The organism is Glycomyces sp. NPDC048151, assembly GCF_043202775.1.
Taxonomy (GTDB): Bacteria; Actinomycetota; Actinomycetes; order Mycobacteriales; family Micromonosporaceae; genus Glycomyces.
Window position 1 is genome coordinate 130,404 of record NZ_JBIDBB010000002.1, and the last position, 112,678, is coordinate 243,081.

General features: G+C 69.5%; 107 protein-coding genes and 2 pseudogenes (1 of these 109 running past the window's edge). 47 read left to right on the top strand and 62 right to left on the bottom strand.

Translation table 11 applies throughout. The features are described from left to right. Positions 1-1,332 (top strand): DNA-processing protein DprA (dprA, locus tag ACGGCP_RS04000; RefSeq protein ID WP_392960711.1); only part of this gene is annotated, 1,332 nt, incomplete at its 5' end. Between the two features lie 117 nt (positions 1,333-1,449). On the opposite strand, the gene ACGGCP_RS04005 is transcribed toward dprA, so the two are convergent. Beyond that, positions 1,450-2,679, bottom strand: a complete 1,230-nt coding sequence (locus ACGGCP_RS04005; protein WP_392960714.1) for a hypothetical protein — start codon at positions 2,677-2,679, stop codon at positions 1,450-1,452. An 81-nt stretch (positions 2,680-2,760) separates the two neighbouring features. Further along, complete coding sequence (locus ACGGCP_RS04010; RefSeq protein ID WP_392962019.1) at positions 2,761-3,792, bottom strand: SIS domain-containing protein; 1,032 nt, start codon at positions 3,790-3,792, stop codon at positions 2,761-2,763. A gap of 302 nt (positions 3,793-4,094) precedes the next feature. On the opposite strand from ACGGCP_RS04010, the gene ACGGCP_RS04015 reads away from it, so the two are divergent. Then, a complete protein-coding gene (locus ACGGCP_RS04015) occupies positions 4,095-4,169 on the top strand; it encodes a 50S ribosomal protein bL37 (RefSeq protein WP_373897052.1) in 75 nt (24 codons plus the stop codon). 81 nt (positions 4,170-4,250) lie between these two features. Then, positions 4,251-4,847: a TetR/AcrR family transcriptional regulator gene (locus ACGGCP_RS04020; protein ID WP_392960717.1), complete on the top strand. Its 597-nt coding sequence runs from the start codon at positions 4,251-4,253 to the stop codon at positions 4,845-4,847. A gap of 114 nt (positions 4,848-4,961) precedes the next feature. On the opposite strand, the gene rsrA is transcribed toward ACGGCP_RS04020, so the two are convergent. From rsrA to ACGGCP_RS04040, 4 genes are all read right to left on the bottom strand, one after another. After that, entirely contained in the window at positions 4,962-5,267 is a 306-nt protein-coding gene (rsrA, locus tag ACGGCP_RS04025; RefSeq protein ID WP_392960720.1) for a mycothiol system anti-sigma-R factor, read from the bottom strand. Next, positions 5,264-6,046 (bottom strand): sigma-70 family RNA polymerase sigma factor, encoded by a 783-nt coding sequence (locus ACGGCP_RS04030; RefSeq protein WP_392960723.1) that lies wholly within the window; start codon positions 6,044-6,046, stop codon positions 5,264-5,266. Before ACGGCP_RS04030 ends, rsrA begins: the two co-directional genes overlap by 4 nt. A gap of 493 nt (positions 6,047-6,539) precedes the next feature. Next, positions 6,540-6,893: a WhiB family transcriptional regulator gene (locus ACGGCP_RS04035; RefSeq protein WP_392960726.1), complete on the bottom strand. Its 354-nt coding sequence runs from the start codon at positions 6,891-6,893 to the stop codon at positions 6,540-6,542. Between the two features lie 145 nt (positions 6,894-7,038). Further along, entirely contained in the window at positions 7,039-7,746 is a 708-nt protein-coding gene (locus ACGGCP_RS04040; protein ID WP_392960729.1) for an SOS response-associated peptidase, read from the bottom strand. A gap of 123 nt (positions 7,747-7,869) precedes the next feature. Here ACGGCP_RS04040 and aroA point away from each other — a divergent pair, with 123 nt between their 5' ends. From aroA to hisN, 3 genes are all read left to right on the top strand, one after another. Continuing rightward, the gene (aroA, locus tag ACGGCP_RS04045; RefSeq protein WP_392960732.1) at positions 7,870-9,204 is read left to right on the top strand and encodes a 3-phosphoshikimate 1-carboxyvinyltransferase; all 1,335 of its coding nucleotides are present in this window, start codon (positions 7,870-7,872) and stop codon (positions 9,202-9,204) included. After that, entirely contained in the window at positions 9,204-10,223 is a 1,020-nt protein-coding gene (gene rsgA, locus ACGGCP_RS04050; RefSeq protein WP_392960735.1) for a ribosome small subunit-dependent GTPase A, read from the top strand. Before aroA ends, rsgA begins: the two co-directional genes overlap by 1 nt. A 69-nt stretch (positions 10,224-10,292) precedes the next feature. Next, positions 10,293-11,090, top strand: a complete 798-nt coding sequence (gene hisN, locus ACGGCP_RS04055; protein ID WP_392960738.1) for a histidinol-phosphatase — start codon at positions 10,293-10,295, stop codon at positions 11,088-11,090. Between the two features lie 51 nt (positions 11,091-11,141). Here hisN and ACGGCP_RS04060 read toward each other — a convergent pair whose 3' ends face one another. After that, complete coding sequence (locus tag ACGGCP_RS04060) at positions 11,142-12,107, bottom strand: acetylxylan esterase (protein ID WP_392960741.1); 966 nt, start codon at positions 12,105-12,107, stop codon at positions 11,142-11,144. Positions 12,108-12,254: 147 nt separating this feature from the next. On the opposite strand from ACGGCP_RS04060, the gene ACGGCP_RS04065 reads away from it, so the two are divergent. Beyond that, positions 12,255-13,238, top strand: a complete 984-nt coding sequence (locus tag ACGGCP_RS04065) for a polysaccharide lyase family 1 protein (RefSeq protein WP_392960744.1) — start codon at positions 12,255-12,257, stop codon at positions 13,236-13,238. Between the two features lie 177 nt (positions 13,239-13,415). Beyond that, positions 13,416-14,819 carry an RICIN domain-containing protein gene (locus ACGGCP_RS04070; protein ID WP_392960746.1) on the top strand — a complete coding sequence of 468 codons (1,404 nt, stop codon included), beginning with the start codon at positions 13,416-13,418 and terminating at the stop codon, positions 14,817-14,819. Positions 14,820-14,859: 40 nt separating this feature from the next. Here the strand turns inward: ACGGCP_RS04070 and ACGGCP_RS04075 are convergent, their stop codons facing one another. The 7 genes from ACGGCP_RS04075 to gcvT form a co-directional block, all read right to left on the bottom strand. Then, entirely contained in the window at positions 14,860-15,195 is a 336-nt protein-coding gene (locus ACGGCP_RS04075; protein ID WP_392960748.1) for a hypothetical protein, read from the bottom strand. A 94-nt stretch (positions 15,196-15,289) separates the two neighbouring features. Further along, positions 15,290-16,408: a Gfo/Idh/MocA family protein gene (locus tag ACGGCP_RS04080; RefSeq protein ID WP_392960750.1), complete on the bottom strand. Its 1,119-nt coding sequence runs from the start codon at positions 16,406-16,408 to the stop codon at positions 15,290-15,292. Next, positions 16,405-17,823: a mannitol dehydrogenase family protein gene (locus tag ACGGCP_RS04085; RefSeq protein WP_392960753.1), complete on the bottom strand. Its 1,419-nt coding sequence runs from the start codon at positions 17,821-17,823 to the stop codon at positions 16,405-16,407. The genes ACGGCP_RS04080 and ACGGCP_RS04085 overlap by 4 nt, the downstream gene beginning before the upstream one ends. Then, a complete protein-coding gene (locus ACGGCP_RS04090; RefSeq protein WP_392960756.1) occupies positions 17,811-19,106 on the bottom strand; it encodes an enolase C-terminal domain-like protein in 1,296 nt (431 codons plus the stop codon). The genes ACGGCP_RS04085 and ACGGCP_RS04090 overlap by 13 nt, the downstream gene beginning before the upstream one ends. Next, a complete protein-coding gene (gene uxaC, locus ACGGCP_RS04095) occupies positions 19,107-20,540 on the bottom strand; it encodes a glucuronate isomerase (RefSeq protein ID WP_392960759.1) in 1,434 nt (477 codons plus the stop codon). 9 nt (positions 20,541-20,549) lie between these two features. After that, entirely contained in the window at positions 20,550-21,857 is a 1,308-nt protein-coding gene (locus ACGGCP_RS04100) for a Gfo/Idh/MocA family oxidoreductase (RefSeq protein WP_392960762.1), read from the bottom strand. Between the two features lie 77 nt (positions 21,858-21,934). Beyond that, on the bottom strand, positions 21,935-23,017 hold the full coding sequence (gene gcvT, locus ACGGCP_RS04105) for a glycine cleavage system aminomethyltransferase GcvT (RefSeq protein ID WP_392960765.1): 1,083 nt from the start codon (positions 23,015-23,017) through the stop codon (positions 21,935-21,937). A 75-nt stretch (positions 23,018-23,092) separates the two neighbouring features. Here gcvT and ACGGCP_RS04110 point away from each other — a divergent pair, with 75 nt between their 5' ends. Then, complete coding sequence (locus ACGGCP_RS04110; protein WP_392960768.1) at positions 23,093-24,550, top strand: leucyl aminopeptidase; 1,458 nt, start codon at positions 23,093-23,095, stop codon at positions 24,548-24,550. 128 nt (positions 24,551-24,678) lie between these two features. On the opposite strand, the gene ACGGCP_RS04115 is transcribed toward ACGGCP_RS04110, so the two are convergent. Then, entirely contained in the window at positions 24,679-25,011 is a 333-nt protein-coding gene (locus tag ACGGCP_RS04115; RefSeq protein ID WP_392962023.1) for an oxidoreductase, read from the bottom strand. Between the two features lie 215 nt (positions 25,012-25,226). Here ACGGCP_RS04115 and lpdA point away from each other — a divergent pair, with 215 nt between their 5' ends. The 5 genes from lpdA to ACGGCP_RS04140 all read left to right on the top strand — a co-directional run bounded on the left by lpdA (position 25,227) and on the right by ACGGCP_RS04140 (position 31,310). Beyond that, the gene (lpdA, locus tag ACGGCP_RS04120; protein WP_392960771.1) at positions 25,227-26,615 is read left to right on the top strand and encodes a dihydrolipoyl dehydrogenase; all 1,389 of its coding nucleotides are present in this window, start codon (positions 25,227-25,229) and stop codon (positions 26,613-26,615) included. Between the two features lie 27 nt (positions 26,616-26,642). Continuing rightward, complete coding sequence (gene sucB / locus ACGGCP_RS04125; RefSeq protein ID WP_392960774.1) at positions 26,643-28,394, top strand: 2-oxoglutarate dehydrogenase, E2 component, dihydrolipoamide succinyltransferase; 1,752 nt, start codon at positions 26,643-26,645, stop codon at positions 28,392-28,394. A 190-nt stretch (positions 28,395-28,584) separates the two neighbouring features. Beyond that, positions 28,585-29,016 (top strand): hypothetical protein, encoded by a 432-nt coding sequence (locus ACGGCP_RS04130; RefSeq protein WP_392960776.1) that lies wholly within the window; start codon positions 28,585-28,587, stop codon positions 29,014-29,016. A gap of 234 nt (positions 29,017-29,250) precedes the next feature. Next, the gene (locus tag ACGGCP_RS04135; protein ID WP_392960779.1) at positions 29,251-30,222 is read left to right on the top strand and encodes an aminoglycoside phosphotransferase family protein; all 972 of its coding nucleotides are present in this window, start codon (positions 29,251-29,253) and stop codon (positions 30,220-30,222) included. Next, the gene (locus ACGGCP_RS04140; RefSeq protein WP_392960782.1) at positions 30,219-31,310 is read left to right on the top strand and encodes a phosphotransferase; all 1,092 of its coding nucleotides are present in this window, start codon (positions 30,219-30,221) and stop codon (positions 31,308-31,310) included. The genes ACGGCP_RS04135 and ACGGCP_RS04140 overlap by 4 nt, the downstream gene beginning before the upstream one ends. Before the next feature lie 6 nt (positions 31,311-31,316). Here ACGGCP_RS04140 and ACGGCP_RS04145 read toward each other — a convergent pair whose 3' ends face one another. Continuing rightward, positions 31,317-31,571, bottom strand: coding sequence for a hypothetical protein (locus ACGGCP_RS04145; protein ID WP_392960784.1), 255 nt, complete (start codon positions 31,569-31,571; stop codon positions 31,317-31,319). Between the two features lie 152 nt (positions 31,572-31,723). Here ACGGCP_RS04145 and ACGGCP_RS04150 point away from each other — a divergent pair, with 152 nt between their 5' ends. Beyond that, the gene (locus ACGGCP_RS04150) at positions 31,724-32,539 is read left to right on the top strand and encodes a class I SAM-dependent methyltransferase (protein ID WP_392960787.1); all 816 of its coding nucleotides are present in this window, start codon (positions 31,724-31,726) and stop codon (positions 32,537-32,539) included. 83 nt (positions 32,540-32,622) lie between these two features. Here ACGGCP_RS04150 and ACGGCP_RS04155 read toward each other — a convergent pair whose 3' ends face one another. Together ACGGCP_RS04155 and ACGGCP_RS04160 are read right to left on the bottom strand one after the other, a co-directional pair. After that, a complete protein-coding gene (locus ACGGCP_RS04155; protein WP_392960790.1) occupies positions 32,623-32,805 on the bottom strand; it encodes a DUF397 domain-containing protein in 183 nt (60 codons plus the stop codon). Beyond that, positions 32,802-33,614, bottom strand: coding sequence for a DUF5753 domain-containing protein (locus tag ACGGCP_RS04160; RefSeq protein ID WP_392960793.1), 813 nt, complete (start codon positions 33,612-33,614; stop codon positions 32,802-32,804). The genes ACGGCP_RS04155 and ACGGCP_RS04160 overlap by 4 nt, the downstream gene beginning before the upstream one ends. Positions 33,615-33,845: 231 nt before the next feature. On the opposite strand from ACGGCP_RS04160, the gene ACGGCP_RS04165 reads away from it, so the two are divergent. Then, on the top strand, positions 33,846-34,142 hold the full coding sequence (locus ACGGCP_RS04165; RefSeq protein ID WP_392960795.1) for a hypothetical protein: 297 nt from the start codon (positions 33,846-33,848) through the stop codon (positions 34,140-34,142). A gap of 383 nt (positions 34,143-34,525) precedes the next feature. Further along, positions 34,526-34,837 carry a hypothetical protein gene (locus ACGGCP_RS04170; protein ID WP_392960798.1) on the top strand — a complete coding sequence of 104 codons (312 nt, stop codon included), beginning with the start codon at positions 34,526-34,528 and terminating at the stop codon, positions 34,835-34,837. A 14-nt stretch (positions 34,838-34,851) separates the two neighbouring features. Here ACGGCP_RS04170 and ACGGCP_RS04175 read toward each other — a convergent pair whose 3' ends face one another. Together ACGGCP_RS04175 and ACGGCP_RS04180 are read right to left on the bottom strand one after the other, a co-directional pair. After that, complete coding sequence (locus ACGGCP_RS04175) at positions 34,852-35,409, bottom strand: acyl-CoA thioesterase (RefSeq protein WP_392960800.1); 558 nt, start codon at positions 35,407-35,409, stop codon at positions 34,852-34,854. Positions 35,410-35,423: 14 nt separating this feature from the next. After that, the gene (locus ACGGCP_RS04180; RefSeq protein ID WP_392960803.1) at positions 35,424-36,443 is read right to left on the bottom strand and encodes a hypothetical protein; all 1,020 of its coding nucleotides are present in this window, start codon (positions 36,441-36,443) and stop codon (positions 35,424-35,426) included. A gap of 161 nt (positions 36,444-36,604) precedes the next feature. Here ACGGCP_RS04180 and ACGGCP_RS04185 point away from each other — a divergent pair, with 161 nt between their 5' ends. From ACGGCP_RS04185 to ACGGCP_RS04195, 3 genes are all read left to right on the top strand, one after another. Beyond that, positions 36,605-37,246: a flavin reductase family protein gene (locus ACGGCP_RS04185; protein ID WP_392960806.1), complete on the top strand. Its 642-nt coding sequence runs from the start codon at positions 36,605-36,607 to the stop codon at positions 37,244-37,246. 75 nt (positions 37,247-37,321) lie between these two features. Beyond that, on the top strand, positions 37,322-38,962 hold the full coding sequence (locus tag ACGGCP_RS04190) for an FAD-binding dehydrogenase (RefSeq protein ID WP_392960809.1): 1,641 nt from the start codon (positions 37,322-37,324) through the stop codon (positions 38,960-38,962). Between the two features lie 415 nt (positions 38,963-39,377). Beyond that, the gene (locus ACGGCP_RS04195; protein ID WP_392960812.1) at positions 39,378-42,020 is read left to right on the top strand and encodes a transglycosylase domain-containing protein; all 2,643 of its coding nucleotides are present in this window, start codon (positions 39,378-39,380) and stop codon (positions 42,018-42,020) included. A 57-nt stretch (positions 42,021-42,077) separates the two neighbouring features. Here ACGGCP_RS04195 and ACGGCP_RS04200 read toward each other — a convergent pair whose 3' ends face one another. Both ACGGCP_RS04200 and ACGGCP_RS04205 read right to left on the bottom strand, forming a co-directional pair. Further along, on the bottom strand, positions 42,078-43,310 hold the full coding sequence (locus ACGGCP_RS04200) for an amino acid deaminase/aldolase (RefSeq protein ID WP_392960814.1): 1,233 nt from the start codon (positions 43,308-43,310) through the stop codon (positions 42,078-42,080). A gap of 63 nt (positions 43,311-43,373) precedes the next feature. After that, the gene (locus ACGGCP_RS04205; RefSeq protein WP_392960816.1) at positions 43,374-44,651 is read right to left on the bottom strand and encodes an RNA-guided endonuclease InsQ/TnpB family protein; all 1,278 of its coding nucleotides are present in this window, start codon (positions 44,649-44,651) and stop codon (positions 43,374-43,376) included. Between the two features lie 182 nt (positions 44,652-44,833). Between ACGGCP_RS04205 and ACGGCP_RS04210 the strand changes: the two are divergent. Next, a pseudogene (locus tag ACGGCP_RS04210) lies at positions 44,834-46,075 on the top strand (D-arabinono-1,4-lactone oxidase); the annotation flags it as partial. Positions 46,076-46,185: 110 nt separating this feature from the next. Here ACGGCP_RS04210 and ACGGCP_RS04215 read toward each other — a convergent pair. Next, positions 46,186-46,596: a peptidase inhibitor family I36 protein gene (locus ACGGCP_RS04215; protein WP_392960819.1), complete on the bottom strand. Its 411-nt coding sequence runs from the start codon at positions 46,594-46,596 to the stop codon at positions 46,186-46,188. Positions 46,597-46,764: 168 nt separating this feature from the next. Here ACGGCP_RS04215 and ACGGCP_RS04220 point away from each other — a divergent pair, with 168 nt between their 5' ends. The 7 genes from ACGGCP_RS04220 (at position 46,765) to ACGGCP_RS04250 (ending at position 55,383) form a co-directional block, all read left to right on the top strand. Further along, the gene (locus ACGGCP_RS04220) at positions 46,765-47,511 is read left to right on the top strand and encodes a pyrimidine reductase family protein (RefSeq protein WP_392960822.1); all 747 of its coding nucleotides are present in this window, start codon (positions 46,765-46,767) and stop codon (positions 47,509-47,511) included. Next, entirely contained in the window at positions 47,504-49,231 is a 1,728-nt protein-coding gene (locus ACGGCP_RS04225; RefSeq protein ID WP_392960825.1) for an ATP-binding protein, read from the top strand. Before ACGGCP_RS04220 ends, ACGGCP_RS04225 begins: the two co-directional genes overlap by 8 nt. Positions 49,232-49,261: 30 nt before the next feature. Beyond that, entirely contained in the window at positions 49,262-50,416 is a 1,155-nt protein-coding gene (locus ACGGCP_RS04230) for an exonuclease SbcCD subunit D (RefSeq protein ID WP_392960827.1), read from the top strand. Further along, positions 50,416-52,848, top strand: a complete 2,433-nt coding sequence (locus ACGGCP_RS04235) for an AAA family ATPase (protein ID WP_392960830.1) — start codon at positions 50,416-50,418, stop codon at positions 52,846-52,848. The genes ACGGCP_RS04230 and ACGGCP_RS04235 overlap by 1 nt, the downstream gene beginning before the upstream one ends. 250 nt (positions 52,849-53,098) lie before the next feature. Continuing rightward, positions 53,099-53,875 carry a carbonic anhydrase gene (locus ACGGCP_RS04240; RefSeq protein ID WP_392960832.1) on the top strand — a complete coding sequence of 259 codons (777 nt, stop codon included), beginning with the start codon at positions 53,099-53,101 and terminating at the stop codon, positions 53,873-53,875. Between the two features lie 65 nt (positions 53,876-53,940). Beyond that, complete coding sequence (locus tag ACGGCP_RS04245; protein WP_392960835.1) at positions 53,941-54,876, top strand: hypothetical protein; 936 nt, start codon at positions 53,941-53,943, stop codon at positions 54,874-54,876. 9 nt (positions 54,877-54,885) lie between these two features. Continuing rightward, positions 54,886-55,383, top strand: coding sequence for an SRPBCC domain-containing protein (locus tag ACGGCP_RS04250; RefSeq protein ID WP_392960838.1), 498 nt, complete (start codon positions 54,886-54,888; stop codon positions 55,381-55,383). Positions 55,384-55,461: 78 nt separating this feature from the next. On the opposite strand, the gene ACGGCP_RS04255 is transcribed toward ACGGCP_RS04250, so the two are convergent. From ACGGCP_RS04255 to ACGGCP_RS04285, 7 genes are all read right to left on the bottom strand, one after another. Beyond that, on the bottom strand, positions 55,462-56,154 hold the full coding sequence (locus tag ACGGCP_RS04255; RefSeq protein WP_392960841.1) for a lytic transglycosylase domain-containing protein: 693 nt from the start codon (positions 56,152-56,154) through the stop codon (positions 55,462-55,464). Positions 56,155-56,501: 347 nt separating this feature from the next. Beyond that, complete coding sequence (locus tag ACGGCP_RS04260) at positions 56,502-57,626, bottom strand: HAAS signaling domain-containing protein (RefSeq protein ID WP_392960844.1); 1,125 nt, start codon at positions 57,624-57,626, stop codon at positions 56,502-56,504. A gap of 61 nt (positions 57,627-57,687) precedes the next feature. Next, on the bottom strand, positions 57,688-57,972 hold the full coding sequence (locus ACGGCP_RS04265; RefSeq protein ID WP_392960846.1) for an HAAS signaling domain-containing protein: 285 nt from the start codon (positions 57,970-57,972) through the stop codon (positions 57,688-57,690). 2 nt (positions 57,973-57,974) lie between these two features. Next, on the bottom strand, positions 57,975-58,304 hold the full coding sequence (locus ACGGCP_RS04270) for a PadR family transcriptional regulator (protein WP_392960848.1): 330 nt from the start codon (positions 58,302-58,304) through the stop codon (positions 57,975-57,977). Positions 58,305-58,397: 93 nt separating this feature from the next. Next, a complete protein-coding gene (gltX, locus tag ACGGCP_RS04275) occupies positions 58,398-59,864 on the bottom strand; it encodes a glutamate--tRNA ligase (protein ID WP_392960851.1) in 1,467 nt (488 codons plus the stop codon). Continuing rightward, positions 59,857-60,639 (bottom strand): fumarylacetoacetate hydrolase family protein, encoded by a 783-nt coding sequence (locus ACGGCP_RS04280; protein WP_392960854.1) that lies wholly within the window; start codon positions 60,637-60,639, stop codon positions 59,857-59,859. Before ACGGCP_RS04280 ends, gltX begins: the two co-directional genes overlap by 8 nt. Positions 60,640-60,753: 114 nt before the next feature. Beyond that, positions 60,754-61,095, bottom strand: a complete 342-nt coding sequence (locus ACGGCP_RS04285) for a hypothetical protein (RefSeq protein ID WP_392960856.1) — start codon at positions 61,093-61,095, stop codon at positions 60,754-60,756. Between the two features lie 212 nt (positions 61,096-61,307). Here ACGGCP_RS04285 and ACGGCP_RS04290 point away from each other — a divergent pair, with 212 nt between their 5' ends. Continuing rightward, a complete protein-coding gene (locus ACGGCP_RS04290) occupies positions 61,308-62,423 on the top strand; it encodes a hypothetical protein (RefSeq protein ID WP_392960859.1) in 1,116 nt (371 codons plus the stop codon). A gap of 159 nt (positions 62,424-62,582) precedes the next feature. Here ACGGCP_RS04290 and cimA read toward each other — a convergent pair whose 3' ends face one another. From cimA to rimO, 7 genes are all read right to left on the bottom strand, one after another. Further along, on the bottom strand, positions 62,583-64,133 hold the full coding sequence (cimA, locus tag ACGGCP_RS04295) for a citramalate synthase (protein WP_392962026.1): 1,551 nt from the start codon (positions 64,131-64,133) through the stop codon (positions 62,583-62,585). 354 nt (positions 64,134-64,487) lie between these two features. Next, positions 64,488-65,210: a hypothetical protein gene (locus ACGGCP_RS04300; RefSeq protein ID WP_392960860.1), complete on the bottom strand. Its 723-nt coding sequence runs from the start codon at positions 65,208-65,210 to the stop codon at positions 64,488-64,490. Positions 65,211-65,330: 120 nt separating this feature from the next. Next, the gene (locus tag ACGGCP_RS04305; protein WP_392960863.1) at positions 65,331-66,122 is read right to left on the bottom strand and encodes a hypothetical protein; all 792 of its coding nucleotides are present in this window, start codon (positions 66,120-66,122) and stop codon (positions 65,331-65,333) included. 17 nt (positions 66,123-66,139) lie between these two features. Next, positions 66,140-67,000 carry a PspA/IM30 family protein gene (locus ACGGCP_RS04310; RefSeq protein WP_392960866.1) on the bottom strand — a complete coding sequence of 287 codons (861 nt, stop codon included), beginning with the start codon at positions 66,998-67,000 and terminating at the stop codon, positions 66,140-66,142. 115 nt (positions 67,001-67,115) lie between these two features. Next, positions 67,116-67,550: a helix-turn-helix domain-containing protein gene (locus tag ACGGCP_RS04315; protein ID WP_392960868.1), complete on the bottom strand. Its 435-nt coding sequence runs from the start codon at positions 67,548-67,550 to the stop codon at positions 67,116-67,118. Positions 67,551-67,605: 55 nt separating this feature from the next. Next, positions 67,606-68,187 (bottom strand): CDP-diacylglycerol--glycerol-3-phosphate 3-phosphatidyltransferase, encoded by a 582-nt coding sequence (pgsA, locus tag ACGGCP_RS04320; RefSeq protein ID WP_392960871.1) that lies wholly within the window; start codon positions 68,185-68,187, stop codon positions 67,606-67,608. After that, positions 68,184-69,662: a 30S ribosomal protein S12 methylthiotransferase RimO gene (gene rimO, locus ACGGCP_RS04325; RefSeq protein WP_392960874.1), complete on the bottom strand. Its 1,479-nt coding sequence runs from the start codon at positions 69,660-69,662 to the stop codon at positions 68,184-68,186. The genes pgsA and rimO overlap by 4 nt, the downstream gene beginning before the upstream one ends. A 215-nt stretch (positions 69,663-69,877) precedes the next feature. Here rimO and ACGGCP_RS04330 point away from each other — a divergent pair, with 215 nt between their 5' ends. Beyond that, positions 69,878-70,957 (top strand): hypothetical protein, encoded by a 1,080-nt coding sequence (locus tag ACGGCP_RS04330; RefSeq protein WP_392960877.1) that lies wholly within the window; start codon positions 69,878-69,880, stop codon positions 70,955-70,957. A gap of 38 nt (positions 70,958-70,995) precedes the next feature. Here the strand turns inward: ACGGCP_RS04330 and ACGGCP_RS04335 are convergent, their stop codons facing one another. Then, entirely contained in the window at positions 70,996-73,584 is a 2,589-nt protein-coding gene (locus tag ACGGCP_RS04335; protein WP_392960880.1) for a DNA translocase FtsK 4TM domain-containing protein, read from the bottom strand. Between the two features lie 74 nt (positions 73,585-73,658). Here ACGGCP_RS04335 and ACGGCP_RS04340 point away from each other — a divergent pair, with 74 nt between their 5' ends. Together ACGGCP_RS04340 and ACGGCP_RS04345 are read left to right on the top strand one after the other, a co-directional pair. Next, a complete protein-coding gene (locus tag ACGGCP_RS04340; RefSeq protein WP_392960882.1) occupies positions 73,659-74,360 on the top strand; it encodes an SDR family oxidoreductase in 702 nt (233 codons plus the stop codon). 94 nt (positions 74,361-74,454) lie between these two features. Beyond that, on the top strand, positions 74,455-75,108 hold the full coding sequence (locus ACGGCP_RS04345) for a hypothetical protein (RefSeq protein ID WP_392960885.1): 654 nt from the start codon (positions 74,455-74,457) through the stop codon (positions 75,106-75,108). A 51-nt stretch (positions 75,109-75,159) separates the two neighbouring features. Here the strand turns inward: ACGGCP_RS04345 and ACGGCP_RS04350 are convergent, their stop codons facing one another. From ACGGCP_RS04350 to thyX, 5 genes are all read right to left on the bottom strand, one after another. After that, positions 75,160-75,588, bottom strand: coding sequence for a PIN domain-containing protein (locus ACGGCP_RS04350; protein ID WP_392960888.1), 429 nt, complete (start codon positions 75,586-75,588; stop codon positions 75,160-75,162). 2 nt (positions 75,589-75,590) lie between these two features. After that, positions 75,591-75,806: a hypothetical protein gene (locus ACGGCP_RS04355; protein WP_392960891.1), complete on the bottom strand. Its 216-nt coding sequence runs from the start codon at positions 75,804-75,806 to the stop codon at positions 75,591-75,593. A 152-nt stretch (positions 75,807-75,958) separates the two neighbouring features. Beyond that, positions 75,959-77,650 carry a ribonuclease J gene (locus tag ACGGCP_RS04360; RefSeq protein WP_392960894.1) on the bottom strand — a complete coding sequence of 564 codons (1,692 nt, stop codon included), beginning with the start codon at positions 77,648-77,650 and terminating at the stop codon, positions 75,959-75,961. Then, positions 77,650-78,540 (bottom strand): 4-hydroxy-tetrahydrodipicolinate synthase, encoded by an 891-nt coding sequence (gene dapA, locus ACGGCP_RS04365; RefSeq protein ID WP_392960896.1) that lies wholly within the window; start codon positions 78,538-78,540, stop codon positions 77,650-77,652. The genes ACGGCP_RS04360 and dapA overlap by 1 nt, the downstream gene beginning before the upstream one ends. Before the next feature lie 161 nt (positions 78,541-78,701). Then, entirely contained in the window at positions 78,702-79,454 is a 753-nt protein-coding gene (gene thyX, locus ACGGCP_RS04370) for an FAD-dependent thymidylate synthase (RefSeq protein ID WP_392960899.1), read from the bottom strand. A gap of 205 nt (positions 79,455-79,659) precedes the next feature. Here thyX and ACGGCP_RS04375 point away from each other — a divergent pair, with 205 nt between their 5' ends. Then, on the top strand, positions 79,660-80,151 hold the full coding sequence (locus ACGGCP_RS04375; RefSeq protein ID WP_392960902.1) for a hypothetical protein: 492 nt from the start codon (positions 79,660-79,662) through the stop codon (positions 80,149-80,151). Between the two features lie 11 nt (positions 80,152-80,162). Continuing rightward, positions 80,163-80,984 carry a DUF4097 domain-containing protein gene (locus tag ACGGCP_RS04380; RefSeq protein WP_392960904.1) on the top strand — a complete coding sequence of 274 codons (822 nt, stop codon included), beginning with the start codon at positions 80,163-80,165 and terminating at the stop codon, positions 80,982-80,984. Positions 80,985-81,040: 56 nt separating this feature from the next. Here ACGGCP_RS04380 and ACGGCP_RS04385 read toward each other — a convergent pair whose 3' ends face one another. After that, entirely contained in the window at positions 81,041-81,550 is a 510-nt protein-coding gene (locus ACGGCP_RS04385; RefSeq protein WP_392960907.1) for a DUF2752 domain-containing protein, read from the bottom strand. Between the two features lie 105 nt (positions 81,551-81,655). On the opposite strand from ACGGCP_RS04385, the gene ACGGCP_RS04390 reads away from it, so the two are divergent. Together ACGGCP_RS04390 and ACGGCP_RS04395 are read left to right on the top strand one after the other, a co-directional pair. Beyond that, positions 81,656-82,342 (top strand): LppM family (lipo)protein, encoded by a 687-nt coding sequence (locus tag ACGGCP_RS04390; RefSeq protein ID WP_392960909.1) that lies wholly within the window; start codon positions 81,656-81,658, stop codon positions 82,340-82,342. Positions 82,343-82,441: 99 nt separating this feature from the next. Next, positions 82,442-83,281, top strand: a complete 840-nt coding sequence (locus ACGGCP_RS04395) for a hypothetical protein (protein WP_392960911.1) — start codon at positions 82,442-82,444, stop codon at positions 83,279-83,281. A gap of 43 nt (positions 83,282-83,324) precedes the next feature. On the opposite strand, the gene dapB is transcribed toward ACGGCP_RS04395, so the two are convergent. The 6 genes from dapB to ACGGCP_RS04425 form a co-directional block, all read right to left on the bottom strand. Next, a complete protein-coding gene (gene dapB / locus ACGGCP_RS04400; protein ID WP_392960912.1) occupies positions 83,325-84,059 on the bottom strand; it encodes a 4-hydroxy-tetrahydrodipicolinate reductase in 735 nt (244 codons plus the stop codon). Continuing rightward, positions 84,056-85,354 (bottom strand): M16 family metallopeptidase, encoded by a 1,299-nt coding sequence (locus ACGGCP_RS04405; protein WP_392960915.1) that lies wholly within the window; start codon positions 85,352-85,354, stop codon positions 84,056-84,058. Before ACGGCP_RS04405 ends, dapB begins: the two co-directional genes overlap by 4 nt. Further along, entirely contained in the window at positions 85,355-87,784 is a 2,430-nt protein-coding gene (locus ACGGCP_RS04410) for a polyribonucleotide nucleotidyltransferase (RefSeq protein ID WP_392960917.1), read from the bottom strand. A gap of 349 nt (positions 87,785-88,133) precedes the next feature. After that, entirely contained in the window at positions 88,134-88,409 is a 276-nt protein-coding gene (rpsO, locus tag ACGGCP_RS04415; protein WP_392960920.1) for a 30S ribosomal protein S15, read from the bottom strand. Between the two features lie 84 nt (positions 88,410-88,493). After that, the gene (locus tag ACGGCP_RS04420; protein ID WP_392960922.1) at positions 88,494-89,423 is read right to left on the bottom strand and encodes a bifunctional riboflavin kinase/FAD synthetase; all 930 of its coding nucleotides are present in this window, start codon (positions 89,421-89,423) and stop codon (positions 88,494-88,496) included. A 77-nt stretch (positions 89,424-89,500) separates the two neighbouring features. Further along, complete coding sequence (locus tag ACGGCP_RS04425; RefSeq protein ID WP_392960925.1) at positions 89,501-89,740, bottom strand: hypothetical protein; 240 nt, start codon at positions 89,738-89,740, stop codon at positions 89,501-89,503. A 250-nt stretch (positions 89,741-89,990) separates the two neighbouring features. Here ACGGCP_RS04425 and ACGGCP_RS04430 point away from each other — a divergent pair, with 250 nt between their 5' ends. After that, positions 89,991-91,100 (top strand): phosphatidylserine/phosphatidylglycerophosphate/cardiolipin synthase family protein, encoded by a 1,110-nt coding sequence (locus tag ACGGCP_RS04430; protein WP_392960928.1) that lies wholly within the window; start codon positions 89,991-89,993, stop codon positions 91,098-91,100. A 157-nt stretch (positions 91,101-91,257) separates the two neighbouring features. Here ACGGCP_RS04430 and ACGGCP_RS04435 read toward each other — a convergent pair whose 3' ends face one another. The 4 genes from ACGGCP_RS04435 to ACGGCP_RS04450 form a co-directional block, all read right to left on the bottom strand. Continuing rightward, positions 91,258-91,623, bottom strand: a complete 366-nt coding sequence (locus tag ACGGCP_RS04435) for a hypothetical protein (protein ID WP_392960929.1) — start codon at positions 91,621-91,623, stop codon at positions 91,258-91,260. 175 nt (positions 91,624-91,798) lie between these two features. Beyond that, on the bottom strand, positions 91,799-92,743 hold the full coding sequence (locus tag ACGGCP_RS04440; RefSeq protein ID WP_392960932.1) for a carbohydrate ABC transporter permease: 945 nt from the start codon (positions 92,741-92,743) through the stop codon (positions 91,799-91,801). Next, the gene (locus ACGGCP_RS04445) at positions 92,740-93,714 is read right to left on the bottom strand and encodes a carbohydrate ABC transporter permease (RefSeq protein WP_392960934.1); all 975 of its coding nucleotides are present in this window, start codon (positions 93,712-93,714) and stop codon (positions 92,740-92,742) included. The genes ACGGCP_RS04440 and ACGGCP_RS04445 overlap by 4 nt, the downstream gene beginning before the upstream one ends. Before the next feature lie 85 nt (positions 93,715-93,799). After that, positions 93,800-95,131 carry an ABC transporter substrate-binding protein gene (locus tag ACGGCP_RS04450; RefSeq protein WP_392960936.1) on the bottom strand — a complete coding sequence of 444 codons (1,332 nt, stop codon included), beginning with the start codon at positions 95,129-95,131 and terminating at the stop codon, positions 93,800-93,802. Positions 95,132-95,432: 301 nt separating this feature from the next. On the opposite strand from ACGGCP_RS04450, the gene ACGGCP_RS04455 reads away from it, so the two are divergent. Beyond that, complete coding sequence (locus ACGGCP_RS04455) at positions 95,433-96,779, top strand: GH1 family beta-glucosidase (RefSeq protein ID WP_392960939.1); 1,347 nt, start codon at positions 95,433-95,435, stop codon at positions 96,777-96,779. On the opposite strand, the gene ACGGCP_RS04460 is transcribed toward ACGGCP_RS04455, so the two are convergent. Continuing rightward, complete coding sequence (locus ACGGCP_RS04460) at positions 96,776-97,345, bottom strand: thiamine phosphate synthase (protein WP_392960941.1); 570 nt, start codon at positions 97,343-97,345, stop codon at positions 96,776-96,778. The two genes, ACGGCP_RS04455 and ACGGCP_RS04460, sit on opposite strands and share 4 nt — an antisense overlap. A 143-nt stretch (positions 97,346-97,488) precedes the next feature. Between ACGGCP_RS04460 and ACGGCP_RS04465 the strand changes: the two genes are divergently transcribed. Together ACGGCP_RS04465 and ACGGCP_RS04470 are read left to right on the top strand one after the other, a co-directional pair. After that, positions 97,489-98,271, top strand: a complete 783-nt coding sequence (locus ACGGCP_RS04465) for a maleylpyruvate isomerase family mycothiol-dependent enzyme (protein WP_392960943.1) — start codon at positions 97,489-97,491, stop codon at positions 98,269-98,271. Positions 98,272-98,423: 152 nt separating this feature from the next. Then, positions 98,424-99,701, top strand: a complete 1,278-nt coding sequence (locus tag ACGGCP_RS04470; protein WP_392960945.1) for a YibE/F family protein — start codon at positions 98,424-98,426, stop codon at positions 99,699-99,701. Positions 99,702-99,791: 90 nt separating this feature from the next. Here the strand turns inward: ACGGCP_RS04470 and ACGGCP_RS04475 are convergent. Beyond that, a pseudogene (locus ACGGCP_RS04475) lies at positions 99,792-100,619 on the bottom strand (LysR family transcriptional regulator); the annotation flags it as partial. Between the two features lie 100 nt (positions 100,620-100,719). On the opposite strand from ACGGCP_RS04475, the gene ACGGCP_RS04480 reads away from it, so the two are divergent. Beyond that, entirely contained in the window at positions 100,720-101,967 is a 1,248-nt protein-coding gene (locus ACGGCP_RS04480) for a pyridoxal phosphate-dependent aminotransferase (protein WP_392960948.1), read from the top strand. Between the two features lie 3 nt (positions 101,968-101,970). On the opposite strand, the gene ACGGCP_RS04485 is transcribed toward ACGGCP_RS04480, so the two are convergent. The 3 genes from ACGGCP_RS04485 to ACGGCP_RS04495 form a co-directional block, all read right to left on the bottom strand. Further along, positions 101,971-102,321 (bottom strand): hypothetical protein, encoded by a 351-nt coding sequence (locus ACGGCP_RS04485; protein WP_392960950.1) that lies wholly within the window; start codon positions 102,319-102,321, stop codon positions 101,971-101,973. A 124-nt stretch (positions 102,322-102,445) separates the two neighbouring features. Continuing rightward, positions 102,446-102,736: a 4a-hydroxytetrahydrobiopterin dehydratase gene (locus ACGGCP_RS04490; RefSeq protein WP_392960951.1), complete on the bottom strand. Its 291-nt coding sequence runs from the start codon at positions 102,734-102,736 to the stop codon at positions 102,446-102,448. A 26-nt stretch (positions 102,737-102,762) separates the two neighbouring features. Beyond that, positions 102,763-103,374: a carbonic anhydrase gene (locus ACGGCP_RS04495; RefSeq protein WP_392960954.1), complete on the bottom strand. Its 612-nt coding sequence runs from the start codon at positions 103,372-103,374 to the stop codon at positions 102,763-102,765. Between the two features lie 160 nt (positions 103,375-103,534). Between ACGGCP_RS04495 and ACGGCP_RS04500 the strand changes: the two genes are divergently transcribed. Next, positions 103,535-104,257 carry a winged helix-turn-helix transcriptional regulator gene (locus tag ACGGCP_RS04500; RefSeq protein ID WP_392960956.1) on the top strand — a complete coding sequence of 241 codons (723 nt, stop codon included), beginning with the start codon at positions 103,535-103,537 and terminating at the stop codon, positions 104,255-104,257. Here ACGGCP_RS04500 and ACGGCP_RS04505 read toward each other — a convergent pair. Continuing rightward, positions 104,254-105,069, bottom strand: coding sequence for a putative hydro-lyase (locus ACGGCP_RS04505; RefSeq protein WP_392960959.1), 816 nt, complete (start codon positions 105,067-105,069; stop codon positions 104,254-104,256). The two genes, ACGGCP_RS04500 and ACGGCP_RS04505, sit on opposite strands and share 4 nt — an antisense overlap. 203 nt (positions 105,070-105,272) lie before the next feature. On the opposite strand from ACGGCP_RS04505, the gene ACGGCP_RS04510 reads away from it, so the two are divergent. The 4 genes from ACGGCP_RS04510 (at position 105,273) to ACGGCP_RS04525 (ending at position 110,098) form a co-directional block, all read left to right on the top strand. Beyond that, positions 105,273-108,374: a BTAD domain-containing putative transcriptional regulator gene (locus tag ACGGCP_RS04510; RefSeq protein WP_392960962.1), complete on the top strand. Its 3,102-nt coding sequence runs from the start codon at positions 105,273-105,275 to the stop codon at positions 108,372-108,374. 35 nt (positions 108,375-108,409) lie between these two features. Next, positions 108,410-108,679, top strand: coding sequence for a hypothetical protein (locus ACGGCP_RS04515; RefSeq protein ID WP_392960965.1), 270 nt, complete (start codon positions 108,410-108,412; stop codon positions 108,677-108,679). After that, a complete protein-coding gene (locus ACGGCP_RS04520) occupies positions 108,676-108,999 on the top strand; it encodes a type II toxin-antitoxin system PemK/MazF family toxin (protein WP_392960966.1) in 324 nt (107 codons plus the stop codon). Before ACGGCP_RS04515 ends, ACGGCP_RS04520 begins: the two co-directional genes overlap by 4 nt. A gap of 118 nt (positions 109,000-109,117) precedes the next feature. Beyond that, complete coding sequence (locus ACGGCP_RS04525; RefSeq protein ID WP_392960969.1) at positions 109,118-110,098, top strand: zinc-binding dehydrogenase; 981 nt, start codon at positions 109,118-109,120, stop codon at positions 110,096-110,098. Between the two features lie 142 nt (positions 110,099-110,240). On the opposite strand, the gene ACGGCP_RS04530 is transcribed toward ACGGCP_RS04525, so the two are convergent. Continuing rightward, positions 110,241-111,446: an MFS transporter gene (locus ACGGCP_RS04530; protein ID WP_392960972.1), complete on the bottom strand. Its 1,206-nt coding sequence runs from the start codon at positions 111,444-111,446 to the stop codon at positions 110,241-110,243. Positions 111,447-111,630: 184 nt separating this feature from the next. Continuing rightward, positions 111,631-112,482, bottom strand: coding sequence for a helix-turn-helix transcriptional regulator (locus ACGGCP_RS04535; protein ID WP_392960973.1), 852 nt, complete (start codon positions 112,480-112,482; stop codon positions 111,631-111,633). A 103-nt stretch (positions 112,483-112,585) separates the two neighbouring features. Between ACGGCP_RS04535 and ACGGCP_RS04540 the strand changes: the two genes are divergently transcribed. Beyond that, positions 112,586-112,678, top strand: partial view of an SDR family oxidoreductase gene (locus ACGGCP_RS04540; protein ID WP_392960974.1) — the 5' end (the start) only. It continues 666 nt past the right edge of the window; 93 of the gene's 759 nt are visible here — the first part of the coding sequence; it begins with the start codon at positions 112,586-112,588; the stop codon falls past the right edge of the window.

The window sequence follows — 112,678 nt, forward strand, 5'->3', positions numbered from 1 at the left end:
TACGCACCGACGCACCGACGCACCGACGCACCGACGCACCGACGCACCGACGCACCGACGCACCGACGCACCGACGCACCGACGCACCGACGCACCGACGCACCGACAACCCAATACCACCGATCGAAGCCCCGACCACAACCACACATCCATATAAGAGGAGGACCGATGACGAATCTCCCCGACGATCCACGCCTCGCCCTGATGCTGCTGTCCTCGATCATCGAGCCGGGCGACGCCGACCTCGACGACCTCTTGGACGAGTCCGATCCGATCGAAGTGGTGAAACGCCTCTGGGAAGGCGAGGTCCCCGAACGCTTGCGGCGCATCACGAGCACGGCCATCGAATGCACCCGTGATCCGGCCGCCAGGGCCCTCGAGATCGCCGCGTCGACGCGAGAGTGCGGCGCCAGGGTCTTGATCCCGGGCGACCCCGACTGGCCGGATCAGCTCCGCGACCTGGTGCTCGCCTGCGACGCCGACGAGCCGCACATCCGGCCGCCTCGCTGTCTCTGGGTCCGAGGCGAGCAGGATCTGGCGCTCATATGCCGCCGCTCGGTGTCGATCGTCGGGTCGCGGGCCGCGACCGAGTACGGCCGGCACCTCGCCGATGATCTCGCGGCGGACATGGCAGAGGCGGGCTGGACCGTCGTGTCGGGCGGTGCCTTCGGCATCGACAAAGCGGCGCATCTGGGCGCGCTGGCGCGGGGCGGGTCAACGGTCTCGGTCCTGGCCTGCGGGGTGGAAGTGTCCTACCCCCAGGGAAACCACTCGATGTTCAACCTCATCGCTGAGCGGGGCCTGATCGTCAGCGAATGGCCGCCTGGGACCAAGGTCCAGAAGCACCGCTTCCTGACTCGGAACAGGGTCATCGCCGCCCTGACCTCCGGCACCGTCGTCATCGAGGCCGCGCACCGTTCCGGGGCACGCAATACGGCCCGATACGCGGCGGAACTGGGACGAGTCTTGATGTTCACACCGGGCCCCGTCACCTCCTCGATGTCGGCAGGTGCCCACCAACTGGCAAGGGAGCCATGGGAAGCCCGCCTCGTCACCCGCGCCGAGGAGGTCATCGAGGACCTGACCGGCATCGGCGGCCCTCTGGCGACGCCTCCGCCGCCGCAGCGCCGGCCCTTCGACTCGCTCATGGAGATCGAGGCCCGCCTGGTCGAGTCGCTGCCGAGGGGCTACGTGGTCGAAACGACGCGCCTTGCTGCCGCAGCGGGCATCCCCGCCGAGATCGCGGCGGAAACCCTGGACCGCCTCCTCCACACCGGCTGGGTCGACCGCATCGACAACCGCTGGCGCCTGTCGAGAGGAGGCCAATCCTGACCCACGCACGGGCTCCGCCGTTGAACGGCAATCAAAGCGACACAACTGCCATTGCGGTGCGCACCGCATCCGAATCGATGGGTGGGCGGGGTGGGGGCGGGGGGGAGGGGCCCCCGGTCAGCAGGGGGCGGGGTGGTCGTCCTTCGGGTAGTCGACGACGACCATGCGCGGGTTCTCGAGTTCGGCGAGCGGGGCCCAGCATTCGTAGATGCCGCGTTCGACGCAAGTCGCGTCGGTGGCCATGACCGATTCGAGGTCGGGCTGGCTCAGCCGCACGCGGACCCAGTCCTCGTTGCGGCCGAGCGCGAGCACCTCGACATCGCGCCAGCGCGCCCGCGTGTGGAACCGCTGCGGGCGGGTGACCGGGCTGCGGCTCGCGGCGCCGCGGGCGTAGACGCTGAAGCCGTGGCCGGGGTCGGCGGTGACGGGGACGCGTTCGCCCTCGTGCTCGCCCACGAGTCCGGCGTGGACTGACGGGTCGGTGCGGAAGAGCGCCCGCCCGGTCTCGAGGCCGGGGATGCGGCTGACGAGGTCGCGGTGCCGGGCGCCGGCCATGCGGTCCCACACGTTCGTCTGCGGCTGGTACTGGAACAGCGAGATCTCGGCGCCGTCGGGCGTGTACGCGAGGATCTCGGCGCGCGCGGTGAGCGGCAGGTCGGCGAACCCGGTGGTCGCGAATTCGGGGATGAGGTGGGTGCCGCTGGGCAGGAAGCCGGTGCCGAGGATCATCGAGCCGCGGCGCTCGCGGCCGGGGACGCCGACGAGGCCGGGGAAGTTGACGGCCTCGGTGCTCTGGTAGTCGCAGGCGCAGATCGCCTTCCAGCGCAAGGCGAACGCGGTGTCGCGGGCGTCGTCGGGGTCGCCGGAGAGGACCACCCGGTCGTCGGGGGTGCGCAGGTGGGCGACGTCGAATTCGCGGAAGCAGACGCCGCTGACGAGGGGCGCGGAGGTGAGCTGCCGGGCGACCTGGTGGCGGCTGAGCGGTTTGACCATGCGGGTGCCGGCGGTGATGAACGCGGTGGCGCGCACGGCGGAGACGAGCGCGCGTTCGGCGGGGCCGATGCGCGGGTTCTGGCTGTACCGGTGGACGGTGGCGGCGTCGAGGCCGGGCATGATCGGGATCGCCAGGGGCGCAATGCCGGTGAGGAGCAGTTCGCCGCCGGAGCTGGTCACCTCGGAGGCGTGGACGTAGCGGTGGAAGCCGCTGCCGCTGGGGTGGAATCCGTCTTCGCGGACGTCGGAGTAGAGCTCGAATGCGGCGCCGCCCGCGATCGCTCGCGCCCGGTATCGCCGTTCGTGCCAGACGATTTCAGTGGTGCCGGTCGGCGCGGCTGGTGGTGCCTGCATGACGGAGAGTTTACGGAAACGGGTGAACATCTCGGTGAACCGAAGGTGAACACCCGTTTCTCTACACCCGCCGAGCTGGGATCACACCGTCTCCGTGACCTTTTTGAGACCGCGCGGAGCGTCCGGATTCTCGCCCCGCTCGATCGCAAGGTGTAGTGCAACCTGTTGCAGCGGAAGGATGTCGAGGAGTGCGGCGAAGCGTTCGTCGACCGCGGGGGTGGCAAGTCGGGCGGTCTGTCCGGGGACGTCGGCGGCGCCGACGACGACCACGTCTGCGCGTTGCTTCTCGAGTCGCGTGAGGACGTTCCACATCGCATGGCCGCCGGGGCCGGAGCCGACGACGGCGAGGACGGGCACGCCCGGGTCGGCCATGGCGAGGGGCCCGTGGAGGAGGTCGGCGCCGGAGAAGGCGAGCGACGGGAGGTAGGAGGTCTCCATGAGCTTGAGCGCGGTCTCGCGGGCGGTCGGGTAGGCGTAGCCGCGGCCGGTGGTCACGAACCGGGAGGCGAAGCGGTACCGGCCGGCGAGTTCGGCGGCGCCGGTGTTGGCGAGGACGCCGCTGGCGAGTTCGGGCAGTTTGCCGATCGCGGTGGCTTCGGCGGCGTCGAGGCGGCCGGTGCCGGTGCGGATGCCTTCGACCAGGAGCAGGAGGGTGAGGAGCTCGGCCGTGTAGGTCTTGGTGGCCGCGACGGCGCGTTCGTGCCCGGCGCGCACGTCGAGGTGGAGTTCGGCTTCGCCGGCGAGGCGGGAGTGGGGGTTGTTGGTGACGGCGAGGGTGAGGGCGCCGGAGGCGCGGGCGGCGGCGACGACCTGGGCGAGGTCGGGCGAGCCGCCGGACTGGGAGACGGCGATGACGAGGGAGTCGGACCAGTCGGGCCGGGCGTCGTAGACGGTGACGACGGAGGGGCTGGCGAGGCTCGCGGGCAGGCCGAGGCGGATCTCCGTGAGGTAGGCGCCGTACAGGGCGGCGTGGTCGGAGGTGCCCCGGGCGGTGAAGACCACCGAGCGCGGGCGACGCTCGGCGATGACCGCGGCGATGCGGGCGATCTCGGCGGCGCCGTGGTCGAGCACGTCCGCGTAGACGCCGGGCTGCTCGCTGATGTCGGCGGCCATGCCCTTGCCGGGCTGGTCCTCCGCGCTGGCGTTGTCGGTGGCGCCGACCTGGGGCTGGTTCACTTGACGCTCCTTGTGAAACGGGTACCGCTAAAATATTAAACAAACCTTTATAATGAAGCGTAGTCGACCGTCACCACGCCCGTCCACCGCAGTCGGCCCTTCCCGAGCTCCCGTGTCCTCGCCTCCAACCCTGCTACGACTCGGGTCGCTCGTCAATGAACTGTGTCCACTGCCCTCCTTACACCCGCGCAGGTGCCGGTAAGGTTGACCCCTGAATTCCCGACGACCAAGGAGGAGCCGTGGCGAAAGCAGCCCGCAAGCGCAAGTCGCGTAAGAAGAAGTCCGCTAACCACGGGAAGCGCCCGAACAGCTAGCGCGTGGCGGGGCAGGCGGCCGAGGCCGCGACTGCCCCGCAGATCGCACTGGACACCCGGCGCAGAACGAGAATTGCCCACATGACCGAAGCGCCGCGCGAAGCGCGCGAGCAGCAACAGCCGAGCACCCGAGAGCGGATCCAGCAGACCGCGATCGCGCTCTTCAGCGAGCACGGCTACGAGCACACCTCTCTACGGGAGATCGCCGAGCACCTCGGCGTCACCAAGGCCGCGCTGTACTACCACTTCAAGACCAAAGAAGACATCGCGGCGAGCTTCTTCGACTCCTACGCGGAGGATCTGGACCGCATCTGCGACTGGGGCGACACCCAGCCGCGGGGGCTCGACACCCGCACCGAACTGCTGCGCCGCTACGCGGAGGTCATCCGGTCGCACGTGCCGGTGCTCAGGTTCATGCAGAACAACCAGGCCGCGCTCACGCGCCTCGACCGCATGTCGGTCTTCAGGCTGCGCCAGCGGCGCCTGCACGCGCTGCTCGTCGAGTCGGACGCGCCGCTCATCCACCGCCTGCGGGCGTGGGACGCGATCACGACGCTCTACAGCAACTGGATCACCTATCCGCGCGTGGACGACTCCGAGGACGACCTGCGCGAAGCGTCGCTGCAGATCTCGATCGGGATGATCCGGGCGAACGACGCCGAGGCGTCCGCCCCCTGACGGCAGGGGGCGTCTGAAGGCAGCACGGCGAGCGCGGTACCCGGATGTCCGCGTCTCTCAGGTGGTCTTCGAAGCGAGCTGTCGGGCCCGGACTCGTGCGGGCCCGATCGGCGCTCAGTGGGTGCGGCGGTCGCGCTCGGCGACTTCGCTGAAGATCTCGCTGACCTGCTCGACGGCGCTGAGCTTCTGGCGCAGGCGCGCCTTCACCTCGTCGGGCGCCTTCTCCTGACTGCAGCAGCGGTGCACGATCGCGCGCACTTCCTGCTCGATGCCGTATTCCGAGAGGCAGGGCGAGCACTCTTCGAGGTGGTCGCGGATCACGCCGCGGCGGCGGTCGGAGCACTCTTCGTCGAGATAGAGGTAGACCTCTTCGAGGACCTCGCGACAGTCGAGCTTGGGCTTCTCCGGTTCGGCGGTCACTGCTGTCCCTCCCGTGCGGGCGAAAGGCCGCGGTCCGCGGCGTACGAGCTCAACAGCTGGCGCAGCTGCCGCCTGCCCCGGTGGAGGCGGGACATGACGGTGCCGATCGGGGTGCCCATGATGTCGGCGATCTCCTTGTAGGAGAAGCCTTCGACGTCCGCGAGGTAGACCGTCAGGCGGAAGTCCTCGCCGAGCTGCTGGAGGGCGTCCTTGACGTCCGAGTCCGGCAGGTGGTCGAGCGCCTCGGTCTCGGCCGAGCGCAGCCCGGAGGCGGAGTGCGACTCGGCGTCCGCGAGCTGCCAGTCCGTGATCTCGTCGGTGGGCGAGGTCAGCGGCTGGCGCTTCTTCTTGCGGTACGAGTTGATGTACGTGTTGGTGAGGATCCGGTACAGCCACGCCTTGAGGTTGGTGCCCTCGCGGAACTGGTGGAACTTCGAGTAGGCCTTGAGGAAGGTCTCCTGCACCAGGTCCTCGGCGTCCGCGGGGTTGCGCGTCATGCGCAGCGCGGCGCCGTACAGCTGGTCGATCAGGGGCATCGCGTCGCGCTCGAAACGCTCGCGCCGCTCCTCGGAGTTCTCGCTGCCTGCCTCGGTCACCGTCTCCCTCTCGTAGCCGACCAGTTCCGAGCCTACGGCAGCGGACTTGGAGGGGGCGGAGGAAATACCGGCGGTCGTGACGCCGCCGACCGGGGAGACGCCGTTCGGCGAAGGCGACCAGTCGGGGCCGCTCAGGAGCGCGGCGACGCGCTCGTCTTCGCGTCCGCGGAGGGTGGTGGTCATGCGTTGGGCTCCTTGCTAGACAGACTTCGTGGCCCGTGGGCCTTCCGCCGCGGCCCGCACGGCGTGTGGCCGGCGCTCCGGAGCGGGAGACTCGTCCCGAACAACAGCGTGGCGTGCGGCTTCATTCCGCCCTCGGCGAAACCACCGGAGTCGTATCCGACACACCGGCACTGGAGCTCGCCGTAAGCCTGTAATTTCGGGTGAAGTGTACGAAATTCGGAATATCACCCGAAATTATTACTTAATGGATCGAAACGGTAACTTTCGGTGCGCGTAGTCGTTATCGTGGGTGGACCCGGAAGGGTCCTGATCGCGTCGGGAGACCGGCGCGTGAACTCCCAGTACCTGCCCCGGGCCGGCGAACATGACACCGTCGCCGGTCCGGGGAGGCTGGAACTCTCCCATGACGCCCTCGCCGAACCTCCCCTGGACGGCGAAAAGCCGCGACCTTCGCTGGGGCCAGCGGTCGCGGCTTTCGATTCGGCGGGTTCGGCTAGGCGCCGACGGCCAAGGGGTTGATGTCCTTCCAGACCTCGATCATCGCGCGGCGCTCGCGGGGCGCGGTGGCCCCCCAGACGCCGTGGCGGTCGCGGGCTTCGAGGGCCCGGACCAGGCAGGGCGTGCGCACCGGGCAGGACGCGCACATCGCCAGCGCCTCGTCGATGGGCTCGCGGGGCTCGGGGTACATCACGTCGGGCTCGGCGTCGGCGCAGTTGCCCTGGCGGAGCCAGGCGTCGCCGCTCATCCGGTAGGCGCCTCGGATGATCGCTTCGCGGTATTCGGCGGCGTCGAGCAGCCGGGGGTCTCTTCGGGCTCGGGCTACTTCATCGGGGCGGATTCGGCGCATTGGTGCCTCCCTCTTTCTTTCCACCGCAGGCTCTTCCCGCTTGATTGGGCTCAGCGCGGGAAGCGATTCCCTTCAGCCTCGGCGGCTTGTACACGAAAGACCGACGACTTGGGGTACAGATACCTCTGCACGACTGTGATTGACTTCACAATCCCGGGATGGTGGTGGGGCCCTCCTCGGTGTCGACGGGGCGGATGAGCTCGGGGCCCTCGTTGTCGGCGCGGCCGACCGCGCGGCCGACCTTGCGGATCTCGATGTCGTCCGGGAGCGACGGGGCCGGGCCCGCGAGGAGTTCGCCCTGGTCGGCGTCCTCCTCCCCCAGCCAGGCGGCGTACCGCTCGGGCGGGAGGACGTAGGGCATGCGGTCGTGGACGGTCTCGATCGCCTCGCCCATCGCCGGGCAGGTGAGGACCGTGAAGGTCATGAGGTGCAGGTCGCCCTTGTTCCAGGTGTCCCAGAGCCCGGCGAAGACGACGCCGCCCGGCCGGGTGAAGAAGTAGGGCTGCTTGCCGCCGCCGGGGAGCTTGCGCCACTCGTACCAGCCGTCGGCCGGGACGAGCGCGCGGCGCGAGGCGAACGGCCGCTTGTAGGCGCGCGAGGTCGCGACGGTCTCGATCCGGGCGTTGAACATGCGGGTGCCGATACCCGGGTCGGAGGCCCACGGGGGGACGAGGCCCCACCGGGCGAGTTCGACCACGCGCTCGTCCTTCGACTTCGAGCGGCGGACCACCGGCGCCGGGACCGTGGGCGCGATGTTGTACCTCGGGTCCCAGGCTCCCGCGATGAGGTCTTCGGCGTCGAAGAGCGCGGCCATGTCAGGGCTCGACTTGCTGTTGGCGTACCTTCCGCACATGCCCACACGGTAACCCCCGCCACCGACAGCCCGGCTCCTCAATTCCGGGACGGCCCACCGTGCGCGCCACCCCCGGTGCGCCGACCTTCGGGTGCGCAGCTCGCGGGCTTCTAGAATGGCGGCATGAACGCAACCGCCGCCCCGAAAGAGCGCCGCTGGGAGGCCCCGTACGCCGAGGCCGAGCTCGACGCGGTCGTCCGCGTGCCCGGCTCGAAGTCGATGACGGCCCGCGCGCTGATCCTCGCCGCGCTCGCCTCCGGCCCCTCGACGATCCGGCGGCCCCTCATCGCCCGCGACACCCTGCTCATGGTCGAAGGGCTGCGGTCCATCGGCGTCGCCGTTGACACGGGGGACGACGACGCCTGGGTGGTGACTCCCCCTCGGCGAAGCTTGCGAGCCGTAGATTCGCAGAGTGCTTTCAAGGGCGGCACCGAGGTCGACTGCGGCCTCGCCGGGACCGTGATGCGGTTCCTGCCGCCCGTGGCGGCGCTCGCCGACGGCCCGGTCGGCTTCGACGGCGACCCGCACGCCCGCAAGCGCCCGAACGACGGCGTCATCAAGGCGCTGCGCGACCTCGGCGTCGCGATCGAGGACGGCGGCCGCATGGCCCTGCCGTTCACCGTGAACGCGACCGGGAACGTCAAGGGCGGCGAACTCGAGGTCGACGCGTCGAAGACCTCGCAGCTGGTGAGCGCGCTGCTCATGGCCGCGCCGCGCTTCGAGAACGGCCTGGACCTGCGCCACGTCGGCGACAGGCCCGTGCCGAGCCGCCCCTACCTCGACATGGTCGTGCACATGATGCGCCAGGCCGGGGCGGACGTCGACGACTCCGAGCCGAACCGCTGGCGCGTCGCGCCCGGCGAGCTCCAGGGCCGCGAATGGGTGATCGAACCGGACCTGCAGAACGCCGCGCCGTTCCTCATCGCCGCGGCCGCGGTCGGCGGCCGGGTCACCGTCGAAGGCTGGCCGACCGAGACCACCCAGGCCGGGGACAAGATCCGGGACCTGCTCGTCCAGCTCGGCTCGCGCGTCGAGTGGAGCCGCGGCGGCCTCACCGTCGTCGGCTCGCCCTCGGTCCTGCCGGTCGAACTCGACCTCGCCGACGCCGCCGAGCTGACGCCGACGCTCGCGGCGCTGTTCGGGGTCAACAAGGGCCCCTTCACCATCCGCGGCGTCGCCCACATCCGCGGCCACGAGACCGACCGCGTCTCGGCGCTCGTCACCGAGCTGCGCAAGATCGGCGCCGACGTGGACGAGTTCGAGGACGGCTTCCGCGTCAACAGCGGCGGCCGCACCACCGGCACCTGGGCGACCTACGCCGACCACCGCATGGCCCACGCCGGAGCCGTCGCAGGCCTCGTCATCCCGGGCCTCGTCCTCGACGACGTCGCGTGCGTCTCCAAGACCTGGCCGGACTTCGCCGAGGTCTGGGAGCGCGCGGTCCGAGGTGACGCCTAGTGCCGCAGCCGGACTGGGAAGTCGACGAAGACGACGACGAGTGGGACGAGGACGACGTCAAGGTACGGGCGACCCGCCGCTCCCGACCGCGCACGAAGATCCGCCCCAAGCACGAGAGCGCGCAGGAGGGCTTCGTCACGGCGGTCGACCGCGGCCGCTACACGTGCCTGGTCGACGGCGTCACCGTCACCGCCATGAAGGCCCGTGAGCTCGGCAAGCAGTCGATCGTCGTCGGCGACCGCGTCGCGCTCGTCGGCGACCGCTCCGGCAACCCCGGCACGCTCGCGCGCGCCGTGCGGATCGAGCCCCGGCACGGGGAGCTGCGCCGCTCCGCCGACGACGAGAACGCGAACGAGCGCGTCGTCGTCGCCAACGTCGACCAGCTCGTGGTCGTCGCCAGCCTCACCGACCCGCCGCTGCGGTACGGGTTCGTCGACCGGTGCCTCGTCGCCGCCTACGACGCCGGGGTCGCGCCGGTCCTGTGCCTGACCAAGCACGACCTCGCGCCCGAACTCGTCGAAGAGGCCCGCGCCTACTACTCCCAGCTCGACCTGACGATCACCACGACCGAACCGAACGCGCCGCTCGACGACCTCGTGGAGCTCCTGCGCGACAAGGAGAACGTGTTCTTCGGGCACTCCGGCGTCGGCAAGTCCACGCTCGTGAACCGGCTCGTGCCCGGGGCCGGGCGCGCCGTCAGCGAGGTCCGCTCGATCGGCAAGGGCTCGCACACGTCGACCAGCACCATGTCGTTCCAGCTGCCCGCGGGCGGCTGGGTCATCGACACGCCCGGCGTGCGCTCGTTCGGGCTCGCGCACGTCACCGCCGACTCGATCCTCAAGGCCTTCCCCGAACTGGAGGAGGTCGCGCAGGACTGCCCGCGCGGGTGCACGCACACACCCGAGATCGGCGACTGTGCGCTCGACGCCGCGATCGGCCCCGACGACCCGCGGGCGGGCCGCCTCGCGTCGTTCCGGCGCGTCCTCGCCTCCCTCCACGAGGCCGACTCGAAGAACTAGCCGGGCCGTTCACCTGCTCGTTGCCTCGCTGGCCCGAGGGCCCCTGCGCGGGCTCAGTAGGATGAGCGCATGCCCACCTCCAGCTACAACGACGATCTCGGCCTCGCGCACCTGCTCGCGGACAGCGCCGCACAGATCGGCAACAGCCGGTTCCGCTCCTCCGACCTGCGGGTCTCCTCGAAGCCGGACATGACCGAGGTCTCCGACGCGGACACCACGATCGAGGAGGTGCTGCGCTCGACGCTCGCGCGCGCCCGCCCCCGCGACGGGATCTTCGGCGAGGAGTACGGCGACAACCCCGGGGCCTCGGGCCGCAAATGGGTCATCGACCCGATCGACGCCACCCGCAACTACGTTCGCGGCGTGCCGGTCTGGGCCACGCTCATCGCCCTGTTCGACCGGGGCGAGCCCGTCGTCGGCGTCGTCAGCGCCCCCGCGCTCGGCCGCCGCTGGTGGGCCATGAAGGGCGCGGGCGCGTTCGCCGGACGCGACCAGCGCGCGGGCAAGCGGATCCACGTGTCGAAGGTCGCCAAGCTCTCCGACGCGTCGGTGAGCATCTCGTCGATCACGAGCTGGGCGAAGCTCGACCGCCAGGGCGCGATGCTCGGGCTGCTCCACGAGGCGTGGCGCGAGCGCGGCTTCGGCGACTTCTACTCGTACTGCCTGCTCGCCGAGGGCTCGGTGGACATCGCCGCCGAACCCGAAGTGGCCCTTTGGGACCTGGCGCCGCTGGCGCTCATCGTCGAGGAGGCGGGCGGGACCTTCACGGACCTGCGCGGCCGCCGCGGCCCCGACGGCGGCACTGCCCTGGCGACGAACGGGCTGCTCCACGAGCAGGCCCTGGAGCGTTTGAAGATCCGCGAGTAAGACGACATGCGAAGGGGCGCTGCCGAACCGGCAGCGCCCCTTTCGTCGTGTCTAACGCTGGGCGAGGAACTTCAGCTGCTCGGCGCGCTGGAGGATGCCGCCGCCCTCGTGGCCGTTCCAGGGCCACACGGTGATCCGCTTCTCGCCCTGCCAGCGGTTGTAGGCCGCGAACACGGTCGAGGGCGGGCAGACGTCGTCCATGAGGGCGACCGAGTAGAGCGCGGCCGCGGTGCCGCGGGCGGCGAAGTTGACGCCGTCGAAGTAGTCGAGGGTCGCGAACGTGCGCTCCTCGCTGAGGCGCTGGCCCGAGAGGAACTCGCCGATCTCCTTGTAGGGGTATGCGTCGGTGATGGTGGTGGCGCGCCGGAAGTAGGTGAGGAACGGGACGTCGATCATCGCGCCCGCAAGGTCGTCGCGCAGGCCGCCGACGGCCTGGGCGATGCCGCCGCCCTGGCTGCCGCCCGCGACGACGATGCGGTCGGGGTCGATCCCGTCGAGGCCCTTGGCGACGTCGACCGCGCGGTAGGCGTCGGTGAACACGCGCCGGTAGTAGTAGTGCTCGGGGTCTTCGAGGCCCTGGGTCATCCAGCCCTTGTTGGTGGGTCCGGTGGTGCCGTAGGGGTCACCGGTGTCGCCGGGCTGCCAGTGGCCGAAGCCCTGGCCGCGGGTGTCCATGACGAGCTGGGCCCAGCCTGCGGCGGGGATCGTGGTGTGCGAGATCGGGAGCGAGCGGCCGCCGGAGTAGCCGATGTACTCGACGACGCACGGCAGGGGGCCTTCGACGCCCTTGGGCTTGAGGAGCCAGGCCTTGATGGGGTGGCCGCCGAACCCGGCGAAAGTCACGTCGAACACTTCCGTGGTGACCAGGTCCGCCTCGTACGGCTCGAGCCGGACGTCGAGGTCGTGGGCGGCGGCGTCGGTGAGCGTGGACTTCCAGAACTCGTCGAAGTCGGCGGGTTCGGGCACGTCGGGGCGGTATTCGCGGAGCTGTTCAAGGGGAAGGTCGAAAAGAGCCATGGAGAGTTTGTAGCACGACTAAACGAACTTCCGCAATCGCAACCGCTTGCCTTGCCATGCTTGCCGGGTTAGCATATCCATTCATTTCCATACATTCTCTGCAAATGCGGAGAATGTAGCGAACCGACAACCGAGAGGAATGAAAGAGTGAGCACCAACCCGGCAGTTCCGCGAGTCAAGCGGCGCGTGCTCCTGGCCTCCAGCGCGGGCGCGGCTGCGGCCGCCAGCGGCCTAGGCGTCTGGGCGGCCCAGTACGCCGGCGCCGAAGAGGCCCCGCAGGCCACCCCGAAGCAGGACGGCCCGCTCGGCTGGGCCTCCCACAACGGTGGCGTGACCGGCGGCTCCGAGGAGGTCGCGGTCGCCAGCGCCGACGAGTTCCTGGCCGCGATCGGCGAGGGCGGGCTCATCGTCCGCGTCTCCGGATCGATCGCGGTCTCGGGGATGAACGACGTCGCGTCCGACACCACGATCGTGGGCGACTCCGGTGCCCGGATCACCGGAGGCGGCCTCGACGTCTCGGAGCAGTCGAACGTCATCATCACGAACCTCGAGTTCGACGACTGGGACGACGACGCGATCAACATCCAGGAGGGCTCCCAGAACATCTGGGTGCACCACAACACCTTCGGGGTCGGCTACGACGGCTGCCTCGACGTCAAGCGCGGCTCCGACTTCGTCACGGTGGGCTGGAACGTGTTCAACGGGCACGACAAGAACATGCTCCTGGGGCACTCGGACGACAACGGGGGCCAGGATGCGGGCCACCTGCGGGTGACCTACCACCACAACCTGTTCGACGGCACGAACCAGCGCAACCCGCGGGTGCGCTTCGGCGAGCAGGTCCACGTCCTGAACAACCACTACCGGGACGTGGGGAGCTACGGCATCGCGACCACGATGGACGCGGGCGTGATCGTCGAGGGCAACTACTTCGAGAACGTCGCCGAGCCCACCCACATCGGGGAGGGCGACTCGGATCCGGGCCGCCTGGTCGAGATGGACAACGTGCTCGACGGCTCCGGCGAGATCCTCACGGCCGGCTCGGTCGACACGTCGCTGCCTTACGCGTACACGGCGGACCCGGCCGACCAGGTGCCGGGCATCGTGGCCGAGGGCGCCGGGGCGAGGTAGTCACGCGCGCATCACCCGTCAGACGGGGCCGCCGAGTGACCGGCGGCCCCGTCTCTTTCTATTTTGGACGAAGGGGCCGCAACGGCTTGCCAGGATTCCGTGGAGAGCGCTAACATCCTCACATCGAGAGCCATCAATATATAGGTCTCTCGCCCCCTCCCCGAAAGGAACGCTCACATGGGGAACATCTCCGACAACCGGTTCTCACGGCGCCGCTTCTGGAAGGTCGCGGGGCTCACCGCGGCCGTCCCCGTCGCCGCGAGCGCAGGACTGTGGACCGCGAGCCCGGCACACGCGGTCCAGACCGGCGTCTGGTACTTCATCGAGTCCCGCCACTCCGGCCTCGTGCTCGACGTCCTCAACGCCTCCACCGCAACCGGTGCCCAGATCATCCAGTACAACAACACCGGCGGGACCCACCAGCAGTTCCGTTTCATCGACGCCGGAAGCGGCTACTACCGCATCCAGGCCCGCCATTCCAACCAGGTGCTCGATGTGTGGGAGTGGAACGCCGCCAACGGCGCCACCATCGCGCAGTTCACCGACCTGGGCGGCACCAACCAGCAGTGGCAGGTGAACGAGAGCGGCGGCTACGCGACGTTCGTCAACCGCTTCTCGGGCAAGGCCCTCGACGTGTGGGAGTGGTCCACCGCGGCCGGCTCCCGCATCTCCCAGTACGACGTGCTCGGCGGGTACAACCAGCAGTGGCGCCTCGTCACCGCCGGGGGCGGCGGCACGCAGACCGGGCTGGTCGGGTGGGCGACCCAGAACGGCGGCACCACCGGCGGCGGCAGCGCCTCGGCCGTCACCGTGACCTCGGCTTCGGCCCTGGCGTCGGCGGTCTCGGGCAGCTCGGCGAAGGTCGTGCGCGTCAGCGGCAACATCAGCGCCTCCGGGATGATCAACGTCGGGTCGAACACGACGATCGTGGGGAACTCCGGCGCGCAGATCACCGGCGGCGGGTTCCACCTCAGCGGCGCGCGGAACGTCATCATCCAGAACCTGCGCTTCAACGGCTGGTCGGACGACGCGATCAACATCCAGGACGGCTCGACCAACATCTGGGTCGACCACAACACCTTCGGCACCGGCTACGACGGCTCGTGCGACATCAAGCGCGAGTCGGACTTCGTCACCGTCTCCTGGAACCGGTTCGACAACAGCGACAAGAACATGCTGCTCGGCCACTCCGACGACCACACCGCCGACATCGGCAACCTGCGGGTGACCTATCACCACAACTACTTCAACAGCACCCAGCAGCGCAACCCGCGGGTCCGCTTCGGCGAGCCGGTCCACATCTACAACAACTATTACTACGACATCGGCGACTACGGCGTCGCGACCACGATGAACGCCGGGGTGATCTTCGAGGGCAACTACATCGAGAACACCGAGTCCCCCACCGAGATCGGCCAGGGCGACTCCGCCGGCGGGCGGATCGTCTCGCGCAACAACCACCTCGTCAACTCCGGGACGCCGGTGTCGAGCGGGTCCGTCGCGGGCGTCCCCTACAGCTTCACCCTCGACACGCCGTCGCAGGTGAAGTCGATCGTGACCGGCGGCGCCGGAGCGCGGTAGCACGACCCCAGGGCCCCCGGAGCACCGCCGGGGGCCCGCTTCACGCCCGGCGGCGCCAGCCCGGCAGCGACAGGCCGACCGCCGCCGCGAGGTAGACGGCCGCGATCGCGTAGTCGACCGCCGCTGCCCCGGTCTGGCCCTGGTCGAGGCGGTCGAATCCGGCCACGAAGACGACGCCCGCGCCGAGGTAGAAGCCGACGCTCAGCAGCGGGACGGCGAGGCGGCGCGGCATGAGCGCGGCGGCCACCAGCAGGATCGAGAACGACAGGTCGGGGACGAGGAAGATGTTGCCCTCGCGGTAGGCGGCGTCGGTGGAGAGCCGCCAGATGAGGTTGAGGCTGACGGGAAGCGCGAGGATCCTGGCGAGAATGAGCATGGGGGCCTTCCGATCTCGGGGTCCGATCGTCCCTTCGAGCGTATCGCCGCGGACTCGCGACCGCCCGCGGCCGGGAGCCGCGGGCGGGTACGGGTCAGGCCCAGGGCAGGCCGAGCTCGCTGAACAGCTTGCCCTGCTTGGCGGCGTCCTCGACGGCCTTGTCGGCTCCCTTGAGGATGGTGACGGGGTCGTCGCCGACGCGCTCCAGGTGCTCGGCGTCGACCAGGCGCGGGATCGGGTCGTTGAGGACGCGCTCCAGGACGCCGGTGAAGGTCTTCGCGCGGCGCAGGCCCGAGATGAGGCCGACGCCCTTGTTGCGGTGCGCGAGCAGGTTGTCGAGCAGGTCGGTGCGGCCGTACTGCTTCGGCTCCGACTCCCCGGGCAGGAGGAGCTTGTCGGTCGGGTACTCGAACCAGGCCTCGCCCTCGGTGCCGCGCACGTACACGTCGCCTTCGAGCTTCTTGTCGCCGCAGAGGGTCACCGCGACGGTGATCTGCACGCCGTTCTTGTTCGTGGCGCGCCAGACGGCGGTGTCGTCCACTTCGATGCTCTCGCGGGTGCGCAGGCGCTCCAGCTCGATCTCGCCGTCCAGCGGCCAGTCCCCCGCCAGCGCGATGGCCTCCTGGGAGGCGTGCGCGAACGGGTTGGCGAGCGCGCCGTCGGCGATGAGGGTGCCGTTCGCCTCGCGCTTGCCGGCCCACGGGGAGCGGCGGTAGTAGGAGTCGGGGCGGCGCCAGGACCCGGCGACGGAGACGGCCTCGACCTCGCCGAGCTGCCCGGCCTCGATGGCGTCGCGCAGGGCGTTGAACGCGTGGGAGCCGAGCGCCTGGAAGCCGACCTGGACGTTGCGGCCGGTCTCGGTCATGACGTCGTAGAGCTGGGCGTACTCGGCGAGGTTCGCGACCGGGGGCTTCTCGAGGTAGACGTCGGCGCCGTGGCGCATCGCTGCGGAGGCGATGGGCAGGTGCGTGGGCGGCGGGGTGGCGATGATGACGACGTCGGGGTCGGTGGCGTCGAGCATCGCCTTGTAGTCGTCGAAGACGGGGAGGTCGCCGACGGGGATCGCGTCGTCCTCGTAGATCTCGGCGGTGTCGCAGAGGGCGACGAAGTCGAGTTCGCCGCTGCGGCGGCGGGGTTCGAGGTTGTGGCGGTGGTGCAGGCCGTATCCGTTGGCGCCGACGAGGGCGATGCGGGGCGTGCGGGTCTCGGTCACAAGTGCTCCAGTGTGGTGGCGACGCCGTGCCGGTCGAGTTCGCGCAGCCATTTGGCGGCGGCCCGACGCAGCTGGTGGTTGTCGGCGACGGATTCGGGGACGATCTGGTGGAGCCCGAGGATAGCGTCTACACGGGCGGCGGGGTTCGTCCCGGCTGCGGCGAGGCTCTGGCGGATGACGTCCTTGAGCGGGTCGTCGAGCGGCAGGTCGTTGCCGTTGTCGCTCTTGCCCGCGCAGAAGCGGGTCCAGGCGGCGAGCGGGAGCGCGATGAGGTCGAGGTCGACATGCGCTTCGGCGAGGTCGCCGATGGTGGCGAAGAGCCGCTGCGGGAGCTTCTGGGAGCCGTCCATGGCGATCTGGAGGCACCGGTGCCGGATGCCGGGGTTCCGGAAGCGCTCCAATACGTCTTCGCCGTACGCGACGGTGTCCTGGCCGTCGGGCGGCGTGAAGCTCGGGGCGATCTGCTCGCTGATGAGCCAGCGCGCGAACGCCTCGGTGCCGGGCAGGGCGAGGGTCTCGCTGATCGTCTCGACGTCGGCGAGCGCGCCGAGGTAGGCGAGGGTGGAGTGCACGCCGTTGAGGGTGCGCAGTTTCAAGCGCTCCCAGCCGGCCACGTCGTGGGTGTAGGTGGCGTCCCAGGGGGGCCGGGGCCCGGCGAAGTCGTCCTCGATGACCCACTGGGTGAACGGTTCGGCTTCGACGGCGGCGAGGTCGGTGACGCCGAGTTCGCCTAGGGCGCGTTCGTAGGTGGCCTTGGTGGAGGCCGGGACGATGCGGTCGACCATCGAGGACGGGAAGGTGACGTTCTCGGCCATCCAGGCGAGGGTCCTTTCCCGCTTCGCCAGCAGGGCGGGGCCCCGCTCCGGGAACTCGGGGTTGACGGCCGTGACCGCGGTTAGCGTGCGTTCGACTGCGGCCTTGGTGAACTTTCCGTTGTCGGGCAGGTTGTCGCAGCAGAGGACCGTGAGTGGTGGGCCGCCACGCTCAGCGCGCAGGGCGATCCCGCGAGCGAGCTGCCCGACCATGCCGATGATCGCGCCGTAAGCCTTCTCGGTAATGGTAAGGGTGACAACGTGGGTGGAATCTGCCGCGACGGTCTCGATGAAGCGTTCGCGCTCGGTGAACGCGTGGATCGTGTCGACGATCGACCCCACCACACGCATGGAGGCGCCTTCAGGCCCAAGGGTCGCGACCGAGAAGAGCCCGTCCTGTTCGGCGAGGGCGTCGATGACGCCGCGCGACCTAGGCGCGACGACGGTGATGCCCCAGTCGGTGTCGTCGGTGTAGACGGCCTGGTGGGCCCGGTGGAAGGCGCCCGCGCCGATGTGGAGGACGCCGGAGGTCTGGGGGCGGTCCCCGGGGATCTGGACGTCCCCGGGGAGCCGCTTCACGACCGAGTTGGTCAGGCGTTCCATGCCGGTCCGTTCGGGAACGAGAACTCGGCGATGGACTCGGGCTTGAGTTCCACGGAATATCCGGGCTGGGTCGGCAGCCGGTAGCGGCCGTCGACCACGGTGACCGGGTCGGTGTAGTGCTCGTGCAGGTGGTCGACGTACTCGATCATGCGGCCCTCCAGTGTCTTCCCCACTCGAAGGTATTCGAACATGCCGAGGTGCTGCACGTATTCGCAGAGGCCCACGCCGCCGGAGTGCGGGCAGACGTCGACGCCGTGCTTGGCGGCCATGAGGAGGGTCGCGAGGACCTCGGGGATGCCGCCGACGCGGCACGCGTCGATCTGGCAGACCTTGATGGCCTCGGCCTGCAAGAGCTGCTTGAAGATGACGCGGTTCGCGGCGACCTCGCCGGTGGCGACCCGGATCGGCGCGACGGCTTTGGCGATCTTGGCGTGGCCGAGGATGTCGTCGGGGTGGGTGGGCTCCTCGATCCAGTACGGGTCGAACGCGGCCAGCTCCTGCATGTTCTTGATCGCCTCGGGGACGGACCAGATCTGGTTGGCGTCCATCATGAGCAGGCGGTCGGGGCCGAGCACGTCGCGGATGATCCCGGCGCGGCGCACGTCGTCGGCGACGTCGGGCGAGCCCACCTTCATCTTCGCGGCGGTCCAGCCTTCGGCGACGGCCTGCTCGGTGAGCGCGCGGACCTTGTCGTCGGAGTAGCCGAGCCAGCCCACGGAGGTCGTGTACGCGGGGAAGCCGTCGTTCTGGAGGACCTTGAGGCGGTCCTCGTAGCCGATGCGGCCCTCGTCGAGGATCGCTTCGGCCTCGGCGGGCGTGAGCTCGTCCTCGATGTGCCGGTAGTCGATCTGGGCGGCGAGCTCGGCGGAGTCCATCTCGGCGAGCAGCTGCCACATGGGCTTGCCTTCGAGCTTGGCGCGCAGGTCCCACACGGCGTTGACGATCGCGCCGACGGCCATGTGGGTGGCGCCCTTCTCGGGGCCGAGCCAGCGGATCTGCGGCTCCTGGATGATCGAGCGGGAGAACTCGACCGGGTTCTGGAAGATCTCCTCGATCGTCTTGCCGACGACGAGGTGCTTGAAGGCCTGGACGGCCGAGGCGACGATCTCGGTGCCGCGCCCGCCGGTGAAGGTGAAGCCGGTGCCGGTGGGGCCGCCGTCGGTGAACAGCTCGACGTAGCAGGCCGAGTAGTCGGCGCGGTTGATCGAGTCGGAGCCGTCGCCGGCGGTCGCGGTCGGGAACCGCACGTCGTGGACTTCGAGTCGTTCGATCCGAGTCGTCACTTAGCTGTCCAATCCATAGATCTTGCGGGGCTGGTTGTAGGCGAGGTCGATCGCGACCTCGGCGGCTTCCTGCTCGGTCATCCGGTGCTCGGCGACCAGGCGGGCGAGGTAGGCGGCGTCGATGCGGCGGGCCACGTCGTGCCGGGCGGGGATCGAGCAGAACGCGCGGGTGTCGTCGACGAACCCGGCGGTGTTGTAGAACCCGGCGGTCTCGTGGACGGCCTCCCTGAAGCGGCGCATGCCTTCCGGGGAGTCGAGGAACCACCAGGGCGCGCCGAGGAACACCGACGAGTAGCCGCCCGCGAGCGGGGCGAGCTCGCGGCTGAAGACCGTCTCGTCCAGTGTGTACAGGACGATGCGGAAGCGCGGGTGGTTGCCGAACGCGTCCAGGAGCGGCTTGAGCGCCCGCGTGTACTCGGTGGCGTCGGGGATGTCGCCGCCGACGTCGCGGCCCCAGCCCTGGTAGAGCCACTGGTTGTGGTTGCGGTTCGCGCCCGGGTGGAGCTGCATGACCAAGCCGTCGTCGACACTCATGCGCGCGAACTCGGTGAGCATGAGCGCCGGGAAGCGCAGGATCTCGGTCTCGTCCGCTTCGCCCTTGAGGGCCTTCGCGTAGATCTCGGCGGCGGCCTTCGGGTCGTCCTCGGTTGCGGCCGTGAGGTTCCCGTGGTCGGTGCAGGTGGCCCCGGCCGCGATGAAGTCCTGGCGGCGGCTGCGCAGCGCGGCGAGGAACCCGTCGAACGTGGACGTGTCCTGGCCGGTGATCTCGGCCAGGGCCTCGACGCGTTCGAGCCAGCCGGGCCAGCCCGGTTCGACCATGTTGTCGGGCCGGAACGTGGTGACGACCTTGCCGCCCTTGCCGCCCCACCGGCGGCCGCCCGCGGCGGGCATCCCGGCGAGCGCCGCGTGCGGCTCCAGCGAGTCCACAGGAGACTCAGTGGTGGCGAGCACTTCGATGTTGAAGCGGTCGAACAGGGCCCGGGGCCGGTAGGCCGGCTCGGCCAGGCGCGAGGAGAGGTGGTCGTAGAACTCGTCGGCGGTGTCGGGGCCGAGTTCCTTGTAGATCCCGAAGACCTCCGCGAAGGTGTAGTCGAGCCACATCTTCGAGGGCGTGCCGCGGAACAGGCGGTAGTGCTCGGCGAAGCGCCGCCAGATCGTGCGTCCGTCCACTTCAGAGGGTTCGCCCGCGACGGACGGGACGCCCATCTCGGCCGGGGTCACGCCCTGGCTGTAGAGCATCCGCGTCAGGTAGTGGTCGGGCACGACGAACAGGCGCGCCGGGTCGGGGAACGGCTGGTTCTCCGACATCAGGCGCGGGTCGACGTGCCCGTGCGGGCTGACCAGCGGCAGGTCGGCGGTGCGCTGGTGGAGTTCCCGGGCGATGGCGCGCGTGCGCTCGTCGGCCGGGAACAACCGGTCGGGGTGCAATGACATTGAGGTGTCCTACTTCAGGAGGTCGGCGACTTCCACCGGCTGGCCGGTGGCGATCGAGGCGTTCGAGGCCAGGCCCGCGGCCAGGGCGTTCACGCCGTCCTGGGCGTTCGCGGAGCGGTCGTGCGGGTCGGTGTCGCCGTCGAAGAGGACGCCGAGCATCCGCACGTCGCCGCCGCCGTGCCCGGCGCGCTGGTAGTCGCCGAGGTCGATCTTCTCGGGCTTGGTCCAGAAGGGGTGCAGGGTGAGCTCGTACCAGCCCTCCTCCGGCGAGGCGTCGGTGCCGTGGAGGCTGGCGCCGTTGGGGCCCTTCAGCTTCGGGTTGACGTGGTCGTTCTCGACGACGAGGAGTTCGAGGCGGCCCTGCGTGCCGTTGAAGTGCACGCGGTAGCCCTCCCAAGGCGAGTAGGCGGTGAGCCGGTAGGAGAGCGTGACGCCCGAGTCGTAGTCGACGAGCGCCATCATGTCGTCGTAGATGGTGACGCCGGGCGCGAACACGGACTGGTCGCGGATGTAGCCGTCCTCGTCCTCGGCGTCGAGGTACATCTCCTTCAGGCCGGGGTTGTCGGCCATGTGGAGCGCGAACGGGTCGTCCGCGGCCGCCTCGGAGCCGTGGACGCGGTCGTAGCCGCGGTCGTGGCCGGTGCGCTTGCCGTTCTCGCCGTAGAACGCGAGCTTGCCTTTCGCGAAGGCGCGCACGGGGGCCGCGTCGAGCCACCAGTTGACGAGGTCGAAGTGGTGGCCGGACTTGTGGACGAGGAGCCCGCCAGAGTGCTCGGCCTCGCGGTGCCAGCGCCGGAAGTAGTCGGCGCCGTGGCGGGTGTCGAGGAGCCAGTCGAAGCCGACGGAGGTGATCTCGCCGATCGCGCCGTCGCGCAGGAGCTCGGCGACCTTCTCGTGCAGGGGGTTGTAGCGGTAGTTGAAGGTGACGGTGACCGTGCCCTTCGACTGCGCTTCGGCCGCGAGGATGGCGGCGGCGTGCTCGCCGGTGGTCGTCAGCGGCTTCTCGCAGATGACGTCCTTGTCGGCGGCGAGCGCGGCGAGGATGTACTCGTGGTGCGTGGCGTCGACCGAGGTGACGATGACCGTGTCGGGGTCGGTCTCGGCGAGGAGCTTGTCGAAGTCGGCAGCGGCGTAGGCGGCGGGCGCGGGCTGGCCCGCCGCTTCGACGGCCTCCAGGTGGTGGGCGATGCGCTTGGGGTTGGTGTCCGCGAGGGCGACGAGGCGGGCTTTGTCACTCCGCTCGGTGATGGCCTTGCGGTACATCGTGGCGCGTGAACCGGTCCCCACGAGGGCATAGCGATGCGGCGTGCCAGGCATGTGACTCCTTCGTCGGCGAGTTTTGGTAAACGCTATCGGAGAAACTTGCCGCAATCAAGAGCCGGGTCTCGCTGGGATTACTTCGGCGTGGCTTTCGTAAAGGGGGGCTTGACAACTCGAATTGGCAACCGGCGGCCACGCACGTCGAGTTCAAGCTCGGCTCCAGGCTTGTACCCGGCGTCGAGCAGCGCCAGCGCGACGCCCTTCTTCAGGGTCGGCGCGTGTGTGCCCGATGTGGTCTCCCCCACCACCGCGTCGCCGTCCATGACGGACATGTGGGCGCGCGGCACGCCCTTGCCGGTGGCCTCCAGGCCCCACAGCTTCCGCTTCGGGCCCTCGGCGCGCTCGGCCTCCAGCGCGGCCTTGCCCCAGAACTCCGGCTTGTCCCACCCGATCGCCCAGTTCAAGCGCGCCTGCACGGGCGTGATGTCGAGGCTCAGGTCCTGGCCGTGCAGCGGGTAGCCCATCTCCAGACGCAGCGTGTCGCGCGCGCCGAGCCCGCACGGGGCCGCGCCCGCGACGAGGATGCCGTCCCACAGGTCCACGGCGGCCTCGTTCGGCACGACCAGCTCGAACCCGGTCTCGCCGGTGTAGCCGGAGCGGCAGACGATCACGTCGGCCGTGCCCACCTGGTGCTCGCGGAAGGTCATGTACTCGTGGTCGTGCGGCAGGCCCAGGTACTCCAGGACGCGGGGCGACTCGGGGCCCTGCACCGCGATCACCGCGAAGCCGCGGTGCACGTCGCGCACCTCGATCCCTTCCGGCGCGGCGGCCTCCAGGCGGCGCGCGACCTCGGCCGTGTTGGCGGCGTTGGGAATCAGGAAGACCTCGTCGTCGGCGAAGCGGTACGCGATGAGGTCGTCGACCACGCCGCCGTTCTCGTCCAGGCACAGCGTGTACTGCGCGCCGCCCGCGCCGATCCGGTCGAGGTCGTTCGCCAGGCACCGGTTCACGAACGCGGCCGCGCCCGGACCGGTCACCCAGACCTTGCCCAGGTGCGAGACGTCGAACGCGCCGACGCCGGTGCGCACCGCCTGGTGCTCGGCGAGGACGCCGCTCGGGTACTGGAGGGGCATGTCCCATCCGGCGAATTCGGCGAACTTCGCTTCGTGGGCGAGGTGGCGTTCGTGCAGGGGCGAGGTGAGCAGTGTCTCCGACATGGGACAGAGACTATCGCGGTCGTCCCAGACATTAGGATCGGAGCATTTGGTCCCCACCACAGCTAAGGATGGATCGTGACAGCTCTGATCTCCGCCTCCGGCGACATCACGGCAGCTGACGCCGAAGTGCTCGTCGTCGGCGTCTTCTCCGGCGAGGACGCGCCCGTGCTCCCCGAGAGCCTCGCGGGCGTCGACGCCGCCTTCGGCGGCCGCCTCGCCGAGCAGCTGGCGGTCCTCGGCAACACCGGCTCGGCGTCCTCCCTCACCCGCCTGCCCGCGCCCGACGCGCTCGCCGCGAAGCTCGTCTACGCCGTGGGCCTCGGCGACGCCGACGACCTCGACGACGAGACCCTCCGCCGCGCCGCCGGGACCGCCGTCCGCGCCGCGTTCGGCAAGGACAGCGCCGCGATCGTCTTCGAGGGCGACCCCGAGGCCACCGCCGTCGGCGCCGCGCTCGCCGCGTACAGGTTCGAGGGCTACAAGACCGACGGCAACGGCGACGCCGCCCCCGCCGAGGTCCGCGTCTACGGCGCGAGCGACGCCGCGATCGCCAAGGCCACCGTGCTCGCCGACAGCGTCGCCCTCGTCAAGGACTGGGCCGACACCCCCGCGAACCTCCTGCGCCCGCCGACGTTCGCCGTCGAGATCGAGCAGGCCGCCCTCGACGCGGGCCTCGAAGTCGAGATCCTGAACGCCGAAGCGCTCTCCGCGGGCGGCTACGGCGGCGTCCTCGCCGTCGGCGGCGGGTCCTCGGCCGAACCGCGCCTCGTGCGCCTCTCCTACCGGCCCGAAGGCGCGACGCAGCACGTCGCGCTCGTCGGCAAGGGCATCACGTTCGACTCCGGCGGCATCAACATCAAGCCCGGCGCGGGCATGTGGGACATGAAGGGCGACATGGCCGGGGCCGCGGCCGTCGTCGGCGCCACGATCGCCGCCGCGAAGCTCGGCCTGAACGTCGACGTCACCTGCACCGTGGCGCTGGCCGAGAACATGCTCTCCGGCTCCTCGTTCCGCCCCTCCGACGTGATCACCATCCGCAACGGCATGACCGTGGAGGTGCTCAACACCGACGCCGAGGGCCGCCTGGTCCTCGCCGACGCGATCTCGCGGGCCCTCGAGGACGAGCCCGACGCGCTCTACGACGTGGCCACGCTCACCGGCGGCCAGCTCATCGCGCTGGGCCGGCGCACGATGGGCCTCATGGGCACCGACACCGAGACCGAGCGGCTGCGCCGCATCGGCGAGACCACCGGCGAGCACGGCTGGCCGATGCCGTTCCCCGAGGACATCGTGAAGCTCATGGAGTCCCCGATCGCGGACGTCTCGCAGTGCGCCACCGGCCTCAAGCGCGACGGCCACATGGTCCAGGGCGGGATCTTCCTGTCGAAGTTCGTGCCCGAGGAGCTGCCGTGGGCGCACCTCGACATCGCGGGCCCGGCCGACTCCGATTCGACCTACGGCTACATCGCGAAGGGCGCGACCGGCTTCCCGGTGCGCACCCTCGTGGCCGCGCTCGAGGAGTTCGCCGCGTAATCACAACCGTGTAATGAGGGCCCGGCGGCTGCCGGGCCCTTTTTTCGTACCGCCGGGACCTCACCACCAAGTGGCGGGACAGTGCGGTGAATATTGCGCAATCGTTGTCTTTCCAGGGGTCGAAAACGCTACTGGCGGCGCTGCTGCTCGAGCTTCCGCCTGGCGTCGTAATCGCGCTTACGCTGCGGATACCCGGTCTTGGCGACCTCGTACACGGGGGTGTTGTACTTGCGGCCCAGAGCGAACGCGCCCGCCGGGCCGTCCACGCGCCGCCGTGTCCACTCGCCGTCGTGCGCGATCAGCATGACCGTCGTCTCGGTCACCGTGGTCTTCGGCTCGAGGTAGGCCTCGACCCCCACGCGCGACTTGATGAAGTCGATGAGATGCCGCTGGTCAGCGTTGTCAGAGGCCCGGTCCAGCGTCCCCTTGCCCTGTTTCTTCTTCCGTCCGAACAAGCCCACGGCCTTTTCCTCCCGCACCACTTGAGGCGTGATTTCCAAGCGTACACATGCCCTAAGACACCTGTGTCCAGCCGCACACGAAGGGGACTTTCCGAATGCTCGCAGCAAGCGGTTGAATGGTGTTGCACACTCCAACCACCGGGTCTGGACGATCACGAGTCGCCGCCGGTGGAAGGATGGGCTCCGAACCTAAGCATCGTTAAGTGGGGAGAGCAATGAGCGACCCGAACGCAGGATACGACGTAGTAATCCTGGGCGGCGGCAGCGGCGGCTACGCCAGCGCGTTCCGCGCGGCTGAGCTGGGGCTGTCGGTGGCCTTGATCGAGAAGGACAAGGTCGGCGGCACGTGTCTGCACCGCGGCTGCATCCCCACCAAGGCGCTGCTCCACGCCGGCGAGGTCGCCGACACCGCGCGCGAGTCCGAGCAGTTCGGCATCCTGGCCGAGTTCAAGGGCGTCGACATGCCGGCGGTCAAGAAGTACAAGGACGACGTCGTCTCGAAGCTGTACAAGGGCCTCCAGGGCCTGGTCAAGGCGCACAAGGTCGAGTTCATCCAGGGCACCGGCAAGCTCGTCGGCCCGAACACGGTCGAGGTCGACAACGGCCAGCGCGTCACCGGCAAGAACATCGTCCTCGCCACCGGCTCGTACTCCAAGACCCTTCCGGGCCTTGAGATCGACGGCGAGAAGATCATCGCCTCCGAGCACGCGCTCGAGCTCACCGAGCTGCCGAACAAGGCCATCGTCATCGGCGGCGGCGTCATCGGCGTCGAGTTCGCCTCCGCCTGGAAGTCCCTGGGCGTCGAGGTCGAGATCATCGAGGGCCTCCCGCGCCTCATCGCGGCCGAGGACGCCGACTCGTCGAAGCAGCTGGAGCGCGCGTTCCGCAAGCGCGGCATCAAGTTCCACACCGGCAAGTTCTTCGAGAAAGTCGAGAAGACCGCCACGGGCGTGCAGGTCACGATCCAGGGCGGCACGGTCGTCGAGGGCGACCTCGTGCTCGTGGCCGTCGGCCGCGGCCCCGTCACGGACGGCATCGGCTACGAGGAGCAGGGCATCACGCTCGACCGCGGCTTCGTCCCGGTGAACGAGAACCTGCAGACGGCCATCCCGGGCGTGTACGCCGTCGGCGACATCGTCCCCGGCATCCAGCTCGCGCACCGCGGCTTCCTCCAGGGCATCTTCGTGGCCGAGTACATCGCGGGCCTGAACCCCAACCCGATCGACGAGACCGGCATCCCGCGCGTGACCTTCACCGAGCCCGAGGTGGCCTCCATGGGCCTCAACGAGGACAAGGCGAAGGAGAAGTACGGGGCCGACAAGATCAAGTCGGTCAACTACAACCTCGCGGGCAACGGCAAGTCGAACATCCTCAAGACCCAGGGCTTCATCAAGCTCGTCGCGGTCGAGGACGGCCCGATCGTCGGCGTCCACATGGTCGGCGCGCGCATCTCCGAGCAGATCGGCGAAGCGGAGCTGATCTACAACTGGGAGGCGTACGCGACCGACGTCGCGAACCTCATCCACATGCACCCCACCCAGAACGAGGCGATCGGCGAAGCGGCGATGCTGCTGGCCGGCAAGCCGCTGCACGCCCACGACTAATCCACAACCGCAGGAGTTGAACGAACGATGCCGACATCGGTAACGATGCCCGCTCTCGGTGAGTCGGTCACCGAGGGGACTGTCACCCAGTGGCTCAAGAAGGAAGGCGACACCGTCGAGGTCGACGAGCCGCTGCTCGAAGTGTCGACCGACAAGGTCGACACCGAGGTGCCTTCGCCGGTCGCCGGTGTGCTGCTGAAGATCGTGGTCCCCGAGGACACGGATGTCGAGGTCGGCGGCGAGCTGGCGATCATCGGCGACCCGTCCGAGGCGGGCGCCGAGCCGTCCGCTCCGGCCCCGGCCCCGGCCCAGGAGCCGCTGCCGACCCCGGAGCCCGAGGCGAAGACCGAGGCTCCGGCCCCGGCCGCTGAGGCCCCTGCCGCCGCTCCGGCCGCGTCGGGTCCTGCCGAGGGGACCGAGGTCCTGCTCCCCGAGCTGGGCGAGTCGGTCACCGAGGGCACGGTGACGTCGTGGCTGAAGGCCGTGGGCGACACCGTCGAGGTGGACGAGCCGCTGCTGGAGATCTCGACCGACAAGGTCGACACGGAGATCCCGTCCCCGGCCGCGGGGACGCTGCTGGAGATCCGGGTCGCCGAGGACGAGACCACCGAGGTCGGTTCCGTGCTGGCGATCATCGGCTCCGGTTCGGCCGCTCCGGCCGCGCCCGCGCCTGCCGCCGAGCCGACCCCGGCTGTGAAGTCCGAGCCTGAGCCGGAGCCGACTTCGGCGACGCTTGCGAGCCGTCAATTGGCAGAGCCGAAGGCCGAGTCGACGCCGACCGCTCCGGCCCCGGCCGCTCCCGAGGTCGCCGAGGCCCCCGTCGTGGCTCCGGCCGCGTCGAAGCCGTCCGGCTCGTATGTGACGCCGCTGGTGCGCAAGCTCGCCTCCGAGAACGGCGTGGACCTCTCCGAGGTCTCCGGTTCCGGTGTGGGCGGACGCATCCGCAAGGAGGACGTCCAGGCCGTCATCGACGCGAAGAAGGCCCCGGAGCCCGCTCCGGCCCCGGCCGCTGCCGCCCCGGCCAAGGCCGCTCCGGCCCCGGCAGAGGTGAGCCCGCTGCGCGGACGCACCGAGAAGATGAGCCGCCTGCGTCAGGCCGCCGCCAAGGCCCTGCTCCAGTCGATGCAGACCACGGCGCAGCTGACGACGGTGCGCGAAGTGGACGTCACCAAGGTGGCGAAGCTCCGCGCGGCCAAGAAGGACGAGTTCCTCGCCCGCCACGGCGTGAAGCTCTCCTTCCTGCCGTTCTTCTCGATCGCCGCCATCGAGGCCCTGCAGCAGTACCCGATCGTCAACGCCACCATGAACATGGAGGAGAAGACGATCAACTACCCCGAGGCCGAGCACGTGGGCTTCGCGGTGGACACGCCGAAGGGCCTCATCGTCCCGGTCGTCAAGAACGCCGGCGACCTGAACATCCCGGGTCTGGCCAAGCGGATCGCCGAGATCGCCAAGAAGGCCCGCGACGGCGGCCTGGCGCCCGACGACCTGTTCGGCGCTACCTTCACGATCACCAACACCGGCTCGGTCGGCGCGCTGTTCGACACGCCGATCGTCCCGGTCGGACAGTCCGCGATCCTCGGCACCGCCGCGATCGTCAAGCGTCCGCGCGTGATCAACGACCCTGAGCTGGGCGAGGTCATCGCGGTGCGTTCGGTCATGCACCTGACGCTGAGCTACGACCACCGCCTCATCGACGGCGCCGACGCGGCCCGCTACCTCGAAGCGGTCACGAAGCGCATCGAAGAGGGCAACTTCGAACACCAGCTGGGCCTGTAAGGACGGCTGGAAGCTCCTGAAGGGGCGCGGCGGGAGGATCCCGCCGCGCCCCTTCTGTGTGCAAAAGCCACACTCCTGCATCTGCAGGCGGCCTCCACAAGTCGCGACACCTACCCGTAACCGGCAAAGCGTGTCCTCGTTGTTCCTACAACCCACCTTTTGTGACCCCACGCGGAAGTTAGGAACTCGAATGTCGATCGAGTACAACGAACTCCTCGCCATGTTGATGGAGACACGCCCCGAATTCGCGACCGAACTGTACAACTGGACCGACGGTCCGGACCTCCCCGAATACGACGCCATCACCGTCTCCCGCAGGACGATCACCCTTCCCGAACAGCCGAGCCGCCTCCGCGTCTGCGTGGCCGCGGCCTACTCCAAGGGCGACGACCGGGTGATCGCCCTCCTGTTCGACGCCGTGCTGCAGCCCAACCCGGCGCAGGCCGAGTCGTGGCTGCGGTTCATGACGGACGCGCAGCGCACGCTGAGCTGCATGGTGGCGTTCGTCGTGCTGTGCCGCGACGCGAAGACGGCGAACTGGGCGCTCACCTACAGCGCCGTCGGCGACATCGGCTGCTACGTCCTGCCGGTGGTGATTCCCTCCCTGCTCGCCAACGCATAGAATGAAACCCGGCCCTCGCCGCCGTCCCCACCACGGCAGCGGGGGCCGCTCGCGTCCCCCAACTCACCGCCGCCACATCGGCTCCGCTCCTTACCGTCCGTTGTCGCACCCACATGAGACCGTTGAAAACGGGGGGCCTTCCCAGCGCCCGATTTGAAGGCTGACGCCGGAATCGCCCCATCTCCACGCCTAAACCCGTTGCGACCGCGCCTCGCCCCGTCCACACTCATCCCCATGTCCCGATTCGGACCCACGGTCCCCTACGACGCCACCGCCGTCCGCGCTACCTGGCCGACGCTCCCGACCTACGTCCAGGAGCGCATCACCGCCGAACTCGGCGGCGGGCCCGCCGACATCCGCATGGCGGGCGGCGGCTTCAGCAGCGGCTTCGCTGCCCGCGTCCGCGCCGAATCCGGGGCCGAGCTGTTCGTCAAGGCCGCCGGGCCCGATAACTCCTTCGCGCTCAACGCCTTCCGCCAGGAGGCCCGCATCAACCCCGCGCTGCCCAAAGAGGTCCCGGCCCCGCGCCTCGAGTTCGCCGCCGACTTCGACGACTGGACCGTCATCGGCTTCGAAGCCGTCGACGGCCGCGCCCCGACCCTCCCCATGAGCGTCCGCGACCTCGACCTCATGCTCGACGCCTGGGCCAAGGCCGCCGCCGCGCTCACCCCGGCCCCGCAGGCCCTGCTCGACCTCGGCGTCACCGCCAGGCCCGTGGACCACCAGCTGCGCCAGTTCGCGTTCGTCGACTCCGGCGGTATCGAGAAGTTCCCCGTCCCACGCGTCCTCGACGCCCACTGGGCTGAACTCGCGCAGCTCGAACAGGGCATCGACGCGGCCATGACCGCCGACTCGGTCATGCACTTCGACCTGCGCCCCGACAACATGATCGTCGGCGCCGACCAGGCCTGGATCTGCGACTGGAACTGGGTCGAGGTCCACTCCACCTGGTTCGACACCGTCTGCTTCCTCATTGCGGCCCACGGCGACGGCCACGACGCCGACGCGCTCTTCTGGGCCCACCCCACCGCTGCAGGCGTGACCCCTGACGAGCTCGACACCGCGCTCGCCTCGATCATCGGCTACTACCTCAGCCAGGCCGCCCAGCCGCTGATACCGCAGGTCTCTCCGTACATTCGCGCCCACCAGCAATGGAGCGGCCGCGCCGCCGCGGACTGGCTCGCCCAGCGCCGAGGCTGGACGTGAGCGCCCCGGGGTCCGCGATGCCCGCCGACCCCGGGCCCGACCTCTCGACCGATCCGAACCCTCCCGACACGGCCGCTGCAAGGCCTCCGCAGCTCGCCACGCCCCATCCAATAACCACGGGTTCAGCCGCGGCCCCCGCTGCACCGCCCGACTTCGCCGCAACGGCGATCCGACCCGCCTACGAGACGCTCCCCGACGCCGTCCGGGCCCGCATCGCGGCCGAGCTCGGCGGTGAACCAGCCGCCATCTCGATCGCGGGCGGCGGCTTCACCACCGGCTTCGCGGGACGCGTCCGGTCCGCAGGCGGTGAACTCTTCATCAAAGCCGCAGGCCCGCTCACGCCCGAGGTCCGCGACGCCTACCGCGACGAAGCGCGCGTGACCGCCGCCCTCCCGCCCGAGATCCCGGCCGCGAAGGTCCGCTTCCACGCCGACATCGACGACTGGACCGTCACGGGATTCCAAGCCCTCCACGGCAAACCGATGACGCTCCCGCTGCATCCCGACGACCTCGACCGCATGCTCGACGCATGGGCATTGACCGCCGACGCCCTCAACCCGCCCCCGCCCGCACTCGTCGCGAGCGGCATCCGCCCCAAGACCGCCGAGAACCTCAGCGTCTTCCAGAAGATCGCGAACGGCGACACGCCACCAGTCCCCTTGCCGCCCAAGCTTCAAGGACGAACGGCAGACCTGGCGGCCATCGAAACCGGCATCGAACGGATCTTCGTCACCGACCAGGTCACCCACGGCGACCTGCGGCCCGACAACTTCTTCCTCGGCCACGACCGGGCCTGGATCTGCGACTGGACCAAGCCGCGGTACACGCCGCCCTGGGTCGACACAGTGAACGTGCTGATCATCGCAAACGGCGACGGGCACGACGCCGACCGCCTCTTCTGGCAGCACTCGACCGCCGAAGGCGTCACTGCGGACGAACTCGACACCGCACTGGCTGCGATCACGGGCGCTTTGCTCGACGGCTGGGACGAGGCTCCAGCCCGAATTGTCTCGCCCGCGATCCACGGGCACATGCGCTGGGCCGCAGGCGCTGCTGCCGACTGGCTGGCGCAGCGTCGCGGCTGGTGAGCTAGCTCAGCGCCGCGGTGAATCGTCTTCGAACAGCTCCGACGCGCTCGAAACGAACGGGGCCTTGAACAGCCACGACTCGACCAGTGCGTCGTCGGTGCACGAGGCGATCCGCTCCCGGTCTTCTCCGGTGAGCCTCACGCCGTTCCCGTCGAGGAAGGCGAGGACCGCCCGCACCAGCCGCGCCCGAGTCTCGACTCGGACCGTCTCCCGCCCCGCAGCCCGTGCTTCGGCCCGACGTTCCATTGAGATGTTCCTCATGCCATCACGTTAGGCGGCAGGCCATCCTGGTCCTGGAAACGCTGCACAGTGTCGCTTGTCAGGTTCACGACAATCAACACCCGAGACCCCACACGGCCCACTATTCAGGAAATCTCTCCCACATTCTAGACATCGCTCGCTAAGGTCTCCCCATGGCGAAAGAAACAGCTACCTACATCCACGGCCACCACGAGTCCGTACTGCGGTCCCACGCATGGCGAACCGCCGAGAACTCGGCGGCCTACCTGCTGCCCGAGCTGCAGGCGGACAGCACGATCCTCGACATCGGCTGCGGCCCAGGCACTATCTCGGCCGACTTCGCCGCGCTCGTGCCGAAGGGACACGTCACCGCGGTCGACTACGCACCTGGCATCGTCGAACAGGCCGAGAAGGAGGCCGAGTCTCGCGGCGTCGCGAACATGAGCTTCGCGGTGGCTGATGTCCACGACCTGCAGTACGAGGACAACACCTTTGATGTGGTGCACGCCCACCAGGTCCTCCAGCATGTAGGCGACCCGGTCCAGGCTTTGCGAGAGATGCGGCGCGTTGCCAAGCCCGGCGGTGTGGTCGCGGTGCGCGACAGCGACTATCGGGCGTTCACATGGTTCCCGGAAGCCGAGGGATTGACCAAGTGGCTGGATCTCTACGAGGAGGTCGCCCGAGCAGGCGGCGGCGAGCCTGACGCCGGCCGGATGCTCAAGGCCTGGGCACTGCGAGCCGGGTTCGATGAAAAGTCGATCCGCGCCACCTCCACAACCTGGACCTTCAGCAGCGATGCGGAGCGGGAGTGGTGGGGCGGCCTGTGGGCCGACCGGGCATTGCACTCCGACTTCGCCAAGCAGGCTGTCGCAGGGGGCCACGGCACCCAGGATGAGCTGCAAGCGATCTCGCAGTCATGGAAGTCCTGGGGAGAGAACCCGGAAGGCTGGCTGATGATCCCCCACGGTGAAGTCCTGGCAAGGGCCTGAGCACACACAAGCCCGTGGGGCGGAAGGCAAAGCCTTCCGCCCCACGGGCTTACGCATGTCAGTGTGTCAGCACCAACCAGGCATTAGGCCCGGTCCGCCGCCCGAAGCAATCCAGTGAAGTCAGCGGCCGCCAATGAGAAAACCGGCGACTCCTCACCGAGCTTGCTGTCACGGACCTGAAATCCAGCCACCGCAACGCGCGCCTCTACGCAGTTGTCACCATCTCCGCCGCTTCGGCTGGACTTCCGCCACCCGTTCTGACTCATTGTCTGAACTCCTTGATCGTCCTCGCCTGCTCCCACCCCGACTCGAATACCAGCCGACAGGCCCGCACCGGCTCAGCAGCCTCCAAGAAACGCGACTCGCCTGGTGCCTCGAAGTACGCAAGGTCGGGATCATTCTTGTCAAGGAACGATAGTAGGTTGAACGACGCGCTCAGCAGAGGATGCGGGCCCTCATCGAAGGGCACGTAGGCGATCGAGACATTCGGTCGGTCATCAGCCTCTCTCAGGCGCTCAAGCTGCTCACGATCACACCATCTGCTCTGCAGCACCCCCTCCTGCAGCAGCACCCGGATCTGCACGTCTTCTCCCCGGTCCTCGATTTCCGACTGCCTCCGCAGTCGAAGCTCGACCATTTTTTTGGCTTCTGCGTGCGGCACCAGTGAGTTCCGCTCATGAAGCTGCCGCATGTACCGCTCGGTCTGGAACAGGCCCGGCACAAAGATCATCTCGTGGAGGTCGAGCTTCACGGCGATCCGCTCAAAGCCGAGGTAGGGGCTGAAACCTGCCTTCACCCAGGCTTCTACCGAGTCGGCAAAGCTCGTGTCATCAAGGACATCCCAGAGCCGTTGCATCTCGAACTTCTTCTGCGGGAGTGCTTCGAACAAGTCGCACAGCGAGCCGATGACCGGATACGTCAGGTTGGTTCGTTCACCTTTCACCAACCGCGAGTATGTCCGTGCAGAGCCACAGATCTTGATGATCCGAATTTCGTTCGCGGGGATGCCCACCGCAGCACGCATCTTGTCAAGTTCGCGCCCGATCTCGCGGCGAAGCGCTCTTGCATCTGCCATCCACTGAGTATCACACGAATCCCTTGCCGCACAACCACCACGAAACGGTCGGCAGTTTTGGTCGGCAGTACGCCGACCAAGGCCGCTGAGCATTTTCGCGCAGCTTTCCCGCCGGTCTCTGACCTGGTGCTTTGCTCTTGAGCCGCGGGCACTTTAGGACCTACCTTCGATGCATCGCAAGTGCCCGAACCGGGGCTTGAGCGAATCGGAGGCAGGATGTACTACCCAAGCGTGAAGCGCGAGAATCCACCATCGCCAGTTCCCCAGGACCAGGAAATCGGCATCGTCCTGGTCGGCTCGACTCGAGTGCGCTGCATCCTCGATCCCGATTGGGGCTCGGTGATGTGCTTCCGGATCGCGCCTGGCGAGCTCTCCGACTACCTCGGTGTCCTCACCGGACCCGACACCGACTCCCCCAACCTCCACCTCGTGTCGGAATCCCGTTGGCGCTTCCCGACTCCCGAACTCCGCGAAGGACTTCGGCAATCCGTCTACACCCTCTACCAGAGCTGGCGGGCTAGCCAATGAGCGCCAACCCGAACACCGCTCCGACCCCGATCCCGGGCGAGCACAAGTCAGACGGCGGCAATCCGCCCTGGTGCCAGACCTGCAGCGCGCACTACAACTGCCCGATCAAGTTCCCGTGCGCCACTTACCAACTACAACACCCACCGACTCAGACCTAACCCGAATCGGTGCCACGGAGCGCGCTCTTCCCAGGCAGCTAGCGCCCGGCACCGACTGGCCGCGCCCGCGATGGTGGGTCCCGGGCGCGGCCACCCCAAACCCTCCAGCGCCGCCGAGAACCCGACCCACACGACTCGCGCAGCAAGAAACTGTCGGTGGTCGCCTCTACACTTCCTGCAACGAGGCGCTTCGCCCCGACAACTTCACAACAACCGGAGGCATCGATGTCCGCACCAACCTCGACACCCGAACTCGACAACCTCGCCGAATCCATAACCGCGCTCGCCGGAGCCCGCAAACGCATCCCGGTCGATCAACTGATCCGCGAGGTCGCGCTGAACATTCTGATCCTCTCCCGCATCGCGTCGAACCGTCTCGAAGACCGGCTCCGCCGCGAGGAGATCGAGTCAGCCACGGACCACCTGATCACCCAACTGCGCCACGCTTCATGGGAACTCCCAATCCCAGGCCCGATCGAGTCGCCTTCACCGCCCGACCCGTCGCCACCGCCGATTGATCCGCCAAGCAACCTGTAAGCGGAGGCCGCGGCTCACTTCGCGGAACCCTCGATGCGGGTCGCGGCCGTCAGCTCCACCAGCCAATTCGGCACCTCCCGATCAACCGGGAACCCTCCAGCGACCTTCTCCAGCGCATCGTGCTCAACCGATCCCCCGGACCGCTTGAGGAACCGTGTCCGTACGAAGGCCTGGGCGTAGACGACATCGCCAACGCAGAACGTTTGCTCGGTGTATCCCCATCGTTCATCGAATCCGAGGACCCGCGTCCGCAGCTCGAACCGCTGCCAGGGCTGCAGGGACTTCTTGTAAGTGATGGTCTGCCCGGCCACGACCGGGTACCAGCCCTTGTCCTTCATCTTCGACCAGAACCCGGATCGCATCATGAGGTCGATGCGCCCGACATCCATGATCGTCAGGTACCGGCTGTTGGTCATATGCCCGAACGGATCAAGGTCGGTCGGCACGACCCGGAAGGGAGTCACCGCCGTATCCCACAGCCCAATCGCCCCTCGCCGCCGCAACCGCAGCCAGAGCAGCAGGAGCCGAAAGTATAGGTTCATCTGACCACCACCGAGCCTCAACAGCCTCACCCAAGGAAGCTTTGTTACTCGACAGTAGCATCAGCTCCGTGAGGCTCGACCGGCCAACCTACGAAGGTTCCGTCCTCCTCGTAGACCAGGGAAATGTCCACAGACTCGATGAGGTTCCGAAGATCCGGGTTGGGCGCTTCGGGCAGCAAGATCGCCAACAGTGGTGGCGGTTCGATTGAACGACGGTAATCGAATAGCTGTCCGATCGCCATCCTCACGGAGTTCCTATCAGCCTTGCCTTTTGCCTCGTACAAGACATGTGCAGTGACATCGAACAGGTCTGTCTGAAAACCCCTCCGATGACCGCGAGGATTGACATACCACCGCTTGGCGACGTGTTGTTTCGTGGCAAGGAAGTCTTGAAAACGGTCGACAAGCGCGCCTTCGCGGCGTTCGACCACTACCTCGGAGGTTGCCCTGCGGATGAAGTCCTTCGCTGAGTTCTGCTCAAGCTCGATCAGCTTGCTCGAAGCTTCGTCAATCGGAAGTAGCAAGGGGCCCGGATGGGTCTCGGTGTAGGTCGTCTCGATGGCTACCGGCATGTAGTCGATCGGCGGCCTCACGATCTGACCAACTGGACGAAGCCGGAAGACATAGACCTCCCGTTCGTCATCGCTGCCCGGGTCAGCGCGAAGGAAGTACGGCCTCGTCTGGTCGATTGCAAACTTGCCAACATAGTGTTGGCGCTTTGGGCCTCGGCTACCGTTGACCCTCCCGACGGCCCAGAACAGCAGCAGGTCTCGTCCTTCCTCACGATGATTGAGGATCGCAGTGTTCCCTGCGCTCAGGCTCTGCGTGCCCTGATCCCGTTGACCCTCACCGCTGTAATACGCAACGGCTCCTATCTCGTCTTCTTCGGCATCCAAGCTGTCGTAGTACCCATGCCCCCTTCCTTTCGAAGGGTCCGCATACAGGAGCACGTGGTCGCCAATGGATGTGCGAGCGATTCCGTGCATGCGGCGACCACCGAAGACGGCTTCCAGCTCGGCTCGGGTGTAGGTGCTACCGAGCTGTAGCTGCTGTTCCTCGTCCAATGGGTCGTACCTCCTTGTGCGCCTTGAAAAGCAGAAAAGTCAGTCTAGGTCCGTGCGGCACTCGCCGGGGTCCAGCAGCGCGAGGTCGGTTTTTGGCCAGCGTTCGTGGGGGTGGGGCGGGTTTAGTTGGGGGGTCGGAGTTGTTGGATTGGAGTGTTGTTGTGCATGTGAACGCGGATTTGAAGGTGCTGTACTTCGGGACCCCGGTGGTGCTCATCAGCAGTCGGAATGCTGATGGGACCGGGAATGTGGCGCCCATGTCTTCGGCGTGGTGGCTGGGGCAGTCGGCGATGCTCGGGATGGGGAACCGGTCGAAGACGACGGAGAACATGCTGCGGGAGCGGGAGTGCGTCCTGAACATGGTGCCTTCGACGATGGTGGATGCCGTGGACTTGCTGGCGCCGCTGACTGGAACCGACCCGGTTCCGGAGCGGAAGGCCGCCAAGGGGTACCGGTTCGAGGCGGACAAGTTCGGCGCGGCCGGGTTGACCCCGCAGGCGTCGGAAGTCGTCGGAGCGCCCCGGGTGTTGGAGAGCCCGATTCAGCTGGAGTGTGTGGTTGAACAGGCGCATGACTTCTCGGGCACTTCCACGGCGTTCGAGGTCCGGGTTGTCCGGGCGCATATCGAGGAGCGGTTGCTCGTGCCTGGTACGGACTATGTGGACCCGGTCGGGTGGGATCCGCTGATCATGAAGTTCTGCGAGTTCTTCGGGGGCGCGGAGAACCTGCGGCCGTCGACGCTCGCCTCGGCTTGGCGGATGCCGCATCAGGGGCTCGTGAAGGCGGCTGCGCCGATCAGTTGACCGCGGGTCGCCGTACTGGCATATTGACGCTACGCGCCAGTAGGCGTCGGGAATGCTGCTGGGGAGGCGCGGGCGATGGACAGTGACGTCATCGTGGTCGGTGCGGGGTTGGCCGGATTGGCCGCTGCTGCGGAGCTCGTCAGGCTCGGGAAGAGCGTGACGCTGCTGGAGCAGGAGGGCGAGCAGTCGCTCGGCGGCCAGGCGTTCTGGTCGTTCGGCGGCCTGTTCCTGGTCGACTCCCCCGAGCAGCGGCGGATGGGCATCAAGGACTCGCACGACCTCGCGTGGCAGGACTGGCTCGGTACGGCCGGGTTCGACCGGCCCGAGGACGAGTGGCCGCGCAAGTGGGCCGAGGCGTACGTGGACTTCGCAGCCGGTGAGAAGCGGACCTGGCTGCACGCCTTGGGGGTCCGGTTCTTCCCGGTCGTCGGGTGGGCCGAGCGCGGGGGCTACACCGCGCAGGGGCACGGGAACTCGGTGCCGCGCTTCCACATCACGTGGGGCACCGGTCCGGGGATCGTCGAGCCGTTCGCGCTCCGGGTCCGCCAGGCGGCCCATGAAGGGAAGGTCAAGCTCAAGTTCCGGCACCGGGTCGACGACCTGATCGTGACCGACGGGGTCGTGACCGGGGTGTCGGGGACACTGCTCTCCCCGGACGGATCCAAGCGCGGGGTGGCGACCACGCGGGAGCCGCTCGGCGAGTTCACACTCAGCGCCGAGGCGGTCGTCGTGACGTCGGGCGGGATCGGCGGGAACTTCGACCTCGTGCGGCAGAACTGGCCGGAGCGGCTGGGGACGGCGCCGAAGCGGCTCATCTCGGGCGTGCCTGCGCACGTGGACGGGCGGATGCTCGGGATCGCCGAGTCGGCCGGGGCGAACCTGATCAACCGCGACCGGATGTGGCACTACACCGAGGGCATCGAGAACTGGGACCCGATCTGGCCGCACCACGGCATCCGGATCCTCCCCGGGCCGTCGTCGCTGTGGCTGGACGCGACCGGCAAGCGTCTCCCCGCGCCGCTGTTCCCCGGGTTCGACACCCTGGGCACGTTGGAGCACATCATGACCACGGGCCACGAGTACACGTGGTTCGTGCTCACGCAGAAGATCCTGGAGAAGGAGTTCGCGCTCTCCGGGTCCGAGCAGAACCCCGACCTGACGGGCAAGGACTGGAAGCTGCTGCTCAAGCGGGTGCTGCCGGGCGCGCCGGGGCCGGTGGAGGCGTTCAAGAAGAACGGTGCGGACTTCGCCGTCGCGGCGACGCTGCCCGAGCTGGTCGCGAAGATGAACGGGATCACCGGCGAGGGCCTGCTGGACTACGAGACCGTGCGGGCGGCCGTGGAGGCGCGGGACGCCGAGATGGACAACAAGTTCACGAAGGACCTGCAGGTCACAGCATTGCGGGGAGCGAGGAACTACCGGGGCGACAAGCTCATCCGGGTCGCGACCCCGCACCGGCTGCTCGACCCGAAGGCCGGGCCGCTCATCGGGGTACGCCTGAACCTGTTGACCCGGAAGACGTTGGGCGGCTTGCAGACCGACTTGGACGGCCGGGTCCTGCGGGCGGACGGCGAGCCGCTGCCGGGGCTGTACGCGGCAGGCGAGGCGGCCGGGTTCGGGGGCGGCGGGATGCACGGGTACCGGTCGCTGGAGGGGACGTTCCTGGGCGGATGCCTGTTCTCGGGGAGGCAGGCCGCGCGCGGCGTCGCAGGCTGAGTCGCCGAGACGTGACGGTGTGTGCCGGTTCGTCCCCGGCATGCCCGTTGCGATGTGGCAGTGGAGGTCTAAGGTGGTCGATAAGCGGCCTTCCTCACCCGCGAAACCGAGCACTCCTCGCCTACCGGGCGTGGTCCGCTAACATCCAAGGTTCTGCGGGCGCCAGCCGTACTGCTCCTCAGCAGCGCTCGCCGAAGCCGGACGCAGGCCACACGCCGCGGGCCGGCACCTCACAACTCGTGGATGGTTGAGCATGAGCGACTTTCAGCACCCTGCCCCGCGCCACCAGGCCGGACCCCCAGCAGGCCCGCCGATGGGTCCGCCGATGCGACCCCCGGTCGGCCCCCCGGCAGGTCCCCCTATGGGCGGCTCCCCGGCAGGCCCGCCGATGGGCGGCCCTCCGGCGGGCCCGCCGATGGGCAGTGCCCCGGTCGGGCAGCCTTCCGTCTCGGGCGGCGGCAACATGGGCCGCGCGTCGGTCGTCGGCGCCGCCAAGCCCAAGCCGGTCCCCGGCGCCGCGAAGAAGGGCCGCAAGAAGAAGCGCATGTCGGTGCGCCGCCGCCGCGTCTACGCGGCGCTCATCATGGCGTGCCTGATGTTCCTCGGCGCCATCACCGTGGCCGGAGCGTGGTTCTTCAACGACGTGCCCGCCCCCGAGGACCTGGAGTTCGGCGAGTCCACCACGTTCACGCTGGCCGGCAGCGAGACCCCGATCGCGGGCTACGGCGAGTACACGCGCAAGCTCGTGGACGACTACGAGCAGCTCCCCGACTCGGTCGTCTGGTCGCTGCTCGCCTTGGAGGACAAGGACTACTTCGAGCACGAGGGCGTGGACTACAAGGGCACCATGCGCGCCCTGGTCAACAACCTCAAGGGCGGCGACACCCAGGGCGCCTCGACCATCAGCCAGCAGTACGCGGGCATGGTCTCCGATATCCGCGGCGACATCTCCTACGGCCGCAAGGCCAAGGAAGCCGTCATGGCCATGAAGCTCGAGCAGGAGAACGACAAGGACACGATCCTGCTCCACTACCTCAACCTCAACTTCTACGGCCGCGGCGCCTACGGGATCGAGGCCGCCGCCGAGGTCTGGTTCGGCAAGCACGTCGAGGACCTCACCTGGGGTGAGGGCATGATGCTGGTCATGCAGGTCAAGGCCGGTGACGGCTCGTTCGACCCGCGTATCGCCGAGGAGGGCAGCACCGCCCCGCTCGACCGCTGGACGCACGGCATGAACACCCTGCTCACGATGACCGACAAGATCAGCGAGGAGGACCTCGCCAAGGTCCAGGCCGATCTCGACGCCGGGATGCCCGCGACCCTCGAGGCGCTGAAGAACCCGGGCACGTGGGGCCACGACACCCCCACCGGATTCATCACCAACCCGACCGACGGCTACATCTGGGCCGAACTGGAGAGCCGCTACGGCCTCACCAAGGACGACTTCTACGGCAAGAAGGCGGACACCGGCGGCTACACCGTCGAGCTGACCCTCGACCCCGACGTCCAGGCCGCGGCCCAGAGCACCGCCTCGCGCGGCGACCTCGAGCGGATGAGGAACGAGAACGACGAGCTCATCGACGACAACGGCGAGGTCGTCTCCGAGGAGAACGCCGCCGCAGCCGCGGAGTACGTGAACGAGGACGGCTACTTCGAGTTCGTCAACAGCAACGAGGACGCGGCGCTCTACAACTACAACAAGTCGATGGCCAGCGCGGTCGTCGCGGTCGAGCCGGGCACCGGCCGGGTCCTCGGCTACTACGGCGGCGAGAACGGCCTCGGCATCGACAAGGCCGGGCTGGAGAACCCGCACCCGCCGTCGTCGACGTTCAAGATGGTGACGGCGGCGACGGCGATCGAGAACGGCGCTTCGATCGACTCGTGGTGGAACGCCGAGTCGCCGCGCGAGTTCGATTCGCTCGAAGGGTTCGACGACCCGACGATCTCGAACTCGGGGTCGAACACGGGCGGCGCGGACCACATGACCCTCACCGAGGCGGTCCGGCAGTCGAAGAACACGCCGATGTACGCGATCGCCGAGAAGTGGGGCGCGACCGCGATCCTCGAGACCGCGGTCAACATGGGCATGCGGCAGATGACGCAGACCGAGGACGGCGAGGAGGTCACGTACCGGTTCTACCGCGACGGCGACGGGAACATCACGTACTCGCGCCACGGCATCATCGAGAACGAGGACGGCTCGTTCGTGACCGACCCGGTCACGGGCAACATCGACCTCGACGCATCGCTGGACGGGTACGAGGGCGACGGCGTGACGCCGATCAAGACCGAGCTCGACCTGGAGTCGAAGAACTCGCCGTTCTACTACCACATCAGCTTCGGGCAGTACCCGACTTCGGTGGCGTACATGGCGAGCGTGTACGCGACGATCGCGGCGGACGGCGTGTACAACGAGATGCACTACGTCGAGGCCGTGTACGACCGCGACGGGAACCCGGTGCCGGAGCAGCGGAACCTGGAGTCGTACCAGGCGCTCGACTCGACGATCGCCAGGAACCTGCAGTGGGTGGGTTCGACGATCACCGGTGACGGCGACACGATCGACGGGGGCCGTCAGCTCACCGGTAAGACCGGTACGTGGCAGGCGGCCGACGAGTACGGGGACGCGAACGCGCACACCTGGTACGTGGGCGCGATCCCGCAGCTGAGCATCGCCGCGTGGGTCGGCAACGCGACCGCCGAGTCGGCGCCGCTGCTGAACGAGTGGGGCGGCACGGACGGCGTCTACGGTTCGAAGCTGAGCTATCCGGTGTGGATCAAGTTCATGAACAAGGCGATCGAGTCCGAGGGGTACGAGTCGCAGAACTGGTCGGACGCCTCGCACGCGGGCAGGGAGATGGTCGACGACATCCTGAACGACCAGGGGAAGATCGACGCGAGCAGCGCGTACTGCGTGGCGAACCCGGGCGACTCGTTGTGCGTCCAGGCGACGCCGCCGCCGGGGCAGGAGACGTGCGATCCGATCTCGCAGGCGCTGGGGCTGTGCCAGCCGGGTCAGAACAACGGGAACAACAACGGTCGCGGCGAAGACGACTGATTGATGCAGCGTGAAGGGCCCGGCGGGTTTTCCCGCCGGGCCTTTTCGCGTCGCGTGTCAGGCGAAGGCGTGGCCTTCGCCGCGGTAGGTCGGGGCCTCGTCGACGAGTTCGCCGCCTTTGACGAGGTAGATGGTGTTGACGCGTTCGGCGAGCTCGCCCGCTTTGGCGTGGCGCATCCAGACGCGGTCGCCGATGGCGAGGGCGTCGGCGACGCGGCCTTTGAGCGGGGTCTGGACTTCGCCGGCGCCTTCGGTCTTGGAGTAGCGCATCCCGGCCGGGAAGGTCGGCTTCGGGAGGCGGTCGGGGCCGGGCACGCCGGAGGCGACCCAGCCGCCGCCGAGGGCGGTGACGATGCCGGGGCGGGGGCGGCGGACCACCGGTAGCGCGAAGAACGCGGCGGGGATGGGCCGGATCGAGCGGTAGCCGTCGAAGAGGGCGGGCGAGTAGAGGCCCGAGCCCGCGGCGATCTCGGTGACGGAGGGGTCGGCGGCGGTGGAGACGACCGAGCCGGTGCCGCCGCCGTTGACGAATTCGAGGTCGGCGACGCTGCGGACGGCGGCGACGGCCTCGGCGCGGCGTTCGGCGAGTTCGAGGCGGGAGACGCGCTGCATGAGCCGCACGAGCGGGTATTTGAGGGCGGCGGCGGAGTAGGCGTCCTGGACGCCGGCGATCTGGCCTTCGTAGGCCATGATGCCGACGAGGTCGACGCCGGGGCGCTTGTCGATCTCGTGGGCCATGTCGAGGGCGTGCTCGGGGGTGCGGACCGGGGAGCGGTGGGCGCCGATGTGGATGCGGCCGCCGAGGAGTTCGAGGGAGACGTCGAGTTCGAGGCAGACGCGGAGGGTCCGGCTGGGGTCGGGTTCGACGTGGCGGCGCAGGAAGTCGAGGTGCTCGACGGAGTCGACCATGAGCGTGATGCGGCGGGCGAGCTCCTCGTCGGCGGCGAGGGCGCGGAGGGCGTCGGTGTCGGCTGTCGGATAGGCGACGACGATGTCCTCGAATTCCTGTGCGAGCCAGATCGCCTCGGGGAGGGTGAAGCCGAGGATGCCTTTGAAGCCTGGCTGGGCGAGGGCGCGGCGCATGAGGGGGCGGCAGCGCAGCGATTTGCTGGCGAGGCGCAGGGGTTTTCCGATGGCGTTGCGGCGCAGGATGGCCGCGTTGGTGTCGAAGGCGTTGAGGTCGACGACCGCGAACGGCGGCTGGAGCCCGGCGGTGGCGCGGCCCAGTTCGGCGAACCGGTGTTCGAGCGCGGCGGGGACATCGACCCCGGTAACTCGCTGGTAGCCCATCCGACTTCCCTTCGGCAGCTCAATTGGGGGTTAGATGAAAGCTACCTTGACTTCCCCTCCTCCTCAACTGGAGAAGGTTCCCGGCTGGCGGCTCGTCGGAGCGAGCCGGGTACGGGCGGGTTCCTGCTTCTGACCCTTTCGGGTTTGCCCAGGTCCGCCAGGTGTCCCTGGTCTTACACCCTGTCCACAGGCGTTTTGAGTCTCCGCAAGTCCTGCGGCGACGAGGCGCTGTCCTTCACGCCTGATGTTGATCTCGGCGTTGGCATCCCGGTCGTGCACCGCTCCACAGGGGCAGGCCCACTCCCGAATCGAAAGCCCTTCCCTGCCTTTCGGCCCGGTCAGTGCCCCACAGGTCGAGCACAGCTGAGTGGACGGCAAGTACCGGTCCACCCGCGCAAACGTCCGACCCGCACGGCGCGCTTTCGACCGAAGCCTGCTGAGGAACAATCCCAGCGCTTGGTCGTGCATCGATTTCGCGGCGTGTCCGCGGGCGAGGCCTTTTACATTCAGGTCTTCGACGTGCACGGCTTGGTTCTCGCCGATGATCGCCGCAACCTGCTTGTTCAGCCAGTCGTCCCGCCGGTTTCTCGTCTGCTCGTGAAGTCTCGCCACCTTCAGCCGCGCCTTCGCGCTGTTGGCGCTCCCCCGCTGCTTGCGGGAAAGGGCCCGCTGGGCCTTGGCGATCCTCCGCTCCATTTTTCGAAAGAGCTTCTGGGATTCGATCACCTTCCCGCCCCGCAGCACCGCGAAGTCCTTCAGGCCCAGGTCGATCCCGGTCTCCAGTTCCACTGGCGCCAACTCCTCGGCGTCGTCGTCGACAGCGACGACGAAGCTGGCGAAGTACTTACCCGTTGAGGACTTGACAACTGTCACCGAGCCGGGTTCGCCCGGAAGCGTGCGGGACCAGGCGACCCGCACCTCTCCGATTTTGGCGATGTAGACCCGGCCGTTTGAACGCATCACGAATCCGTTGCGGGTGAATCGCGCGGCCTGAGTATGCGAGCGCCGCTTGAACCGCGGCGGCCCTACTCGCGCACCCGCCCGTCGGCCCTTGAGCGAGTTGAAGAAGCTCTGGTATGCAGCGTGACAATCCCGTAGGGCTTGCTGCAACGGCACCGTGGACACCTCAGCCAGCCAGGATCGCTCCGGAGTCCGCTTCGCTTCGGTGATGAGCTGCCTGTCCAGTGCCGCCGTCTTCGGGAACGGGAGCCCGGCGGCATGAGCCTCCCGGCGGACTGCGACCGCGTCGTTGTAGACCGTGCGCACCGATCCGAACGTGCGCGCCAACGCCTGGCGTTGCGGCGCAGTCGGATACACCCGGAAGCGGTAGCGAAGCAGCATCACCGAAACCATAGCCGAGGGGTACGACATTCTCATTTACGGCGATATTCCTCGGTTCAGATTCCCCTCCACCAGGACACCGGCCTGCGATCAAAGTTGACACGACCTGTGGGAGCCTAGTGAAATACACCTCATCTTCAACCAGAGTCGGTAAGGGAGCTGCCGTTATGGGAACTGCCGCGATGAAACCCTCGATCTGGCAGAACTGGTCGGGCACCGAGAACGCCGACCCCGCCCGCACCGTCAGGCCCGCGGGCACCGAGGAGCTGGCCGCGGCGGTCACCGCGGCGGCCGCGGACGGGCTGCGCGTGAAGGCGGTCGGGGCAGGGCACTCGTTCAGCGGGATCGCGGTCGCCGACGGCGTGCAGGTCGACATGGGCGGTCTCGACCAGGTCGTGGAGGTCGAGGCGCGATCGGGCCTGGTGACGGTGGAGGCGGGGATGCCGCTGTGGCGGCTGAACGAGGTCCTCGACGCGCACGGGCTGGCACTGGAGAACATGGGCGACATCGACCGGCAGACGATCTCCGGGGCGATCTCGACGGGGACGCACGGCACCGGGGACCGGTACCGGGGGTTCGCGTGGCAGGTCAAGGGCTTGAAGCTGGTTCTAGCGGACGGTTCTGTCGTGCGTTGTACGGAGTTCGAGCGGCCGGAGTTGTTCGCGGCGGCGCGGCTCGGGCTCGGGGCGCTCGGGGTGATCGCCGAGGTGACGCTGCAGTGCGTCCCGGCGTTTCGGCTGAAGGCCGTCGAGAAGCCGGAGCGGCTCGACGCGGTGCTCGACAACCTCGACGAGCTGGTGTCCGAGAACGACCATTTCGAGTTCTACTGGTTCCCGCACACCGCGCGGACGCTCACGAAGCGCAACAACCGGTACGCGATGTCGGAGCCGAGCCGCGCGCCGAGCCGCCTGTCGTACTGGTGGAGCGAGGCCTTCACCGAGAACACCCTGTTCGAGGCGAGCAACCGGGTCGGGGCGAGGTTCCCGGGCATGGTCCCGGGCCTGAACCGGATCGCCGGGCGGGTGTGGAGCGCCAGGGAGTACACGGACGTGTCGCACCGGGTATTCGCGTCCCCGCGCTCGGTCGTGTTCCGCGAGATGGAATACGCGCTGCCGCGCGAGGCGCTGCCCGACGTACTGCGGGAGCTGGACGCCACGGTCGAGCGGCGGCGGCACCTCGTGTCGTTCCCGGTCGAGGTGCGGTTCGCGGCCGCCGACGACATCTGGCTCTCGACGGCGCAGGGGCGGCGGACGGCGTACATCGCGGTGCACCAGTACCACCGGCACGACCACGAGGCGTACTTCAAGGACTGCGCGGCGATCTTCGACGCCGCGAACGGGCGCCCGCACTGGGGCAAGATGCACTCGCTCGACGCCGAGCGCCTGGGCGAGCTGTACGAGCACTTCGACGACTTCCTTGCGGTGCGCAAGGAGGTCGACCCCGACCGGCGCTTCTCGAACCCGTACCTGGAGCGGGTCCTCGGCGACTGAGCGCGCGAACGCCCCGGCCGGGCGGCCGGGGCGCACTGGCAGGTCTAGCAAGAAGCCTGGGTCATGAGGCTCTCCGCGTCGTCGTTGAAGCCCACTTCCTTGAAGTTCTGGATGGGCTGGTACGCGTGGATGCAGTAGGAGTCGCCCTGGGCGCCGTCGTCGGCGTAGACCACGACGGCGTAGCCGGTGCGGTTGAGGGCCGAGCTGATCTCGTTGTCGCCGTTCCAGCCGCCGATCTCGAAGATCTGGCCGGTGCCGCCGGGCTGCCAGTTCACCCACTTGTCGCCGCCGTACCCGGCGTCCTCCCACATGCAGACGTGGTTCTCTTCGCAGGTCCCCGCTTCGGGGACCGGCTCGGCCGCGGCGGCTCCCGCCGTGAAGGCCGTGCCGGCGAGGATTGCGGCTCCTGCGGCCGCGAACCCGGTCGTGACGCGGCGGCTCCATGGTGCGGACATCGTTGTCTCCTTCGTTGGGTGGTGTTGCGGCCGAAGACGATCGATCACTTGTGGTGACGATGCAGCGACACAACGCGAACGACATTACTGTTTTCACCGGCGGGCGGGGCCGGAATCGGGGAAGTTCCCCTGCGCGCGGTTGTCGGGGCCGTGGGCTACCTTTCAGCCGTGGCAGAGGTGCTGTACCGAAAACTCGATGAACTGACCGAATACGAGGTCTACGCGGCGTACGCGCCGCCTGCGCCCGACTGGCTGCGGGTCAACTTCGTCTCCAGCGCCGACGGCGCGGCGGCCCTGGAGGGCCTGTCCGGTCCACTTTCGGGTGAAGAGGACAAGCGGGTGTTCAAGGTCCTGAGGGCGCGCTGTGACGTGCTCCTGACCGGGTCGGGGACGGTGAAGGCCGAGGGGTACGGGCCGCTGGTCCTCTCCCCCGAGCGGAAGGCCTGGCGCAAGGCGCAGGGCCTGCCGGAGGTGCCCGTCATGGCGGTCGCCTCGCGCAGCCTCGCCGGGCTCGACCCGGCCATGGGGATCTTCACGCTCGCGCCGCGGCGCCCGATCGTCGTCGTCCCTGCAGACCTGCCGGAGACGCAGGTCGGGCCGTTCCGGAAGGTCGCGGACGTCATCGCGGTCGGCACCGGCGAGGTCGACTACCCCGCCGCGGTCGAAGCGCTGCGGGAACGGGGGCTGCGGCAGATCCTGTGCGAGGGCGGGCCGCGCGTGTTCGGCGACCTCATCGCGGCCGACCTCGTGGACGAGCTCGACCTGACGCTCTCGCCGCTGCTGGTCGGGGCCGGTCCGATGCGTATCGCCGAAGGCCCCGAGGCGCCGGCGGCGCGGCCTCTGGAGCTGCGACACGTCCTCGAAGCCGGGGGGAACCTCATCCTGCGGTATCTGCGAGGATCTGTTGATGAGTGAATCGGTCGGCCGCGTGCTCGGCACTGAGGACGCGACGCCCCTGGCGTTCTGGGTCGGCGTCGGCCCCGAGGCGTACGCCCAGCTCGACGACGTGCTCACCACCGAGCGGCAGGTGCCCGGGGTCGGCACGGTCCGCATCTCCGGCGTCGTCACCGCCGTGCGCTCGCGCCACGAAGGGGCCCAGTTCGACTCGGACGTCTTCGACATCGCCGGGGGCCTGCTCCCCGCGCAGGTGCAGGAGGCCGCCGAGGTCACCGTGACCCGCGTCGAGCCCGAGGTGTTCGTGCCGCCGCGCCCCGGCGCGGAGGTGCAGCGCGCCTCCGGCGAGGACCGCGACCGGGCCCTGTACTTCGACGGCATGGCCCGCCAAGTGCCCCTTGGGTTCTCACGCGACGGCCAGCCGGTGTTCCTCAACCCGGACTTCCTCGACGGCACGCGCGGCGCGCACGTCTCGATCTCGGGCATCTCGGGTGTCGCCACGAAGACCTCGTTCGCGACGTGGATGCTCTACTCGCTGCTGCACTCCGGCGCGCTCGGCGCGGAGGCCGCGAACACGAAGGCGCTCATCTTCAACGTCAAGGGCGAGGACCTGCTGCTCCTGGACCACGACAACACCAAGATCGACGAGACGGTGCGCGACTCGTACCGCCGCCTGGGCATGGAGCCCGGCGCGTTCAAGTCGGTGGAGGTGCTCGCGCCGCCGCGCGAGGGCGACGCCAACGGGGTGCCGGACGTGGCGTGCCGGTCCACGGGCGTCGACGCGTTCTACTGGACGCTCGCCGAGTTCTGCCAGCTCAGCCTGCTGCCGTTCGTGTTCGCCGACGGCGACGACGACCGCCAGCAGTACACAATGGTCGTCCACCAGGTCGCCGCCCGGCTGCGGAAGGAGGCCCGCCCCAAGGACAACGGCGCGGTCGCGGTCGACGGGCAGCTGCTCACGAGCTACCGGGACCTCGTCGACCTCGTCTGCGAGCGGCTTTCGGACGACGAGACCCGCACGGAGTGGGCCGGTTCTGCGATCGGCCTGGGCACGGTGAACGCGTTCATCCGCCGCCTCATCGCCTCCGGGCGCGACATCGGGCGGCTCATCCGCGGCGACCTGCCGCCCAAGGGCGCGGTGCTCACCTCGGACGCGCAGGTCACCGTCGTGGACCTGCACAACCTGCCCGACCGGGCGCAGCGCTTCGTCGTCGGCGTCGTGCTCCGCACCGAGTTCGAGCGCAAGGAGAAGGCGGGCACCGCCCGGCCGCTCCAGTTCGTCGTCCTCGACGAGCTCAACAAGTACGCGCCGCGCGAGGGCACCAGCCCGATCAAGGACATCCTGCTCGACATCGCCGAGCGCGGGCGCTCCCTCGGGGTCATCCTCATCGGCGCGCAGCAGACCGCGTCCGAAGTGGAACGGCGCATCGCGTCGAACTCCGCGATCCGGGTCGTCGGCCGCCTCGACGCCGCCGAGGCCACGCGCCCCGAGTACGGGTTCCTGACGCAGGCGCAGCGCATGCGCGTGCTCATGGCCAAGCCCGGCACCATGTTCGTGGCCCAGCCCGAACTGCCGGTCCCGCTGGTGGTGAACTTCCCGTTCCCGGCCTGGGCCACCCGCCCCGCCGAGGCCGGGTCCGCCCCGGCACCCACCGCGCGGTCCGGCCGCGCCATGTCCCCCACCGCGAAGGTCGACCCGTTCGACCTCGCCGGGGACGACGAAGACGACATCCCGTTCTAGACACGGGCCCAGAGCCAAGAGGAGCAGGCCTTGCGGATTCTCCACACGTCCGACTGGCACGTCGGCGTCACCATGAAGGGACGCTCGCGCCTCGACGAGCAGCGCACCGTCTTCAAGCAGATGGTCGACGTCGCCCGTGAAGAAGCGGTCGACCTCGTGATCGTCGCCGGGGACCTCTTCGACACCGCCTCGCCTTCGGCCGAGTCGCAGCGGCTCCTGTTCTCGGCGCTGTCCGCGCTGCGCGGCACCGGGGCCGAGGTCGTCGTCATCGCCGGGAACCACGACAACGGCAAAGCCCTTGAGGCCCTTCGGCACTGGGCGCACGCCGCCGGGATCCACCTGCGCGGGTCGCTCGGCAAGGCCGCCGACCACCTCATCACCGGGGAGACCGAGAGCGGCGAGCGGTGGCGCTGCGCCGCGCTTCCGTTCATCGCCCAGCGGCACGCCGTCAGGGCCGCAGAGCTGTTCGAGCTCGGCGCGGCCGGAGCCGAAGCGAACTACGCCGACCACCTGCGGCGGCTCGTCTCCGCGCTCACCCACGACTTCACCGCCGACACCGTGAACCTCTTCACCGGGCACCTCACCGTCGTCGGCGGCAAGGTGGGCGGCGGCGAGCGCGAGGTCCACACCGTGGCCGACTACGCGGTTCCCGCCGCGATCTTCCCGCCCACCACTTCGTATGTGGCCCTGGGCCACCTGCACAAGGCACAGGCGATCCAGGGGCCCTGCCCGATCCGGTACTCCGGCGGGCCGCTCGCCGTCGACTTCGGCGAGGAGGACCACACGCCGAGCGTCGCGATCGTCGACGTCGCGCCCGGCGTGCCCGCCCGGCCGCGCACCGTGCCGCTGACGGCCGCCGTGCCGCTGCAGACCGTGCGAGGCACCCTGGAGCAGCTCGCATCCGCGAAAGTGGACGAACGGGCGTGGCTGCGGGTCTTCGTCACCGAGCCCGCCCGCGCCGGGCTGCGCGGCGAGGTCGCCGACCTCTTCCCGCGCGCCGTCCAGATCCACATCGACCCCGTCATGCGCGCCGAGGACGCGAAGCCGCGCGAACGCCGCTCCGGGCGCAGCCCCGGCGACCTGTTCGCCGCGTACCTCCACGAGCACCAGCACGACGACCCCGCCGTGACCAAGCTCTTCGCCCAGCTCTACGAAGACACCCAGACCGTCACCGAGGAGGCCTGATGCGGCCCGTCCGACTGGACCTCCAGGGCTTCGGCTCCTACACCGGGAGCGAGACCTTCGACTTCACCGACGCCGAGTTCTTCGCGCTCACCGGGCCCACCGGGGCGGGGAAGTCCACAGTGCTCGACGCGATCTGCTTCGCGCTGTACGGCAGGACGCCGCGCTGGCCGAAGTCGGCGACGCAGAACTCGCTCGCTCCGTCCGCTGTGGAGGGACGGGTGCGGCTGGTGTTCGGCGCGGCGGGCCAGCACTACGTGGCGACGCGGATCCTGCGGCGCGACAGGAACGGCAAGGTCAAGACCACCACGGCCGCGATGGAGCAGCTGCCCGAGGGCGTGAACCCGGCCGAGGACACCGAGCTCGTCGAAGGGCTCGGGAAGGCCTTGGGCGGCAGCCCGAACGAGGTCAACGCCGCCGCCGAGCGGATCATCGGCCTGCCGTTCGAGCAGTTCACCAAGTGCGTGCTGCTGCCGCAGGGCGAGTTCGCGGAGTTCCTGCGCGCCTCTTCGGCGGACCGGCGGAACATCCTGGAGAACCTGCTGGGCCACAGCGTGTACCGCGCGATCCAGCAGCGGGCCCGCACCAGGTTCGTCGACGCCGACGCGAAGCGGCAGGCGTACGAGACGCAGCTGGCCGGGATCGCCCCGGTGACGGAGGAGCAGATCGCGCACGCCGCCGAACGCGTCGAGCGCCTGGAGAAGCTCTCGGAGCCGGTGCGGGACAAGTCGAACGCGCTCGACGGGCTCGCGGCCGCCGTCGAGACGGCGCGGCGCAGGCTCACCGAGGCGGAGGCGAACCTCGCCTCGCTCACGTACATCAAGCAGCCGTCGGGGGTCGCCGACATCGCCGCGCAGGTCGCCGCCGCCGCGGCGTCGGTCGCGGAGAAGGGCACCGAGGTCGAGGCGACCGAGGCCGAGGACGAGCGGCTGCGCTCCGAACTGGACGGCCTGGACCTGGCGAAGCTCGAACGGGACCTCAAGGCGTGGGCGGAACTCGGCGAGACCGAGTCGAAGCTCAAGACCGGGCAGGAGCTCACCGAGGAGCTGCGCGACCAGTTCGCCGAGGCCAAGGAACTGGAGGAGGCGGCCTCGGAGGAGGTCGAGATCCAGCACGCGGTGCTCCACAAGGTCCGCATGGCCGAACTGGCCGGGACCCTCAGGGCCGGGCTGGAAGTGGGCGACGAGTGCCCGGTCTGCGACCGTCCCGTCGCGGACGTGCCCGAGCACGACCTGTCGGAGTCGATGCAGCAGGCCGAAGAGGCCTCCCGAACGGCCACAGTGGAGTTCCGGGACGCGCAGGCCGCCGTGGTCGCGCTCCAGACGAAGCTGGAGAGCTACGAGGAGCGGCTCACCGAACTGCAGCTCGCCGAGCGGCGGCTGAAGAAGAAGCTCGAGAACGTCCCCGAACCGGCCGTGCTCCAGCAGCAGCGGGCGAACTCCGAGGACGCCCGGCAGCAGCTCGCGGGCACCGGGGCCGCGCTCAAGGCCGCGCGGCGGGCGCTGCGGGAGGCCGAGAAGCGCAAGGCCGTCGCCGACGAGCGGCAGCAGCGGGCCTGGAAGGAGTTCCAGCACGCCCGCGACCAGGTGGCCGTGCTCGGCCCGCCCGCCGCCGGGGACGACCTCGCTGCGAGCTGGGGCCAGCTCGTCGCGTGGGCCGAGGCATCGCTGGAGCGCGCCGGATCCGAGCGCGAGGCCGCCCGCACCGAGCTCGCGGGGCTCGACGGCCGCGCCGAGACGCTGCGCAAGGAACTCCGGTTCGCGCTGGGCGAGTTCAATGTCGAGGTCCCCCGCAACGGCACCGGCGGCGACTACGTGGCCCGCCACGCGACGGCGGTGGAGATCGCGCGCGCCGACGCCGCCGCGCTCACCGAGGCCCGCAAGCGGCGCATCGACCTCGACGCCGAGATGCGGCGCTTCGCGGGAGAAGCGCTGGTGGCCAAGGAGCTCGCCCGGCACCTCGACGCCCGCAAGTTCATGGAGTGGCTCCTCAGCGAGGCGCTCGACGAGCTCGTCGAAGGCGCGACCGTGATGCTCAACCGCATCACCGGCGGCCAGTACGACCTGGTCTACCGCGAGCAGGACTTCTGGGTGGTCGACCACCACGACGCCGACATGCCGCGCCCGGCGCGGAGCCTGTCGGGCGGCGAGACCTTCGCGGCCTCGCTCTCGCTGGCACTGGCGTTGAGCGACCAGCTCGCGAGCCTGTCGCGGCACGGGGCGAGCCTGGAGTCGATCATCCTCGACGAGGGCTTCGGGACGCTCGACCCCGAGACGCTCGATGCGGTCGCGACGACGCTGGAGGCCCTGACGCTCTCGGCCGGGCGCACCGTCGGCCTGGTCACGCATGTGGCGGAACTCGCAGAACGGGTGCCCGTGCGGTTCCGGGTCACCAAGGACGCCAAAGGGTCCCATGTGGAGAAGACCTTCTCTTAGCGCAGGTCAGGGCCTCTTGACGAATTCTTGACGCCCCTTTCGGGGTTCCGCGCGCCCGCTTCGTGGCACCTGCCCGCGGCGAGGAGTACGTTCGATTCGCTGTCGCCGACGCGACGCGACCAGCCGTGGGCCGGTCGCGTGCTGTTCCCTTGCGCGCGAAGCGAATTGGTCGCGATGTCCGAGTATGTCGCAAGCCACACGAGCATCGTTCACCCGTCGTTAAACTTGAAGGTTCAAGTATTTATTCGACATGAGTACATTGCACATTCGCGGCAACCGCCGCAAACTCCTCACCGGCGCCGGTGCCATCGGCCTCGGTTCCCTCTCCGTCCTCGCCCTCGACGCGTGCAGCGCCGACGGCGGCGGTATGGGCGGCGAAGACGCCGCCGCGCAGACCCCCGAGGTCCCCGACCTCCACGAGCTCGACTCGGCCGCCGACATCTGGGACGCCCTCCTCGACGGCAACCAGCGCTGGGCCGACGGCGCGCCCGTCCACCCCCACACCGACGCCGAATGGCGCGAGTCCCTCGCCGAAGGCCAGGAACCCGTCGCCGCCGTCTTCAGCTGCGTCGACTCCCGCGTCGGCCCCGAGCTCGTCTTCGACACCGGCGTCGGCGACCTCATGGTCACCCGCACCGCCGGGAACGTCTTCGACCCGCTCGTCTCCGAGTCCGTGTCCTACGGTCCGGCCGCCCTCGAAGCACCGCTCCTGGTCGTGCTCGGCCACCAGAAGTGCGGGGCCGTCACGGCCGCCCACGACGCGCTCCTGGCCGCCGAGGAGGGCACCGAGCTCGAAGAGCACGACTACGCGCTCCCCGAGACCGTCGAGGCCCTGCGCCCCGCCTACGAGGCGGCCAAGGGCGAGTCCGGCGACCCGGTCGACGCCATGATCAAGGCGAACGTCCTGCTGACCGTGCAGGCGCTCAAGGAGCACCCGAACCTCGCCGAACTCGTCGCCGACGGCGAGCTGACGGTGGTCGGCGGCGTGTACTCGCTCGAGACCGGGCTCGTCACCGAGATCTCCTAGCGCGGGCAAGGCGTCGACGGGGAGCAGTAGTCTGGGCCGCAATCGTTGTGGAAAGCAGGTGCGCCTTGCAGATCACCGTCGACGCCTGGGACCCGTCCTTCGCGGACAACCCCGAGTCGCCCTCGCGGGCCAATCAGGCGATCGTGAACGCGGGCGTCGAGCTCGAACCCGCCGACTGGCGCCCGGTCGACGCGCCCGCCTCCGGGCCGCGCCGCATCGTCGTCGTCGACGGCGTGCGCCGCATCGACGCCCGCGTCGAGCTGTTCGAGGACGGCGAGCGCTGGCCGGGCGTGTGCGTCTCGTGGGCGGCCGGAGCGGTCGCCTGCAACCTCGACGGGCACGCGTCCCCCGAGGCGTCCGTCGTGGAGGTCGCGGTCGAGCGCGGCCTGTTCGCGGCCGTCGACCCCGGCTCGGACTTCGGCCGCTACCCGTTCCGCAAGGCCGAGTCCGCCGACCCGGGCGAGCTCATCGCCACCGCCCAGGCCGCCATGGCCGAGCTCGAGGCGAAGGTCTCCTCGCTGGTGACCATGGACGCCGAGCTGTCGGTCCTCGACGGCCCCCTGCGCGGGCGCACCCGCCTGCCGCACTCGGTGGGCTACATCAAGAGCCACCACCGCTCCTACCTCCAAGGCGAGCTGAACGCGGTCGTCGAGCAGCTGCGGCCGGGCCAGCGCACGCCGGTCTTCCACCTCATGTCGGGCTGGCCGCGCTACACGTGGTACCTGCGGCTGCCGGGCACGTCGTCGCGGGGCTGGGCGGGCGTCGCGCGGCTCGAGGCCGCCGACGACCTGAGCGAGGAGGCCGCGATCGCGCTCGCCGACGCCACGGCCGCCGCCCTGCCGCAGCTGGGCTCGGCCGCGCACAAGGACGCGCGGGCCCCGCAGAACCTCACCCCGATCGCGGGCCTGGAGCGCCGCCTGAAGCGGATGCTCGGCGACCCGCGCCTGCTGCTGCGCTCGGTGCGGGCGGCTTCGGCGGAGACGACGAACGATCCGTTCTAGGATCTGGAAATGACATCTGACGCCTTGGCGGGCAACGGCATCGACAAGGTCGTGCACGGGACCGCGACGCATTCGCGGGTGCTCGGGGCGGCCCCGGGGCGGGTGTGGTCGGCGTTCGCGGAGCTGCCGCTGCGCGACCGCTGGTTCCGCATCCCCGGCGAGGACGCCGTGCACGAACTGGACTTCCGGGTCGGCGGCGGCGAGACCGCGAGCGCGCTGTTCGCGCCTTCGGGCACGCCCGAGCTGGTGGAGTGGCGGTCGCACTTCTTCGACCTGGTGGAGCCGCGCCGTCTCGTGTTCGGGTACGAGCTGCAGGTCGACCGCGTGCGGCGCACGGTGTCGCTGGTGACCGTGGAACTCGGTCCCGAGGGTGCGGGAACCCGGGTCGACTACACGGAGCAGTACGCGATCACGGCGCTGACCGGGGACGGCTCGCAGGACGAGAAGCACCTCAAGGGCAGCCTGCTGTTCCTGTTCAACCGGCTCGAAGCGGCCCTGGGGACGTGAGCGGCCCCGGCGCGGGGGGCGCCGGGGCCGATGGGTCAGCGAACTCCGGGTCCGCTTGGATTCGAGCTTAGGTGCGGGCTAGTACCAGCCGTTGGACTCGCTGTGCGACCAGGCGCTGCACGGGCTCCCGTAGCGGCCGTCGATGTAGTCGAGGCCCCAGGCGATCTGGGTGGCCGGGTTGGTCTCCCAGTCGTCGCCGTTGGCGGCCATCTTGTCGCCGGGGAGGGACTGCGGGATGCCGTAGGCGCCCGAACCGGAGTTGTAGGCGGTCTCGTCCCAGCCGGACTCCTTGTCCCACAGGTTGACGAGGCAGCCGACCTCGTTCATGTCCCAGCCCGCGTCGAGGGTCATGGTGCAGCCGATGGCCTGGTTGCCGGAGTACTCGGAGCAGTCCGCGGCGATGTCGACGCTCGAGCCGCTGTCGGAGGACTCGGTGCTCTCCTCTGCGGCGGGCTCCTCCTCGACCACGGGCTCGGGGACCTCGGCGGGCTCGGCCTTCTCGGCGGTCGCCTCGGGGGTCTGCGTGACGGGGAGGATGCTCTCCATCGGGGCGACCTGGTCCCACTGGCGCTCGGTGCTGCCGGAGGCGGCGACGATCTCGGCGGCGAGGAGGTCCTCGGCGGTCGGGTCGTCCGTGTTGATGATCGCGGCACTCGCGCTGCTGGCGGAGCCGACTGCGAAGAGCACGGCGGCTGCGGACACGAGGACCCGTTTGCGGGCGGGGTGCCGCTGGGGGTCCTCGGCGCGGTGCTTCGCGCTGGAAGGCTTCATGCGGGTAAACATCGGGGCAACCCTAGGGGCTCAAACCCGAGAGTCAGTACCACTGAGTAATCACACCAATACGGCACATTGCTCGCTGCGCGCGTTCACATCGAGTGCCCGTCTCGCCCGATAGCGACGGTATCGCGCCGGATGCCCCAGGCCTCCTGAGGCCCGGACGTGAGGCCTCCCCCGAACGGCCCATTGACACCCCGCCGCCCCGGCAGACCTTCTCCAACGGAGGTCCACTGAGATCAATGTCATAGAGGACGGTGAAGCTGCCCGTCTTGTCCGGAATAGGCGGAACCGGCCCTGCCTCGCGGCAGGGCCGGTTCCCGGGTTCCCGGATACTCAGCCGGCTAGTTCGTCGGGGTCTCGCTCGGCGTGGCCGTCTCGGCGGAGGCCGTGGGCTCCGGCTCGCTCGGCGTCTCAGCGGCGGTCGGGGTCTCGTCCTCGCCCGGAGACATGGTGCTCTCGGGCGTGGTCGCACCCTCGGACGGCACGGTCGCCTCAGTCTCCGACGGGACGCACAGCGGGTACTGGTAGCCGAGGTTCTCGTCCGCGCTCGCGATCTCCTCCTCGTAGACCTGCCCCATGTCCACGGTCGACTCGGTCGCGAATGGGTCCTGGGCGGCGAACGGGTCCTGCGTAGCGAACGGGTCGTCGGTCGCGATCCCGCACGAGTACGGGTCGCCGATCCACAGCGGGTTGCCGTCCTGGTCGAAGAGGTAGACGCCCTTGAGCAGGTTCCCGTTCTCGTCATAGGCGTAGACGTCGCGGACGTAAGCGTACGGATCCGTATCCATCGAAGCCGTCTCGACGTAGTCGTCCGCGCCGAGCATCCACGCGAACGGCCACCCGAGGCCATACACCGCATAGACCACCAAACCTGCTCCGGCGACCGCCACCCACTGGCGACGCCTCCTCCCCCACCCCCGTGATCGGGTGCCGACCCGGAGCGAGAGCCAGACGAAGAAGAGCACCGCCCCCGCCGCGAACAGCGTCAAGGGGACCGATTCGAGGATCGGGTAGACCACAGGCCCGCCGAACTGGATGGCCGAGAGCAGGTAGACGGCGAGCAAGCCCGCCAGTGCACCGCGCAGCACCCACCATCCCGGCCGCAAGCGCTCGGCGAGTTCGACCGAGTCGGTGTGTCCTGTACTCACGGCGAAACGGTCAGCGGCGGCCTTGAGCTTGGCGGCGGCCGGAGCGACGGCCGTCGCCACTGTGCGGCGGAGTCTGGTTCCGACGCGCTCCTTGTCGACCTCGGCGGTGTCGCGCAGTTCGCGGGCGTAGGCCTCGGGGCTGCCGAGGAGGTCGCGGAGCGACGCGCCGGGTTCGAGGTCGGCGGCGACCTCGGTGAGATGGGCGTCGAGCTCCGACATGAGGTCCTGCCTGATGTGCGTGGGCAGGTCGTTCAGGTGCCGCTCGACCGCGGTCAGGTAGGACGCGATCTCGGTGGACCGGTCGGGTGTGGTCGTCATGGTGCCGTCCTTCTCGACTGCGTTGCTCGAAGCGCTGCTGCGGTTGTCAGTGCCGTGGTGCTCATGCTGTGTAGACCGGTCTCGGCGGCGTCGCCGTTGCATGGTCGTGCTGGAAGGATTCGAGGACGGTGCTGTAGCCGAGGGCCGCGGCGGCGCACTCCTCGGGGCTGCCGAGGCGGCGTTCCAGGGTCTCTCCGGGACGCAGGTCGGCGGCGACGTCGGCGAGGTGGGCGCGCAGTCCGGCGACGAGGTCGAGGCGGATCTCCTCGAGCAGGTCGGCGAGGTGGCGCTCGGCCGTGTCGCGGTAGGCGGCGACCTGGTCGCGGCGCGCGGGGGTGTCGGTCATGGTCAGCCTTTCATGGGCGCGTCGAACAGCACTCGCATCTTGGCGCTCACGTCCTCCCAGGCCTCGCGGGCCTGGCGGAGGTACTTCCGGCCCGGTTCGGTGAGCGCGTAGTACTTGCGGTGCGGTCCGGAGTCGCTGGGCTGCACGTAGGTGGACAGGTAGCCCGCGCGGTAGAGCCGCCGGAGCGTGCCGTAGACCGAGGCGTCGCCGAGGTCGTCGAAGCCCGCCGCGCGCAACCGGTTGAGGATCTCGTACCCGTAGCCGTCCTGGCGTTCGAGCACGCGCAGGACGATGATGTCGAGGAGGCCCTTGAGCAGTTGCGATCTGTCCACGCAATCCACAGTACCATGCAATGCACAGTAGTGGACGCCCGCAAACGCGAACGGCCCCGTCCATAGAAGACGGGGCCGTTGTGCCTGGTGCGCTTAGAGTGTCGCGCGGGCCGCACGGAGGCGGGCGAGGCTCACGTCCTTGCCCAGGAGCTCCATCGACTCGTACAGCGGCGGCGACACGGTCTTGCCGCTGATCGCCACCCGCACCGGGCCGAAGGCCCTGCGGGGCTTGAGGCCCAGGCCGTCGACGAGGGCGGCCTTCAGGGCCTCCTCGATCGCCTCGGTGGTCCAGTCGATGCCCTCGACGGCCGCGATGGAGGCGTCGAGCACCTGCGCCGCGTCGTCCTTGAAGGTCTTCTTCGCGCTGTCCTCGTCGAGTTCGACCTCGGTGCCGCAGAACAGGAACCGCAGCATCTCCACGGCCTGCGAGAGCGTCGTGCAGCGCTCCTGCACGAGCGGGACGGCCACGTCGAGCACGTGCGACTGCTCCGCCGTGACCTCCGCGCCGAGCAGGCCGGCGTCCTGGAGGCGCGGCACGAGCATGCCGATCAGCTCCTCGGAGTCGACCGCCCGGAAGTGGTCCGAGCAGATCGCGTCGAACTTCTTCTCGTCGAACCTCGCCGGGTTCGACTTCACGTCGTGCAGGTCGAAGGCCTCCAGGAACTCCGCCACGGTGAACACGTCGCGGTCGCCCGAGATCGACCAGCCGAGGGTCGCCACGTAGTTGAGCACGCCCTCCGGCAGGTACCCGGCCTCCTTGTACTGCAGGAGGTTCGAGCGCGGGTCGCGCTTCGACATCTTCTTGCCGCGCTCGTCCACGATGAGCGGCAGGTGCGCGTACTCGGGCTCGGCGTCGGCGATGCCCAGCTCCACGAGCGCACGCCACATGACGATCTGGCGGGGCGTCGAGGGCATCAGGTCCTCGCCGCGGGTCACCATGTTGACCTTCATGATCGCGTCGTCCACCGGGTTGGTGAGCGTGTACAGCGGCGAGCCGTCGCCGCGCGCGATCACGTAGTCCGGCACCGTCCCGGCCGGGGTCGTGACCTCGCCGCGCACCGCGTCGCGGAACGTGATGTCCTCGTTGGGCATCCGCATCCGGTAGACGGGGTTGCGGCCCTCCGCGCGGAAGGCGGCCTTCTGCTCGTCGGTGAGGTCGCGGTCGAAGTTGTCGTAGCCGAGCTTCGGGTCGCGCCCGGCGGCGCGGTGGCGGGCCTCGACCTCCTCGTTCGTCGAGAACGCCTCGTAGGCGTACCCGCCGTCGAGGAGCCGCTTGATCACGTCGGCGTAGACGTCGAGGCGCTGCGACTGCCGGTAGGGGGCGAACGGCCCGCCGATGTCGGGCCCCTCGTCCCAGGTCATGCCCAGCCACGAGAGCGCCTCGAGCAGCTGGTTGTAGGACTCCTCGGTGTCGCGGGCCGCGTCGGTGTCCTCGATGCGGAACACGAACTCGCCGCCCTTGGCCCGGGCGTAGCCCCACGAGAACAGGCAGGTGCGCACCAGGCCCACGTGCGGGGTCCCGGTCGGGCTGGGGCAGAAGCGGGTGCGGACGTTACTCACTGGGAACCACCTTGTTGGACAGCGTGCCGATACCGGCGATGGAAACGGAGACGGTCTCCCCGGCCTGGAGCGGGCCCACCCCGGCGGGGGTGCCGGTGAGCACCACGTCGCCCGGCAGGAGCGTCATCACCTGCGACACGTAGGCGACGATCGCGGCCGGGTCGAAGACCATGTCCTTGGTCGAACCGAGCTGACGCACTTCGCCGTTGACCTCGCAGCGGACCTCCGCGTCGGCCATGTCGACCTCGGGGCTGGTCTCGATCCACGGCCCGATCGGGCAGAACGAGTCGAAGCCCTTGGCGCGCGTGAACTGCACGTCCTGCTGCTGGAGGTCGCGGGCGGTCACGTCGTTGGCGCACGTGTACCCGAAGATCGCGCCCTTCGCGGCCTCGCGGTCGAGCCCGCGCGCCCCGTGCAGGCCGATCACGACGGCCAGCTCGGCCTCGTGCTCGACCTGGTCGGACACGGCCGGGAGCCGGACGGCCTCGCTCGGGCCGATCACCGACGTGGAGGGCTTGAGGAAGATCAGCGGTTCCTTGGGGACCTCGTTGCCGAGCTCGGCGGCGTGGTCGGCGTAGTTGCGCCCGACGCACACCACTTTGGACGGGAGGATCGGGGCGAGCAGCCGCACGTCGTCCAGGGCCCAGCGCTGGCCGGTGAACTTGATCTGCGCGAACGGGTGGCCCTCGATCTCGGCGGCGGTGGCGCCGGGGCCCTCGCCTTCGAGGACGGCGAAGGACATGCCGGTGGGTTGAGCGATCCGCGCGATCCGCACAGTCGGCCCCTCTCTGAGACTGGTTCGAAACCTTGCGGCCTCAGCTTAGTTCGGAGTCGGAGCCGGTTCGAGGCACTATCGTGCGCCGCGCGGGCGGATCACTGGCGCGGGGCGCTAGCGGACGAGCAGGAAGATCCCGCCGATGAGGACGGCTCCGGCGAGCGCGCCGACGACGACGCCCATGCCGAGGCGGCGGACCTTCCCGAACAGGCCGATGAAGAAGCCGAGCACGCAGGTCAGCGGCGCGGCGACGAGGAGGGAGATGGCGGTGGCGCCGAAGCGGACCTTGAGGGTCTCCCCCAGGTCGCCCACGAGCGCGAAGCCGAACGCGAACGCGAGGAGCACGACGAGGACGAGGCCGAGGAAGAAGCCGGACACGAAGCGGCGGCGCCCATACACGGCCGAATCCGCGGCCATGGCCGCCGCGCGGGCACGATCGGTCTTGTAGGAAGTCACAAGTCAACTCTAGTACGGCCGCACCAGCGGTGCGGTGACGGCAAGCACCGCGGCGGGCCCCTGCAGGCGTGGCCCGGCGGGTGTCTCCATTGGAAAACGCCGATCCGCTTTGACCGGCCCGCGCGCCACCGTGACGCGCCGCCGCGAATGCGTGGAGAGTCGCGCACCGCGTGCAAAACTGCCGTATGCGCCGTTTGATCACACTCTTCGTATTGCTCGGGGCCCTGTTCATGGCGCAGGCGCCCGCCGGAGCGATCGACTCCAGCCTTCCGCAGGCTTCCGCTTCGTTCAACGACCAGGTCTACAAGGTCGACTACGACGGCGACATCGTCTACTCGGGCGGGGTCTTCACCCGCGCCCGCAACACCGACGGCACGTTCTCCAACCGCACGTACCTCGCGGCCGTGAACTCGGCCACGGGGGCGCTCCTGCCGTTCGCGCCGGTCCTCGACGGACCGGTCCACGAGGTCAAGGTCAGCGGCGACCACGTGTACGTCGCCGGGAAGTTCACCCAGGTCGACGGCGTCGCCCGCTCGCGCGTGGCCCGCTTCTGGACCGGCACAGGGAAGCTCGACACGACCTGGAACCCGAAGCCGTCCGCCACCGTGTACTCGATCGAGCCGGTCGGCTCCACGGTCTACCTGGGCGGCACGTTCACGTCCGTCGGCGGCTTCGCGCAGCCGACCCTCGCCGCCGTCAGCACCGCCAACGGCGCGCCGGTCACCACGTTCAAGCCGGCGGTCGCCGAAGGCGCGGTCCGGGACCTGCAGTACGGCCACGGCCGCCTGTACGTCGCCGGGGCGTTCGCCACGATCGGCGGCGAGAAGCAGTACGGCAAGCTCGGCGCGGTCAACCCGACCACCGGCGTACCGGACTCGACGTTCGTGTCCAAGGTGTACGTCCTGACCCGCGAGGTCGAGGTCGCCGGGGAGCGCGTGTACGCGGCCCTGGACGGGCGCGGCGGCGAGATCCGGGCGTTCACCCGCAGCGGCGAGACGCTCTGGTACCAGGCCGTCGACGGCGGCATGCAGACCGTCGAGGTGTGGGGCGACTCCGTCATCGGCGGCGGCCACTTCGACAAGGCCTGCGTCACCAACCACGCCGGGCCCCTCGGCCAGTGCGTCGACGGGGTGCGCGCCGAGCGCGGGAAGCTCCTCGCGGTCGACATGAACGGGAAGCTCCTTGACTGGAACCCGGCCGCGAACGGCGTCGTCGGCGCCTGGGACGCGACCGCGCACCCGTCGGGCACGAACCTGACGGTCGGCGGCTCGTTCACGACCTTCGGGGGCGGCACGCAGGAGCAGAAGCGCCTCGCGGTCTTCGACTAGCAAGAGCGAGAAGCAAAGGGCCCGATCCGAGGATCGGGCCCTTTTCACTTGCCCTCCGCACGATCGGCGCGGTCCGGGCGCGGACCCGGTCTCGTGGACCGGGCCGTGTCGTCGCCGCGCGGGCCGTTCATGGGGCGCCGCGCGTGTCGCAGGTAGGAGTCAGGACTTGGTGCCGCGCCGGTTGAGGCCGTACGCGAGGCCGTCGGCGAGGGCGTTCCAGGAGGCCTCGATGAGGTTGGGGGCCACCCCCACGGTGGTCCACTCGGCCTCGCCGTCGCTCATGGAGATGAGCACGCGCGTGACCGCGTCGGTGCCCTTGGACCCGGCGAGGATGCGGACCTTGAAGTCGGAGAGCGTGAGCTCGGCCAGGCGCGGGTGGCGGGCCGCGAGGGCGCTGCGCAGGGCCGCGTCGAGGGCGTTGACCGGGCCGTTGCCCTGCGCGGTGGCGATGACGCGCTCGCCGTCGACGTCGAGGCGCACGGTGGCCTCCGCGACCGTGGACGAGGTCGGGTCGTGGTCGACGATGACGCGGTAGGTGTCGAGCTTGAACGGCCGGGGCAGGCCGCCTTCGACCTCGTCGCGCACGAGCAGCTCGAAGGACGCGTCGGCCGCCTCGAAGGACCAGCCCTTGGACTCGAGCTCCTTGACGCGCTTGGTGATCCGGTCGAGCGCGTCCTTGTCTCCGGAGAGGTCGATGCCGAGCTCGCGGCCCTTGAGCTCCACGGACGCGCGACCGGCCATCTCGGTGACGAGGATGCGCATGTCGTTGCCCACGACCTGGGGGTCGACGTGGTTGTACAGGGCCGGGTCGGCCTTGATTGCGGAGGCGTGGATGCCCGCCTTGTGCGCGAACGCGGCGTGCCCGGTGTAGGGGGCGTGCTCGTCGGGGATCATGTTCGCGATCTCGGCGATCGCGTGGGAGATGCGGGTGAGCTGCTCGAGGCCGCCGTCGGGGAGGACCTTGAGGCCGAGCTTGGTCTCCAGGTTCGCGATGACGCTGAACAGGTTCGCGTTGCCGGGGCGCTCGCCGTAGCCGTTCGCGGTGCCCTGGACGTGCATGACGCCGGCCTGGACGGCCGCGAGGGTGTTGGCGACGGCGCAGCCGGTGTCGTTCTGGGCGTGCATGCCCAGGCGTACGCGATCGGCGGCGAGGACCGCTTCGAGGCGGTGGCGCAGGTCGGTGACGACGGCGGTGATGTCCGAGGGGATGCTGCCGCCGTTGGTGTCGCACAGGACGACCGCTTCGGCCCCGGCCTCGAGCGCGGTGCGCACCACCAGGGTCGCGTACTCGGGGTCGTGGCGGAAGCCGTCGAAGAAGTGCTCGCAGTCGATGAAGACCTGGCGGTCGTGCTCGCGGCCGGTGCGCACCGAGTCGGCGATCATCGCCAGGTTCTCTTCGGGCGTGGTCTTCAGCGCCTGCTCGACGTGGCGCATGTCGGACTTGGCGACGAGGCAGAGGACGGGGGCGCGCGAGTCGAGGAGCGCCTGGAAGCCCGGGTCCTCGGCGGCGCTGGTCCCGGCGCGGCGGGTCATGCCGAACGCGACGAGCTTGGCGTGCTTGAAGTTCAGCTCCTCGGCCGCGCGGGCGAAGAACTCCGTGTCCGAGGGGATCGCGCCGGGCCAGCCGCCCTCGATGTAGTCGACGCCGAGTTCGTCGAGGAGCTCGGCGACGGCGAGCTTGTCGGCGACGGAGTACCGCAGGCCCTCCATCTGTGCGCCGTCACGGAGCGTGGTGTCGAAGACGTGGAAGTCCCCGCCGCTGCTCGCAGATTCGCTGCCGGTTTGCGGGTCTGGTTGCGTCACTTGGTGCTCCAGTTTTCTACTTTTTTGGTCCGGCCGCTGCGGGGCCTACCTGAACGTTCGTTTGCCCTGAACGAAAAAGACCCCCTGCGGGCGGCAGGAGGTCTGGCGTTCGGCGGGTGCATCTAACGACGATGCTCCGCGGAACGCCCGCAGCTAATCATGAGCTGGAAGGTCACGAAAAGTAGTATGCCACCGGCCTCCGGCGCGAACCACCATTTCCCGCATCGTGGGATTCAGTGTGTCGCGCCTTGTTCCGGCCGGTCACCAGTCGGCGCGCAGGGCGCGGCGGCGCTGCCACCACAGGACGAGGACCGCGCCGCCGACGAGCGCCGCGGCACCCGCGCCGATGCCGAGACCGAGGGCGGTCCCGGTGGTCGGCAGGGTCGGCTTCGGCGACGCGGAGGTCTCGGGCGCCTCTGGTGACGACGGGGTCTCGCCGGGCGGCTGCGTGGTCGCGGGCGGCGTCGTCGGCGGGTTCGGCGCCATCGCTTCCGCGAACAGCCACTCGTGCGAGTGCAGGCTCATGGGGACGTCGAGCGCGAACACCTCCGCGCCTTCCGTCGGCACCGCGCTGTGCTCCTCCTTCGACTCCGGGTGCTCCAGCCCGAGGAGGTAGCCCTCGGGCGTGGCGAAGCGGAAGTCCGCGTTGGAGGGCACGTCGTCGTACACCACGCTCCACGGCTCGGCGTCGGCGCAGTCGACCAGGTCCAGGTGCGCGTGGACGCCGTCGGGGTCGAGCGGCCCTGCGTCCATGCACTGCCCCGAGTCGTCGTGCACCACGTGGAACTCGCCGATCTCCGTCAGCGCCTCTTCGCGCACCGGCTCGATGCGCCAACGGTCGCCGCCCTCGGCGGTGAGGTGCACGCCTTCGCCCTCGCTCCAGGCGAGCTGGAAGTCCTCGTGGTCCTTGAGGAACATGAGCGTGGCCCCCGAGGGGATCCCGTCCTGGGCGAAGGCGGGCCGGGCCGGAAGCGCAAGGAACACCAGAGCGAGCGAAATTGCTCGAAACAGCAGGGATTTCACCTGTGAATTAGATCAAATGAGACATATTCGCATCACGTCGCTCCGGAACGCGTCTCCCTCGTCACGGCGTGCAACCTTCTGTCACCCAGTGGTTTTCGGGCCGACGCTCCCGCGGATCTCGCTCGCCGCGTCGCCGGCCGCCCGCAGCCGGTCGGCCGCGTCGGTGAGCAGTTCGAGGGTCTCGTCCGAGTGCGCCGTCAGCGCCTGCTGCAGACCGATCGAACCGGCCAGGCACTCCCCCGCCGCGCTCACCATGTCCTCGTACGCGGCGACGCCGGTCTCCAGGCGCTCGACCATCCGGTCGAGGTTCGCGCCCATCCCGGCGCGCTTCACCTCGGGCGCGATCGCGATCGCCTCTTCGACGTCCTTGACGCCCAAGGCGAGCCGGTACAGCTCCTGCCCGGCCTTCGCGGCCCCCGCGAGGATCGCGACCGCCTCCGCGTTCCCTTCGAGGCGCTTGGCCATCTGCTCGGCCGCGACCGACGCGCGCTCGAGCCGCTCGTACGGATGCAGCGCGCGACTGCGGCGGAACTGGGCACGGATGCGCCCGCGCCGGATCGCGTCGGCCGTCTCGCCGAACAGGCCGCGCGCCTCCTTCGACAGCTGCGCGGGGCCGTGCAGTTCGAGGGAATCGCGCTCGGCGGCCGGGATCGCGCGGGCCAGGCGCCGGTAGTCGAGCCAGCGGACGACCGCCATCGCGGTCGAGAACCCCGCGATCGTCACCCAGACGCCGTCGGGCGCGCCGAGACCGGCGTAGGGCACGAAGAAGGCGCTGCCGGCGGCAGCGCCTCCTGCGGTCGCGGTCCAGGACTTGGCGGCGGACAACCGGGAGCGCAGGCGCTTGAGCGCGCGCTTGCGGTCCTTCGCGTCCACCGTCGGGTCCTTCCGGATCAGCTCTTGGTCTTGTCGGCCTCGGGCTCGGCCGTGCCTTCGTCGTTGCCCAGGGACGCGCGGATGTCGGCGAGGCGGGCGTTCGTGACCGACTCCTTCGACTCGATCGCCGGGCTCTTCGTGCCGCCTGAGAGCTGCTCGCCCTCGAGCGACGCGCGGATCTGGTCCAGACGCGAGGCCCCGGCCATGTCGCGGGTGGCGCGGTTGACCTCGAGGAGGCGGCCCTCAACGGAGTTCGAGGCCAGCTCGGCGCGGCCCATGGCGCTCGCGTAGCGGCCCTCGATCTTGTCGCGGATCTCGTCGAAGTTCGGCACGTTGCCCGGGGCGGCGGTCTGCGACATCGACTCCAGCGAGGAGGCGATGGTCTCCTGCATCTTCGCCTGCTCCAGTTGGCCCAGGAGCTTCGTGCGCTCCTGGAGCTTCTGCTGCAGGATCATCTGGTTGTTCTCAACGGCCTTCTTGGCCTGGTCGGCAGCGGTGAGCGCCTGGTCGTGCATCACCTTCATGTCCTCAAGGGACTGTTCGGTGGAGACCAGCTGGCCCGCCAGGATCTCAGCGGTGGACTCGAACTGCTGCGCCTTCTGCTCGTCGCCCTCGGCGCGCGCCTTGTCGGCCAGCACCAGAGCCTGGCGCGCCTGCGCCTGCAGACGCTCCACTTCGGCCATCGAGCGGTTGAGCTTCATCTCCAGCTGGCGCTGGTTCCCGATCACAGAAGCCGCCTGCCCCACCAGCGCCTGGTGCTGCTTCTGCGCTTCCTCGATCGCCTGCTGGATCTGGATCTTCGGGTCGGCGTGCTCATCGATCTTGGCACCGAAGAGCGCCATCATGTATTTCCAGCCCTTGACGAACGGATTGGCCATTATCGGGGTCCTTTCGGAGATTGCAACGCCGACATGCCTCTAGTGTCGGACATCCGCGCCACATGCGTGGGACAGGGTGACGCTTCAATCGCCAAAACTACAGCATCGGCTGGTTTCAGGCCGCTGCGCGGACCACCGAATCGGTCACCTCGCCACGGCGGTGCCGCGACCGGACCTGGGCGATGGAAGCGGGCGCGGCCGACAGCGCGCGCCGACGGCGCAGCACCTCCTCCTGCGCCTCGCTGGAGCTCGCGGCCTTGTCGCGAGGCAGCGGCAGCACCGCGACCTGGCGGCCCTGGGGAGTCTCCTCCCCGCGCTCGTGGATGGCGACCTCGCGCGAGACCTCCGCCAGCACCTCGGAGAGGCGCACCTGGAGCGCCCCGCACACCGAGGCCAGCAGCTCGCTCGACGGCTCCTTGTGGCCGCGCTCGATCTCGGAGAGGTAGCCGAGGCTCACGTTGGCCTGCTTCGACACGTCCCGCAGCGTCCGCTTCTGCGCGCGGCGGCGGCGCCGCAGGGTCTCTCCCAGCAGTTCCCGCAACAAGACCATAGGACTCTCCTCCGCGCCGCGATAGCTCAAACGAGCTTAGGTGGGTTCCGCAAGCCTATCTCGTCCGGTTCGGCTCGCTCTTCTTCGTTTTGAATGCTTTCCAGAGGTAATCCATTCCCGTCAGCACCGTGAGCACCAGCGCACCGCCCATGAGCCACGGGCCCACCGCGTCGAGCGGGGACGGCCACGGCCACAGGTACCAGGCCACGGCCGTGATCTGCAGGACCGTCTTGAGCTTCCCGCCCCGGTCGGCGGCGATCACCGTGCGGCGCAGCACCGCCATGCGCAGCGCCGTGATCCCGAGTTCACGCGCAAGGATGACGACGGTCACCCACCACGGCAGCGCGTCGTAGTAGCTCAGCAGGATCAGCGACGTGCCGATGAGGACCTTGTCGGCGATCGGGTCGGCGAGCTTCCCGAAATCCGTGACGAGGCCGCGCGAGCGCGCCAGCCAGCCGTCGACGAAGTCGGTCGCCGAGATGAACACGAACAGCGCGCAGGCGGCCATCCGCCAGCCCGAGTGCTCCATGCCCGAGAGGACCACGAACACCGCGAAGACGGGCACCAGGAAGATCCGGGCCACCGTCACCACGTTCGCGATGTTCCACGGTGAGACCGGCTGGTCCTGAGTGGTCACCAGGCCTCCTCGACGATCTCCGCCACGAGGTCGACGCCGTGGGAGTCGACGACCTTCGCCGTCACGAAGTCGCCCGGCTCCAGGCCGTCGACCTCGCCGACCAGCGCGATCGTGCCGTCGACCTCGGGGGCCTGGTGGGCGCCGCGGCCGTCCACGCCGTCGTCCTCCACGGACTCGACGAGGACCCGCATGACCTCGCCGACGCGGTCGGCGGCGCGCTGGCTCACGAGCTCGTCGACGAGCATCGAGACGCGGGTGTGGCGCTCGGAGACGACGTCCTCGTCGACGTGGCCGTCGAGGTCCACCGCTTCGGTGCCGTCCTCGTCGGAGTAGGCGAACACGCCGGTGGAGTCGAGGCGGGCCTCTTCGAGGAAGCCCATGAGCTCCTGCACGTCCTCCTCGGTCTCGCCGGGGAAGCCGACGATGACGTTGGTGCGGGCGCCCGCGAGCGGGGCGACGTCGCGGATCTGCTTGAGCAGCGCGAGGAAGTTCTCGGTGGAGCCGAAGCGGCGCATCCGGCGCAGGACCTTCGCCGAGGAGTGCTGGAAGGACAGGTCGAAGTACGGGACGACCTTCTCGGTGCGGTGCATCGCCTCGATGAGGCTCGGGCGCAGTTCGGCGGGCTGGAGGTACGAGAGGCGGATCCACTCGATGCCGTCGATGGCGGCCATGCCCTCCAGGAGGTGCTCCAGCGCCTGGGAGTCGGCGAGGTCCTTGCCGTAGGAGGTCGTGTTCTCGGAGACGAGGTTGAGCTCCTTGACGCCTTCGGAGGCGAGCCAGGCGGCCTCGGCGAGGATCTCCTCGGGGGTGCGGGAGACGAACGAGCCGCGGAAGGACGGGATCGCGCAGAAGGTGCAGCGGCGGTCGCAGCCGGAGGCGAGCTTGAGGTTGGCGACGGGGCCGCTCGTGAGGCGCTTGCGCACGACCGCGAGGTGCTGCGGGGCGCCCGCGCCGAGGGCGGCGCCGTCGGCCTGCGAGGCGCGCGAGTGGCCGGGGACGACGGCGGCGGCGCTCTGGCGCGCGGCCGGGGCCAGCGGCAGGAGCTTGCGGCGGTCGGAGGGCTGGTGGGACTCGACCGTGCGTCCGGCGAGGATGTCGTCGAGGCGGGCGGCCATGTCCGGGTAGTGGTCGAAGCCGAGCACGGCGTCGGCCTCGGGCAGGCTCTCGGCCAGTTCGCGGCCGTAGCGCTCGGCCATGCAGCCGGTCGCGACGACCTTCGCGCCGGTCGCGGAGGCGTCGAGGAGGACGTCGATCGACTCGGCCTTGGCCTGCTCGATGAAACCGCAGGTGTTGACCATGACGACGTCGGCGTTCTCGCCGTCGTCGCTGATGCGCCAGCCGCCGGCGGCGAGGCGGGCGGCCAGCTCCTCGGAGTCGGTCTCGTTGCGGGCGCAGCCGAGCGTCAAGAGCGCGACGGACTTACCGGCTTCGCGTGCGGTCGATTCCTCGGAACGGGTCGAATGAGCTGCAGACACCAGGAAAGCGTACCTACCGGCGGGCCGCGAGTGCCCCCGGCGGCGGGGCGGGCCACAGTGACACTGGTCGGAGGGGTGACCGGGCTTACTCCGAAAGCGCGGATAGGGCGGTTATGCGGCGATTACGCGGTGGACATTCCGGTCCATTCACAGCGCGTCTGCGCAGGGGCAACAGTGGATCACCGCACGTGGCGGCCATACCCTAGGCTTGTCCTATGTCCCCCAAAGACATCGCCCCAGCCCATCGCCCTGCCTTCAAACGGACCGCGCTTTCGCTGCTCGCGACCAGTGCCGTCCTGACGGTCGCCGCCTGCGGCGCCACGCCCACCGGCACGCTGCACACGCGCGCCGGGTACACGCTCACGAGCGACGAGATCCCGGTCTCGGTGTGCCCCGCGGGCGACGAGTCGCGGTTCGCCGACGACGAGGGCCTGCTCCTCGGCGCCCACTTCGCGCTCCGCGTCGAGTGCGTCGCGTCCTTCGACGCCCTGCCCGAGGGATTCCAGCTCGACTACCTGTTCGGCGAGCACGCGAGCCTGTACTCCCCCGAGCCCGGGTACGAGTTCACGGTCGTGCAGTTCGCGCCCGACCCGGGAGCGGAGGCGCCGTTCGACGCCGAGCCCGGGGAGCTGGCCGCGACGCTGAAGATCGGCGACCAGACCTGGGACTTCGACGGCGAGGTGCCCGCGCCCGGCGAGGTGTTCTTCACCGTCGCGAAGAAGGACGCCCCGATCACCCTCGAAGTGGTCGACGTCGAGCGCGCCCAGACCATGGACCTGCGCGAACGCACCCGCGAAGGCCTCATCCAGGCGCTGTACACCGGCACCGCGGAGGTCACGACCGACATGGTCGAGGGCTCGGTCGACGGCTACACGACCGAGGGCAGCTACGAGTACTGGTTCGACGACTGGAAGTACCAGACCGAGTTCTACCTGAGCCGCGACGTGTTCGAGCCCGGCACGGGCTGGGTCGCCGAGCCGGACCGGGCGCTGCTCACCGTCGAGTTCGGGTGGCTCCACTCCGCGAGCGGGCTCGAATGGAACATCGAGGCCAAGGAGGCGCTGAAGGTCTCCGGGCCCGACGGCGAGCTCGCGCCGCTCAGCGCGGAGTCCTCCGACGAGGACCTGACCGACGCGGTCTGGCGGACCTTCACGCTCACGTACGACGTGCCCGCCGACGCGCTCGCGTTCACCTTGAACTTCCACCCCAAGGGCCCGGTCAAGTGGCCTGAGGAGGGCATCTCGCTGCCGATCACCGGCGACAAGAACCACGAGATAGCCGTCAGCTTCGAGTGAGGCGAAAGGGCCGGTCCGTTCGGACCGGCCCTTCTTCGCTATCCCTGGAGCGAGGCGATCACGCCGTCCAGCTCCTCGGGCTTGACGAGGACGTCGCGGGCCTTCGTGCCCTCCGAGGGGCCGACGACGCCGCGCGTCTCCATGAGGTCCATGAGCCGCCCGGCCTTGGCGAAGCCGACGCGCAGCTTGCGCTGCAGCATCGAGGTCGAGCCGAACTGGGTGGTCACGACCTGCTCGATCGCCTGGATGAGCAGTTCGAGGTCGTCGCCGATGTCCGGGTCGATCTCGCGGGTCGAGCCCGGCGTCGCGGTGACCTCCTCGATGAACTGCGGGTCCATCTGCGACTTCGCGTGCTCGACCGCCGCTTCGATCTCGTCGTCGGAGACCCACGCGCCCTGGATGCGCTCCGGTTTCGCCGCGCCCATCGGCAGGAACAGGCCGTCGCCGCGTCCGACGAGCTTCTCGGCGCCGGGCTGGTCGAGGATGACCCGCGAGTCGGCGAGCGAGGACGTCGAGAACGCCAGACGGGAGGGCACGTTGGCCTTGATGAGGCCGGTGACGACGTCCACTGAAGGACGCTGGGTCGCGAGCACCAGGTGGATGCCCGCGGCGCGGGCGAGCTGCGTGATGCGCACGACCGAGTCCTCGACGTCCCGCGCGGCGACCATCATGAGGTCGGCCAGCTCGTCCACGATGACGAGCAGGTACGGGTGGGGCCTGAACTCGCGCCCGGAAGCGGGGTGGGTCTTCACCTCGCCCTTGCGGACCTTGCGGTTGAAGTCGTCCACGTGCCGGACCCCGGCCGCCGCAAGGTCCTCGTAGCGCATGTCCATCTCCTTGACGACCCATTGGAGGGCGTCGGAGGCCTTCTTCGGGTTCGTCACGATCGGGTGGACCAGGTGCGGGATGCCCTCGTAGTTCGAGAGCTCGACGCGCTTGGGGTCGATGAGCAGCAGGCGGACCTGCTCGGGCGTGGCGCGCATGAGCATCGACACCAGCAAGGCATTGATGCAGCTCGATTTACCGCTGCCGGTGGCGCCGGCGATGAGCAGGTGCGGGGTCTTCGTCAGGTTCGTGAGGACGTACCCGCCCTCGATGTCCTTGCCGAGGGCCACGATCATCGGATGGTCGTCGGACTCGGCCACTTTGGAACGCAGCACGTCACCGAGCGCGACGTCCTCGCGGTCGGTGTTCGGGATCTCGACGCCGACCGCGCTCTTGCCCGGGATCGGGTTGATGATGCGGATGTCCGAGCTCTTCACCGCGTACGCGATGTTCTTGGAGAGCTGGATGATCCGCTCCACCTTCACCGCCGGACCCAGCTCGACCTCGTAGCGGGTCACTGTGGGGCCGCGCGTGAAACCGGTGACGGCCGCGTCCACCTGGAACTGCGCGAACACCTCCTGGAGGGCGGCGATCACCGTGTCGTTGGCCTTCGAGCGGGCCTTCGCCGCCGGACCGGTGCCGAGGATCTTCAAGGACGGGCGCTGGTACTCGCCCTCGACGGCGGCCGAGCCGTCCGAAAGAGTCGGCTGCTCGATCCGCTTGGGCGGCGGCGAGTGCTTCGGCGGTTCGCGCACCGGCTCGGGCTCGGCGATCGGCGTCGAATCGCGGGCCGGGACGTGCGTGTTGAGCTCCGGCACCTCCTCGGGCGCGAGGCGCGGCAGCACGGTCGTGGGGTGGTGGGCCCGGCGGGCCTCCTCCTCCTGGAGCTTCTTGGCCTCGCGGCTGGGCTTGCGGGCCTTCGCCTTCGGCTCCTCCTCGTCCGTCTCGTCGTCGTCCTCGTAGGAGTCGACCTTGCCGGTGGCCAGGTCCCAGAGGCGGCCGAGCTTGTACGGCACCTGGTTCAGCGGCGTCGCCGTCACGACAAGGACCCCGAAGAGCAGCAGGAGGATCAGCAATGGGAACGCGACGTACGCCGAGACGCCCAGCGCGAGGCCGCCGCCGACGAGCCAGCCGATCTGGCCGCCAGCGACCATGCGCTCGCCCATGTCGGACGGCAGGCCCGAGATGAGGTGCAGCAGGCCGAGGCTCGAGAGCCAGATCGAGGTCCAGCCCACGAGCGAGCGGCCGTGCGTGTCCTCCTCGGGGACCTGGCGCATGACGCGCAGTCCCCACAGGACCAGCAGCACCGGGAGCGCGCGCGTGGCGAGGCCCAGGAGCCAGTCGAGGATGAACGCGAGGCGCTCCCCGATCGGCCCGGCCACGTCGAACCAGACCGCGCAGGCCAGGACGATCGCGATGGCGATGATGAAGAGCCCGAGGCCGTCTCTGCGGTGCGCGGGGTCGATGTCGCGGGCCGTGGCGGCCTCCTTGCTTACGGAGCGGGCCATCCAGCCCGTGGAGCGCGCGGTGCCGACCCACAGGCCGCGCAGGCCGAGGCCGAGCGCCTCGAGCGGCCCGGGGACCGCATCCATGCCCTTGCGCTTGGGCGCGGCCTTCTTGGCGGCGCGCTTGGCGGTGGTCTTCTTGGCGGCCTTCTTGGCCGCCTTGCGGGCGGGCGGCTTCGCGGGCGATCTGGCGGCTGAGGCGGCGGGCTTGCGGCGCGCCGCCGGCGCGCTGCTCTTGCGGGCCGTGCCGCTCTTGCGGGCGGCACCGCCTGAACCGCCGCTCGTCCTGGCCATCATGCCCCATACGTTACCGCCCTCATGCTGAGCGGAGTCGGCCCGAAGGCAACCATGAAAGCGGTTAATGTGACGGCATGTCGAAAACGATTCTGGTGACGGGCGCGGGCCGCGGCCTCGGGAGAACCCTTGCCGAGCAGCTCAGCGCCCGTGGTGACAAGGTGATCGCGCACGCCCGCAGCGAGTCCGCTCTGGACGGTGTGCCGCACGACCGGAAGCTCGTGTTCGACCTCGCCGACCCGGCCTCCGTTGCGGACGCGGTGGCCGCGCTCGGCCTGGAACAGCTCGACGGCGTGATCCACAATGCCGGGATCGCCCACATCGGCGCGATCGCCGACCAGAGCCTGGAGCTGTGGGAGCAGACCCTCACGATCAACGTGACCGCCCCGGCCGAACTGACCCGGGCCCTGCTCCCGGCGCTGCGCGCCGCGCGCGGCCACGTCGTCTTCGTCAACTCCGGCGCGGGCATCAGCGCCGGCCCGAAGTGGGGCTCTTACGCTGCGAGCAAGCACGCGCTGCGCGCGCTCGCGGACTCGCTGCGCGCCGAGGAGCAGCCGAACGGCCTGCGCGTCACCAGCGTGTACCCCTCGCATTTCGCCACGGACATGCAGCGCAGCGTGCGCGAGCAGTACGGCGCGGAGTACGACCCGTCCCGGGCCACGAGCCCCGAGTCGATCGCGGCGAGCATCGTCGGCCTCCTCAACACGCCTGAGGACGTGGTCGTCAACGAACTGCGCGTCGAGCCGCCGAACCCGCTGCCGATCCGCGAGAGGCCCTAGCCGACTGGCAGGGACCCTTTAGGATGCGTTTCGCATGCCCCATGTCCGACAAGGTGACCCATCACCGTGAAGCGCAGTTAGGTGTGATCCTCTCTTGAGCGTCCCCGGAGCCCAGTATCCTTCCCAGCCCCAGCCGAGCCAGCCGCAGCAGCCCGCCTACCAGCAGCTCCTCCCCAGCGGCCCCGACCGCCCGACCCCGGTCGGCCTCGGCCTCGCCGGAGCCGGGCTCCTGCTCCTCGCGGTCGGATCGCTGATCCCCCAGATCTCCCTGGGCGGCAGCGACGCCGACGAGATCGGCGGCTACGGCCTCGAGACCGCGGGCGTCAGCCTGCCCGGCCTCGCGCCCGCGCTCGTCCTCGTGGTCCTCGTCGGCTGGGCCGCCGCCGGCGTCAAGCCCGGCCTCCAGTGGGCCGCGAAGCTCGGCGGCATCGGCCTGGCCGCGCTCACCGCGGCCGCCGCGCTCCACCCCGTCATCGAGCTCAACAGCGTCTTCGGCGGCGACATCTGGGAAGACGCCGACATCGAGGCCAGCGCCGGAGGCGGCATCTGGCTGTACATCCTCGCCGCCGCGCTCCTGGCCGTCAGCATCTTCATGATGCGCTGGGCGCCCGCGAAGCAGCCCGCCCAGCCGCAGTACCCGCAGCAGCCCTACCAGCAGGCGCCGCCGCAGACCACCCAGCTGACCGTCCAGCAGGCCCCGCCGCAGCAGCAGCCGAACGCCTGGCCGGGCCACAACCCCCAGCAGTAGCCCCCGAAACATGCAAGGGCCGCAGCCGGATCGGTTGCGGCCCTTATACATTTACGGAATCGGATCGAACGGGATAAGCGTGAAGTAGTCCGGCCCCCAGATCGGCTGAAGTTTGCGGAAGTGTCGTTGGTCGAGGGTCGCGATCCGGGTGGTCCGGTAGCGATCGGCAAGGACGACATTGGACGCATCGGTGACTCCGATGTAGTCGTCGCCGTTGAAGGACCGCGCGACTTGCAGCGCTTCTGCATGGTCTGCGGGAGTCCAGGAGGCGAGTTCGTAGGCGCCGAGTACGACGTCGTCGTTGAACTTCTCAGCCGCTCGGCGGCCGAGCTTCTTCGAGAGCATGAAGTCGAGCTCGGCCACGACCAGCGGCGAGACGACGAGAGGGCCCTCCAGGCCCTCGATGGCCGTCGCGACGATCTCGTGCTCAGCGCAGTCCTCATCGAGCACGGCGATGACCGCGCTGGAATCGATGATCACCCCTACCACTCGCCGAACCCTTCCAGCAGTTCGTCGTCGGCATCGACAGCAGACCACGGCTTGCCGCTTCGGAATCCGCCCATGGTCGGCTTGGGCTTGGGGGCGTTGCGCTCCATCAGGAGCTCGATTTCCTGTGCGAGCGTGAGCCCGTCTTCGACCGCCAATCGGTGAAGACGGTCGCGGAGCACCTTCGGTACTTTGATCGTCGTCATGGTCATACCGTGAAGTATACCGCGCGAGACTGGCGGAGGTACGCATACGCGAAACGGACAAAAATAGTGAGCTCTCGCACCACTTCCGGTGGGAGACCCATGAATGCGGCGGGGCCGCGCCCGTTCCGGGTGCGGCCCCGCCGCTTGGTGCTCGTGCCTCAGACCTCGAGGACGTGCGGGACGATCATCGGGCGGCGGCGGTAGGTGTCGTTGACCCACTTGCCGACCGTGCGCCGCAGGATCTGCTGGAGCTGGTGCGGGTCGGTGATGCCGTCCTGCGCGGCGCGCTCCATGGCATCGTCGATGAGCGGCAGGACCCCGTCGAAGGCCTTGGGGTCCTCGGAGAACCCGCGGGCGGAGACGGTGGGGCCGCCGACGACCTTGCCGTTCTCGGAGTCGATCACGACGGTGGCGGCGATGAAGCCGCCGTCGCCGAGGACGCGGCGCTCGTTGAGCACCGGCTCGCCGACGTCGCCCACGGAGAGGCCGTCCACGTAGATCAGGTTGTTCGGGACGTGCCCGACGAGGCGGCATACACCGTCGACCAGGTCGACCACGTCACCGTTCTCGATAACGATGACCTGGTCGGCCGGGACGCCGGACTCGATCGCGAGGCGCGCGTGCGCCTGCAGGTGCCGGGCCTCGCCGTGGACCGGGATCATGTTCGACGGCTTGACGACGTTGAGCACGTACAGCAGCTCGCCCGCCGGGGCGTGGCCGGAGACGTGGACCTTCGCGACGTCCTTGTGGATCACCGTCGCGCCGGTGCGCGCGAGGCGGTTGATGACGCCGTACACGGCGGTCTCGTTGCCGGGCACCAGGGACGAGGCGAGGATGATCGTGTCCTCGGGCTCCACGGCGATGTGCCGGTGGTCGCCGGAGGCCATGCGGCCCAAGGCGCTCATCGGCTCGCCCTGGGAGCCGGTGGACATGTAGACGATCTCGTCGGCGGGCAGGCGCACCGCCTCGTCCATGCTCACGAGCAGGCCGTCGGGGACCTGCATGAGGCCGAGGTCCCGGGCGATCGCCATGTTGCGGACCATGGAGCGGCCGACGAAGGCGACCTTGCGGCCGTGCGCGTGGGCGGCGTCCATGACCTGCTGCACGCGGTGCACGTGGCTGGCGAAGGACGCGACGATGATGCGGCCCTTGACGTCCTCGAAGAGCTTGTCGAGGACGGGCCCGATCTGGCGCTCGGAGGTCACGAAACCGGGGATCTCGGCGTTCGTGGAGTCCGAGAGGAGCAGGTCGACGCCCTGGTCGCCCAGGCGCGCGAACCCGGCGAGGTCGGTGATGCGGCCGTCGAGCGGCAGCTGGTCCATCTTGAAGTCGCCGGTGTGGAGCACCAGGCCGGCCTCGGTGCGGATCGCGACGGCGAGCGCGTCCGGGATGGAGTGGTTGACGGCCAGGAACTCCAGGCCGAACGGCCCGAGCTGCAGGGTCTCGTTCTCGGCGACGACGATCCCGGCGGGCTTGATGCGGCGCTCGCGCAGCTTCGCCTCGACGAGGGCGACGGAGAACTTGGAGCCGACGACAGGGATGTCGTTCTTGTGCTCCAGGAGGAAGGGGATCGCGCCGATGTGGTCCTCGTGGCCGTGCGTGACGACGATGGCCTCGATGTCATCAAGGCGGTCGAGGATCTGCGTGAAGTCCGGCAGGATCAGGTCGACGCCGGGCTGGTCGACGTCGGGGAAGAGCACCCCGCAGTCGACGATGAGCAGGCGCCCTTCGTATTCGAAGAGCGTCATGTTGCGGCCGATGGCGCCGAGTCCGCCGAGGGGGATGACGCGCAGCGCCCCTTCGGGGAGGGCGCCGGGCGCGCCGAGGTTCTTGGGTCTGGTCAGGCCCATCAGGCCTCCTTCAGGTCGGCGAGGGCGGTGGCGATGCGGGCGCTGAGCTCGGCGTCGGCGGGGACGTGCGGCAGGCGCGGGTCGCCGGCCGGCAGGCCGAGGCCCTTGAGGCCGGCCTTGACGCCGACGAGGCCGGGCCCTTCGAAGAGGACTTCGGTGACGGGCAGGAGCGCGTCGTTGATCGCGGAGGCCTTGGCGACGTCGCCGTCGTCGTAGGCGTCGAACATGGCGTTGATCTGCTTGCCGATGAGGTGCGCGGTCACGGAGACGATGCCGACCTGCCCGGTGGCGTAGGCGGCGAGGTTGATCTCGTCGACGCCGCAGTAGACGGCGAGGCCGGTGCTGAGGCGGATGCGCTGGCCCCTGACGACGTCGCCGGTGGCGTCCTTGACGGCGATGATGCGCTCGTGGCGGGCGAGGCGCTCGTAGGTCGCGTCGCTGATGCCGATGACCGAGCGCGGCGGGATGTCGTAGAGCATGACCGGCAGCTCGGTGGCGTCGGCGATGGCCTCGAAGTGGGCGGCGACGCCGCCCTGGGTGGGCTTGTTGTAGTAGGGGGTGACGAGGAGGAGCCCGTGGGCGCCGGTCTTCGCGGCCTCCTGGGCGAGGCGGACCGAGTGGCGGGTGTCGTACGTGGAGGCCCCGGCGATGACGCGGGCGCGCTCGCCGACGGCCTCGAGCACGGTCTCGAGGACCTGGGTCTTCTCGGCGTCGGTGGTGGTGGGGGATTCGCCGGTGGTGCCGTTGACGACGAGGCCTTCGCAGCCCTGCTCGTCGACGAGGTGGCGGGCGAGGGCGGCGGTGCCGGGGACGTCGAGTTCGCCCGAGGGCGTGAACGGCGTGATCATGGCCGCGAGTGTTCGCCCGAAGGGGCGCGTTGCGTTGCGCATGTTGCTTTCACCAATGCTGGTTCCGGCGGCCGGGGCGCCTGCGCCCGGCCGCTCGCTGCGTTTGTAACTGTCTCAAGTTTTTCCGCCGCGCCGCCTCGAAACGGCACTCACGGCTCGCGTGGGCGCCTGGGGGGCGGTGCGGGGATATGCGCCTGCTGGCTCTAGCCCTCGGTGACGTAGGGGCTGGAGGCGACCTCGGTGCCGTCGTCGAGCTTCGTGATCTGGAAGTCGGCGAAGACGTTGGCGGCCTTCTCTTTGAGCTGCTTGAGGCATTCGATGGCCAGCGCCCGGATCTCGACGTCGGCGTGCTCGGAGGCGCGCATGGCGATGAAGTGCCGCCAGGCGCGGTAGTTGCCGGTCACGACGATGCGGGTCTCGGTGGCGTTGGGGAGTACTGAACGCGCCGCTTGGCGCGCTTGCTTTCGGCGCAGCGTGGGGTTGGCGACGTCGGCGAACTGCTTCTCCAGGCCTTCGAGGAGGTCGTTGTAGGCGCTCTGGGCGGCTTCGGCGGCGGCGAGGAAGCGCTGGTGGAGTTCGGGGTCGTTGGCGATGACCTCGGGTTCGACCATGGCGGCGTCGCGCTCGGGCACGTAGCGCTGGGAGAGCTGGGAGTAGGAGAAGTGGCGGTGGCGGATCAGCTCGTGGGTGAGGGAGCGGGAGATGCCGCTCATGTAGAAGCTGACGGTGCCGTGCTCGAGGACGGAGAGGTGTCCGACCTGGAGGATGTGCTCGAGGTAGCCGGCGTTGGTGGCGGTCTTGGGGTTCGGCTTGGTCCAGGACTGGTAACAGGCGCGGCCGGCGAATTCGGCGAGGGCTTGGCCGCCGTCGGCGTCCGTCTCCCAGGGGACGTCGGCCGGGGACTCGAAGTGCGTCCAGGCGATGAGTCGGACGTCCATCGGTACGATTTCGGGCATCCCCGCTCCCCCTCGTTTCGTGTTCGGTGCCTGTTAGTGCTGGTTCTCGACTCCCTGAGGGTACTCGGCTGCGGAGTGTGGCCCGGCACGCGCCCGGCGCGGGCGGTGTCGCGGCGGCGTGCGGGTGGGGGTGGTGGTTCGGATCGCACTGTCTGGTTTCACGACGCCGGTTGACAGACGTCAAAGATGATGTCATGATGGTGTCATGGACTTGACGCCGTATATCGAATCGCTCCGCCGGAGCCTCACCGCTGCCGCCGCGCCCGGTGGCGAGGAAGCCGCGCGGACCGCTGAACTGCTGTCCGAGGCGCTCGACGCGGGGGCTCGCCTGGCGCTCATGGAAGCACTCTCCGAGGCCGCCGCAGAGATCACCGCGGGGCTCGACCAGGCCGGCTCGCCGGCGTCGGTCGACCTGCGCGTGCGCGGCCGGGAAGTGGACCTGCGGGTGAGCGGCGGCGAGACCGCCGAAGTCGCGCCGCCTCCGGCCCCGCCGGTGGACGACGACGTCGCCCGCATCACGCTGCGTCTTCCCGAGTCGCTGAAGGAGGACGTCGAGAAGGCGGCCTCTTCGGACGGCGCCTCGGTCAACGCCTGGCTGGTGCGCGCGATCAACAACGCCGTCCACGCCTCGCGCACCTCGGGCCAGCCCGCCGGCGCGAAGTACAGCCAGCGCATCACCGGCTACGCCAGGGCTTAGGAGCACCGAGCATGAACGAGTACACCGAATTCACCCATGACGGGCCGGTCACGGCGGCGATCACCCTCGCCGACGGCTCGGTCACCGTCACCGCCCACGAGCTGAACACGGTGCTCGTGGAGGTCAAGCCCGCGCAGCGCCGCTCCGAGGGCGACGCCGACGCCGCCGACCTGGCGCGCGTCGAGTTCGAGAACGGCCACCTGCGCGTGATCGCTCCCGAGAAGGCGCAGAACTGGTTCTTCCGCAAGGAGATCGGCGTGCACCTGGCGGTGAAGGTGCCGATCCGCTCGGAGATCTCGGTCAAGACGACCTCGGCGCCGATCAGCCTGCACGGCAAGCTCGGCGCGGTCTCGATCAACACGGTCGCCGGGTCGGCGACCGTGGAGAACGCGACCAGCGTCCGCGCGAACACCGTCTCGGGCTCGATCAGCGTCATCGACGCGGTCGAGGACTTCCGGGCCAACACCGCTTCGGGCCAGGTCAGGGCCGACCACGTCGGCGGGGACTTCTCCGCGAAGACGGTGGCCGGTTCGATCACGGCCGAGCGGGTCGACTCGAACGCGAACGTCAACACGCTCTCGGGCGGGATCGAGCTGAGCGCGCTGCGCTCGGGCTCGGTGCGGGCGAACACGGTCTCGGGCCGGATCAGCCTCGGCGTCGTGCCGGGCACCGACATCTGGGTCGACCTGGACGCCAAAGCGGGCTCGGTGACCTCAGAGCTGGCCACGGGCGACACGTCGCCCGCGCCGTCGAGCACGGGCACGAGCCTCGAGGTGCGGGCGCGCTCGGTGTCGGGCGACATCTACCTGCACCGCGCGAGCGCTTACGCGTAAAGCCTGAACGCAACACCCACGAGAGGACCCGGTCGCCGCGGCGGCCGGGTCTTTTCTCATACGTAGAAGAAGCTGAACGGCTCCCACGGCAGGTTCCGGGCGATGAAGAAGACGCCCCAGACGATGAGGAACCCGGTGAGCGCGCCGGGCGTGAGGTGGAAGGTGGGGAGGCGCCAGGTGCGGCGCGTGACGAGGCGCGGCAGGGCCCAGGCGAGGTACATCCAGACGATGAACGGGGCGGCGAAGACGGCCATGACGTGGTGGCGGGCGGCTTCGGACAGGTTCATGGTGAGGAGGTAGTAGAACGCGCGGGTGCCGCCGCAGCCGGGGCAGTCGAAGCCGGTGGCCATCTTGAACAGGCAGGTGCTCGGGCCGGTGTTGTCGGTCGGGTTCGTGACGACGATCCCGGCGGCCGCGACCGAGAAGCAGCCGAGGATCGCCAGCGGCGCGAACGCGGGATGCCCGGTGACCCCGGCGACCCAGCGCTGGACCGGGTTGCGGCGCTTCGGCTCCGGCGGGGCCTGACCGGGCTCGTTCGCCAGAGCGGCTTCATCGACTGCGCACACATCGCCTCCTCCCTGACAGCCTATCGGGAACCCGCGACACTCCGGATCCCGCTCGACTCGGTCGAAAGCGCCGAATGGGCGCTTTTCCGGGCCTAGGCTCGGGGCATGCTGGGTCTGCTTTCTCGCCGGGTGCTCGTCGCCGTCGCCGCGCTCGGGCTGCTCTTCGCGACGTCCGGGTGCCTCCGGCTCAACTTGGGACTCCAGGTCCGCCCCGACGACACCGTGGGCGGCGAGTTCACCGCCGCGTGGAGCGACGCGTTCGTCGCCGAAGCCGACGACGCCGGCCTCGACCAGGCGCAGCTCGACGCGTTCCTCGACGCCCTGCTCGACGGCGTCCCCGGCACCGAGCGCACCCCCTACGCCGAGGACGGCTACACCGGCGCCACCGCCACCTTCACCGACCGCCCGCTCACCGACTTCGCCGAGTTCGGCGGCGACGAATGGGGCTACCTCCGCCTCGACCACACCGACCGCAAGTACACCCTCGAGAGCCACTGGGACCTGCGCGCCGCCGGATTCCTCGACCCGGCCGCGTTCGACGACGCCGAGATCCTCCTCAGCGTCGACTTCCCCGCCCGCGTCACCGAGCACAACGGCACCCTCGACGGCCGCACCGTCACCTGGACCATGACCCCCGGCGAGGAGTACGACCTCACCGCGACCGCCGTCGAGAACGACGGTCTCGCGTTCCTGCTCGCCGGGATCGCGTTCACGCTGGTCGTGTGCGGGCTCCTGTGGTTGTGGCAGTGGGGGCGTTTGCGCCGCTACTCCATCGGCAACCCGTCCGCTTGAGCTGTTGGCTCCAGCACAAACCGTAGCCGTCTCCCATACGGCCCGTATTCTGGTGAGCCTGTCGGCATAACGGATCCATAACGCCAGGGGGGAGGGCCGGTGACCCAGTACGAGTCGAAGAGCAAGGGGCAGAAGCAACACGACCCCAACATGGAGCTGAGCATCGGCCAGGTGCTCGCCGCGGCCGGCGCCACCGTCCTCGGCGCGGTCCTCGCGAAACTCCTCGGCCTCTGGGGCACCCTCGCCGGCACCGCCGTCCTCAGCGTCTGCTCCTCCATCGGCGCCGTCCTCATCCTCCGCGCCATGCGCCGCACCGGCGAGAAGATCAAAGAGCAGATCACCGCCCTCACCCCGGTCGCCAGAGGCAAGGCCCCGGCGGTCACGGTCGAGCTCGAACCGGGGCACGCCACCGCCACCGCGAAGATCCCCGACACCGAACGGCTGCAAGCGCTCCGGGACGACGACGAGACCGTCGCCCTCGACGCGGCGAACACCGACGAGATCGTGGTCCCCGCCGAACCCGCCCCCGAAGGCCACGTCACCAGGACCCAGTCCAACAAGCGGACCCTCATCGCGATCCTCGTCTCCAGCGTCCTCGTCTTCGGCATCACCGTCGGCACGCTCTACCTCCTCGGCGCGCTCACCGGCGAACCCGACAAGTTCATCTCCAACGACCCCGCGACCACGATCATCGAGACCACCGTCGAGAGCGACACCCCCGACAGCACCTCGACCTCCGTGGCGCCCAGCGAATCCGAGAGCCCCAGCGACGAAGCCACCTCCGAGTCGCCGTCCGCAGGCACCTCCCCCAGCGAAACGGCGACCACCGAGACGCCCAGCGAGTCGCCCACCCCCGAAGCGGGCACCGGCGGCTCCGAGGAGAGCGCCAGCCCCACCCCGCAGAACGACACCGTCACCGAGAGCCCCTCCGCGGGATAGAAGAAAAGGCCCGCCTTCCGGCGGGCCCTCTTCGCGATCTCGTCTAATCCAGCAGGTCGTCGATGCCGACGGTCAAACCCGGCCGCTGCACGACCGCGCGCACCGCCAAGAGCACGCCCGGCATGAACGACGCCCGGTCGAGCGAGTCGTGGCTGATCGCGAACCGCTCGCCAGGACCGCCGAAGCGCACCTCCTGGCTCGCCACGTACCCGGCCGAGCGGACCGCGTGCACCCGCACCCCGTCGACCTCCGCGCCGCGCGCACCCAGCGGGTCCGACTCCGTCGCGTCCGGCATGTCCGCCAGCCCGGCCTCCGCGCGCGCCGCCGCGATCATCCGCGCCGTGTGCACGGCCGTACCCGAAGGCGCGTCGACCTTGCGCGGGTGGTGCGACTCGATGATCTCCGCGTGGTCGAAGTGCTTCGCGGCCTTCGCCGCGAACTGCATCATCAGCACCGCGCCGATCCCGAAGTTCGGCGCGATCACCGAACCGACCTCGGGGTCCGCCGCCAGGATCTCCCGCGCCGCGTCAAGACGCTTCGCGTCGAAACCCGACACGCCGACCACGGTGTGGATACCCCGCTCGACGCACCACTCCAGGTTGCCCATCACGACGTCGGGCAGCGTGAAGTCCACGACCACGTCGACCCCGACCAGCTTGTCCAGGGCCTCGTCGCGGCCCACGGTCGCTGCCAGCTCCATGTCCGAAGCGGCGTCGACCGCCTCGCACACGGCCGTGCCCATGCGCCCGTGCGCGCCGAGCACACCCACCTTGATCATGCGAAGTCCTTCTGGTCGAACGGCCCCACGGCCACGGTCGTCATCGGCTGCGACAGGATCTCCGCGGCGACGGCCCTGATCTGCTCGACCGTGACCGCCTCGATGTCGGCGATGTCCTTCTCCAGGCTCGTGTGCTCCCCGTACAGAAGCTCCGAGCGGCCCAGCGCGTTCATGCGCGAACCGGAGTCCTCCATCGCGAGGACCATGCCGCCCTTGCTCATGCCCTGCCCGCGCCGCAGCTCCGCCTCGGTCACGCCCTCGGCCGCCACCTTCGCGAGCTCGGCCAGCACCAGGTCCCGGACCTGGTGGACCTTGTCCGGGTTCGACCCGGCGTAGACGCCGAACATGCCCGTGTCCGCGAAGTACGTCGAGAACGAGTACACCGTGTACGCCAGGCCGCGCTGCTCGCGCACCGACTGGAACAGCCGCGAGGACATGCCGCCCCCGAGGATGTTGTTGAGCACCTCGAACGCGTCCTTGCGCGGGTCGTGCCGCGAGAACAGCCGGCAGCCCACCACCAGGTGCGCCTGCTCGGTGTCGTGGTGCTCGACCATGAGCGGCACCGGCTCGGGCAGCAGGTCCTCGTCGTGGCGGCGCTGGCGCGGCACCTCGGCGCCGCCCAGGATCGGCGCGAACGCCTCCGCCACGAGCTTCACGGTCTCGGCGTGGTCGACCCCGCCCGCGGCGCACACCGTCAGGTTCGGGGCCGAGTAGTGCCGCCGGTAGAAGTCGTGGATCTGGTCGCGCGTGAGCGCCCGGACCGTGTCCGGGTCGCCCGCGATGTCGCGGCCCAGGGCCCCGTCGCCGAACAGCGCCAGGGAGAACAGCTCGTGCACCACGTCGGACGGCTCGTCGGCGGACGCGGCGATCTCCTCGAGGATCACGTCGCGCTCGACCTCGACGTCGGCCGGGGTCACCAGCGAGTTGCACATCGCGTCGCCCAAGACGTCGACCGCCATCGGCAGGTCGTCGTCGAGCACGCGCGCGTAGAAGCAGGTCAGCTCCCGCGCCGTGTACGCGTTCGACTCGCCGCCGACGGCCTCGACGGCCTCGGCGATCTCGGTGGCCGTGCGCTTCTCAGTGCCCTTGAACAGCAGGTGCTCCAAGAAGTGCGAGACGCCGGCGAGCTCGGGGGACTCGTCGCGGGAGCCCACGCCGACCCACACGCCCACCGAAGCGGAGCGCATGGTCGGGACGGATTCGGTGAGCACACGCAAACCGCCGGGCAGCACGGTCACTCGGACCGTGCCGCCCAGCGGATCGTCAATCAGCGTGTGAGTCTGGGGACGACTCATCTACTCTTCCGAGCCTCCGCCTTCGTCGCTGCGGCGGGTGCGGCGGCGGCGGCGCTCGCCGTCGCCCGAACCGCGCTCGCCCCGGTCGCCGCCGCGCTCACCGCGGTCGCCGCCGCGGCCTTCGCCGCGCTCGCGGTCGCGGCGCGGGCCGCGGTCACCGCGGTCGCCCCGGTCACCGCGCGACTCCTTGCGCTCGGCCGGACGGCCCTTCTTGTACCCCTCGGGCTCCTGGCCCTCCGGGTACACCTTGTCCAGGTAGATCTTGCCGCGGTTGTCGATGTCGCCGATCTCGACCTCGATCTTGTCGCCGACGCTGAGCACGTCCTCGACCCGCTCGACGCGCTTGCCGTCGCCGACCTTCGAGATGTGCAGGAGGCCGTCGCGGCCCGGCGTCAGCGAGATGAACGCGCCGAAGTCGGTCGTCTTGACGACGGTGCCCAGGAACCGGTCCCCCACGTTCGGGAGGGTCGGGTTCGCGATCGAGTTGATGGTCTCGACCGCGGCGGCCGCGGCCTCGCCGTTCTCCGCCGACACGTAGATCGTGCCGTCGTCCTCGACGGTGATGTCCGCGCCCGTGTCGTCCTGGATCTGGTTGATCGTCTGGCCCTTCGGGCCGATGATCGCGCCGATCTTGTCGACCGGGATCTTCAGGGTCGTGATGCGCGGCGCGGTCGCGGCCAGCTCGCCCGGCTCGCTGATCGCGTCGAGCATGACGTCGAGGATCGCGTGGCGGGCGTCGTTGGCCTGCTGCAGCGCCTGGGCCAGCACGTCCGACGGCAGGCCGTCGAGCTTGGTGTCCAGCTGCAGGGCCGTCACGAACTCGGGCGTGCCGGCGACCTTGAAGTCCATGTCGCCGTAGGCGTCCTCGGCGCCGAGGATGTCGGTCAGCGTGACGTACTTGGTCTCGCCGTCGACCTCCTCGGAGATGAGGCCCATCGCGATGCCCGCGACGGGGGCCTTGATCGGCACGCCGGCGTTCATGAGCGACATCGTGGACGCGCAGACCGAGCCCATCGAGGTCGAGCCGTTCGACGCGAGCGCCTCGGAGACCTGGCGGATCGCGTACGGGAACTCCTCGCGGCTCGGCAGCACCGGCACGAGGGCGCGCTCGGCGAGCGCGCCGTGGCCGATCTCGCGGCGCTTGGGCGAGCCCACGCGGCCGGTCTCACCGGTCGAGTACGGCGGGAAGTTGTAGTTGTGCATGTAGCGCTTCTTGCTGACCGGCGACAGCGTGTCGATGGCCTGCTCCATGCGCAGCATGTTCAGCGTGGTGACGCCCATGATCTGGGTCTCGCCGCGCTCGAACAGGGCCGAGCCGTGGACGCGCGGGAGGATGCCCGCCTCGGCCGCGAGCGGCCGGATGTACGCCGCCAGGCGGCCGTCGATGCGGACGCCCTCGGTGAGGACGCGCTTGCGGACCAGCTTCTTGGTGAGCGAGCGCAGCGAGTTGCCGAGCTCGTTCTCGCGGCCCTCGAAGTCGGCGCCGAGCTTCTCGAGCATGAGCGACTTGACGCGGTCGAGCTCGTCCTGGCGCTCGGTCTTGTCGGCGATCTGCAGGGCCTGGTCGAGCTCGGCCGTGACGGCCGCCTCGACGGCCGCGTACGCGTCGTCCTGGTAGTCGAGGAAGCGCGGGTAGTCGGCGACGGGCTTCGCGGCGACCGCGGCCAGTTCGGCCTGGGCGCGCACGAGCTCGGCGATGACCGGCTTGACGGCCTCGAGGCCGCCCGCGACGATCTCCTCGGTCGGCTTGGTGCCGCCGGAGGCGATGAGGTTGATGGTGTTCTCGGTGGCCTCGGCCTCGACCATCATGATCGCGACGTCGCCGGACTCCAGGACGCGGCCGGTGATGACCATGTCGAAGGTGGCCTTCTCGATCTGCTCCAGGGTCGGGAACGCGACCCAGGTGCCGTCGATGAGGACGATGCGGGTGGAGCCGAGCGGGCCCGAGAAGGGCAGGCCGGCGAGCTGGGTCGACATGGAGGCGCCGTTCATGGCGACCACGTCGTACTCGTCCTTGGCGTCGACCGCGAGGATCGTGCCGATGACCTGGACCTCGTTGCGCAGACCCGACACGAAGGACGGACGCAGGCCGCGGTCGATGAGGCGGCAGGTGAGGATGGCGTTCTCGCTCGGGCGGCCCTCGCGGCGGAAGAACGAGCCGGGGATGCGCCCGGCGGCGTACATCCGCTCCTCGATGTCGACGGTGAGCGGGAAGAAGTCGAAGTGGTCCTTCGGGTTCTTCGACGCCGCGGTGGTGGAGAGGACCACGGTGTCGTCCATCTGGACGATCGCGGAGCCCTGGGCCAGCTTGGCCAGGCGGCCGGTGCTGAAGACGATCTTGCGGGTGCCGTACGCGCCGTTGTCGATGACGGCCGTGGCGTGGTGCTCCCCGAGGTTGTAGGCCTCGGGTGTCCGTTCGTTATCGGACATAGAGTGTCGATCTCCTTATGCAGTTCAGTGAGCTGCGTAGTTCGGAATGCGGCTCGCCTGCGCGCTTTTCCGGTCTTCGATCGAAGCACTCGGAAGCTCGGCCCCGCTTCGTGCGGGACGTTCCGGATGCCACTACCGAGGACCGGGGCGGTCTCTGGCGTGCCGCGCGGCGCCCCGCTGGGAGGCGCTGCGGTCGAGCGTGTTGCTCGAAACCCACCTTACGTTATCCGGCCGACGTGACGGCACAGGCGAAGCAAAAGTGAGCCGGGACCGGCACCCCGCCGCTGGAAGGCGGCGGGGTACGCGAAAGGGAGCGCCCCTGTCGGGACGCTCCCTCTGCAAGCCTTGGTTAGGCGTTGTCGCGGATGCCGAGGCGCTCGATGAGGCCGCGGTAGCGCGCGATGTCTTCCTTCTTCAGGTACTTGAGAAGGCGGCGGCGCTTGCCGACCAGGAGGAGCAGACCACGACGCGAGTGGTGGTCGTGCTTGTGCACCTGGACGTGAGCGGTGAGCTCGCGGATGCGGGTCGTCAGGATCGCGACCTGGACGTCGGTGGAACCCGAGTCGCCCTCGCTGGTCGCGTATTCCTTGATGATCGCGGCCTTCTTTTCAGCGTCAAGCGCCATGTCGAACACCCTTTCGTGATTGCGGCCAACCCGCGGTGTCGTGCAGGCTGGTCGATTGAACAACCTGTCCAGGCTAACAGGGCGTCAGCCCAGGTCCAAAGCCCGGCGGGTGTCTGCGACGTCCGTCTCGATCTGCTTGATCAGCGGCTCGATCCCGTCGAAGGCGATCTGGCCGCGCAGGCGCGCCGTGAAGTCGAGCCGGACGGCCTCGCCGTAGAGGTCGCCGGAGAAGTCCAGGAGGTAGGCCTCGACGGTCCGCTCGGTGCCGTCGAAGGTGGGGTTGGTGCCGACGCTGATCGCGGCCGCGTGGCGGTGCGAGTCGCGGTGGAGCCAGCCCGCGTAGACGCCGTCGGCCGGGATCGCGGTCCCGGCGGCGATGTCGAGGTTCGCGGTCGGGAACCCGAGGGCGGTGCCGCCGCGGCCCGCGCCGTGGACGATGACGCCTTCGACGCCGTAGTCGCGCCCGAGCACGTCGGCGGCGCCCGCGACGTCGCCTTCGGCGATGAGGCCGCGCACGCGCGTCGAGGAGAACGCTTCATCGTCGGCGGTGAGGGTCTGCGGGAGCACCTCGAAGTCGAACTCCTCGCCGAGTTCGGCGAGCTTCTTGACGTCGCCGGAGGCCTTGTGGCCGAAGCGCCAGTTCTCGCCCACGACGACGGCCTTGGCGTGCAGGCCGCCGACGAGGACGTGCCGCACGAAGTAGTCGGGGCTCAGCTGCGAGAGCTCCTTGGTGAACGGCAGCACGCACACCGCGTCGACGCCGAGCGCGCCGAGCAGCTCGATACGCCGGTCGATACTGGTGAGCTGCGCGGGCATCGCGTGCGGCGCGACGACGGCGGTCGGATGCGGGTCGAAGGTGACGACGACGCAGCGGGCGTCGCGTTCGGCCGCGGCCTTCACTGCGGTGCGGACGAGGGCCGCGTGGCCGCGGTGCACCCCGTCGAACACGCCGATGGCTACGACGGAGGCGGGCCAGCCCTCGGGGGTCGCGTCTATTCCACGCCAGGTTTCCACGGTCCAGATCTTGCCACTCCCGCAAGCCGGGCGGCATCGTGATGGGGCGGCAGTGATGCAAGCGTGTTCCGGCGGCGCTAGAGCATCAGCGACTGGTCCGCGTTGCCGCCTGAGGCGAAGATGAGCAGCAGGAGCACGCCGACGGCCACCACCAGGAGCATCCCGATGAACAGCCATCCGGTGCTGGCGGGCTCGGCGAGCCGGGGCTGCTCCTCGGCGAGGACCTTGGGCTCCAGGTGGTCCGGGTCCTGCCTGGCCTGCTCGGAAAGGGTCGTGCGGAACTCCTCTGGCAGGTCTTCTGCGGCACTCATGCTCATGACGACTCCCGGTGGCACTGGTCGAAGCGGTACTGCGGTGGGGACCTCTCCCTTGATTGTTGAGAGAACGTCGGCTATCCGACGGACGTTTCCAGGAATCCGCCTGACAACCGCCGCATTTCACCCTCGTGGAAATTACAAGGCGGTGAGCGCCCTACCTTGCGAAACGTCCGGTAGCCGCCCGAAAGCCCGCCAGAGCCCCGAACCCGTGCCATGTTCATGTCTCAAGGCAGATCTGAGGAGGGTCGGCATGAACCGGAGAATCCTCGCCGTCGTGGCGGCGGGCGTGCTGCTCGTGGCCCTGACCGCAAGCGTCGCCACCGAGGCGGACGCGGCCGCCACCGGGTGCGGGCGCACCGGCAGCTTCACGGTGTGCACGACGAACCCGAACGGCACCAAGGACACCGCGATCGTCAACGAGATCACCAAGCAGGTCCAGGCGACCGGCGACGGCGACACGATCCGGCTCGCCGTGTACTACTTCTCGCTCGACAAGCAGGTCGCGCCGCTAGCGGACGCCCTGGTCGCGGCCAAGAAGCGCGGCGTGGACGTCAAGGCCGTCTTCGGCACCCGCAGCGACAAGCCCTCGCTCAACGACGCGGTGATCGCGAAGCTGAAGAGCGCCGGGGCCGCGGTCCGCCAGTGCTCCGCCGGATGCCTGCCGAACGCGGACGGCACCCGCAAGGGCCCCATGCACAACCGGTTCTTCCTCATCGAGAAGGGCGGTTCGCCCACCGTGCTCGTGACGAGCCTCAGCTTCGTCGGCTCGCAGCTGACGCAGGCGCACAACCTGCTCGGCGTCCACGGCGACCAAGCGGTCTACGACTTCTACAACGCTTACTGGAACCGGCTGTACGCGAAGAGCTGGGACGGCTGGACCGACGCGAACAAGGGCAGGACCGGTTCGCTCGCGAAAGCGTGGGTGTTCCCGCGCTCGGCCGACCCGGTCGCGGCGGAGCTCGCCCAGATCACCGCGTGCCACGACGGCGACCGGGTCTGGGTCGGCCACGCCAACTTCCAGTCCAACCGGCCCGAGACGCGGGCCCAGCTCGACCGGATCCAGGGGCTCGGCTGCCAGGTGCGCGTCGTGGTGCGCACCGGGCCGACCGCGAGCCCGGGGTGGATCGAGGACAAGCTCGGGTCGAGCAACGTGCGGGTGCACGACGCGCACCGCAACAAGTACCTCGTCGCCGAGGCGCAGTTCGGCTCCACGCACCGCGCGGTGGTGTGGACCGGGACCCACAATCTCAACGGCAACGGGCTCAAGCACTCCGACGACAACATGATGCGGGTGATGAACCAGTCCGTGGCGGACCGGTACCTGGAGCACTTCCAGGCCCTGTGGAACGGCGCCGATTGAGCTTTACGGTCGATCTGCTGCCCTTGGGGTGTGCCGAAGCGGACGACACCTGATGTGGCAGGAGTGGCCTCCATCCGCTTGATGGAGGCCACTCCTCATCACTTCCTTGTGGTTCGCTGCGCGAATTCACTCGGATCAGTCGCAAAGCGGCATGGTGCTATTCGGTGAACCACGTGGAGTACACGGTGGTGCGGCCCTCGGAGCTGAGGACCATCCGGTATTGAAACTCGGCGACGACGTCGTACGATCCGGTGTCGCAGCCGCTGTCGCCGCCGTCGTCGATTGCGAGCACGGTGTGAATGGACCCGGTCGAGCTCTTCCATTGAAGCTTTCCGATGACACCGTGCCCGTCCGCCGTGGTGTCGCAGACTTGGAAGCTGTCACCGCTATCGGTATACGTCATCTTGCCCCAGCTGGTGGAGATCAGTCGGTCTGCCGCTGCGGCGGGCGCAGCCGCGATGACGACAGCGGCAAAAGCGGTGCTGCCGATGACGGCGGCACGAGTCAGCCAGGTCTGTTTCATGTTCGTTCCTTCCTCGAAGGGGTGGGGTCGAGTTCCGGCAAGGAGGAACCATATCCGAAATAGGACAGTACACATGGTACAAGTCCGCGTCAATGTCTCAGTCTCGCAAGAGGTCCGACCCGAGAACGCGACTGAGGGGAGGGCCCGCGGCCCCTCCCCTCAGTCGTATCCTCGCTTAGCCCTTGACGGAGCCCGCCAGCAGTCCGCGCACGAAGTAGCGCTGGAGCAGCAGAAACACCAGGAGCGGAATGACGATCGCGATGAACGCCGCCGCCGGGAGCCGCGTCCAGCCGAAGCCCCACGTGCCGGCCATGTCGCCGAGCACGGCCGTGAGCGGCCGGGTCGCCTCGCCGGGCGCGAAGGTGCGGCCGACGAGGAAGTCGTTCCAGACCCAGAGGAACTGGAAGATCGCGATCGACGCCAGCGCCGGGGTCACCAGCGGCAGCACCACAGAGCGGAAGATCTGCGAGTGGCTGGCGCCGTCGATGCGAGCGGCCTCCATGACGTCGTGCGGGAGTTCCCGCATGAAGTTGTGCAGCAGGAAGATCGCCAACGGCAGGCCGAAGATCGTGTGCGCGATCCAGACCTGGATGATCGGCTGCACTCCCGTCAGGTCGAACTCGGGGATGATCGTGACCGGCCCGGCGTGCAGGCCCCGGCTGAACATCGACAGCAGCGGGATGAGCGCCATCTGGAGCGGCACGACCTGGAGCGCGAAGATCGCGATGTACAGGAGGCTGCGTCCCTTGAAGTCGATCCAGGCGAGCGCGTAGGCGGCCATGGCGGCGAACGCGACGGGGATGAGCACGCCGGGGATGGTGATGACGACGGTGTTCACCAGGTTGGTGATCAGGCCGCCGCCGTCGCCGGAGGCGTACAGGACGTAGTTGTAGGTGTCCAGTGTGAACGCCGGGTCGGTGAAGATCGTCCACCAGCCCGACGTGCGGATGTCGGACTCGGGCCGCAGGGAGGAGATGAAGAGCCCTGCGGTGGGGATCGTCCACAGCACCGCGATGAGGACGGCGACGAAGCTGGCGACGCGGCTGGTGAGCATGCGTCGGGCGCGGTCGCCGCGGCTCTCGCCGATGGTGCTGGGCCGGGGTTCGGTCTGCGTGCTCATCGAGCCTCCGCTTCCTGGCGCCGGACGTTGCGGACCTGGTAGATGACGACGGGGATGACCAGCAGGAACAGCAGGACGGCCATGGTGGCGCCGCGCCCGTCGTTGCCGAGGCGGAAGGCCTGGTCCCACATGTTGTGTGCGAGGACGTCCGTGCCGTGGTGGCCGCCGGTCATGGCCCGCACGATGTCGAAGAGCTTCAGCGTGGCGATGAAGACGGTGACCGCGACGACGATGATGGCCGAGCGGATCGACGGGACGGTGACGTTCCAGAAGATCTCGGCCGGGCTGGCGCCGTCGATGCGGGCGGCCTCGATGATCTCGGTGGGCACGCCTTTGAGCGCGGCCGAGAGGACCACCGTGGCGAAGCCGACTTCGATCCAGATGAGGACGACCATCAGCAGGAAGTTGTTGAGCACGTTGGTGTTCAGCCAGTTGACCGGATCGGCGCCGAACCAGACGAGGACCTGGTTGAGCAGGCCGATCTGGACACCGGAGCCCTTGTACTGGTAGATGAACTTCCAGATGATGGAGGCGCCGACGAACGAGATGCCCATGGGCAGGAATACGAGTGCCTTGTAGACGCGCTCGCCGCGGCGGCCGTCGATGAGGACGGCGTAGACGAGGCCGAGCGCGGTCGAGACCGCCGGGACGACGATGATCCACATGGCGGTGTTGACGAGGGTCTGGAGGGCGTCGGGGTCGGTGACGGCCCATCCGTAGTTCTCGAGGCCTACGAACTCGCTGCCGTCTCCTGAGAAGAAGGACATGGCGACGGTGCGCAGGGCCGGGTAGACCAGTCCGATGCCGAGCATCAGGACGGCCGGGAGCAGGAAGACCGCGGCCACGATGCGGCTGCGGTTGGCGCGGGACGCGGCTTCGGCGATGCCGTAGAGCGCCAGCAGGATCGCTGCGAAGGCGAGCAGGCCGACGGCCAGGAGGCCGAAGCGGTCGGTCAGATCGGAGATGTTCACGGTGAGTGCGGCTCCAGTGGATCGGGCAGAGGCGCCGAGCGGACCGGATTCCGGCCCGCTCGGCGCCTTCGGCTAGAGGTCCGGGTTACGGCCAGGAGTTCTCGATGTCCGTCGCGATCTGCTGGGCGTCCTTGGAGCCGTCGACCCACTGGACCATGCCGGTCCAGAAGGAGGAGGCGCCGACTTCACCGGGCATGAGGTCGGAGCCGTCGAAGCGGACGGTGACCTCGGGGTCGGTCAGGATCTCGGTGGCGAGCACGTTGATCGGCGTGGTGGCGTTGTTCGGGTCGACGCCCTGGTGGGCGGTGCTCCATGGGCCGGTCTGGAGACGGGCGTTGTGGTAGAGCTCGCTGGCCAGGAACTGGCGGGTGGCCTCGACCTCGGGGCGGTCCGCGAAGGCTGCCACGAACTCGCCGCCGACGAGCATGGTGTTGTCACCAGCGTTGGACTCGGGGAAGCGGAACGCGAAGACGTCGCCGTCCTCGGCCACGTTCGTGCCCGGCTCCCACATGGCGCCGTAGAAGGAGGCCTGGCGGTGCATGGCGCATTCGCCGGTCTTCACGGGCCAGCCGGCCTCCTGGAAGGCGGTGGAGCTGATGGTGTCCGGGCCGCCGTAGACGTACTCCTCGTTGGTGAGGATGGTGCCGGCCTTCTCGATGGCGCTGACGATCTGCGGGTCGTTGAACGCGATCTCGTGGTTGACCCACTGGTCGTAGAGGTCGGTGCCTTCGCGGAGGACGATGTCCTCGATCCAGTCGGTGCCGGGCCAGCCGGTGGCGCCGCCGGACTCGAACCCGACGCACCAGGGCATGACGCCGTCGGCCGCGATGGTGTCGGAAAGCGCGATGAGCTCATCCCAGGTCGCGGGGATCTCGTACCCGTTCTCCGAGAAGAAGGACGGCGAGTACCAGACGAGGGACTTGGCGTTGCCCGAGTGCGGCGGCGCGTAGAAGGTGCCGTCGATGGTGCCGTAGTTGAGCCAGTCCTGGCTCCAGCCCTCGGTGGCGAGCGCGTTGAGCTCTTCGGAGGCCGGGACGAGGCTGTCCTTGAAGTTGTTCATGAGGCCCGGCTGCGGGAACAGCGCGATGTCGGGGGCGTTGCCGCCGTCGACGCGGACCTTCATGTCGGCTTCGAACTCGCCGCTGGGCTCGTACTGGATGTCGATCTTGGTGCATTCCTCGAAGAAGGCCCAGCCTTCTTCCATCTCCGCGGCCTCCTGGTCGCGGATGGAGCCGAAGATGGTGACGGCTTCGCCGTCGAAGGAGCCGAAGCTCTCGTAGTTGGCGCAGTCCTGGGCTTCCTCCGGGACGGCGCCGCGGTCGTCGCCCTCCTCGTCGGGGGCGCCGCAGGCCGCCACGGCGAGCGCGATGGCACTGGTGGCAGCCGCAAGGCAGGAGATTCTTCGTGTCTTGCTCATCGGGGTTTCCCTCTCTTCGCAGGTGTGGTGCGCCCGGCGAGTCCGACTGCCTCCCTGTCCCCGCCCGATGGGAACCGCTCTCACGAGTTCCACCCCAGGTGGGGACTGCCTCACCCGCCGTTGGGGCGACGCTGGCAATGGTGCTCTGGGTAACACTGATTGTCAAGTGTGCATTGCCGAATCGTTACCGGGTGGCATTGGATCGATATCTGTCAGCACCCGATTCATGGGAGCGATTCCAATGACGTATCATTCCGGGGCCCGGCAAACTGTTTCCGATAGTTCGCGAAAGGTGCGATCGATGACGCAGCTGACCTTCCCCCAGGGATTCCTGTGGGGAACCGCCACGGCCTCCTATCAAATCGAGGGCGCGGCGACCGAGGACGGCCGGGGCCAGTCCATCTGGGACACGTTCTCGGCGACCCCCGGCAAGACCTGGCGCGGCCAGTCCGGCGCCGTGGCCTGCGACCACTACCACCGCGTCGACGACGACGTCGCGTTGATGCAGTCGCTCGGCGTCGACACCTACCGGTTCTCCATCGCGTGGCCGCGCATCCAGCCCGACGGCACCGGCCCGGCCAACCCCAAGGGCCTGGACTTCTACGACCGGCTCGTCGACAAGCTCGTCGCGGCCGGGATCAAGCCGATGCCGACGCTCTACCACTGGGACCTCCCGCAGTCCTTCGAGGACCGCGGCGGCTGGCCCGAGCGCGAGACCGCCGAGCGCTTCGGCGACTACGCCGCCATCGTCGCCTCGCGCCTGTCCGACCGCGTCCACACCTGGTGGACCCTCAACGAGCCGTGGTGCTCGGCGTTCCTCGGCTACGGCAACGGCCACCACGCGCCCGGCCGCACCGAGCCCGGCGCGGCGCTGGCGGCGGCCCACCACCTGAACCTGGCCCACGGCAACGCGGTCCTGGCCCTGCGCGCCGCGGGCGCCGAGCGGGTCTCGATCGCGCTCAACCCGACCGTGTGCCGCGGCGACGAAGAGGCGGTCCAGTACGTCGACGCGGTCGCCAACCGGATCTTCTTCGACCCGCTGCTGCGCGGCGAGTACCCGGCCGAGCTGCTCGAGCGGACCGTCCACCACACCGACTGGTCCTTCGTCCAGGACGGCGACCTCGAGCGGATCAACCAGCCGATCGACCTCATCGGCGTCAACTACTACTCGCCGACCTGGCTCAAGAACGCGCCCGGCGCGCCTGAGAGCGACGTCAACCCCGGTTCGGCCGGCATCGAGGGCTGGGCGCCCGAGGAGCTCCCGGTCACCGACATGGGCTGGAAGATCGACGCCACGGGCCTCACGGAGCTCCTGGTGCGCATCCACAAGGACTACGGGATCCCGACGATGATCACCGAGAACGGCGCGGCCTACCCGACCGGGCCGGGCGAGGACGGCGAGGTCCACGACGCCGAGCGGGTCGCGTACCTGCGCGCGCACATCGCGGCCGTCCACGACGCGATCGAGGCCGGCGCGGACGTGCGCGGCTACACCGCCTGGTCGCTCATGGACAACTTCGAGTGGGCCTTCGGCTACGACAAGCGCTTCGGGATCGTCCACGTCGACTACGCGACCCAGAAGCGCACCCCGAAGGACAGCGCCAAGTTCTACTCGAAGGTCATCGCCGACAACGGCGTCGACCGCTAGGCCAGCGCGCTCCGGAGTCCGCGCACCGCGCGCTCCGGGTCGGCGGCGCGCATGACCGCGCCCATGACAGCGACCCCCGCCGCACCCGCCTCCCTTGCGGCGCGGGCCCTTTCAGGGCTGTGGACGCCGCCGAGCGCGTACACCGGGACCGGGCTCGCCGCGCACGCCTCCCGCAGCGCGGCGGGCCCGATCGCGGGCCCGTAGCCGGGTTTGGAGTCGGTGGGCCAGACCGGCGAGAGGGTGCAGTAGTCGAGTCCGGGGTCGATGGGCTCCCCCGCGTGGACGGAGCGGCCCAGGAGCGCCGGGCGCGGCGATGGAATCGGGAATTTCCTCGAAAGGTGCGCTGCCGCAACGGGTCCGGCGGGGTCGGAGACGATGAGGACGCCGCCCGCGTCGTCCAGTATCGGCTGGAGCTCCCCTGCCAGGGCGAGGCGTTCCTCCCACCGCAGGTGCTTGTCGCGCAGGACGAGCGCGAAGGGGCCGCCGCGCAGGGCCAGCGCGACCTGCTCGGCGAGCAGCCGCGGGCTGCCGGGGAGGTCGGTGACGACGATGAGCCGGTGGAGCACGTCCCGATGCTACGGCTGGAGTGGCGGAAGTGCCATGTGTCTGCTGGCGTCCGACTCGCCACTGCTCCACCGGTTTAACACTTGTGTATCGGTCCACCGCGCGAGCTTGCGTAATTCGCGACACAGGTGCGAAACTTCAGTAGATGAACATCGGCGATCAAATCAACGTGCTGCGCACCGAAGGGGAGCGGATCGCTGTCGCTGGTGGAGAGCTCGCGCTGACCGCGAGTGTGCCCACCTGCCCGGGCTGGAACGTCAAGGAGCTCTTGACCCACATCGGGACCGTCCATCGGTGGGCGGCGGCGATCGTGGGCGAAGCGTTGCCTTACGATCCACGGAAACAGGAGTTCCAGCACATCGTGGGGCCCATGCCGCACGACGACCTGCTGGTCGACTGGGTCCGCGAAGGGCTCTTGCGGCTTGCGGCCGCACTGGAGGCCGCTCCGAGCGGGCTCCAGTGCTGGCAGATGTTCCCCTCCGAGTCGTCGCGCCGCTTCTGGGTCCGCAGGCAGGCCCACGAGACCACCATCCACCGCGTCGACGCCGAGCAGGCCCGGGGCGACGAGATCTCACCGGTCGGCCCCGAGTTCGCGGCCGACGGCATCGACGAGCTGCTGCTGGGGTTCCACGGCAGGCCGTCGAGCCGGGTGCGGGCGCTGCGTCCGTCAGTGCTCCACATCCACGCCTCCGATCTGCCGCCGGGGCGCGGCGACTGGTACATCCATCCCACCGACACGGGTCCGCTCGTGACGTTCAGCGAGGTCGAGACCCCGCACTGCGTCATCGAAGGCCCGGTGGAGCTGTTGTACCTGGCGCTGTGGAACCGGCTGCCGTTCGACGACCTGCTGGTCCGCGGGGACCCGGCACTGCTCCACTTGTGGCGCAATTACTCCGCGGTCCGCTGGGTCGATCCGGTGGACGTCTGACGGTCCTGACTGTGGGCTACTGGAGCGCTACAGTCGGGAACCGCAGGTAGTCGACCGCTAACGGTCCGATTTGTCTGGACGGAGCTGGTTTGCGGTCACGTGGCGCGCGCTGCTGCGCGCCAACGGGGAGCGGGGATCGTAAGCTCACGGTCGTGAACCAGGATTCTCTGCACCACAGCCATTCGGTCCCGAACGACGCCGTCCCCCGCGCGGCCCTGTGGATCCTGGTCCCGGCGGCGGCCGCGACGATCCTCGGCCTGATCCTCATGTGGCCCTCGGGGGTCGAGGACGCCTCCTCGGTCGAGGCGTACGGCACCGAAGTCGACGGGCAGGTGCTCACCGTGAACGAGACCGAGTGCGAAGAGGCCGACGCGGAGCTGAACGAGCAGCTGCAGGCCACGGTCTGCGGCGACGTGGTCGTGCGGCTCCTCTCGGGCGAGCACGAGGGCGAGGAGGCGATCGTCGACATCCCCAGCGGCCCAGGCGCTCCCGTCGTCGAGCCCGGGGACGACGTCATCGTCCTCTACACGCCCGACTCAGTCTCGGGCCAGCAGTACCACATCATCGACCACGACCGGGCGAGCGCGCTGTGGGCGCTGGCGATCGCGTTCGCGCTGGCGGTGGTGGCGTTCGGTCGGTGGAAGGGCGTGCGTTCGCTCGTGAGCCTAGCCATCACGTTCGCGGTGGTGCTCCTGTTCATGGTCCCGGCGATCCTGGACGGGTCCTCGCCGATCCTCGTCGCGGTGGTCGGCTCGGCCGCGATCATGCTCGTCTCGCTGTACCTGGGGCACGGCTGGAACCGGACGACGACGGTGGCGGTGGTCGGGACGCTCGCGTCGCTCGTCGTGACGGTGCTGCTCGCCGAGGCGGCCGTGAACCTCGCGCAGCTCAACGGGGTCCTGGACGAGAACACCACGAACCTGGCGCTGCAGTACCCGATCGACATGTCCGGCCTGCTCCTGGCGGGCATCCTCATCGGCGCGCTCGGCGTGATCGACGACGTGACGGTCTCGCAGGCCGCCACGGTGGACGAGGTCGCGAAGGCCAACCCGCGGTGGGGCACCGCGCGGCTGTACAAGTCGGGGATGCGGGTCGGGCGCGACCACCTCACCTCGGTGGTGAACACGCTGGTGCTCGCGTACGCGGGCGCCTCACTGCCGCTGCTGGTGCTCATCGCCGCCGCGAACCGGCCCCTGGAGCAGGTGCTCACGAGCCAGACGATCGCCACCGAGATCGTGCGGTCGGTCGCGGGCACGCTCGGCCTCATCGCGGCCGTGCCGATCACGACGTGGCTCGCGTCGTACCTGGCTCGGTGGCAGCCGAAGCCGAAGGAGCCCAAGGCCCCCAAGGAGAAGCCGGGCCCGAAGCCGAAGCCCGCGGAGGGCGCCTGGGACGAGGACGAGAAGTTCCCGCCGTCCCAGCTCCGGTAAGAACCGCTCGGCGGCCGTCATGAGCTTCTTGGCGGCCTGGTGCAAAGCCTGGAGCACGGTCATGACCGCCGGGCGGCCCGTGGAGGCCGTCCGGTGAACCACGTAGACGTCCCGCCCGGGCAGATCCTCGGCCACTTTGCGCACCGCCACGTCCTTGCGTTCGGCCGCCGCCATCCACGGCGCGACGGTCACCCCCAGGCCCTTCGCGACGAGCGTGAGGATCGTGTCGAGGCCCTCGAACTCCGAGACCGGCGCGCTGATGCCCTCGGTCCGCCACAGCCGCGCCAGCGCCATCCGCGAGGGCTCGCCCTCGGGGGAGGCGATCCAGGACTCGGCCGCCAGCGCGTGCGCCGACAGGACCTCCCTGACCGCCAGCGGATGCTTGGTCGGGAGGACGGCCACGAGCGGGTCGTTGACGAGGTGGTGGAAGGTGAGCGGGCCGCTCTGGGCGGGGCGGCGCTGGGCGGACCAGTCGTCGATGAGGGCCAGGTCGATCTCGCCGGAGCGGACGCGGGCGAGCGACTCGGAGACGGTGTGCTGCTGGAGCAGGACCATCTGGAGTTCGGGGTAGCGGCGCAGGCGGCGCACGATCGGGCCGGCGAGGGCGACGGCGACGGTGGGGAACGCGGTGAGGGTGACGCGGCCACGCGGTTCGGCGGACTCGGCGGCGAGGTCGGTCTCGGCGGCGTCGATCGCTTCGAGGATGCGGGCGGTGTGGGCGACGAGGCGGCGTCCGGCGTCGGTCAGCTGGGCGGAGCGGGCGGTGCGTTCGAGGAGGGACACGCCGGTCTCCTTCTCCAAGGCGGCCAACTGCTGTGAGACGGCGGAGGCGGTCTGGCCGGTCGCGACGGCAGTGGCGGCTATCGATCCCTGGGCCGCGAATTCGTAGAGAAGCCGCAGGCGGCGCACGTCGAGCATAAGGAAATCTTACCCTCGGCGAAAGGTAGAAATACTTGCGTTGATGCTCCGTCTGGGGGAGATTGGGGGCCGTCAGCGACCATCCACCAAGGAGTCACCCGTGACCGTCTCCGCCACCCTCGCCGCCAACGAAGCCATCGCCGCTCGCCGCGCCGCCGGACTGGAGGTGCTCGCGCTCGGCTTCGGTGAAGCAGGGATCCCGGTGCACCCCTTGCTGAGCCAGCGCCTCGCGAAGGCCGCCGGGAAGATCGCGTACGGGCCCGTCGCCGGGACCGACGAGGCCCGCGAGGCCGCCGCCGGGTACTGGACCCGCCGCGACAACCCGACCGAGGCGTCGCAGGTGCTCCTCGGCCCCGGCTCGAAGCCGCTCTTGTTCGCGCTGCAGCACGCCGTCGGCGGCGACGTGGTCCTTCCCCAGCCCGCGTGGGTGTCGTACGCGGCCCAGTCGCAGCTGCTCGGCCGCGAGCCGATCCGCGTGCCCGTCCCGCACGGCGAGGGCGGCGTGCCCGACGCGGCGCTCATGCGCGACGCGGTGCGCGAGGCGCGGGCGGCGGGTCGGGACCCGCGCCTGGTCGTGGTCACCTTGCCGGACAACCCGACCGGCCGCCTCGCCTCCGAGGCGTCGGTGAAGGAGCTGTGCGAGGCCGCGCGCGAGCTCGACCTGGTCATCGTCGCCGACGAGATCTACCGGGACCTCGTGTTCAAGGACGGGCCGTTCCCCTCCCCGAGCCGGTGGGCGCCCGAGCGGACGGTGACGACCACCGCGTTGTCGAAGAACTACGCGCTCGGCGGCTGGCGCATCGGCGCGGCCCGCTTCCCCGACTCGGAACTCGGGCAGCGGTTGCAGGAGACGGTGCGGGGCATCGCCTCCGAGCTGTGGTCCTCCGCGCCGCTGCCGATGCAGCACGCCGCCGCGTACGCCTGGTCTGACCCGGCCGAGCTCGTCGACCGGGTCGCCATGGCCCGCCGCCTCCACGGCGCGGTCGCGAACGCCGTCGCCGAGGTCTTCGCGTCCGTCGGCTGCGACGTGCGCGTCCCGCAGGGCGGGTTCTACGTGTGGCCGGAGTTCGGGCCGCTGCGCGCGGCGCTGGCCGAGCGCTGGGGCGTGCGCACCAGCGCCGACCTCGTCCGGGTCCTGCTCTACGAGTTCGGGATCGTGGTCATCGCCGGCGACGCGTTCGGGGACGACCCGGCGGCGCTGACGATCCGCGTCGCCGTCACGGGCATCTACGGCGACAACGACTCCGAGCGGATCGCGGCCCTGCTCTCAGACGACCCGCTGGAGATGCCGTGGATCGCCGAGAACCTGGACGGCCTGCGGGACAAGCTGAAAGCGCTCGTCGCCTAGCGGCTACGCGTGGAAGTGCTCGTAGACGACGATCGCGACCCACACGCAGACGACGACCACGACGAGCGCGGCGGAGAGGAACAGCGCGCCCACCACGCGCTGGATCTCGAGTTCGCGCCCGTCCTTGACCGGCCCGCGCCAGCGGCCGTAACGCCAGTGGTCCCGGCCGAGCTCGTCGTCGCCCACGTCGAGCAGGAGGGTCTGGAGGTCGGCGATGCTGTCGGCCTGTTCGGCCAGCCGCCGCCGCAGACGGTACTCCCGGGCGTCGATCATGCCCTTGCGCCGGGCCCTGGCGAGGCGGTCGAGGGCGATGCGCTTGTCGGTCCTGGAGGCCCGAGCGGCATATGCGTCCATGACATGCTCCCACCTGTGCTTTCTTCATCATCGCAGAGACGAAGGCCCTTTGCATGCCCTGTTTTCGCAGGTCGTAAGCATCGGGAGCACAGGCGCAACACGGGACGCGGCAGCCTCTCGGGCCTCACTCCAGGAGGGCGCTGACCGCCCTGGCGAGGTCGGTGTCCTTCGCGGAGACCTTGTTCCCCGCCGAGTGGGTGGTGGTGGAGACGCGCAGCTTGTTGTAGTTGATGGTCAGATCAGCGTGGTGGTTGCGCTGCTCGTTGAGGAAGCCGACGGCGCTCGCGGCGGCGAGGGCCCGGAGGTGGCCGTCGAAGGTCCAGGTCTGCTCGAGCTTGTCGCCGACGTGGGTCCAGCCGGGCAGTTCCGACAGCGCGAGCTCGATCTCGGCCTCGGTCAAGGGTTGGTCGCTCATACCCCGATTCTGACAGCTCTTCGCGATCAGTTCTCGTCGATGAGGCTTACTTTGCCCGTGTCCAGGTCGTAGACGGCGCCGACGACGAGGACGCCGTCGAGGTTCTCGCGGCGGCTCAGGTCGGCGACGGTGCGGCGCACCTGGAGGCGCAGCGCGCGCGAGGCGGCCTCCTCGGGGTCCTTCGTCTCCTCCCACGCCTGGGACGCGGGCTGCCACAGCTGCTCGACGAGGTAGCCGGTGCGCGGGTCGTGGGTGGCGTCCTCGACCGCGTGCAGGGCCGCGTTGATCGCGCCGCACCGCTCGTGGCCGAGCACGACGACGAGGGAGACGCCGAGTTCGGCCGCGCCGAACTCCAGAGAGCCGACGGCGGCCCGGTCCGGGACGTGCCCGGCGGTGCGCACGACCAGGAGCTGCCCGAAGTCGCAGTCGAACACGCTCTCGGCGGTCACACGCGAGTCGATGCAGGTGAACACGGCGGCGCTGGGGGTCTGGCCCGGGGCGGCCTCGCGGGCCGCGACGATGTCGCGCTTGTACCGGGGCTCGCCCGCCACGAATCGTCCGTTGCCCTCGAGGAGGGCGACGAGCGTGTTGGCGGCTTGGTGGTGCTCCATCAGCGAGGAGGCGGTCAGTTCTGGCACGCACTGAATGGTGCCGCACGATGCCGCCCGGCGCAAGGCGGACGGGCCGCCGGACACGCACCTTTTACAGAGCGCACGTTACCGTTTCGAGATGTGTTGGTCATTAACCAGGACTTGAAGCTCGCCTTACGCGACTCTATGATGAATACGTACTACCGCAATGGCATTTACCAGCGGTTTCACCACCCCACCAGTTTCTGGAGGAACCGTGCGCACCTATGGCGACGGCTGCCCTGCCGCCCACGCGCTCGACCTCGTCGGCGAGCGCTGGTCGCTCCTCATCGTCCGCGAACTGCTGCTGGGACCGAAGCGTTTCACCGACCTCCGGGCCGGCCTCCACGGGGCCAGCGCCAACGTCCTGTCCCAGCGCCTGCGCGAGCTCGAAGCCCACGGCGTCGTGTCGAAGCGGCGGCTGCCGCCCCCGGCCGCGTCCAAGGTGTACGAGCTCACCGAGTGGGGCCGCGACCTCGAACCGGTCATCGTGTTCCTGCTGCGCTGGGGCGCCCGCTCGGCCGCGATCCCGCTCGACGCGCCGATGGGCGCGGACGCGCTGATCCTCTCGATGCGGTCGCTGTTCATGCCCGTGGCCGCCCGCGGTTTCGACGCGGCCTTCGAGCTGTGGGTCGACGACCGGCCGTTCATCGCCGAGATCATCGACGCGCAGCTGCTCCTGGCCCCGGGCCGCCCCGAGCACCCGCACGCGGTGATCCGCACCGACGCCGAGACGCTCAAGCGCCTCACCCTCGGCGGCCGCAGCCTCGACGTGTCGCTGCACGCGGGCCGCGTCACCGTCCAGGGCGACCAGGCCATGGCCGAACGCTTCCTGGGCCTGTTCCGCCTGCCGGAACCGGCGCCCGCCTCCGCGGGGCCGGGCCCGGTCTAGCGAAGCACGCGGATCTCACCGGTGCCGCTGACCTTGGCGCGGCGGTCGGTGATGAGCATGTGCCCGGGCGCGTGGGTGATCGCGAACGGCAGCCTGGCCTTGACGACCGCTTCCTGAAGCGTCACGCCGCAGGCCCAGAACACGGGCACGTCGCCGTCGTGGAGGCGCACCGGGTCGCCGAAGTCGGGCTTGGCGAGGTCGCGGATGCCGATCGCCGCCGGTCGTCCGATGTGGACGGGCGCGCCGTGGGCGTACGGCATTTCGGCCGTGATCGCCGCCGCGTGGTCGGCCATCGCCCGCGGCATCGGCCGCATCGAGACCACCACCGGGCCCCGGAAGCGCCTGGCGCCCAGGGCCTTCAGGTTCGTGCGGTACATCGGCACGTTGACGCCCTGCTCCAGGTGGCGCAGCGGGATGCCCGCCCGCTCCAGGAACGGCTCGAACGTGAACGTGCACCCGGTCAGGAAGGTCACCAGATCCGAGTGCCAGAGGTCGGCCACGTCAGTGCGCTCGGCGACCAGCTCGCCCTTGCGCCACACCCGGTAGGCCGGCAGGTCCCGGCGCAGGTCCGCGCCGAACGCCAGCTCGGTCCAGTACCGGCCGGGCGCGACCACGTCCAGCAGCGGGCACGCCCGCGGATTGCGCACCGCGAAGCGCCGCAACGCGATCGCGTGCCGGGCGGGAACCGACACCAGGTTGGCCTGCACGTACCCCTGCGACCAGCCGCTCGTGACGGCGACCAGGCCGCCCCGGAACCGGGCGCGGGCCTCCTGCGGCTTGGTCTGGGACTCGGGACGCTGTCTCGTGAACATCGCTCCTCCTTCGCTCGATAACCCGAGCATCGTCTCGGCCCCGTCAAGACCTTCACGAGTCGTTCATGAGACACAAACCGGTACCTGCACGGTCACTCTGCGGAAACCCCTTGCAACCGTTCCCAATTGATCATGATCTGCCCATAGACTGGAATCGTCCCCATGTTTTGACGGCCGCACCTCGACTCCCCGGGAGGTGGACCGTGGACTTCGGCATCCTCGGGCCCCTGCAGCTGGCCTGGGAGGGCCTGCCCGTGGCGCTGCCCGGGCGGACCCTGCCAAGGCTGCTCGCCGTGCTGCTCCTGGAAGCCGGGCATGTCGTGCCCCTCCCGAAACTCGTCGACGCCCTCTGGGAGGAGACGCCGCCCGCCACCGCCCGCCGCCAGATCCAGAACACCGTCGCCAGCGCCCGCGGCCTCCTCCTCCCCATGGGCACCAGCGAGATCGAGACCGTCGGCGACGGCTACCGCCTGCGCGTGCGCACCGAGAAGCTCGACTCGCTGCGGTTCCAGCGCGCCGTCCGCATCGCCCGCGAGCAGGAGGCCGCCTCCGAACCCGAAGCGGCCCTGTTGAGCCTGCGCGAAGCCCTCGAACTGTGGCGCGGCCCGACCCTGGCCGGGCTCGGCGGCCGCGTCATCGAATCCGGGGCGCGCCGCTGGGACGAGGAGCGCGCCGCCGCCGAGGAGTCCCGCGCCGAACTCGAACTCGCGCTCGCCACCGGCGTCTCCGTCGTGGCCGACCTGCGCCGCGTCCTCGAAGCCCACCCCTACCGCCAGCACACCGCCGAACTGCTCATGACCGCCCTCTACCGCGAGGACCGGCCCGCCGAAGCCCTCGACGTGTACGAGTCCATCCGCAGCCAGCTCGCCGAAGAACTCGGCATCGACCCCGGCCAGCGCCTCAAGCACCTCCACACCGCGATCCTCCGCGACGACCCGTCCCTCAGGGCCGCACCCAGACCCGCCGCCCCCAAGGCCCGCGTCGCGCTCCCCGCGCCCGCGCAGCTGCCCTCCGACAGCATCCACTTCACCGGCCGCACCGCCCAGCTCGACACCCTCGACCGGCTCCTCGAAGGCGGCCCGCAGGTCGCCGTCATCTCCGGCATCGGCGGCTCCGGGAAGACCACCCTCGCCCTCCACTGGGCGCACCGCGTCCGCGAGCGGTTCCCCGACGGGCAGCTGTACGTCAACCTCCGCGGCTTCGACCGCACTCCCTCGCTCGCGCCGCTCGACGCCCTCGCCGGGTTCCTGCGGGCCCTGCGCGTCCCCACCGAGGCCATCCCCTCCGACCTCGACGAAGCCGCCGCGCTCCTGCGCTCCCGCCTCGCCGACACCCGCACCCTCCTCATCCTCGACAACGCCCGCAACTCGACCCAGGTCCTGCCGCTCCTGCCCGCCACCAACGGCTGCGTCGCCGTCGTCACCAGCCGCGGCCGCCTCCCCGACCTCGCCGCCGCCCACGACATCCGCCAGCTCACCGTCGGCGCCCTCGACGACACCGACGCCGTCCGCCTCCTCGAAGGCCTCATCGGCGCCGACCGCGTCACCAGCGAACCCGAAGCGGCCCACCGGGTCGCCGAACTATGCGGCGGCCTCCCCCTCGCCCTGCGCATCGTCGGCACCAACCTCGACGCCCAGCCCGGCACCACCCTCGCCGAGACCGCCACCGCCCTCGCCGGACACGACCGGCTCTCCCGCCTCGCCGTCGAAGGCGACCCCACCACCACCGTCGCCGCCGCGTTCGACCTCTCCTACCAGGCCCTCGAACCCGAAGAGGAACTCCTCTACCTCAACCTCGCGTACCTGCCGGGCACGGACTTCTCCAAAGGCCTCGCGTGCGCCCTCGTCACCTGGGAACCCGAAGCGGCCGAACGCCTCCTGGCCAACCTCGTCGCCGCCCACCGCATCGACGAGTACCGGCCCGGCCGCTACCGCTTCCACGACCTCGTCCGCGAATACGCCCGCCAGAAAGCCGAATCCGCGTTCGACCCCGCTGCGCTGCAACGGCTCCGCGAACAGGCCGTCGCCTGGTACGCGCAGGGCTCCACCCGGCTGCCCGTCCTGGAGTACCGCAACATCGTGGCCACCTTCCTCGAATGGAACGGCCACCCGCACGTCTCCCGGCTGCTCGCGCGCCTCATCTCCTTCGCCGACGCGGGCTACCGCGACGACGCCGCGAACCGGCGGGCGCTCTCGGACTCCCTCTACGAGCTGCCCGAACTCGCCTACGTCGCCGAACGCGGCATCGAGACCGGCACGCGCTCGGACGAGCCGATGGACGCCGTGCGCGCGTACGCGCTGGCCGACGCGGTCGCGTTCGCGTCCGGGGACCTCCACAAGTCAAAGGCGTACGCGGAGAAGACCCTCGAATACCTGCGCCTGACCCCGCACGGCGACCGCACGGGCAAGGCCCGCAACGACCTCGCGACCACGCTGACACAGCTCGGCCGGTACCGGGAGGCGGTGTCGCTGCTGCGCGAGGCGGTGGTCGCGGCCGAACGCAGCGGCAACCGCAAAGTACGCGTCGAGGTCCTCACCTCGCTGGGGACCGTCCTTCGCCGCATGGGGATCTTCGCCGAGGCCGAAGCGCTCCTGTTGAAGGCCCGCGACCTGGACGCGGCGGCAGACGACGGGCCGACCACCGTCTACCCGCTGCTGTCGCTCTCGGAGCTGTACGTCGACCAGGGGCGCATCAGCGCCGCCGAGAACCTGAGCCGCGAGATCGCCGAGATGCTGCGCGACCACCCGTCGAAGTACTACCAGTCGCGGCTGTACTTCCGGCAGTTCGCGGTCCACCGCGCCGACGAGGACAACCCGCGGGCCGAGGCAGCGCTGCTGCGCAGCCTCGAACTGGTCGAGCAGTTCAACAACTGGCGGCACCTGCTCATCTACACGTACTGGCTCGCGGACCTGTACGTCGACACCGAGCAGTTCGAGCAGGTGCGGGACACGCTGGGCCGGGTCGCGCACCTGGCCCGGTACGAGACCTCGGAGTCGCTCGCTGTCAAGGCCCGCGTGATGTGCAAACTCCATACAGCCGAAGGCGACCTGCCGCGGGCGATCCGCATGGGCCGCCAGGCCTGCGACGTCTTCGCGGCGATGCCCGACCCGCTGCGCCAGGCCCGCAGCCTCCTCGCCCTCGCCAACGCCTACCAGGCCGCAGGCCACCCCGAAGAAGCCGACGACCGCCGCGAAGAGGCCCGCACCCTCCTGGCAGGCCTGGGCATCGACCCCGGATTACCGCCGCAAGTCAGCTCGTACCAGCGCGCGGGTGAGCCGCCCCTACCAGGTGTTCTATATTCATAACGGTCGACGTTCGACAAATGTTGTACACTTGGTGGATGGCGATTGGCTTCCGTCCCACGGACGACGACGAACGGATCATCGAAAGCTTCAAACGCGAGGGCGAAAGCACCTCGGACGTGATCCGGCGCGGGCTCCGCAGCCTCGAACGACTCGCCTGGGAGGAAGAAGCCCGAGCCGACATGGCCCGCCTCGCACTCGAAGACCTCTCGGACGAACCGGATGCCTGGGAGTACGACCAGGACGGCAACGTGCGCGTCATCGGGACCGACATCGTCGTGCCGCCCCGCAAGGGAACCGAGCGGTGATCCGAGGCGCGGTCTACCCCATCGACCTCGGCGATGCCAAACGCGGCCATGAACAACGCGGTCGCCGCCTCGGCCTGGTCTTGAGCACACACCACGAATCCTGGAGCACCGTCACGGTCGTCCCGACCTCGACGAGCGCCCAAGCCTCCGCCTTCCGACCGGAGGCGATCGTCGCGGGCAGGCCGACGCGCATGCTGGTCGACCAGATGCGGACGATCGACACCCGGTACTTCACCGGCGACCTGGTCGACTTCCTCAACCGGGAAGACATGGAGCAGATCGAGTACGCCGTGGTCAGGTACCTCGGACTCATGGGCTGAAGCGCCGATTCCGCCCCTGACTTTCGTCAGGGCCAACTCAGGTCGTTCGACAGATGCGCCACCAGTCGCCCGATTCCTACAGTTGAGTCCACACCCACCGGATGAGACGAGGGAAGAGATGCACGCGATCAGGCAGCACGAATTCGGCGGCCCCGAGGTCCTCCTGTACGAGGAGGTGGCCGACCCCGAGCCCGGCCCCGGCCAGCTCCGCATCGACAGCCGCGCAGCGGGAGTCCACCTGCTCGACACGACCTTCCGCAGCGGCGACAAGAACGGCCCCTACCCGCTCCCGCCCCTGCCGATGATCCCCGGCCGCGAAGCCGCTGGGATCGTCGACGCGGTCGGCGAGGGCGTCGACCCCTCCTGGATCGGCAAACGCGTCGTCGCCCACCTCGGGTTCGCCTCCGCCGGTTACGCCGAGAAGGCCGTCCGCGAGGTCGCGAACGTCCACGAGATCCCGGGCGACGCCGGGTTCGCCGAGGCCATCGCGATGATCGGCACCGGCCGCACCGCGCTCATGGTCCTGTCCGTCGGCCCGGTCAACGCCGACGACGTCGTGATCGTGCCCGCCGCCGCAGGCGGCATCGGCACGCTCCTGGTCCAGGCCGCGAAGAACGCCGGCGCCTACGTGGTCGGCCTCGCGGGCGGCCCCGACAAAGTCCGCCAGGTCGCCGAGAACGGCGCTGACGCGGCGATCGACTACAAGGCCGCAGACTGGACCTCGGTGCTCGACAAGGCACTCGAGGGCCGCGAGGCGACCCTCCTGTTCGACTCGGTCGGCGGCGACACCGGCCGCGCGGCCTTCGACAGGCTGGGATTCGGCGGCCGCATGGTCGTCTTCGGCTGGTCCGCCGGAAAGGCCACCGAAGCCACGGTCGAAGACATCGTCGGCAGGGGCCTCACGGTCTCCGGCGCCCTGGGCCCGAAGCTCCTGGAGAAGCTGGGCGGCCTCCGCGCCCTCGAAGAACGGTCCCTCGCCGAGCTCGCGGCCGGGCGCCTGCGCCCCGCGGTCCACACCTTCAAGCTGAGCGAAGCCGCCGAAGCCCATCGCGCCCTTGAGAACCGAGGCACCACAGGAAAGGTGGTCCTGATCCCGTAGCAGGTTCCGTTACGGCCCTGCTTGATCCGGGTACGAAGCCGCCGCCCCGGCGGTGGGCCGGAGCGGCGGTCGGTGATCGGGTCGCTCGGCTGGGAGCCGGGCGGTTCGCCGGGACCATCTGGTCCCGACGCTCGATCGGGCCTTAGGAGGCGCGGGCGAGTTCGGCGGTGGTCAGGTGGTTCGGAACCACCGCGACCGGCTCGGCCTCGGCGTGGGCCCGGGCGAGCGGGACCGAGAGGGCTAGGCCCGCCAGGGCCAGCGCGACGCCGACGAGGATCGGCGCGGTCAGGCTCAGCCCGGCCGAGAGGGCAAGGCCGCCGAGCCAGGCGCCGTTCGCGTTGGCGAGGTTGAAGGCCGCGTGGTGCAGGGAGGAGGCGAGCGACGGGGCGGCGTGGGCGCCGTCCAGCAGCAGGCGCTGCATGATCGGCCCGACCAGCGAGGACGAGAGGGCCATCAGGAACACGCCCGTGATCGCCAGGACCGGGTTCGACATCGTGAAGTACATCATCAGCAGCACGGCGGCGATGGTGGTGAACGAGGCGAACAGGCCCTGGATCGGGGCGCGGTCGGCGACGTGGCCGCCGACGACGTTCCCGGCCGTGAGGCCGAGGCCGAACACCGCGAGGGTGATCGCGACGGCGACCGTGCCGAGGCCGGTGACGTCTTCGAGGATCGGCGTCAGGTAGGTGTAGGCCGCGAACATGCCGCCGAAGCCGATGGCGCCGGTGATGAGCGGGAGCAGGACGCGCTTGGAGCGGATCGCCCGGATCTCGTCGGAGGCCTTGGTGGGCACGATGACGCCGCGGGTGTCGGGCACCGTGGCCCAGATCGCGGCGGCGGCCACGAGGCCGAGCGCGGCGACGGCGGCGAAGATCCAGCGCCAGGAGAACTGGCCGATGAGCAGGGCGCTCACGGGGACGCCGACGATCGTCGCGACCGTGAGGCCGGACATGATCCCCGAGATCGCGCGGGCGCGCCGCTCGTAGGAGACCAGGCTCGCGCCGACCACCGCGGCCGCGCCGAAGAACGCACCGTGCGGGAGCCCGGCGAAGAACCGGGAGGCGAGCAGGGTCCCGAAGTCGGGGGCCAGGGCGGTGACGAGGTTGGCGACCGCGAACCACCCCATCAGAGCGATGAGCAGCGGCTTGCGGGGGACGCGGGTGGTGGCGACGGTGAGCAGCGGGGCGCCGAGGACCACGCCGATGGCGTAAGCGGAGACGGCGAGGCCGGCCTCGGCGAGCGAGACGCCGGAGGAGGCAGCGACCTGGGGCAGGATGCCCATGATGACGAACTCGGCAGTGCCGATGCCGAACGCGCCGATTGACATGGCGAACAGGGGCATGCGCATGAGAGCAGCTCCGTGGGGAAGAGAAGGAGGGTGAGAACGCTGAGGCTGTCACCGGCTGCTTCCTTGCCGTCCGGTCGCTGTCAGAAGCGGGAGGCTTGCGCCTCTGCACTAACTATAAATACACTCGCCCGCGGAGTAAAAGTCCCTGAGGTGAAATCTGAGCGTGATGTCCGTCGCCGCCGCGTTACGCCGGTGAACCGGGGGTTGCCGTAGTGACCGGCGTCAATGCCGCCATCGTCGCGAAGACCTCGGCCGTCCGCGAATCCGGTTGCGGCACATAGACGATGAGCCGGTAGCAGCTCCCGGGCACCTCCAAGACCTGGCAGTCGAACTCGAGCGGCCCGTACTCCTCGTGCACCACCCGCTTGGTCTGGACGGTCCTCACTCCGACCTCGTGGTCGGACCACACCTCGCCGAACTCGGGGCTGGTGCGCAGGAGGTCGTCCACGAGCTTGCGCAACACCGCGTCGCCGGGGTCGCGGGCGAGCGAGGCCCGCACATCCGCCACGCACTGGCGCAGGAACCCCGAATAGTCGGCATCGGCCAGCGCCGCAGCAGCGTGCGGACCGGAGAAGTTGGTGCGCAGGATGTTCCGCTGGTTCGGCGTCAGCTGCGAGAGCCAGCCCATGAGCCGGTCGGCCAGCGGGTTCCAGGCGACCATGTCGTAGGCGGCGTTGACGACGTACGCCGGGTAGTCGTCGAGTCCCGCCAGGAGGTTCAGGATGGTCTGCGGCACCTCCCGGACGGCGGCGCTCGTGTCCGGCCGCTCATCGACCAGGTGGTAGAGGTGAGCGCGCTCGTCGTGGACGAGCATGAGCGCCCGCGCCAGAGCCCCGAGCACCTGCCGCGACGGCTTCGGGCCCCGCGCCTGCTCCAGTCGGATGTAGTACTCGACCGAGATCCCCGCGAGCTGCGCGACCTCTTGCCGCCGCAACCCGGGCGTGCGCCGCCGCGCCCCATCAGGGAGGCCCACATCGCGCGGCTTGAGCGCGGCGCGGCGGATCTTGAGGAAGTCGGCGAGCTGCTGTCGGTCCATGCCGTCAATCCTGCTCCGAATCGCCGCCCGGAACCAGGTACAGGCGGTACCACCATAAACGGTCCTCTTTGCAAGGCCCGCAATCGCGAGCAGTCTCGTGGGCATGACCGAGAACAACACCACCAAGACCGTACTCGTCACCGGCGCCAACAAAGGCATCGGCTTCCACATCGCCCGCGCCCTCGGCGAGCAGGGC

Coding starts and splice junctions, on each gene's coding strand:
- ACGGCP_RS04005 (WP_392960714.1), bottom strand. CDS start 2,679: ATGCAGGCACCACCAGCCGCGCCGACCGGCACCACTGAAATCGTCTGG.
- ACGGCP_RS04010 (WP_392962019.1), bottom strand. CDS start 3,792: ATGGCCGCCGACATCAGCGAGCAGCCCGGCGTCTACGCGGACGTGCTC.
- ACGGCP_RS04020 (WP_392960717.1), top strand. CDS start 4,251: ATGACCGAAGCGCCGCGCGAAGCGCGCGAGCAGCAACAGCCGAGCACC.
- ACGGCP_RS04030 (WP_392960723.1), bottom strand. CDS start 6,046: ATGACCACCACCCTCCGCGGACGCGAAGACGAGCGCGTCGCCGCGCTC.
- ACGGCP_RS04035 (WP_392960726.1), bottom strand. CDS start 6,893: ATGCGCCGAATCCGCCCCGATGAAGTAGCCCGAGCCCGAAGAGACCCC.
- ACGGCP_RS04040 (WP_392960729.1), bottom strand. CDS start 7,746: ATGTGCGGAAGGTACGCCAACAGCAAGTCGAGCCCTGACATGGCCGCG.
- aroA (WP_392960732.1), top strand. CDS start 7,870: ATGAACGCAACCGCCGCCCCGAAAGAGCGCCGCTGGGAGGCCCCGTAC.
- hisN (WP_392960738.1), top strand. CDS start 10,293: ATGCCCACCTCCAGCTACAACGACGATCTCGGCCTCGCGCACCTGCTC.
- ACGGCP_RS04060 (WP_392960741.1), bottom strand. CDS start 12,107: ATGGCTCTTTTCGACCTTCCCCTTGAACAGCTCCGCGAATACCGCCCC.
- ACGGCP_RS04070 (WP_392960746.1), top strand. CDS start 13,416: ATGGGGAACATCTCCGACAACCGGTTCTCACGGCGCCGCTTCTGGAAG.
- ACGGCP_RS04075 (WP_392960748.1), bottom strand. CDS start 15,195: ATGCTCATTCTCGCCAGGATCCTCGCGCTTCCCGTCAGCCTCAACCTC.
- ACGGCP_RS04085 (WP_392960753.1), bottom strand. CDS start 17,823: ATGGAACGCCTGACCAACTCGGTCGTGAAGCGGCTCCCCGGGGACGTC.
- uxaC (WP_392960759.1), bottom strand. CDS start 20,540: ATGTCATTGCACCCCGACCGGTTGTTCCCGGCCGACGAGCGCACGCGC.
- ACGGCP_RS04100 (WP_392960762.1), bottom strand. CDS start 21,857: ATGCCTGGCACGCCGCATCGCTATGCCCTCGTGGGGACCGGTTCACGC.
- gcvT (WP_392960765.1), bottom strand. CDS start 23,017: ATGTCGGAGACACTGCTCACCTCGCCCCTGCACGAACGCCACCTCGCC.
- lpdA (WP_392960771.1), top strand. CDS start 25,227: ATGAGCGACCCGAACGCAGGATACGACGTAGTAATCCTGGGCGGCGGC.
- sucB (WP_392960774.1), top strand. CDS start 26,643: ATGCCGACATCGGTAACGATGCCCGCTCTCGGTGAGTCGGTCACCGAG.
- ACGGCP_RS04130 (WP_392960776.1), top strand. CDS start 28,585: ATGTCGATCGAGTACAACGAACTCCTCGCCATGTTGATGGAGACACGC.
- ACGGCP_RS04135 (WP_392960779.1), top strand. CDS start 29,251: ATGTCCCGATTCGGACCCACGGTCCCCTACGACGCCACCGCCGTCCGC.
- ACGGCP_RS04145 (WP_392960784.1), bottom strand. CDS start 31,571: ATGAGGAACATCTCAATGGAACGTCGGGCCGAAGCACGGGCTGCGGGG.
- ACGGCP_RS04150 (WP_392960787.1), top strand. CDS start 31,724: ATGGCGAAAGAAACAGCTACCTACATCCACGGCCACCACGAGTCCGTA.
- ACGGCP_RS04155 (WP_392960790.1), bottom strand. CDS start 32,805: ATGAGTCAGAACGGGTGGCGGAAGTCCAGCCGAAGCGGCGGAGATGGT.
- ACGGCP_RS04160 (WP_392960793.1), bottom strand. CDS start 33,614: ATGGCAGATGCAAGAGCGCTTCGCCGCGAGATCGGGCGCGAACTTGAC.
- ACGGCP_RS04170 (WP_392960798.1), top strand. CDS start 34,526: ATGTCCGCACCAACCTCGACACCCGAACTCGACAACCTCGCCGAATCC.
- ACGGCP_RS04190 (WP_392960809.1), top strand. CDS start 37,322: ATGGACAGTGACGTCATCGTGGTCGGTGCGGGGTTGGCCGGATTGGCC.
- ACGGCP_RS04195 (WP_392960812.1), top strand. CDS start 39,378: ATGGGCAGTGCCCCGGTCGGGCAGCCTTCCGTCTCGGGCGGCGGCAAC.
- ACGGCP_RS04200 (WP_392960814.1), bottom strand. CDS start 43,310: ATGGGCTACCAGCGAGTTACCGGGGTCGATGTCCCCGCCGCGCTCGAA.
- ACGGCP_RS04205 (WP_392960816.1), bottom strand. CDS start 44,651: ATGCTGCTTCGCTACCGCTTCCGGGTGTATCCGACTGCGCCGCAACGC.
- ACGGCP_RS04215 (WP_392960819.1), bottom strand. CDS start 46,596: ATGTCCGCACCATGGAGCCGCCGCGTCACGACCGGGTTCGCGGCCGCA.
- ACGGCP_RS04225 (WP_392960825.1), top strand. CDS start 47,504: ATGAGTGAATCGGTCGGCCGCGTGCTCGGCACTGAGGACGCGACGCCC.
- ACGGCP_RS04235 (WP_392960830.1), top strand. CDS start 50,416: ATGCGGCCCGTCCGACTGGACCTCCAGGGCTTCGGCTCCTACACCGGG.
- ACGGCP_RS04240 (WP_392960832.1), top strand. CDS start 53,099: ATGAGTACATTGCACATTCGCGGCAACCGCCGCAAACTCCTCACCGGC.
- ACGGCP_RS04250 (WP_392960838.1), top strand. CDS start 54,886: ATGACATCTGACGCCTTGGCGGGCAACGGCATCGACAAGGTCGTGCAC.
- ACGGCP_RS04255 (WP_392960841.1), bottom strand. CDS start 56,154: ATGAAGCCTTCCAGCGCGAAGCACCGCGCCGAGGACCCCCAGCGGCAC.
- ACGGCP_RS04260 (WP_392960844.1), bottom strand. CDS start 57,626: ATGACGACCACACCCGACCGGTCCACCGAGATCGCGTCCTACCTGACC.
- ACGGCP_RS04265 (WP_392960846.1), bottom strand. CDS start 57,972: ATGACCGACACCCCCGCGCGCCGCGACCAGGTCGCCGCCTACCGCGAC.
- cimA (WP_392962026.1), bottom strand. CDS start 64,133: ATGGAGGGCCTGCGGTACTCCGTCGCCGACAAGCTCGCCGTCGCCGAG.
- ACGGCP_RS04310 (WP_392960866.1), bottom strand. CDS start 67,000: ATGGCCAATCCGTTCGTCAAGGGCTGGAAATACATGATGGCGCTCTTC.
- ACGGCP_RS04315 (WP_392960868.1), bottom strand. CDS start 67,550: ATGGTCTTGTTGCGGGAACTGCTGGGAGAGACCCTGCGGCGCCGCCGC.
- ACGGCP_RS04330 (WP_392960877.1), top strand. CDS start 69,878: ATGTCCCCCAAAGACATCGCCCCAGCCCATCGCCCTGCCTTCAAACGG.
- ACGGCP_RS04335 (WP_392960880.1), bottom strand. CDS start 73,584: ATGATGGCCAGGACGAGCGGCGGTTCAGGCGGTGCCGCCCGCAAGAGC.
- ACGGCP_RS04340 (WP_392960882.1), top strand. CDS start 73,659: ATGTCGAAAACGATTCTGGTGACGGGCGCGGGCCGCGGCCTCGGGAGA.
- ACGGCP_RS04355 (WP_392960891.1), bottom strand. CDS start 75,806: ATGACCATGACGACGATCAAAGTACCGAAGGTGCTCCGCGACCGTCTT.
- ACGGCP_RS04360 (WP_392960894.1), bottom strand. CDS start 77,650: ATGGGCCTGACCAGACCCAAGAACCTCGGCGCGCCCGGCGCCCTCCCC.
- dapA (WP_392960896.1), bottom strand. CDS start 78,540: ATGCGCAACGCAACGCGCCCCTTCGGGCGAACACTCGCGGCCATGATC.
- thyX (WP_392960899.1), bottom strand. CDS start 79,454: ATGCCCGAAATCGTACCGATGGACGTCCGACTCATCGCCTGGACGCAC.
- ACGGCP_RS04375 (WP_392960902.1), top strand. CDS start 79,660: ATGGACTTGACGCCGTATATCGAATCGCTCCGCCGGAGCCTCACCGCT.
- ACGGCP_RS04380 (WP_392960904.1), top strand. CDS start 80,163: ATGAACGAGTACACCGAATTCACCCATGACGGGCCGGTCACGGCGGCG.
- ACGGCP_RS04390 (WP_392960909.1), top strand. CDS start 81,656: ATGCTGGGTCTGCTTTCTCGCCGGGTGCTCGTCGCCGTCGCCGCGCTC.
- dapB (WP_392960912.1), bottom strand. CDS start 84,059: ATGATCAAGGTGGGTGTGCTCGGCGCGCACGGGCGCATGGGCACGGCC.
- ACGGCP_RS04405 (WP_392960915.1), bottom strand. CDS start 85,354: ATGAGTCGTCCCCAGACTCACACGCTGATTGACGATCCGCTGGGCGGC.
- ACGGCP_RS04410 (WP_392960917.1), bottom strand. CDS start 87,784: ATGTCCGATAACGAACGGACACCCGAGGCCTACAACCTCGGGGAGCAC.
- rpsO (WP_392960920.1), bottom strand. CDS start 88,409: ATGGCGCTTGACGCTGAAAAGAAGGCCGCGATCATCAAGGAATACGCG.
- ACGGCP_RS04425 (WP_392960925.1), bottom strand. CDS start 89,740: ATGAGCATGAGTGCCGCAGAAGACCTGCCAGAGGAGTTCCGCACGACC.
- ACGGCP_RS04430 (WP_392960928.1), top strand. CDS start 89,991: ATGAACCGGAGAATCCTCGCCGTCGTGGCGGCGGGCGTGCTGCTCGTG.
- ACGGCP_RS04435 (WP_392960929.1), bottom strand. CDS start 91,623: ATGAAACAGACCTGGCTGACTCGTGCCGCCGTCATCGGCAGCACCGCT.
- ACGGCP_RS04440 (WP_392960932.1), bottom strand. CDS start 92,743: ATGAGCACGCAGACCGAACCCCGGCCCAGCACCATCGGCGAGAGCCGC.
- ACGGCP_RS04450 (WP_392960936.1), bottom strand. CDS start 95,131: ATGAGCAAGACACGAAGAATCTCCTGCCTTGCGGCTGCCACCAGTGCC.
- ACGGCP_RS04455 (WP_392960939.1), top strand. CDS start 95,433: ATGACGCAGCTGACCTTCCCCCAGGGATTCCTGTGGGGAACCGCCACG.
- ACGGCP_RS04465 (WP_392960943.1), top strand. CDS start 97,489: ATGAACATCGGCGATCAAATCAACGTGCTGCGCACCGAAGGGGAGCGG.
- ACGGCP_RS04485 (WP_392960950.1), bottom strand. CDS start 102,321: ATGGACGCATATGCCGCTCGGGCCTCCAGGACCGACAAGCGCATCGCC.
- ACGGCP_RS04490 (WP_392960951.1), bottom strand. CDS start 102,736: ATGAGCGACCAACCCTTGACCGAGGCCGAGATCGAGCTCGCGCTGTCG.
- ACGGCP_RS04500 (WP_392960956.1), top strand. CDS start 103,535: ATGGCATTTACCAGCGGTTTCACCACCCCACCAGTTTCTGGAGGAACC.
- ACGGCP_RS04505 (WP_392960959.1), bottom strand. CDS start 105,069: ATGTTCACGAGACAGCGTCCCGAGTCCCAGACCAAGCCGCAGGAGGCC.
- ACGGCP_RS04515 (WP_392960965.1), top strand. CDS start 108,410: ATGGCGATTGGCTTCCGTCCCACGGACGACGACGAACGGATCATCGAA.
- ACGGCP_RS04525 (WP_392960969.1), top strand. CDS start 109,118: ATGCACGCGATCAGGCAGCACGAATTCGGCGGCCCCGAGGTCCTCCTG.
- ACGGCP_RS04530 (WP_392960972.1), bottom strand. CDS start 111,446: ATGCGCATGCCCCTGTTCGCCATGTCAATCGGCGCGTTCGGCATCGGC.
- ACGGCP_RS04535 (WP_392960973.1), bottom strand. CDS start 112,482: ATGGACCGACAGCAGCTCGCCGACTTCCTCAAGATCCGCCGCGCCGCG.